Raw genomic sequence first — 114,769 nt, 5'->3', positions numbered from 1 at the left:
GTACCGGCCAGCGCTATGGCGTCGGGCATCTGGTGGACGTGTTGCTGGGCAAGGACAACGAGAAGGTCCGCAACTTTGGTCACCAGCACCTGTCGGTGTTCGGCGTGGGCAAGGCGCGCACCGAGAGTGAGTGGCGTTCATTGTTCCGACAACTGGTGGCCCGTGGTCTGGCCGACATCGACCTGGAAGGCTACGGCGGCCTGCGCCTGAGTGCGACGTGCCGGCCGTTGCTCAAAGGCGAGGTTACCCTCGAGCTGCGCCGCGACCTCAAGCCGGCAACGGCGGTCAAGAGCAGCAAGAGCCAGGCCAGCCAACTGGTGCGTGGCGAAGAGCGCGATCAATGGGAAGCCTTGCGGGCCTTGCGGCGCAAGCTGGCCGAGGAACACGGTGTCCCGCCGTACGTCATCTTTCCCGACTCGACGCTGCTGGAAATGCTCCGCAGCCAGCCCACCTCCCTGGAGGAAATGGCCCGGGTCAGTGGCGTGGGCGCGCGCAAGCTGGAGCGGTATGGCGAGGCCTTCCTCCAGGTACTGGGTGGCGAGGCCGAGGCACCGAAAGCGGTGGCCGATGTGCGTCACGAACTCATCACGCTGGCTCGGGCCGGCATGACACCGTTGCAGATCGCCGGGCAATTGCAGTGCTCGGAAAAGAACGTCTACACGATGCTGGCCGAGGCCATCGGCAAACAGCAGTTATCCCTGGAGCAGGCGCTGGATCTGCCCGAGGAACTGATGGGCGAGGTACAGGACGCGTTCCTGGATGGCGAAGGTGAGTTACCCCCAGTGTCTGAAGTCGCCGCACTGTTTGTCGGACGAGTTCCTGAAGGCGTGCTGTACTGCGTCAGGGCTGCGTTGCAGTCGGAATTTGAAGTCTGATCAGTGAGTTGCGTTCCTTTAACGATTCAGTACAAGGCGAGACTTGCTTGAATCCAAAGCTCATGCTTAGCTGACTAATAATTAGTTTTTCTCTATTTCAGATCTGATGAGTTTTTTTATGCCGTTAACCGATCAACACCGTTTTGGCATGCAGTTGGCGCAAATGTCTCGAGGCTGGCGTGCCGAACTGGATCGTCGCCTGGCCGGGCTGGGCCTGTCCCAGGCGCGTTGGCTGGTGCTGTTGCACCTGGCCCGTTTCGAACAGGCGCCGACCCAGCGTGAACTGGCCCAGAGTGTCGCCGTCGAAGGCCCGACCCTGGCCCGGTTGCTCGATAGCCTGGAAACCCAGGGGCTGGTGCAGCGCCAGGCCGTGGCCGAGGACCGCCGGGCCAAGAAAATCGTGCTCTGCGCACCGGCCCTACCGTTGATCGAACAAATCGAAACCATTGCCACACAATTGCGTCGGGAGCTGTTCGAAGGTGTCGACGAGGCCGACATGCGCGTGTGCATGCGGGTTCACGGCACGATCCTGGCCAACCTGGAAAAGTCCTGAGGCATATCCCTGGCGTCAGACTTTTGAGATTCGCCGGTTAGCGAACTATAACCAGTAGTAAGCGTTCCTATTGAAGCGTTTACGCCGCGGTTGGTTTTGGTAATCGAAAGGGATACCCATGCTTGAAAGTTTGCAGTCCACGTTGCGCAGTTGGGTCAACGTGTCGGTCGTCGTGGGTGCCCTGGGGTTTCCGGCTTTGGCGTCAGCGCTGGGGCTTGGCGAAATCACGCTGCATTCCGCCTTGAACCAGCCGTTGCGTGCCGATATCGCCCTGGTCGATGTGGCCGGGATCGGCGAGGGCGATCTGTCGGCCAGCCTGGCGAGCCCGGACGATTTCAGTCGTGCGGGTGTGGAGCGGGTGTTCTTTCTCAATGACCTGCGCTTCACGCCGGTATTGCGCGGTGATCGTAGTTTCATTCGGGTGACCTCCAACAAGCCGGTGGAGGAGCCGTTTCTCAATTTCCTGGTGCAGCTCAATCAGCCCAACGGGCGCCTGCTGCGCGAATACACCGTGCTGATCGACCCGCCGGGCACGCCGGGTATCGTGCCAGTCCGTGACGAACCCTCCGCGGCCCCACAGTCCATCAAGCCGCCCCCGGCGGTACAGGGCAAGCGCTACACCGTGGTGCAGGGAGACAACCCCTGGATTATCGCCAAACGTCTGCATGACGCCGGCAGCAACGCGTCGGTCAATGAGCTGATGCAAGGAATCCAGGCCTTGAACCCCGGCAGTGACCGGCTTTCCATCGGCCAGCGCTTGTTGCTGCCCGACTCGGCCGTGCTGCCGACGCCTGCTGCAACCACTGCCGGCCAGGCCCCCGCCGCGTCCGATGAACAATTGGCCGCCAGCGTGCTGCAAAATCAGCAGCAACAGAAGACCATCGAGGAGCTGCAGGCGCGGCTCCAGGCCCAGGACGAGCAAATCGCTGGCCAGCGCAAGCAGATCAGTGAATTGCAGACCCGGCTGGCTGAGGTAGCGCCAGCCCCGGCTGAATCGACACAACCGCAACCGGCGCTTCCTGCAGCGGAACCGGCGTCGGACGCGCAACCCGCTACAGAACCGGTAGCAGAGCCAGAGGGCATCAATTGGACATGGGTGGCGGGGCTGGTGGGCCTGTTGGGGTTGCTGGCGCTGTTACTGTTCGTTCGGCGTCGGCAGCAGCAGGCCGAGCTGGAACCGATGACCGGGCGTCCCGAGCCGATGCTGGAGCAGGGCGACGAAACCTTTGCAGCAATCCCCGATACGGAGCCGTCCGAGACGGCGGCATCGTTCAATAACGGGGATACGCCCCTGGGTGATGTACTGGAAGGTGTCGGGATCTACTTGACCTACGGTCGTTTCACCGAGGCCGCAGGGCTGTTGCGCGCCGCGTTGCTGGCGGAGCCGGAACGCACCGACCTGGGCCTCAAGTTGCTGGAAGTACTGGGCAAGCAGGGCGATGTCATCGGTTTCCAGGCCCAGGAGCATCATCTACTGGCACAGGGTATCGATGCCGGGACATTGGAGGAGATCCGCGGGCGCTACCCCAAGGTTGCCATGATCGCCGCGCCGACAGTGGCATCGGTACAACCTCAGGTACCGGTTCTTGCACCTGCTCTGGCACCGACACCTGTTCCTGAGCGTGAGCCGGTGCCTGGTGACGAGTTCGAGTTGGACCTGGATGCACTGTCCATGGAAACCAGTTGGGATCTCGCCGATGCCCAGGACAACACTGCTGATGACGAGGCTGTTTCACCCCATGCCGCCGAGGGCTTGTCGCTTTCAGGTTTCGACGAACCGGACCTGCAATGGGAATCGCCTCTGGAAACCGAGTCGCTGGACGATGCTTTCCTCGATAGCTTTGCCGACGAAGAACAGTCGCTGGAGTTTGAGCCGCTGGCCCTTGAACCAGTTTCCCTGGACACCCTGTCCCTCGAGCCTCAGGCCCCGGAACACTCGCTCAAGCTGGAACAGGCACAGAATTGCATCGACGATGGAGACCTGAAGACTGCCGTCTCTCTGCTTGAAGAACTGCTCGAAGAGGGTGACGAACCCCTCAAGCAGACCGCCCGGGTGCTGCTGGCAGGGATTCGCTGAAGCTATAAATGGGATGTTGAGTCCACTGGCCTCTTCGCGAGCAAGCCCGCTCCCACAAGGGTTCCCTGGCAGTCGCAAGCTCGATGCTCACGCAAATTCCTGTGGGAGCGGGCTTGCTCGCGAAGGCGTCGGTTCAGCCTCTCGATCTTTCCCAGGCAAACGCCTACCCCTCAAAACGTCTGCCCCAGGTTCAGATACACCGCCTGTTCATCATCGTCGTTAAAGCCATAGCTGAAATTCAGCGGCCCCAGCGGTGTATCGAAACCGAGGAAAATGCTGGCGGCGTTGATGTAGCCGCTGTCGAATTCGTTGTCGTTGTTCCAGGCCCGGCCGCGTTCCAGCGAGCCGCCGATGTACAGCGGCAAGTCCAATGGCAGATAGGCCCGCGGTGTGAGGCGGCGGTAATACACGGCACGCATCAGGCTGATGTTCTGCCCGGAGACCCCGTCTTCGCGAAAGCCCGACAGTTGCCGCGCGCCACCGAGCACAAAGCTGGACGTCACGACCTCTGCGGTGTCCAGTGTTCGGCCGTAGCGCCCGCCCAGGATGAAGGTGTCCGGGCCGCTGCTCAGGGCCTTGTCCAGTTTGAACTCCCACTGGCGGTAACGCTGGTCGGAACCCAGCCCCGGTTCGTATTGGCGCCAGCTCAGGCCGATGTCTTCCCCTTCATGGGGGAAATACACGTTGTCGAAGGAGTCGAAGGAGTACTTCAGCTCATAGAAGCCTTCATTGAAGTTTTCGCTGGGCTGGTCGTGATCGCCAATACGCACATCCGCCTTGCCCCAGGCCTGGCCGACACCGAAGCGGATTTCGCCGTTGTTGCCGATCTGGCGGCCCACGTTCAGCCCGAAGCCATAACGCTCGACGCGATACTGGGCTACCGGATCGTTGTCCAGGATGGACTCCACGTTGCGCGATTCGAATTGCCCGTAGGGGGCGATGAAGTAGCGCGAGCCGACATCCAATGGCTGGTAGAACTCGCTGTACAACTCCTGCTTGTCGCCGATCTGCGCCCGGGTCAGCCATTCGGCACCGAGGCGATTGATGCCGTTGACCCGATAGCTGGCTCCCAGGTTGAAAGCGCTGTCGCCGCGCATGTCGTCCGACAGGTTCAGCCCCAGCCGCAGGTAGTCGGTGCCGGTGCGCCGGCCCCGGGCGCTGATCACCAGTGTGTGGTCCGGGCCCTTGTGGACCACGCGGTATTGCACCTGTTCGAAGTAGTCCAGGCCGTACAGCGTGCCCATGTCGGTCTGCAGGCGGCCCAAGTCCAGCGGCTCACCGATCTGCTGGCGAACGTAATAGCGAATCACGTCGTCACCGACTTTTGAGTCGTTCTCCACGCGAATGGCGGTGATGACCGGTGTGCGTTCGCTGGGAGTGCGCGCGGCCATGAGCTCGGCGTCGGGCGCCTCGGGCGGACGCAGAGGCGCCAGGCGTGCCTGGAGTATCCGCGTGGCACGGTAGCCGGCGTCGATCATCTCCTGGGCCCGGCCGAAATCGGTGGAGCCGAAGCTCGCCAGCGCTGGCTGGATCAACACGTCGTCTTTCTTCAGCGTTGCCAGTTGCTCTTCAGAGTTGCGCCGGGTCATCAAGGTGGTCGACTGGTTCAGCACGTCGACCACTGTGACCAGTTGCTTGCGGTTGCGCAGCGGTGTACCGATGTCGACCACGATAGCCACGTCCACGCCCATTTCCCGGGCCACATCCAGCGGGATGTTGTCGGCCATGCCGCCGTCCACCAGCAGCCGGCCGTCCAGCTCCACCGGGGCGAATACCGCCGGGATCGACATGCTGGCGCGAATGACCTTGGGCAGGTGGCCTTTGCGGAACACGACTTTTTCACCCGTGGCGATGTCGGTGGCGACTGCGCGAAACGGGATCGGCAGTTTGTCGAAGTCCCGCGTGTCGCTGGCGTGGGCCAGCAGGCTTTCGAGCAGCAGGGCCAGGTTCTGGCCCTGGATGACCCCCAAGGGCAGGCCGAGGCTGCCGTCGTCGCGAAAGCTCAGTTTCTGTTTGACCAGGAAGTCGCGGTCATCCTGCTTGCGCCGGAATGGCACGTCCTTGCGGGGTGGCGCATCGGACAAGGCCTGTTGCCAGTCGATGCCCAGGGCGAGTTTTTCCAGTTCGTCGATCTTGTAGCCCGAGGCATACAGCCCGCCGATCACCGCGCCCATGCTGGTGCCGGCGATGGCGTCGATCTTGATGCCTTGCTCTTCCAGGGCCTTGAGCACGCCGATGTGGGCCAGCCCTCGTGCGGCGCCGCCGGACAGCACCAGGCCGATTTTTGGGCGTGGCGTTTCGACGGCGGGCTCGTTGGCATGGCCGAGCAGGGGCAACAGCAGCAGAAGCAGGAGGGGCAGCAGGCGGCGCATCGTCAATCTCGGGGCGGGCGTCAAAGGCGGGTATTATAACGACGCCTTCGAACCCAGGAGTCCACCCGCAATGACCGAACATAAACCGGAAGTCGTCATCACGTATTGCACCCAGTGCCAATGGCTGTTGCGCGCTGCCTGGCTGGCCCAGGAACTGCTCAGCACCTTCGGCGACGACCTGGGCAAAGTGTCCCTGGTGCCGGGCACCGGTGGTGTGTTCCACATCAGTTGCGACGGCACGCAGATCTGGGAGCGCAAGGCCGACGGCGGGTTTCCCGAGGCCAAGGTGCTCAAGCAGCGGGTCCGCGACCGGATCGACCCGGAGCGGGACCTGGGCCACAACGATCGGGTTCAGTGAGACGCGGCTTGGGCGCCAACCTCCGGTTTCTTCGAACCGCCCTGTTGGCTTGAGATCACGATGGCCGCGATGATCACTACGCCGCCCAGCAGCATGCGCAGTGTCGGGCTCTCATCGAATAGCCACCAGGCCATGGCGATGCCGTAGACCGGCTCCATGGCGAACACCACTGCCGCCGTGCGCGCCTTGATCACCGCCAGGCTGGCGACGAACAGGCTGTGGGCCAGGCCGGTGCAGAACACGCCGAGCAAGCCGATCCATAACCAGTCGATGGGGCGAACGTCGCTCAATTGTGGCGCGGCCATCGGCAGCAGGCACAACCCGACCACCACGTTCTGGCACAGTGCGGCCTGCACCGGCGGCACGTGCGCCGAGCCGGCACGGTTGGTCAATGACAACAGGGAGAACAGCAGCCCCGAGCCCATGGCCCACAGCAAACCGGTGGTGGCACCGCTGGCCAGGTCGAAGTTCGGTGTGACCAGTACCAGGCCGACGCTCACCAACACCACCAGCCAGATTTCATTGGCGCGAATCCGCTCGCGGAAGATCAGCCCTTCAAGCAACACCGTGAAGGCCGGAAAACTGGTGAACCCCAGCGTGGCGATCGCCACGCCGGCAACCTTCACGGCGATGAAGAAACTCACCCAATGCCCGGCCAGCAACAGCCCCCCAAGCAACAATCGCCGGCCATCCTGTGCCCGCAGCTTCTGCCAGCGACTGCTACTGGCGAACCGGGCAAACATCGCCAGGGCGAGCACGGCGAAGACGGCGCGCCCGAACACAATGACCGCTGGCGAGGCTGCGGCGAGTTTGCCGAAGACACCGGTGAGGCCAAACATGAGTGCGCCGATGTGCAGGGCGCCGAGGGCAGTACGAGGTGTCATTTCAATCCTTTCAACAGATAAGCCAAAACCGACGGACAAACATCAATCCCCTGTAGGAGCTGACTGTAGGAGCTGACGAGTGCAACGAGGCTGCGATCTTTCCCCAGACACTTGAATCGCAAGCGAAAGATCAAAAGATCAAAAGATCGCAGCCTCGTTTCACTCGTCAGCTCCTACACAGCTCCTACGGGGCTCCTGCAGGGAATTTAAGCGTTGGGGAGGTGCTGGCGTCTGTCGCGATCCTAGCGACTTTTAGCGCGAAGCTAGCGCTGACGCCGCAACGTGCCCGGCGAGACGCCGAATTCGCGCAGTACCGCCGCGGCGAAGGCACTTTGGGAGCTGTAGCCGACCCGGTGGGCGATCTCGCCGATGGGCAACTGCGAATCACGCAACAACGCCACGGCCTTGTGCAAGCGGCGGCTGCGGATGTAATCCATCGGGGTTTGCCCGCACTCGGCGACGAAGCGTGCGTGCAGGCGGGCGCTGGAGAGTCCGGCGATTCGCGCCAGGTCCGCCACTTGCAGCGGATAAGCGGCGTTCTGGTCGATGTGGGCATTGAGTGCGGCGTAGGGCAGGCGCCGGCCGCCGAGGGTTGCCTGGCGAGCGTTATTGAGGCTCGCCAGCAGCAGCACCGCGCCTTGCTGGGCGATCACCGGATCGTCCACCGGGCTGCCCGCCAACCAACTGACCAACTGGCTTTGCCCCGCATCCAGGGGCAGGCGAGCGGTATCGTCGAGCAAGCGGCGGCTGGCGTCGGCGTGATCCCCCAGGCATTGCCCGACCCAATCATCACTGGGCACATCCAACACCAGGCAGCGGCTGCCGTGGGGGCTGCCGCAGCCGTGATGCGCGCCGGCCGGTACCACCACGAAGCTTTGTTGCACCACCTGGCTGCCATGCCCTTCGACCTCGAAATCCAGCGCGCCAGACAGCCCGAACACCAGTTGGGCATGGTCATGGCTGTGGGCGATCAAGTCGTGGCTGTAGTGGCGTAGTGTGAGGATCGGTCTCATCGCGGTCTCCCGTGTCAGGCCGCCAGCATACACCGAGGGCGCCACGCCCGGCGCTGTCATGCAATGGACTTGTGTTTGTCATGGGCCATTAACCGCTGGCGTGCACAGTGGCAAAAACGATCAGAGGGTTGCCCAATGACCAGCGCCGAGCTCGCCAAACCCAGCCGCAAACAGCGTGTTCGCACCCTGTGGATTTCCGATGTGCACCTGGGTACCCGGGATTGCCAGGCCGAGCACCTGTCGCAGTTTCTCAAGGGCTACCACGCCGACAAGATCTACCTGGTGGGTGACATCATCGATGGCTGGAAACTGCGCGGTGGCATGTATTGGCCCCAGGCCCACACCAACGTCATTCGCCGCTTGCTGACCATGAGCAAGCGCGGCACCGAGGTGATCTACGTCACCGGCAACCATGACGAATTCCTGCGGCGCTATTCGAAGCTGATCCTGGGCAATATCCAGTTGGTGGACGAAGCGGTGCACGTCACGGCCGATGGTCGGCACCTGTTGGTGATCCATGGCGATCAGTTCGATGTCATCACCCGTTACCACCGTTGGCTGGCGTTCCTCGGGGATTCGGCCTACGAGTTCACCCTCACGCTGAACCGCTGGCTCAACCATTGGCGCGCCCGTTACGGCTACGGTTACTGGTCGCTGTCGGCGTACCTCAAGCACAAGGTCAAGACCGCCGTCAGCTTCATCAGTGACTTTGAGGAAGCCATCGCCCACGAGTGTGTGAAACGCGAACTGCATGGCGTGGTCTGCGGGCATATCCACCATGCCGAGATGCGCATGGTGGGCGAGGTGGAATACCTCAATTGTGGCGATTGGGTCGAATCCTGCACGGCGCTGATCGAGCACTGGGACGGGTCGATCGAGTTGTATCGGTTGGCGGAGGCCCAGGCGCGGGAGGCGCAGTTGAAGGCACTGAAAGTCGCCGAACCTGCTTGAGCCTTACACCTTGTGGCGAGGGGATTTATCCCCGCTGGGCTGCGAAGCAGCCCCCTATTGGTGTGCCAGGTTGATCGCGCTGAAGCAAATTTTCTTGGGGCTGCTGCGCAGCCCAGCGGGGATAAATCCCCTCGCCACAGGGTTTTGCTGTGTCTGTCAGGCCGTTTTGTCAGCCATCGCCGCCTTGTAGATCGATTGCTTCGGCGCGGCAAACAGCCTTTCCAGCATCGGCTCGAAGAAACTCAACGGCAGGGTGTCGTACTCGGGGTTGAACGCCGCCGCGTCATATTTCGCACAAAAGTCGATTGTCGCCTGGTACTGCGGATGATCGAAAAACTGCTCGCGCAGGTGCCGGTCCATGCCCAGGTGATGGAAGAAGTAATAGCCCTGGAAAATCCCGTGTTTTTCCACCATCCACAGGTTTTCGGCGCTGACGAAGGGCTTGAGGATCGCCGCGGCGATGTCCGGGTGGTTATACGAGCCCAGGGTGTCACCGATATCGTGGAGCAGGGCGCAGACTACGTATTCCTCGTCCTGCCCGTCACGGTAGGCGCGGGTGGCGGTTTGCAGGGAGTGGGTGAGGCGATCCACCGGGAACCCGCCGAAATCGCCGTCCAGCAGTTTCAAGTGGGTCAGGATCCGGCTCGGCAATTGCCGTGCGTAGGCGCTGAAATCGGCCGCGATGAGCGCCCAGTCTTCCTGGGTGCCGTCCTGCATGTGGGTAAAGCGTGCATGGGTGTTCATGGACAGTCCTTTGGCTAGAACGCAACCTTGCCCAGCAGCATGTCGCGGTACATGACGAAATCGCCGAGCAGGCTGTAGAACGGGTGCTGGAAGGTGGCGGGACGGTTCTTTTCGAAGAAGAAGTGCCCGACCCAGGCAAAGCCGTAGCCGGCCACGGGCAGGGCGAGCCACAGCCACCCGCTACCCACGACGAGGGCCATGACGACAATCAGGATGACCAGGGAGGTGCCGATGAAATGCAATCGGCGGCAGGTGCTGTTGCTGTGTTCGCCGAGGTAATAGGGGTAGAACTCAGCGAACGTATTGAATCGTTTGGCGTTTTCCACGACGGCTAGCTCTGTGGTTATTGTTCTGATGCTTGAAGTCTAGAGCTATCACCTGCAACAGCCAGTGACAATGGGCGCCACTTTAGTATCCTTCGCAAATCCAGCCGTACCCTGCGGCTCGTCATGCAAGTAAAACGTCATGAGCGAACGAACGACTTCTTCAAGCTGGGCGATGGGGATTGTCAAAGCGTTGGAAATGGACGGCCTGGATTGTCGGGTGCTGTTCCAGCAACTGGGGCTGGACTTTGATGCGCTGGACGATCCGGATGCACGTTTCCCCCAGGATTCGATGACGCGGCTCTGGCAACGGGCGGTGGAGTTGTCCGGTAACCCGGCCATTGGCTTGAACATGGGCAAAGTGGTGCGCCCGGCCTCGTTCCATGTGGTTGGCTACGCCTTGATGTCCAGTCGCACCCTGGCAGAGGGCTTCCAACGGCTGGTGCGATACCAGCGGATCATTGCCGAAAGCGCCGAATTGAGTTTTCGTCGGTTGGAAGAAGGCTACGGGCTGATCCTGACGGTGCATGGGGACCATCTGCCCCCCACTCGCCAAAGTGCCGAAGCGTCCCTGGCCTGTGCGTTGGCGCTATGCAGTTGGCTGACCGGGCGCGCCCTGCACCCGGTGAAAGTGCTGTGCCAAGGCGCCGAGCCCTTGGACCTGGCGCCTTATCAGCGAGCTTTCTGCGCGCCGTTGGTGTTCGGCGCACCTTATGACGCACTGATTTTTGAACGGGCCGACATGGAGGCGCCGCTGCCGACGGCCAACGAAGCCATGGCGCAGCTTCACGACCGGTTTGCCGGGGAGTATCTCGCGCGCTTTTCGGAAAGCCGCGTGACCCACAAGGCGCGACAAGCGTTGTGCCGACTGTTGCCCCAGGGCGAGCCCAAGCGAGACGTGGTGGCGCAGACGCTGCACCTGTCGCAGCGCACCTTGCAGCGGCGTTTACAGGAGGAAGGCACGAGTTTCCAGAGCCTGCTCGAAGACACCCGCCGCGAACTGGCCGAGCAGTACCTGGCGCAGCCAGGCATGACGCTGCTGGAAATCGCCTATCTGCTGGGGTTTGCCGACCCGAGCAATTTTTTCCGGGCCTTTCGCCGCTGGTTCGACACCACACCGGGCGAATACCGGGCACGGTTGGCGAGCCAGTCTTGACCGGTCAGTGACGCCAGAACGCCGGGATACACAGCACGAACACCGTAATGATTTCCAGTCGGCCCAGCAGCATGCCGCCTGACAGAATCCACTTGGCCGCGTCCGGCAGCGGTGCGAAGTTGCCAGCCGGCCCGATGGTTTCCCCCAGCCCCGGGCCGACGCCGGACACGGTACTGGCTGCACCGGTCAGCGCCGTCATCCATTCCACGCCCAGCAGCGACAGCAGCAGCGCGATCACGCAGATGGTGATGGCGAAGAAGAACGAGAACGTAAGGATCGAGCGGACGATTTCTTCGTCGAGGCGATGACCGTTGTATTTCTGCTTGATCACCGCGCGCGGGTGGATCAGTTGATTAAGGTTGGCCCGCAGCAGGATGTAGGCGACCTGGAAGCGGAAGATCTTGATCCCGCCAGCCGTCGAGCCCGAGCAACCGCCGACGAACCCCAGGTAGAAGAACAACATCAGCGAGAAATTGCCCCACAAGCTGTAGTCGCCCAGGGCAAAGCCGGTGGTGGTGACGATGGACGTCACGTTCAGTGCCACGTGCCGCAACGCGTCCAGCCAGTGCAGGTCGGTGGTTGCCCAATACCAGGTGCCGAGCACCAGCCAGGTCACCAGCAGTACGCCGATAAGCCCCTGGACCTGCTGGTCCTTGATCAGCGCCCGACGATTGCCTCGCAGCGTCGACACATACAGGGCAAACGGCAGGCTGCCGAGGATCATGATGACGATGGCGACCCAGTGCACGGCCGGCTGGGTCCATTTGGCCAGGGACAGGTCCGAGGTGGAAAAACCGCCGGTGGAGATTGCCGACATCGCATGGTTGATCGCATCGAACAGGCTCATCCCGGCCCACCAGAGTGCCAAGGTGCCGAGAATGGTGATGCCCACGTAGGACGCCACGATCAACCGCGCCACCATGTGGGAACGGGGCATGACTTTTTCCGAGCGGTCCGACGACTCGGTCTGGAACAACCGCATGCCACCGATGCGCAGCAGGGGCAGGATCGCCACCGCCATGCCGATGAAGCCGATGCCGCCGAGCCAGTGCAGCAGCGAGCGCCACATCAGGATACCCGGGGACATGTTGTCCAGGCCACTCAGGACGGTGGCGCCGGTTGCGGTGATGCCGGACATGCTTTCGAAAAACGAGTCGGTGTAGCTGATCTTCTGGGTCAGCAGGAACGGCAGCGCGGCAAACACACACACCACCAGCCAACTGCTGACGGTCAGCAGGTACATGTCCCGAGGGCGCAGGTGGATGTGCTCCGGGCGTCCGGGAATAATCAGGGCCAGGCCGGCAACAAAGGTGATCATGCTTGACCAGAGGAAAGACGGCAGGTCGCTGGTGCGCTCGTAGATCAGCAGCGTGGCCATGGGCACGACCATGAAGATCGCCAGGGTGATCAGGAAGATGCCGATGATGAAACCAATGATCCGCAGGGTCGGCAACGCCATGAAGTCCGCTCAGGCTGAAAGGGAAGGGCGCCATTCTACCTGCGGCAAGCGCCCTGTAAACCGGCACCCGGAACCGAGTGGGCGCCGGGTCGCGGATTTTGCGCTAACGAACTCGCCGCACAGCCACTAGAATAGCCGGACATTTTTTCAGGAGGTGGCCGATGCAGGCTCTCGACGCTTTGCTCAACCGTGTTTCCGTCCCGCGCCTGGTGGACCCGGCCCCCACGCCGGAGCAGCGTGAACTCATGTTCGCCGCGGCCATGCGGGCGCCGGATCACGGCCAGTTGCGGCCATGGCGTTTTCTGACGGTCGAAGGGCAGGCGCGCAATCGCATGGGCGAACTGCTGGCCGAAGCGGCGCGGTTCAATGACCCGCTGGTACCGGAAGCGGTCGTGGAAAAGGCCCTCAACGGCCCATTGCGTGCGCCTCTGGTCGTGGTGGTGATTGCTCGCCTGCAGGACCATTTCAAGATCCCCAAATCCGAACAGTTGTTGGCGGCCGGCTGCGCGGCCCATGGCATCTTGTTGGCGGCGTATGCCCAAGGGGTCGGTGGCGTGTGGCGGACCGGTGAGCTGGCGTACTCGCCGCATGTGGCCAGGGGGCTTGGCCTTGAAGACGGGGAAGAGGTGATCGGTTTCCTCTACCTGGGCACGCCGCAGAAAGAAGCGCGCACGGCACCGCAGGAAGATGTCGGGCAGTTTGTCCGCGAGTGGACAGGCCTGTAGGTAGAGCGTCTGGCGCAGCGCCTGTGGTGAGAGGACTTATCTGTGGCGAGGGGATTTATCCCCGTTGGGCTGCGCAGCAGCCCCCAGCCTGGGGTGGCCTGACATTCCAAGGTGTCTGATCTAGGGCTGCTGCGCAGCCCAGCGGGGATAAATCCCCTCGCCACAAGGGGGTCTGTTCAGCTATTTAAAGGCTGGTTATCTGCAAACGTCAGCAATCGCCTCGGCCAGCAGGTCCAGGCGCGTCGCATCGATGCCGGCCACGTTGGCCCGGCCGGTGCCGACCATGTAGACGCTGTGGCGCTCGCGCAGGTGTTTGACCTGTTCCGGCGTCAGGCCGGTGTAGGAGAACATCCCGCGTTGCACGCCGATATGGGCGAAGCGTTCGCGCAAGCCATGGGGTTCGAGGGCCTCCAGCAAGCCGCTGCGCAATTGCGCGATGCGCAGGCGCATGGCCTGGACTTCATCGGCCCACAGGCTCTTGAGTTCCGGGTTGCCGAGAATGGTCGCCACCACGGCCGCGCCATGGTCCGGCGGTGTCGACCACAGGTTGCGGGCGATGTTTGCCAGTTGGCTGCGGATATCCACCAGCTTCTCGCCATCGCGGGCGCAGACGATCAACGCACCCGTACGGTCGCGGTACAAGCCGAAGTTCTTCGAACAGGAACTGGTGACCAGCACTTCCGGCAGGGCCTGGGCAAATAGCCGGACCGCCCAGGCGTCCTGCTCCAAGCCATCGCCGAAGCCTTGGTAGGCGAAGTCGATCAGCGGCAGCAGGTCGCGGCTGCGCACCACCTCCAGCACCTGACGCCATTGCTCATGGGACAGGTCGAATCCGGTGGGGTTGTGGCAGCAGGCGTGCAGCAGCACCACATCACCTTTGGGCGCCTGGTTCAGGGCCGCCAGCATTGCTTCGAAATCCAGGCGGTTATCAGCGCCCACGTAAGGGTAGTGACTGACCTTGACCCCGGCCGCGGCGAAGATGGTTTCGTGGATCGGCCAGGTCGGGTTGCTCAGCCATACCCCACGGCCCGGCAGGCATTGAGCGATGAAGTCGGCACTCAGGCGCAGCGCACCGGTGCCGCCCGGTGTCTGGGTGGCACCGGCACGCTTTGCGCTGATCAGCGGCGAGTCGGCGCCCAGCACCAGCGCGTTGATCAACTGGCCGAACGCAGCGTCGCCGTGACCGCCGATGTAGGTCTTGGTGGTCTGGCGATCCACCAGTCGCTGCTCGGCCTGCTTCACGGATTGAAGAATCGGCGTCAAACCCTGGGCGTCCTTATAGACGCCCACGCCCAGGTCGAACTTGCTCGGGTTGCTGTCCGCCCCGTAGGCCTCCATCAGGCCAAGGATCGGGTCGCCGGGTACCCGGCCGATGGCGTCGAAATGCATTACTTGCGGCCCTCGGCGGTCTTGGCCACGTCATCGGTGCGGGCGGCCATGATGAAGTCGTTGCGGTGCAGGCCCTTGATGGAGTGGCTCCACCAGGTCACGGTGACTTTGCCCCATTCGGTGAGCAGGCCTGGGTGGTGGCCTTCGGCCTCGGAAATTTCACCGACAGCGTTGGTGAACGCCAGGGCGTGCTTGAAATTCTTGAACAGGAAAACTTTTTCCAGCTGCATCACGCCGTCGCGCACTTCGATGTTCCAGTCGGGGATCTGCTTGATCAGCACCGGCAGTTCTTCGTCGCTGACTTGTGGGGCGTCGGCGCGGCAGGCTTCGCAATGGGCTTGGTTCAGAGTGTTCATGGTGTGTTCCTGGATCGAATTTTTGAAAACGTCGATGCACCCACGCTAAAGCAAAGCCGCGTTGTGCAACAGACTCAATTGAGATTAAAAGACGCGGTTCACGCAGCCTTGGGTGGGAATTTCGGCGTGTGCAGGCCCAGTTCCCGACCGCGCTTGACCATGCCCATGATGTCTTCGTGGGCCAGGTCGAACAGGCGCTTGAGCTCGGGCAGCACGAAATACACCGGTTGCAGGATGTCGATGCGATACGGCGTGCGCATGGCTTCCAGTGGATCGAAGGCCTGGTGCTCAGGCTCGTCGGACAGGCAGTAAACGGTTTCCTTGGGCGAGGACAGGATGCCGCCACCGTAGATGCGCCGGCCCTGTGGGGTCTGCACCAGGCCGAACTCGATGGTCATCCAGTACAGGCGCGCCAGGTATACCCGTTCTTCCTTGGACGCCTGTAGGCCGAGTTTGCCGTAGGTGTGGGTGAATTCGGCAAACCAGGGGTTGGTCAGCAACGGGCAGTGGCCAAAGATCTCGTGGAAAATGTCCGGCTCTTGCAGGTAATCCAGCTCTTCACGGGTACGAATAAAGGTCGCCACCGGAAACTGCTTGCTGGCGAGCAATTCGAAAAAGGTCTGGAAGGGGATCAACGCCGGTACCCGGGCGACTTGCCAGCCCGTGGTCGCGCCCAGCACCTTGTTGATTTCATCCAGTTGCGGGATACGGTCGTGGGGCAGGCCCAGCTTGTCGATGCCGTCCAGGTATTCCTGGCACGCACGGCCTTCGATGACTTTCAGCTGGCGGGTGATCAGCGTGTTCCACACCGCGTGTTCTTCGGCGGTGTAGTGGATAAAACCTTGCGCATCGGGCTCGCGGGCCACGTACTGCGTCTGCTTCATGCTGCTCTCCTGCTGATTTCCCTCAGGGGGAAGATGTGTTGTTTTTATGTCCAGCGATGCAATAGAGATAGCGCGAAGCAGCGGTGTGCGCATCGGCTTGGGGGGCGATGGATCAGGCGAACGAAAGCCCAAATCGTAAAGTATTCGTTACGATTTGGCCGGCACTACGATGTTGTCGGGTTTTTCAGGTGGGAATCGGCCTACATCTGTCACATAATCTTGACGACTATTTGCGTTGTCGCGCAGAAAACCTTTGTGGCGAGGGAGCTTGCTCCCGCTGGGGCGCGAAGCGGCCCTGTTTTTTGGGGCTGCTGCGCAGCCCAGCGGGAGCAAGCTCCCTCGCCACAGGGGGATTTGAATGGCGCGCCTTTCTATCTCATACGCACCCGGGCCTCTTCATGCGCATCAAAGTCCATTGCCAGAACCGCATCGGCATCCTGCGGGACATCCTCAACCTGTTGGTGGAGTACGGCATCAACGTCGCCCGGGGGGAGGTCGGCGGCGAGCATGGCAACGCGATCTACCTGCACTGCCCAAACCTGATCAACATCCAGTTCCAGGCGCTGCGTCCGAAATTTGAAGGCATTGCCGGGGTATTTGGCGTCAAGCGTGTAGGGCTGATGCCCAGCGAGCGTCGGCACATGGAACTCAACGCCTTGCTCGGCGCCTTGGAGTTTCCGGTGCTGTCCATCGACATGGGCGGCTCCATCGTCGCGGCCAACCGGGCGGCGGCGCAGTTGCTCGGGGTGCGGGTGGACGAGGTGCCGGGGATCCCCCTGTCCCGCTATGCCGAGGATTTCGACTTGCCGGAACTGGTGCGCGCCAACCAGTCGCGCATCAACGGCCTGCGGGTCAAGGTCAAGGGCGATGTGTTCCTGGCCGACATCGCGCCACTGCAATCGGAGCACGACGACAGCGAAGCCATGGCCGGTGCGGTGCTGACCCTGCACCGGGCCGACCGGGTGGGCGAACGTATCTATAACGTGCGCAAGCAGGAGCTGCGCGGCTTCGACAGTATTTTCCAGAGTTCGAAAGTGATGGCGGCGGTGGTCCGTGAGGCCCGGCGCATGGCACCGCTGGACGCGCCGCTATTGATAGAAGGCGAAACCGGCACGGGCAAGGAACTGCTGGCCCGAGCTTGTCACCTGGCGAGCCCGCGCGGGCAATCGCCCTTGATGGCGCTCAATTGTGCCGGGCTGCCGGAGTCCATGGCCGAGACCGAGCTGTTCGGCTACGGCCCCGGCGCATTCGAAGGGGCGAGGGCCGAAGGCAAGCTCGGCCTGCTGGAACTGACCGCCGGGGGAACGCTGTTCCTCGACGGCGTCGGGGAGATGAGTCCGCGCCTGCAAGTGAAACTGCTGCGCTTCCTGCAGGACGGTTGCTTCCGGCGTGTCGGCAGCGATGAAGAGGTGTACCTGGACGTCAGGGTGATTTGCGCCACCCAGGTCGATTTGTCCGAACTCTGCGCCCGGGGAGAATTCCGTCAGGATCTGTACCACCGCTTGAACGTCCTTTCCTTGCACATTCCACCGCTGCGCGAATGCCTCGATGGCCTGGCGCCGCTGGTGGAGCATTTCCTCGACCAGGCCAGCCGCCAGATCGGCTGTGCCCTGCCCAAGCTGGCCCCGGCGGCGATGGATCGTCTCAGTCACTACCACTGGCCGGGCAATGTCCGGCAGTTGGAAAACGTGCTGTTCCAGGCCGTTTCCCTGTGCGATGGCGGCACGGTGAAGGCCGAGCATATCCGCCTGCCGGATTACGGCGTGCGCCAACCCCTTGGCGATTTTTCCCTGGAGGGGGGGCTGGACGAGATCGTCGGGCGTTTCGAGAAAGCGGTGCTGGAGCGCTTGTATTCCGAACACCCGAGCAGCCGGCAACTGGGCAAGCGGCTGGGGGTTTCCCATACGACCATTGCCAATAAGTTGCGCGAATACGAAGTCGGCAAAGAACCCAGTGCGTGAGCTGAGGTGACGCCGATTATCGGGCTCGCAAGGAGTTGGCCGATTTTTTGCTGGAGTACCCGCACATCAAGAGTCAGCTGTCGGTTTCATGGCGTTGCAGCCCGCCGATATAGACCGTGATGCAACGCCGCGTCTGAGGGATTCCCGAGTCGTGTGCCATTTTTCAGTCACCCGAGTAGTGTACCCATGGCCGATTCCATTACCGTTACCAGCCCGCTGCTACCTCCTCTGGAAGAGTTCACGCCTTACCTGCAGCGAATCTGGGACAGTAAGCGCCTGACCAACGGCGGCCCTTTCCACGAGCAACTGGAAAAGGAGTTGGCCGAGTACCTCGGTGTCGAGCATCTTTCGCTGTTTTCCAACGGTACCCTGGCATTGGTGACGGCGCTCCAGGCCCTGCGCATCACGGGTGAAGTCATCACTACACCCTATTCGTTCGTGGCCACCTCTCACTCGCTGCTGTGGAACAATCTCAAGCCGGTGTTCGTGGACATCGATCCAGTCACCAAGAACCTCGATCCGCGACGTATTGCCGAAGCCATCACCCCGGCGACATCGGCGATTCTTCCGGTCCATTGCTATGGTGTTCCCTGTGATGTCGAGGGCATCCAGGACGTGGCTGACACCTATGGACTCAAGGTTATCTATGACGCCGCACATGCCTTCGGGGTTCGACACAACGGCGAAAGCGTCCTCAACAACGGCGACCTGTCGATCCTCAGCTTTCACGCCACCAAGGTCTTCAATACTTTCGAAGGCGGCGCAATCATCTGCCGTGACGAAAAGATCAAGCAGCGTATCGATTACCTGAAGAATTTCGGTTTTGCCGATGAAGTCACGGTCATGGCTCCCGGCATCAACGGGAAGATGAACGAGTTGCAGGCCGCCTTTGGTGTGCTGCAGTTGCGCTATATCGATGAGGCTCTCAGCCGTCGACAAAAGGTGTTTGAGTATTATCAGAGCGCGCTGGAAGGCATACCTGGTATCAGTCTCCTGGAGCAACCGCAGGGGCTGGACTGGAATTATGCCTATTGTCCGATCCTGGTCGATGGTGAGCGCTTCGGCGTGAGCCGGGACGAGCTGTATGACCGCTACCGTGCTGAAAACATTCTCGTGCGCCGGTATTTCTACCCGCTGATATGCGAGTTTCCGATGTACCGCGGCCTGCCCAGTTCGGATCTCTCTCAGTTGGGGAACGCCTACAAAGTGTCTCGCGAGGTACTGTGCCTGCCGATCTATCCGGATCTCGATCCGCAGACCCAGACGCGGATCATTGAGGTACTGCTCAAGGCTCGGGCGGCATGAGCCAGGCCCTCACCTCGAAGGTGTGCGCCCCGGCAACTGACCAGCAGCGCCGCATTGCACTCATGCAACCTTACTTGCTGCCCTATCTGGGTTATTTTCAGCTGATCGCTGCTGTCGACTGTTTTGTCATCTACGACAATGTGCAGTTCATCAAGAACGGCTGGATTGAACGCAACCGCTATCTGCTGGGACAGGAGCCGAAGTGGTTCCGGGTGTCACTGACCAAGGGTAGTCACACTGATCAGATCACGGAAAAACGTATTGCCGAGACGTTCGACCCTGGCGATATCCTTAACAAGCTGAGCTTCGCCTATCGCCGTGCGCCCCACGCGCCGCGCATGCTTGCGTGGCTTGAGGCACTGCTGGTCGAGCCTGCTTCGAGCATCGCTGAGCTCAACGAACGGATACTGCGGGCTTGCTGTTCCCTGATCGGGTTGCAAACGCCGATCATTCGTTCCAGCGATCTGTCGATTTGCACTGACAGCCGAGCCCAGGACCGGGTACTCGAAGTGGTCCAGGCTTGCGCTGGTACCCGCTACCTCAACCCCTTCAACGGTGCTCATCTTTACCAGGCCGAGGCATTCCAACAGGCCGGTATCAGCCTGGAGTTGCTCAAGGCCACCTTGCCCGACTACCGACAGGGGAATGGTGAGCAGCCCTTCGTGCCCGGCCTGTCGATTCTCGACGCCTTGATGCACAACGACGCGCAGGTCGTGGGGGCGTGGGCAAAACGAGGAGAGATTGTCCGTGCCTGAAGCCATCGGCGGTTATTTCGAACTGGAGCTGCGCAAGGGGCATCATCCTTACCCGCAGGCCGTTGCCTTCAACTCGGCCCGCTCAGCCTTCAAGGCGCTGGTGTTGGCGCGCAATCTGCGTCGGATTCATCTGCCTATCTACATCTGCGATGTCATGCAGGACGTGCTGCGCGGATCCGGCGGCATAGAAGTGTTGCGATATGCGTTGACCGAGCGGCTTGAGCTGCCGGATCTCCCAGCCCTGCAAGCCGATGAGGCTTTGCTGTTCGTCAATTATTTCGGACTCAAAGCCGATTACATCAGCGAGGTGCTTGCTGTTCGCTACGGCAAGCAATTGATCGTCGACAATTCCCAGGCGCTGTTTTCGAAGCCACAGTCCGGGATTGCAACCCTTTATTCCCCGCGCAAGTTCGTCGGCGTTGCTGATGGTGGCTGGCTGGCCAATGCCCCTGCTGGCCTGCCGCAAGCGCAGAGCAGCCGTTCCCAGGCGCGTTTCGGCGCGCTGCTGGGGCGCCTTGAAGACTCCCCGCAACATCATTATGCGACGTTCCAGGCATTGGAGCTGGCGCTGGAGAACGATGGCGTCAAGGCGATGGCCACCAGCACTGCGCGTCTGCTCGACAGTATTGATTACCACGAAGTCGCCAGGCGCAGGATAGACAACCTGGCGCACCTGCGCCGACGCCTGGACCACCTCAACCGCTTCGTCATCTGGCCGGTGCAGCCCGTTGCCGCATTGTGTTACCCGCTGCTGGTCAAGTCCGCCGAGACGGCCAACCGATTACGCGCTCAACTGCTGGACCAACATATCTATGTACCCAGCTACTGGCGTGAAGTGCTGGACAATCCAACTGTGCCGCCCATCGAAAGGGACTGGGCACAATGCTTGCTGCCGCTGCCGATCGACCAGCGATACAACGTCGATGACATGAATCGTCTCGCCGACGTCATCCTTCAGAACATGGGAAAATCATGAGCATTCAAGGTCAACGCATCCTGCTCAGGGCACTGGAGCTTGAGGACTTGCCGCTGTTGCACCAGTGGTCCAACGATGAGGCCCTCTGGAGCCTGCTGGGCGGCTGGCATTTCCCCACCTCGCGGGAAGCGCAACGGGACTGGCTGCTGGGTCTCAAGAGTGACTCGCTCAACCAACGCTTCGGTATCGAGGTCCAAGGCCATGGCCTGATCGGTACGGCGAACCTGGTTGGCATCGACTGGAAAAACCGCACAGCCGAACACGGCATGATGATTGGCGACTCCTCCCTGCGCGGCCAGGGCCATGGCACCGACGTGATTGCCACGGTAATGCGCTATGCCTTCGACGAACTGGGCCTGAGCCGTCTCTCGACCACCATCATCGAGTACAACGCAGCGTCCCTGGCGACCTACACGCGCAAGACCCCTTGGGTCATTGAGGGGGTGCAGCGCCAGTGGTATTACCGCAAGGGCCAGCGTTGGGACCGCATCATGCTGGGCGTGAGCGCCGAAGAGTACCGCGCCTGGCAAGCCGCGCGGGGAGACAACCTATGAGCCAGGTGTTGCAAGCGCTGCAAGCGAACGGCTACGTCTGTCTGCCTTCCTTGATTGCGGATCCGCTGCTCGGCCAACTGCGCGAAGACCTGGGGCGCGCCATAGATCGTTGCCGTCAGGTGCAACTGGAAAACGGTATTACCCAGCGGACCGAACAGACCGCGCACCATATCCTGACGCAAGACTCCAGTTTCGTTGAATTGCTCGATCGATTCGCCGAATGGGGGATCGTCGACGTCCTGCGGCACATGCTCGGCGGTGCAGCGATCCTCAATTCGTTTGGCGGCCTGAACAACCTGAGCAGTACTGACGCCTACGTGCGTAATGTACACCGGGACGTACGCTCCTGGTCAGCCGAATCCATGCAGATGGCTCAGGCGCTGGTGCTGCTCGACGATTTCACCGTCGACAACGGCGCGACCCTGTTCCTGCCGGGTTCGCACGCCGCACCTGACAAACCCGACGCTCAGATATTCGAGGAGCAGGCCCGCAAGGCTTTGGGTAGCGCGGGTTCAATCTACTTGTTCGATTCGCGCATCTGGCACGCTGCTGGCGTCAATCGTACCGATCAGCCACGACGTTGCCTGACGTTGACCTTCACGCGCAGCTATTTCAAACCGCAGTTCGATTACTGCCGAGCGCTCGGCGAAGACTTCTGCCGCTCGCAAGCACCGAGCATGCAACAACTGCTGGGGTGGTATGCCCGTACCCCCTCGACCCTTCACGAGTGGTACCAGCCTGAAGAGCTTCGTTTCTACAGGAAAAGCCAGGAATAACGCCATGTCCGTACGCGATTACAACAAAGAGTTTCAGGATAACGCCCACCGCAGCTATTTCTACGATTTCGATTCGCGCCTGCGCCGCTACATGCTGGACAGCTTTGGCCCCTGGCTGGCGGAAGGTCCGACCCTGGAAATGGGCTGCTTCGAAGGTGCCTTTACTGCGCTGTTCGCCGAGCGCTTCGCCGACCTGACGGTCATCGAAGCGGCCAGCGACCTGATCGAGGTCACCCGGAACAAAGTCGGTCCAGGCGTCAAGTTCGTCTGCAGTACCTTTGAAGAAGCCGAACTGGAACCGCGCTTCGAGAATATCTTCCTGATCCATACCCTGGAGCACCTCGACGACCGCCAGGCAGTGCTCAAGCGTGTGCGCAACTGGCTCGCGCCCGGCGGCCGGCTGTTCATCGCCGTTCCAAACGCCAATGCACCTTCGCGCCAGATCGCCGTCAAGATGGGGTTGATCGAGCACAACAGTGCCGTGACCGAAGGCGAGCGCCTGCATGGCCACCGGGTGACCTACACCCTCGACACCCTGGATCACGAAGTGCGCAGTGCCGGTTGGCAAGTGAGCCACCGTGGCGGGGTGTTTTTCAAGCCACTGGCCAACTTCCAGCTGGACAAGGCCCTGGAAACCCAGCTGATCGATGAGCGTTTCATGGATGCCTGCCATGCGTTGGGCATGGTCTATCCAGACCTGTGCGCCAGCGTCTTTGTCATTTGTGAGCAGCCCTCCAGCCCCAAGGCAACCGTATGACCACCCCGTCCCTGCATGGCAAGCCGCGTCACCCTTATTACATCGCCGCCCCCCACTACCGAGAGACTTCCTCGGGCGTGTGCGTATTGCACTACTTGTGTCACGTTCTGAACCTGTCCGGCTACGAGGCCTACCTCACGCCATGCCAAGTCAATCCGAAACTGCGCACCCCGATCCTTACCGACGAGTTGCGTCGGCAGCACCGGTCGCTAGGCTTGGCGCCCATTGCTGTGTATTCCGAGGTGATGGACGGTAACCCGATAGACGCACCGATCGTCGCCCGTTACATTCTGAACCGTGAAGGTTTCCTCACCGGTCGTGCGATCAACGCGCAAAAATCAGACCTGTTTTTCTATTACACCCAGGATTTCGGTGGCGACAGCGATAACAGCAACCTGCTCCTGTTGCCGGTCATCGACTCGGAGTTGTTTTCACCGCCAACCGAGCCGGTGCAGCGCAGTGGCAACTACCTGTATCTGCACCGCATCGACAGGTCCAAGGTCGACTACTCGATGTTGCCGGACGATATCGAAGTCCTGAGCATGGCCAACCCGAAGACCCTGGCCGAGCTGGCGCAGATTTTTCGGACGGCTTCGACGCTCTACAGTTACGAAATTTCAGCGACGTGCACGGAAGCCATGCTCTGTGGCTGTCCGGTCATCTATATGCCCGGTGGTCATGTCAAGACGCAGCCGTTCGTCGAACAGTTCGGTGATGCGGGCTCGGCGCTCTATGACGAGCCGGGCGGGCAGGAACGTGCCCGTGCAAGCGTGATGCAGGCGCGTCGGCGCTGGCTGGAGCTGGAAAAAGCCTTCTGGCCGCAGTTGGAGCGTTTCGCCGATATCACCCAGCAGGCTGCCATCCAGCACGCCTTTGACGCGCGTGTACCCTCCGTCAAGGACTGGCTGCGCAACCGCGTACTGACGCCGATCCAGCAGCAGCTTGTCGATCAGCGTCGCCAGCAGCTCGGCGGACACACCAGCCTGACGCTGCTGGTACGCGATCCCCTGGGTGATTTCAATGCTCTGAGCGATACCTTGGAGAGTCTTGCGTTGTGGCGATCGCGTTCCTCGATCAGCTTGCGCATGGTGGTCCTGAGCGCCTCGCCATCGCCTGCCAATCTGCCCGACAGCCTGCATTGGCTGACCAGCGCTAACCCGGGCGCCGTCGAGCTGAACGAGATTCTGCAGGCAGACGACAGCGAATGGATCATGCTGCTGACGGCTGGCGACGAGGTCCTGCCCGGCGGCACGTTGATGCTCGACCTGGAGCTGCCAGGTGCCGATGGCTGCCGGATGATTTATTGCGATGGCATGTATCGCTCGGAGAGTGGCCCTCAAGCGGTCTTGCGGCCTTGCATCAACCTCGACTACCTCTTGAGCCTGCCATTGACCATGGCCAACCATTGGCTGATCCGTCGTAAATTGGCGCTGGAGGTGGGTGGTTACGATCCGCAGGTGCCCGAGGCGCTTGAGCTGGACCTCATCCTGCGACTGATCGAAACCGGGAGCATGAACGGCATTGCCCATTTGAGCGAACCGCTGGTGGTCAGCAACACGCCGACCCTTGCCGATAATCCGGACGAGCGTCATGCACTGCAACGACACTTGGACAATCGCGGCTACGCGAACGCCAAGGTCCTGCAGGAGCCGACCCGGCATTATCACGTCAAGTACGGCCATGACCAGCAGCCCCTGGTGTCAATCCTTGTTCCTACCAGGGACCAGTTACCGCTGCTCCAGCGCTGCGTGGAAAGCCTGTTGTCAAAAACCCGTTATCCATACTTCGAAATCATCCTGATCGACAATGGCAGCGAGACCGAAGAAGCGCTCTCTTGGCTGAGCGAGATGGAGTCGATCGGAGGGGACAAGGTCCGTGTCATCCGCTTCCCTTATCCGTTCAACTTCAGTGCCATGAATAATCTGGCTGCCAGCCAGGCGCGCGGCGAGTATCTGGTGTTGTTGAATAACGACACGGCAATCATTCGCGAAGATTGGTTGGACGAACTGCTCAACCACGCCTTGCGTCCGGAAGTGGGGGTCGTTGGGGCCAAGCTGGTCACCCCGGCGGGCACGCTTCAGCAGGCAGGTCTGATTACTGGGCTGCGCGGCCCTGCAGCCAGTCCATTCCTCGGTCAGGTCGCCAACAGCGGCGGTTACATGCAGCGCCTGGTCGTCGATCAAAACACCAGTGCGGTCAGCGCGGCGTGCCTGATGATCCGCACGGCGATCTACTTGGAGGCCGGCGGCATGGACGAGGCGCTGTTCCAAGTCACCTGCAACGACCTGGACCTTTGCCTGAAGGTGGCGAACCTTGGCTATCTGAATGTCTGGACACCTCATGCCGTGCTCTTGCATGAGGGGGGGGCGACGTGGTCAAGCGTTGGTAAGGATCCACGCAACCAGCAACGTTTCGCCATGGAGCAAGATCAGGCCTTGAGCAAATGGCTGGACGTTCTGGCCAATGATCCTGCCTATAACAGCAACCTATCGCTGCGGGGGGGCGGCTTCGAGCTTGAAGCCATTAACGAGCTGACTTGGCGACCGCTGTCCTGGCGGCCGCTTCCGGTGGTATTGGTGCACCCAGGGAAGTCGGTAAAAGCCGCGAATCTACGTATTGTCGAGCCGTTCACTGCCTTGCGTGATGGCGGCAACATCGAAGGTTGTATCAGCAACGGCCTCCTGCCGGCGACAACGCTTGCGCGCTACAACCCCGATGTCATTGTTTTCCAGTATCAATTTGACTCGCAGCGCCTGGAGCAGATGCAGCACATCAATACCTTCTCCAAAGCGTTCAAGATCCTTGAGTTGGATGAGCTGAAACCGCAGGTTCCTGGATGGATGGCTTCGCTGCAACAAGCGGCAAGCCTGGTCGACCGCATCGTTGTGCCGACGCCTGCGATGGCCCAGGCCTGTGCTGGGCTGCATCGGGATATTCGTGTTCTCGAAACACGCTTGGGCAGCAAGTGGCGCAACCTCGGCAGTGGGCGCCAGACATCTGGTATCCCTCGCATAGGCTGCGCGATCGACCTGGCGCAGCCGTTTGTACAGCCGTTGATCCTCGGTCTGATGCAGGCGTTGGTGGGCCAAGTGGAGTGGGTGCTCTGGGGGGATGTGCCTGCGTATCTACGACCGCTCGCCAGCGAAGTCCATGATGGCGTTCAGGACAATCCCGAAGTGCTGGCCGGTCTCAACCTGGAGATGGTCCTCGCGCCACAGGGCTTCGGCCAGGTCGACGATGGCGATAGCCTGCTTCGTCATCTGCAGTACGGCGCGTGCGGCTACAGTGTGATTGGCAGCGATGTCGCCCATAACGTGGGCGATCTGGCCATCACCCGCGTTGCTGATGGCCAGAAACAATGGCTTGAGGCGATTCGTGCTGTCCTGGCAGATCGGCAGGCCTCGCGGCTGCAGGGAGAGCGACTGCGCAAGCAAGTGCTGGATAACTGGGTCTTCGACGATGCCTATGCGACGCGCTGGGTTCAGGGATGGTTACCCAACTGAAGGAAGCCTGAGGGCGGCGGCAGGGAAGTGCGCCCGGCCGCCCGCTTATTCATCCGACAACTCAGTGGTCGGCTTGCGTGAACCGCACCGCGCGGGTGTGCAATGATCAACGGCCGGTACTTGCCACTGATCGGCAGGGCACCGCCGGTTTTTCGTCTTCCACTCATTTCCACACTCCTCGCCGAAACCCCAGAGCCCTTTGTTTTCCGGGCCTGGGCCCGCCAGAAAAAAGTTGGTCTGCAAATTGCTTAAGGCTCTGCAACACAGCAGTGGGCGGCAAACGTCCGGCATGCAGAGGAACGACAGTGGACAAGTACCTTTATGTGGCAATGACCGGCGCCAGCCAGAACGCACTGGCGCAGCGGGCCCATGCCAACAACCTGGCGAACATCTCCACCAATGGTTTTCAGAAAGATCTGGAGCAGGCACGTTCGATGCCAGTGTTCGGCGACAGCTTTCCGGCGCGGGCGTTTGCCCTGTCCGAACGGCCTGCCACGGATTTCACCCCGGGTGCGCTGATTGAAACCGGTCGTGACCTCGACGTGGCGGTCAGCGGGCCTGGCTGGATGGCCGTGCAGAACCCTGACGGCGGCGAAAGCTACGTGCGCACCGGCAGCCTCAATGTTGACGCCCTGGGTGTTCTGCGCGCCGGCAACGGCATGCCGGTGATGGGCAATGGCGGTCCGATCGCCGTGCCGCCGGAGCAGAAAATCGAGATTGGCCAGGACGGCACCATCAGCATCCGCGCCATGGGCGAAGGCCCGCGGGTGATGGCTGAAGTGGACCGCATCAAGCTGGTCAACCCGGACCTCAAGACCATGACCAAGGGCCTGGACGGTTCGATCCGTACCAAGGACGGCCAGCCGGCGCCCATCGACGGCAACGTGCAGTTGGTGTCGGGTTTCCAGGAGGCGAGCAACGTCAACGCCGTGGATGAGATGACCTCGGTGCTGGCCCTGGCCAAGCAGTTCGAGCTCCACGTCAAGATGATGAACACCGCCAAAGAAGGCGATGAAGCCATGGCTCGGGTCTTGCAGATCTAACTATTAATTACAGCGTCGCGCCGAAAAACAGGCGTACGAGGAGAATCGAATGCTTCCGGCTCTTTGGGTTGCCAAAACAGGTCTGTCCGCCCAGGACACCAACCTTTCCACTATTTCCAACAACCTGGCGAACGTTTCGACCACGGGTTTCAAGCGTGATCGTGCCGAGTTCCAGGACCTGCTGTATCAGGTAAAACGCCAGCCTGGCGCCCAGTCGACCCAGGACAGCGAATTGCCGTCGGGCCTGCAAGTGGGTACCGGTGTGCGCATCGTCGGCACCCAGAAAAACTTCAACGCCGGCAGCCTGCAAACCACCGAGCAGCCGCTGGACATGGCCATCGACGGTCGCGGTTTCTTCCAGATTCTGCAACCGGACGGGACCACGTCCTATACCCGTGACGGCACGTTCCACCTCGACTCCAATGGCCAGATCGTCAACGCCAGCGGTTTCGCCCTGGAGCCAGCCATCGTTATCCCGAACGATGCCCAGACCTTTACCGTGGGCCGTGACGGCACCGTGTCGATCACGGTGGCGGGCAACCCGGCCTCCCAAGTGATCGGCAACCTGCAGACCGCCGACTTCATCAACCCGGCCGGCCTGCAAGCGGTGGGCAATAACCTGTTCCTGGAAACCGCCGCCAGTGGCGCGCCGCAAGTCGGCACCCCCGGCCTGAACGGTTTCGGTACCACGCTGCAGAACACCCTGGAAACGTCCAACGTGAGCACCGTTGAGGAGATGGTCAACATGATCACCACCCAGCGCGCCTACGAGATGAACTCCAAGGTGATCTCCACCGCCGACCAGATGCTCTCGTTCGTTACGCAGAATCTGTAATCACGTCGCAACGTCCGTCATTACGTAGACAGGGCGGCCCCAGGGTCGCCTGCAACACCAAGAGGTAGGGTCATGAAACGCTTCGTATCTGTTCTGGCACTGAGTGGGATCACCGCAGTCGCGGGCTGTGTCGCGCCGACACCCAGGCCCAATGACCCGTATTACGCCCCGGTGTTGCCGCGCACGCCGTTGCCGGCTGCCGCCAATAACGGCTCGATCTACCAGGCCGGTTTCGAGCAGAACCTGTACAGCGACCGCAAGGCTTTCCGGGTCGGTGACATCATCACCATCACCCTGAACGAGCGGACCCAGGCCAGCAAGAACGCCAACTCGCAAATCGACAAGACCAGCGAGACCAGCGTCGGCCTGACCTCGCTGTTCGGCTCCAGCCTGACCACCAACAACCCGATCGGGAGCAATGACCTGAGCCTCAACGCTGGGTATAGCGCTGACCGGGCCACCAAGGGCGACAGCCAGTCCGGCCAGAGCAACAGCCTGACCGGTTCGATCACCGTGACCGTCGCCGATGTGTTGCCCAACGGCATCATCGCCGTGCGTGGCGAGAAGTGGCTGACGCTCAACACCGGTGACGAACTGGTGCGCATCGCCGGCATGGTTCGCGCCGATGACATTTCCACTGACAACACTGTTCCGTCGACCCGTGTAGCCGATGCACGCATCACTTATTCGGGTACCGGTGCCTTTGCCGATGCGAGTCAGCCGGGCTGGTTCGACCGTTTCTTCCTCAGCCCGAAGTTCCCTTTCTAGGTGGCCCAGTTGAATCTTAAGCAGCTGTTGATCGGTGCCCTGGTGATGTCGGCGGCCTTTACCGCTCAAGCCGAGCGTTTGAAGGACATCGCCAGCATTTCCGGCGTGCGTTCCAACCAACTGATCGGCTACGGTTTGGTCGTGGGCCTGAACGGCACCGGCGACCAGACCACCCAGACCCCGTTCACCCTGCAGACCTTCAACAACATGTTGTCGCAGTTCGGCATCAAGGTGCCGGCGGGCTCCGGCAACGTGCAGTTGAAGAACGTCGCGGCGGTGTCGATCAGTGCCGATCTGCCGGCGTTCGCCAAGCCTGGCCAGCAGGTGGATATCACCGTTGCGTCCATCGGTAACTCCAAGAGCCTGCGCGGCGGTACTTTGTTGCTGACGCCGCTCAAGGGTATCGACGGCAACGTCTACGCCATCGCCCAGGGCAACCTGGTGGTGGGCGGTTTCGATGCCGAGGGCCGCGATGGTTCGAAGATCACCGTCAACGTTCCGTCGGCCGGCCGCATCCCAGGGGGTGCGTCGGTGGAGCGGGCGGTGCCGAGCGGTTTCAATCAGGGCAACAGCCTGACGCTGAACCTCAACCGTTCCGACTTCACCACCGCCAAGCGCATTGTCGACAAGATCAACGACATGCTCGGCCCAGGCGTCGCCCAGGCCATCGACGGCGGCTCGATCCGCGTCACCGCGCCACTGGATCCGAGCCAGCGGGTCGACTATCTGTCGATCCTGGAAAACCTTGAGGTCGACCCGGGCCAGGCGGTGGCGAAAGTCATCATCAACTCGCGTACCGGCACCATCGTGATCGGCCAGAACGTCAAGGTGTCTCCGGCCGCCGTGACCCACGGCAGCCTGACGGTGACCATCACCGAAGACCCGATCGTCAGCCAGCCGGGGCCGTTGTCCAACGGCCAGACCGCCGTGGTACCGCGTTCGCGGGTCAATGCCGAGCAGGAAGCCAAGCCGATGTTCAAGTTCGGCCCGGGCACTACCCTGGATGAAATCGTCCGGGCGGTGAACCAGGTCGGCGCGGCGCCGGGCGACTTGATGGCCATTCTCGAAGCCTTGAAGCAGGCCGGCGCGTTGCAAGCCGACCTGATCGTGATTTAAGGAAAGCGGCCATGGTTGATATGCGCAAAGGCGCCTTGATCAGTGGGGATTCGGGTTCTTACTCGGACCTGAATCGCCTCAACCAGCTCAAGGTCGGCGACAAGAACAGCGAAGGCAACCTGCGCAAAGTGGCACAGGAATTCGAGTCGCTGTTCCTCGGCGAAATGCTCAAGTCCATGCGTTCGGCCACCGAGGCCTTGGGCAAGGACAATCCGATGAACACGCCGGAAGCCAAGCAGTACCAGGAAATGTACGACCAGCAGTTGGCCGTTTCCATGTCCCGCGAAGGCGGTGGTATCGGCCTGGCCGACGTGCTGCTGCGCCAGATGTCCAAGAACAAGCCGCTGGCGTCTGGCGAGGCGGCGACATTGTCGGCTGCCAAGCAGCAAGAGGCGCAGGACAAGGTCGCCAAGGCGCCGGTGCCGACGCCAGTGGCGGCCGGGACCCTGCCCACCGATGGCCCGTTGTCGCGTATCAGCGGCCAGCGTCCGTTGTGGGCTTCGCGGGCCGTGAGTGCGCCGCAAGGGGCCGAGGGCGTCCACCGCAACGACATGGAATTGCTCAACCAGCGCCGCCTGGCCCTGCCGCCGAAACTGGCCGACCGCCTGCTCGCCGGCCTGGTGCCTTCGGCGTCGGCCAATGCCGATGTGCCTGCGCAGAACCTGCTGCCTGATCGCGCCATCGCCGCCGTCAAGCCGGCCACCGGCGAACTGGCCAATGGCGACTGGCTGGCCGCGCTCAAGGCGTCCGAGCCCAAAGGTGACATGCAGGTCTATGGTCGCGCCGTGGCACAGCCACCGCTGGCACCGGCGCGCAAGGCCTTCCGCGATGCCGATGAATTCGTCAACGCCATGCTGCCAATGGCCAAGGAAGCGGCGGACCGCATCGGTGTCGACCCGCGTTACCTGGTGGCCCAGGCCGCCCTGGAAACCGGTTGGGGTAAATCGGTCATGCGCCAGCCCGATGGCAACAGTAGCCACAACCTGTTCGGCATCAAGGCCAGCGCGAATTGGAAGGGCGATTCGGCGCGGGCGATCACCAGCGAATTCCGCAATGGCGCGATGGTCAAGGAGACGGCCGAGTTCCGTTCCTACGCCTCGTACCGCGACAGTTTCCATGATCTGGTCAATCTGCTGCAAAGCAACAGTCGCTATCAAGATGTACTGAAGTCGGCCGATAACCCGGAACAGTTTGTACGCGAGTTGCAGAAGGCCGGTTACGCCACCGACCCGAACTACGCCAGCAAGATTTCGAACATAGCCCGGCAGATGACGAGTTACCAAAACTACGCTTCTGCAGGCGCCACCACGACTTTATAAGGTCTGAACCATGAGTTTGCTCAATATAGGGATGTCGGGTCTGTCAGCAAGCCAGACTGCGTTGGTGACCACGGGTAACAACATTGCCAACGTCGATACCGCCGGTTATTCGCGCCAGCAGACTGTGCAGACCACCAAGGCGTCGAACCAGTACGGCAACGTGTTCATCGGTTCCGGCACGACCCTGGCCGATGTACGTCGGGTGTATAACGCCTTCCTTGAAGCACAACTGAAAACCACCACGTCGCTCAACAGTGACGCGGCGGCCTATCAGGGCCAGATCACTCCGCTCGACTCCCTGTTGTCGGACAGCGGCACCGGTCTCAACGGCGCGCTGACCAAGTTTTTCGCCTCGGTGCAGAACGTCAACGCCAAGCCGGGTGATGATGCATCCCGCCAGTTGCTGCTCAGCGATGCCCAGGCCTTGAGCAACCGTTTCAATTCGGTTGCCAACCAGTTGACGGAGCAGAGCCAGAACATCAATGGCAACCTGTCGAACATGGTCGACCAGGTCAATAACCTGGCGGCCACCGTTGCGCAGTTGAACAAGAAAATCGCCGAAGTTTCCAACGCCGGCGGCGCGCCCAACGACCTGCTCGACGCCCGCAGCGAAACCATTCGCCAGCTCTCGACGTTCACCGGCACCCAGGTCGTCGAGAACGGCAGCAGCCTGGACATCTACCTGGGCTCCGGCCAGCCGTTGGTGATGGGCAATATCGTCAATACCTTGCAGGCGGTGCCGGACAAGAACGATCCGGGGCGCATTGGCATTCAGCTCAACAGTGGCTCCAGCTCCATGGACCTGACGTCGGTGCTCACCGGCGGCGAGATCGGTGGCCTGATGCGCTACCGCAGTACCGTGCTCGACCCGGCCATGAACGAGCTGGGTCGCGTGGCCCTGGTGGTCGCCGACCAGATGAACAGCGTCCAGGCCTCGGGCATCGACATGAACGGGGCCTTCGGCTCCAACCTGTTCACTAACATCAACAGCGCCGCGCAGATCAGCCAGCGCAGCGTTGCGTCGTTGAACAACAGCGCCGGCTCCGGCAACTTCAACATCGCCATCAAAGACTCCGGCAAGCTGACCACCAACGACTACAAGGTGACGTTCACCACCGGCACGGACTACACCGTCCAGCGCCTGCCCGACGGCACCTCGATGGGCGCGTTCAACACTGCGACCACGCCGCCGCCGGTGATCGACGGTTTCTCGATGACGTTCGCCAACGGCACCGCTGCCGCCGGCGACACGTTCAAGCTTACGCCGACCCGCAACGAGGCGGCCAACATCAAGACCGAGATGACCGACTCCAAGCGGCTGGCGATTGCCGCGCCGTTGGGCGCCGCCATCGTGCCCGGGGGCAGCGGTACGCTGACTATCCCGGCCAGCGGCCAGCCGAGCATGACCACCAAGCTGGACATCTACGACGCCGCCACCACGACCATCATCCAGAACGGCATCAAGAACTCCATGCCGGTCAAGGTGGTGTTCGGCGCGACATCCGCTGATGGCACCAGCCAGGCTTATCAATTGCTCGACGCCCAAGGCGGTACGCTCAGCAGCGGTACGATCAAGCCTGGCCAGAGCAACACCCTGAGCCTGAGTGTTCCGCTCAAGGACGCCAGTGGCAACCCGATCATGGATTCGTCCGTGCCGCCGGTGCAGCGTACCGTCGCGTTCGACATGTCCATTGCCGGCGCACCGTCCCAGGGGGCGGGTATCAATATCAGCCTCAGCCAGCCGGGCAGCCTGGACAACCGTAACGGCACTGTCCTGGCCGGTTTGCAGACCGCCAAGACCGTCGATACCGGGTCCAGTAGCAAGGGTATTTCCCTGAATGATGCCTACGGCAAGCTGGTGGAAGGCGTCGGCGCCAAGGCCGCCCAGGGCAAGCTCGACAGCGCCGCCACTGGCGCGATCCTGGACAACGCCAAGACCGCTCGCGACTCGCTGTCGGGCGTGGACCTGGATGAAGAGACCGGCAATCTGGTGAAATTCCAGCAGTACTACACCGCGTCTTCGCAGATCATCAAGGCTGCGCAACAAATCTTCAGCACATTGATCAACAGTCTTTAAGGAGCCGTAGCCCATGCGCATTTCCACCTCTCAGTTTTACGAAAGCACGGCTGCGAACTACCAGAAGAACTTCGCCAAGGTGGTCAAGACCAGCGAAGAAGCCAGCAGCCTGGTGCGCGTGAACACCGCCGCCGATGATCCGGTGGGCGCTTCGCGTTTGCTGCAACTGGGTAACCAGGCTTCGATGCTTTCTCAATACGAAGCCAACGTCACCACCATCAAGGCCACACTGGGCACCACCGAAGCGGTCATGACCAGCATTGGCAACGTGCTGCAGCGCGCCAAGGAATTGGCCGTGAGTGCCGGTAACGCCGCTTACACCGACGCAGACCGTAAAGCGGTCGCTTCGGAGTTGGGCTCGATCGAAGATCAGTTGCTGAGCCTGATGAACACCAAGGATGAAAACGGCAAGTACATCTTTGCCGGTTCCAAGGGCGATGTCGTACCGTTCACCCGCAATGGCGATGGCACCTACAGCTACAACGGCGACCAGGTGACCCTTGACCTGCCGATCGGCGACACCATGTCGATGGCCACCAATAGCACCGGCTGGGAAGTGTTCCAGCAAGCCGTCAACACTAGCCGCACCCAGGTCACCATGACAGCGCCGGCGGTGGATGATGGTCGCGTGGTGCTGACCAACGGCCAAGTGTCATCCAGCGTGACCTACAACAGCCAGTTCCGCAGTGGTGAGCCGTACACGGTGGAATTCACCAGCGGCACCCAGTTGAGAATCACCGATTCTGGCGGCAACGACGTGACCGCTGAAGCCAGCAAGGGTGGGGTCATCGAGCCTAGTAACCAGGCCGGGCAGAGCGTGATGTTTCGCGGCGTCGACCTGACCTTGAACGTCAACCTCCAAGCAGGTGATGTGGCAGGCACGGTGTTGCCTGGTCATACCTTCACCCTGGCTGCCAAACCGGACACATTCACCCCGGCCCGCAGCCCGGGCAACGCCACCGCGACCCAGATCACCGGCAGTGCAGTCACCGATCCGACGGCCTACCACGCCAGCTTCCCGACGGGGGCGGCGGTGCTGAAGTTCACCAGCCCCACGGATTTTGACCTGTATGCCGCGCCACTGACCGCTGACAGCAAACCAGTTTCCAGCGGTACCCTGGCAGGCAACGTCGCTACCGCATCCGGCGTGAGTTTCACACTCAATGGACCCCCGGCGGCCAACGATCAGTTCAGCATCGCGGTCAATACCCACGAGACGCAGAACATCCTGGACACCGTGAACCAGTTGCGGACCGCATTGACCACCCCAGCCGATGGCGACAACATCGCCATCCAGAAACTGAATGCGTCACTGGCTTCGGCTATCGGTAACCTGGCCAGCGGCACTGACCACTTGACCAGTGCATTGAGTTCGGTCGGCGGGCGTGGCCAGTCGCTCGATACCCAGAGCGATACCAACCAGAGCTTTGTCCTCGCCAACTCGCAGACCCAGTCGGCGATTCGTGATTCCGACCCGGCCGAAGTGATGACGCGCCTGACCTTGCAGCAGACTATGTTGCAGGCGTCGCAGTTAGCGTTCAGCAAAATCAGTCAACTGGGCTTGTTCAATAAAGTCTGATCCAGGGCGGGGGCCGTGACGCTATAAGCGGTCCCTGACCCGTTTCTTATACGATTCAGGACGTCCTGCTCTCGCCTGAGTTGACGCCCACCGGTTGAGAGCCATGCGTGTGAAATCAGCTCCTCTTGTCAGCATTGCCATCCCCGCGTACCACCCGCGTTTTTTCCGCCTCGCCTTGCAAAGTGCGCTCGAGCAGACCTACGAGAATCTTGAGATTGTCATCTGCGACGATTGCCGCACCGATGAAATCGAGCAGATTGTCCAGGAGCTTGGCGGGCGCCCCAATGTTGCGGTGCGCTATCTGCGCAACCCGACTCGGCTGGGGTTCCAGCAGAATCTGTTGCGCTGTCTTGAGGAGTCCCGGGGCGAGTTCATCAAGTTCCTGTGCGATGACGACCAGTTGCTGGCGTTCTGCGTCGCCCAACAGGCGACCATCTTGCAGGAGCATGCGCAAGTATCGCTGGTGATCAACAAGCATCATTTAATCGATGCAGACAATTATGCCCTGCCGGTCCGCGTTGAAAATACGGGCATCACGCAATTCGATGCGCTGTTCAACGGCAGCGACATGCTGGCGTATTTTGAAAAAACCACCCGTAATATTCTCGGCGGTTTGAGTGGCGCATTGATGCGTCGCACCGATGTCGAGGCCTTGCTGCCAGCGTTGGCGCGGCCCGGCGAAGGCTTCGAGGCGGTCCTCGACTTTGCCTTGTTCATCTGCCTGTTGCGCCGGGGTAATCTGGTCCAACTGTACGCCGAGGGAAGTGGCCAGCGCTTGCATCCGGACCGCCTGGCGCGTCAGGCCAAGATGCTCGAGGCCGCCACGGTGGAGCTGACTTGGCTCAAGGAAATGCTGGCCCAGCGCAGTGGTGAGCCAGCGCCGGCCAGTGGCTGGGTACGTTACCAGTCGCTGGGGCAGCCCAAGGAGCCAGGGGCGCCCGAGTGGGAAGAAGTCAACGTCTACTCGGTCATTGCGACTCGCCAGGGCGTCATCGGCGCGCAAGTCGGCACGGACATCGAAAGCTACGCAGACCTCTATGCGCAGTGGTTGACGTGCCGACGTTTCAGCCCATTGCGCAAGCAAGTCTTGTCCCGGCAAATCGCCCGCTGGGCCTATCGTCCAACGATAATTCCCATCATCATCGACGCGCAGGACGATCCTTATGCGTTGGGCATTACCCTGCAGAGTATCGCTGCCCAAGCCTATGCCTGCGAATCAGTGCTGCTGCTGTCCAACGGTCGCCAGGCTGTGGACAACCATGTCCTGCGCCTTGGCCTGCAAGCGGACTGGGCGCAGCAGCTCAACGGGCTGTTGCCTCAACTGGACGGCGCCGATTGGTTCTACCTGCTGCGTGCCGGCGATCGCTTGATGGAGTCGGCTCTGCTGATCATGGCCGATCGGATTGTCAGCTCGCCAGCTGCTGCCTGTCTCTACAGCGATGAAGGTGCGCTGGTGGATGACAAGTCGGTGGAGCCGATCTTCAAGCCCGACTTCAATCTCGACCTGATGCGCGGTTATCCCTATGTCGGTCGGACACTGGCTTTCGAGCGTGCCCGATTCCTGGCCTCGGGTGGATTCGATTCGAGCCTGGGCGAATTGGCGCCCCATGACTTGATCTGGCGACTGGTGGAAACGGATGGGCCGCAGGTCATTGGTCATATTCCGGAAGTCCAGGTCGAGTCGACGTTTTCGTTTGCCCAATGGCTGTCGTTACCTGAGGTCATCGAGCAAAACCCTCGGCTGATCGGCGCTCATCTACAGCGTATCGGCGTGCCGCACCGGCTTCACTCGGCGCCGCTCCTAGCGTTGATCCCGCGCATTGAATACCTGTTCGCCGAGCGACCAATGGTGTCGATCATCATTAGCGTCAAGGATGATCTGAGCGCGCTGGAGCGTTGCGTCAACAGTCTGCTCAGTACGACCGCGTATCCGCATTACGAAATCATCATTGTCGATAACGCCAGCGAAAACGCCGAACTGCAGCATTGGCTGCGGGCCATGGCCGAGTTGGGCAGTGAAAAATTGCGAATATTCCTGCACCCGGGAAGCGGCAGCGAAGCCGTGATTCGCAATTTCGCCTCACAGCATGCCCGCGGCGAATACCTGTTGTTGCTCAACCCCAATTGCATCGTGCTGGAAGCCGCCTGGCTGGACGAGTTGCTCAATCATGGGCAACGACCCGAGGTCGGTATCGTCGGTCCTCGCACACTCAACCAGCAAGGCCGGGTCATCGACTCCGGCATGATCATGGGGCTGGGTGGGTTGGCGGGCAGGGCCTTCGTCAACGAATCGGTCGCGTCTGGCGGCTATATGCAACGCTTGCAGACGGTGCAGAACTGGAGCGCTGTCGGCGATCACTGCTTGTTGGTGCGCAAGCAGGTTCTTGAGGAGGTCGGTGGGTTCGATGAATCGATCACAACACAGCGCATCAACTCTCTGGAGTTATGCCAGCAGGTCGGAAAAAACGGTTACCTGATCGTCACCACGCCTTACAGTGATGTCGTGCTGGCGTCCGGCGTGGAAGCCAGTCGTGATCCTGGGTGGAAGCAGCGCCTGGAGCGCGAACAAGAGGCATTCTATCAGCGCTGGTTGCCCCGGATCGCCAACGATCCCGCCTACAACCGTAACCTGACCCTGACCGGAAAAAGCTTCAGTCTTGAACCGGGGCCACGCACCGGCTGGAATCCGTTGATCACCCGCAATGTTCCTTCGATCCTGGGGCTGGCGGTCAATACCTCGGCGGTGGGGCATTACCGGGTCAGCCAACCGTTATTCGAACTGGAAGCGGCGGGGCGAGTCGTCGGGCGTGTTGCCTACGATACGCCCTCGATCATCGACATCGAGCGCCAGTCACCGGATGTGATCATCCTTCAAGGTCGCTATAACGTAGGTAAGTTCAAGGACATCACTCAAGTCAAGACTTACTCCAACGCCATGCGCATCTACGAGTTGGATGACTACATCGCCAGGGTTCCGGAAAAAAACGAACACCGCCGCAATATGCCGGACAACCTCGAGGACTTGCTGCGCCAAGGGATCGGCCTGTGTGATCGGGTGGTGGTGTCCACCCATCCATTGGCAGACGCTTTGTCGAGCATGCACCACGACATTCGCGTGGTGCCGAACATGCTGGCTGCCGGCCTGTGGAATCAGCTCAGAAGCCAGCGTGCAACCTCCAGCAAGCCGCGTATCGGTTGGGGGGGCGGCACCAGCCACCGTGGCGACCTGGAGCTCATCGCCGATGTCGTTCGGGAATTGGCTGATGAAGTCGAATGGGTTTTCTTTGGTATGTGCCCCGATTTGCTCAAGCCCTATATCCATGAGTTTCATCCTGGCGTGAGCCTGGCGCTTTATCCGGCAAAACTTGCCAGCTTGAATCTGGACTTGGCCCTGGCACCGTTGGAGTTTCATATTTTCAACGACTGCAAAAGCAACCTTCGCCTGTTGGAGTACGGGGCGTGCGGTTATCCGGTCATTTGTTCGGATACCGAGGCTTACCGGGGTCACTTGCCTTGCACCCGGGTCCTCACCAACAGCACCGAAGAATGGCTGGAGGCGATCCGTATGCATCTGGCAGACCCGATTGCCAGCTCCCGGATGGGCGACGAATTACGTGAAGTGGTGCTGCGCGACTTTATCTTGCGTGGCGATAACCTGCAGTACTGGGCCAATGGCTGGCTACCGGATTGATGAGTTTTCAACCGCGAAACTCCCGGTGTCGCTGATGCGGCCATCCCACTTTTTAAGGAATGAATATGCAAAGCAATGTCCCAACAGGATCGACTGCGCCGTTGAATGAACGGTTTACCCTGGTGTTGCTCGCCCACGACCAGTCGACCGCCCTGCGGCGGGCGTTGCGCCACTACCGCGACAGTTCGTTCGCCGTGCTGGTGATCGACTCATCGAGCCAGATCGCTGCGGGTACCACTGCAGCGTTCCCCGGAGTGCAATACTTGCATGCGCCTACGGCCATTGGTTTTGGCGACAAGGTTCGCCAGGCCGTCGAGCGAGTCGCGACGCCTTACCTGGCAGTTGTCGATGCCGATAGTTTCCTGCTGCCCCAAGCGCTCGAACAAGCGGTGAGTTTCCTTGAAGCACACCCTGAATACAGCGCGTGCCAAGGCTACAGCCTGGCGTTCGAGGCCCATGCCGACCGTGTCGACTATTACCTGCTCGATCGCAAGGGCTGTGAAGATTATTCCGGCCCATCGGCCGAAGCCCGGCTGGCCGCATTTGCCGAGGATTGCCCGTCCCTGGTGAATGCCCTCACGCGCACTGAAACACTGCGGCGCAGTTACGCTTCGTTGCCCGCCGGGTTTGATTCGCGGTTGCAGGAGGCCGGTCATTCCCTCGGTTTGGCGACGGATGCAAAGGTCCGCTTGCTGGACATTCCTTATGGAGTACACGAGCGCAGTCGCGTGGCGAAGCCACGGGGCCCGGTTGGCATGGTGCCTGGTACCGTGGACTTGCGAGCAGTCGCTGAACAGGAACGCATGGCCACGATGCTGGCCGGCGCCCTTGGCATGGATACTTCGGCACAGGAGCATGCCCGGGCCATACTCAAGAAGCTGGTCGAGCGTTCGGTGCCGCAGGCTGGGAAACTGTTCGAGTCGACCTGGGATTCGCGGCGCGGCGAACCGGTCCGGCGTTTCGAACCGACGCAATATGTTGAGTTGCCCTTTTATAACCAGGCTTTTTTCGACGCGCTCACTTCGCTGGAATTCCTGCTTCATGCGGCGCCAAGCGGGCAGGTGCAGTTGAAGGAGCTGGAAGCCGTCATGCTCAAGCATAAGGAGCTGTCTCGCCCCCAGCGCAATACCAGCGCCGAGCCGCTTGATGAACAGCTGGCCAGGGCTTTCCTGAGCTATGCCTTCAACCAGGATCTGGTGAAGCAACTGCTCCAACTCATGCAGGCCAAGGGTGACAAGCGCTACGTGCAGATGCTCCAGGCCTGGGAACAACGGCTCAAGGCGGCGGCGTTTGAAAATACCGCGAGGTTGTTCGACGCCACGCGCTCCGGTCAATTGTTGCGCTGGCTCGACGCGCGTGAACCGAGCGCCAGTGAAGCCCAGAAAGTGTCCAAATACCTGGCCGCTCGCAACGGTGGCCCGACGTTTGGCATTTTGATCCTGGATCTGGACGCCGACATCTTCAAGATGCAGACGACCTTCGACAGCGTGATCAACGGCTATTGCCGGGCGTTCAAGATTGTCGTGTTCACCACCGGTGACCTGCCGAGCGAGACCACACCGCAGAACGTCTTGCATTTCGTCAAAGTCAACGAAAGCAATTACGTCGACAAGATCAATCAGGTTGTCAGCCAGAGCGATTGCGATTGGATGGTCATGGCCGAGGTCGGCGATGAATTGACACCGGGCGGCCTGTTCCGTGCGGGTGTGGAGTTGTTGAGCGCGCCACAATGCCAGGCCGTTGCAATGGACGAGTTCCAGCGCCAGCCTGACGGGACGCTGGCTGATGTCTTCCGGCCAGGGTTCAACCTTGACTTGCTGCAAAACGCCCCGGCCTTGATGGCCCGTCATTGGCTGGTGCGCCGCGAGACATTGGTGAAGCTCGGTGGTTATTCGCGCGAGTTCAAGAGCGCGATGGAGTTCGACCTGCTGTTGCGTCTGATCGAGCAGGACGGCTTGGAAGGGCTTGCCCATCTGGATGAGCCGCTGTTGACTTGCCAGGCGGCGCCGGTGGAAGACAATGCCGATGAGCGCAAGACATTGCTGCGCCACCTGGCGGTTCGTGGTTATCAAGCTGACGTAAGTGCGATCGTGCCGGGTACGCATAAAATCGACTACCGCTTTGCCGAGCGTCCCCAGGTGTCGATCATCGTCCATGGCATCGGCGATCTAACGGCGCTACAACGTTGCCTGCTCAGCGTACTGCAGCGCACCCGATATCAGCGCTACGAAGTGCTGGTTCCCTCCGAGGCTGCAAACCATTCCGTACTGCGCACTTGGCTTGACGGCCAGGGGCACCAGGCCAGTCGTGTCCGGTTGTTGGATATCGAGCCGGGCGTCGCGACGGGGACCTTGATCAACGCTGCCAGCCAGGAGGCCAAGGGCGAGTATCTGGTGACTCTGGCGGCCGACAGCGAAGTGGTCAACGTCAACTGGATCGAATCGCTGCTCAATCAAGTCTTGCGTCCGGAGGTCGGCGTGGTCGGTGCCAAACTGGTCGAGCGTGACGGACGTGTTACCCAGGCCGGTTTGATCCTGGGCTTGAACGACGAAGTCGGCTCGGCCTTCGTCGGCGAGCCGAAGACCGCCAGAGGCTACATGAACAGGTTGGTGGTCGAGCAGAATTGTTCGGCGGTGTCTTTTGCCTGCCTGATGATTTCCAAGCAGTTGTTCGAAGCGGCTGACGGCATTGATACCGGACTGTTCGACGATGCCCTGGGTGACGTCGACTTGTGCCTGAGAGTTGGCCAGGCCGGATATCTGACGGTATGGACGCCGCATGTGCAGGTCATCCAGTCCGGCGTGCTGGCGAGTACCCCTGAGGCGCTTACGGTGCTGCGTGAGAAGTGGACCGGGGCATTCGCCCAGGATCGATTCTACAACGGCAACCTGGCGTTGCAAGGCGCGGGTTTCGCCCTCGGCCCGGTGCGCAACGTACCCTGGGCCGACTTGCTCAACTGATCTGCCGGATAGCCTCCCTTGCGGGGCTTTCCATCAATGCCGGCAGGTAAAAACCTGCCGGCATCTTCCGCGAATTACGCTGCCATCCCCGAGTTTTCTTTCTGGTGTCCTATGCCATCACGGGAGACGTCGCGGCTTTGTTTGTCATGAAAAAATGCCTTTGCAGAACAAAACGGCGTGACGCATAGGTCATAAAGTGCATCTTCACTGTATTGTATTCCCCGGAGTGGAGGCCTATTCGTTCGCCGGACAAGGCGTCAGCCCTCGGGAATCAACCATTTTTGAAGCGCCCCTGAGCTTTTGGGGGTGAACCTAGTCGCAGTTTATGATCGGGAAGCCATGATGATTGGCATAAAAAGCATAGCGAGTTATGTGCCGACCGCTGGTGTGGATAACTACGCTCAGGGTGCCAAATTCGAGAAGGATGAAGAATTCATCCTTGGCAAGATTGGTTCGGCGTTCCTGCCGCGCAAAGACGCTGACCAGGAAACCTCGGACCTGTGTGTCGAAGCAGTGAATGCATTGTTCGCCAACAACCCGCAGCTTTCGCGCGAATCCATCGACGCGTTGATCGTTGTCACCCAGAACGGTGATGAAGAGGGGCTGCCGCACACGGCTGCCATCGTGCAGGACAAGCTCGGGCTGCCGACCCATGTGGCGGCGTTTGATATATCACTGGGCTGCTCGGGCTACGTGTACGGCATCTACGCCCTGAAAGGCTTCATGGAGGCCGCAGGGCTGAAAAACGGGTTGCTGGTGACCGCTGACCCGTATTCGAAAATCGTCGACCCTGAAGACCGCAACACCACCATGTTGTTTGGCGATGCCGCCACCGCCACTTGGATGGCCGAGGGCGCCAGCTGGCAGTTGGGCAAGGCCAAGTTCGGCACCGATGGTTCCGGCGCGCCACACCTGAAGGTCAGTGACGGGGTGTTTTTCATGAACGGTCGCCAAGTCTTCAACTTCGCGCTGTTGAAAGTGCCCGCTCATCTGCACGAACTGCTGGACGAGTCGTCATTGCAAGCCAGTGATATCGATGCGTTCTGCATTCACCAGGGCAGCGCGGCGATTGTCGATGCCGTGGCGCGGCGTTTCGAGGGTGAACCTGAGAAGTTCATCAAGGACATGGTCGAGACCGGCAACACCGTGTCGTCGAGCATTCCGCTGCTGCTGGAAAAGCACGTCCTGGATGCTAACTGGAAACGCGTGGCGATCAGCGGTTTCGGTGTGGGCCTGTCGTGGGGCTCGGCGATTCTTTATCGCGATTGATCAAATCATGTTCTTCCAATAGCGCTTCAGGCTGGCCTGTAGCGCTATTTTTTTGCCCGCGACTTTGTTCTGCGGTTTATTGACGCCATTTTTCAGGCCTTTTCCTGCGGCTAAACCCTTGTTTTGCAAGGGGTGGCAGTCTGCTAGCAAATTTTTTGAAAAAAGCCCTCAAGCAAGTTCCCAATCCGACGATAACTATTACGAAGGTTCTCTAGGCCACACCCGGCGGTTGCCAGGGCCGGAAGCCGCAGTACCCAACCAACGAGGAATTCGTCATGGCTTTAACAGTAAACACTAACGTCACATCGTTGAACGTTCAGAAGAACCTGAACAAGGCTTCCGATGCTCTGTCCACTTCGATGACCCGCCTGTCTTCCGGCCTGAAAATCAACAGCGCCAAAGACGACGCCGCCGGCCTGCAGATCGCTACCCGTATGACCTCGCAAATCCGCGGTCAGAACATGGCGATCAAAAACGCCAACGACGGTATCTCCATGGCGCAGACCGCTGAAGGCGCGATGCAAGAGCAAACCAACATCCTGCAACGTATGCGTGAACTGGCCATCCAGTCCCGTAACGACAGCAACAGCGCAGATGACCGTATCGCTCTGAACAAAGAGTTCTCGCAGATGAGCGACGAACTCACCCGTATTGCCAACAGCACCAACCTGAACGGCAAAAACCTGATGGACGGTACTGCGAGCACCATGACCTTCCAGGTCGGTGCCGAAAACGGTTCCGACAACCAAATCACCCTGACCCTGAGCGCCAGCTTCGACGCTGCCACCCTGGGTGTTGACTCGGCGATCACCATCGTTGGTTCCGACAGTGCTACTTCGGAAACCAACTTCTCGGCCGCCATGGACGCAATCACCAGCGCGATCGACACCATCAACAGTGCTCGTGCCGACCTCGGTGCCGCCCAGAACCGTCTCAACAGCACCATCTCCAACCTGCAGAACATCAACGAAAACGCCAGTGCTGCACTGGGTCGCGTACAAGATACCGACTTCGCTGCTGAAACTGCACAACTGACCAAGCAGCAGACTCTGCAGCAAGCGTCTACTTCGGTTCTGGCCCAGGCCAACCAACTGCCGTCCGCTGTACTGAAGCTGCTTCAGTAATAGCCGGATGAGTTTTAGCGGGGGAGTGCGCTTGCGTACTCTCTCGCTTTTTCCGTTCAAGAGGTGATGGACATGGATATGAGCGTGAAGCTGAACTTGTCTTATCCAGCGGCGAAGCCGGCACCTACAGTGGCCGACAAGCCAGTGGAGAAGCCTCAAACCGACGTTGCTACCGTGACACCGGTCAAGGAAGCTCCCAAAGACGCTGCCGCCGAGCAGGACAAACTCAAGAAGGCCGTTCAGGAAATCGAGCAGTTCGTTCAGTCGGTCAAGCGCAACCTGGAGTTCTCTATTGATGAGCCTTCAGGCAAAGTAGTGGTCAAAGTGATTGCCAGCGGTTCCGGTGAAGTGATTCGCCAGATCCCGAACGAAGAAGTTCTGAAACTGGCCAACAGTTTGAATGATGCAAACAGCTTGTTGTTCAGCGCCGAAGCCTGACAACTGGCACGAATTTTGTTGCTATGTTCTTTTGGGCGTTGTAAGGGTCAAAAGGCCGGCGACACACTGAAGGGAGTCCCACATGGCAAGTCCAATTCTACCTGGCTTGGGTCTAGGCTCCGGCCTTGATACCACCGCGATCGTCAAGGCGCTGGTCGATTCCGACAAGGCCGCCAAGCAAGGTCAGATCACCCGAGCGACGACGACGACTACCAACAGTATCTCCGGGGTGGGAACCCTGAAGTCGTTGTTGGCAGCTTTCAGTACCGCCATGAAGGACTTGTCCAGCACAACGACCCCGCAATTCTCGGGTTTTGCTGCGACATCCTCTGCCCCGACAGTTCTCACGGCCACCGCCAGCAACTCTGCGGTGGGCGGTACCTACGCGATCAAGGTCGACAATATCGCGACGGCTTCCAAGGTTACCTCGGCGGCCTTTGCCGGTGGCACCAGCAGTGCCATCCCGAGCGGCACGCTGACCATCGCGCAGAACGGTGTCAACTACAACCTCAATGTGGGGGCCGGTGCGACCCTGCAATCGGTTCGTGACGCGATCAATGCCGACACTGCGCTCAAGGCTGCGGGTTTCAGTGCCAACATCATCACCGACTCTTTCGGTTCGCGCCTGGTGCTGGGTTCAAGCACGACCGGCGCCGGTTCCGACATCTCGGTAAGCGGCATCGCGGGGCTGGAGATCGATGGGACGAACGTCGTGGGTGCTGGCGGTGCTGCGCTGACGGCCACTTCGGCGGGCGCCATCGGTGCCCTGGCCCAGGATGCCAGCTTCACCGTCGATGGCATGCTGCTGACCAGCAAGAGCAATACGGTCAGCACGGCGATTTCCGGGTTGACCTTGAACTTGCTCAGTGGCGGACCGTCCGCCAGTTCAACCGTTACCGTGGCACCGAACAATGATGGCCTGAAAGCCTCGATCCAGAAGTTCGTCGATGCCTATAATGCGATCGCCAATAGCATTACCGCGCTGACCAAGCCGTCGCTAGACAGCGATGGCAAGCTGACGGTGTCGGCAAAATTGACCGGTGACGCGTTGCCTCGCTCGCTGTTGGCGGCGATTCGAACGCCCTTGTCTGAAACCGGCGCTGGCGACAAGCTGACGTCGCTGGCCCAGTTGGGTATTACCACCGATCAGAAGACGGGTGCGTTGAACTTCGATGGCGTCAAGTTCAGCGCAGCGATGAACGATAAGAAACTCAGCGGTGAAGTCCAAACGTTGTTCACTGGCACCAACGGCCTGTTGGAGCGCATGGGCAAGGCTATCGAACCCTACAGCCAGACGGGTGGCATCCTTGATCAGCGGACCACGGCGCTGAACAGGACCCAGACCCGTCTGAAGAACGATCAGGAGGCTCTGGATCGCAGGGTCGAGACACTGACCGCAACGCTGACCAAAAAGTACAATGACATGGACACCCTGGTCGGCAAGCTGAAAGCTACTGCCAACAACATCACCTCCATGTTTGAAGCGATGGCGGCACAGCAGAAGAACAGCTGATTTTCGACCGATGCAAAAAAGCCCGGCAACGTTTTGACTACGTTCCGGGCTTTCGGCTTTTCGGTCTAAAGTTTTTTGACGCGGCGTCGATACGCTGTTTATACGAACCGAAGTTTTTTGATGAGGTAGAACATGAATCCGATGTTAGCCCTTCGCCAATACCAGAAGATTGGCGCCCAGGCGCAAACCTCCGAAGCAAGTCCCCATCGTCTTGTGCAGATGCTCATGGAAGGCGGGCTGGATCGTATCGCCCAGGCCAAGGGCGCGATGGAGCGCAAGGATATTGCAAACAGAGGCATTCTGATCAGCAAGGCCATCGGCATCGTCGGTGGTTTGCGTGAAGGCTTGGACCTGGAAAATCAGGCCGAATCGGTCGCTGAATTGGATGCTCTTTACGCTTACATGATGAAACGTCTGGCTGAAGCCAACATCAAGGCCGATCCGAAGATCCTCGACGAAGTCGCCGATCTGCTTCGCACGGTCAAGGAAGGCTGGGACGCCATTGCCGCACCTGGTCCGCAATTCTAAGGAGTGCTCTCATGAGTCTTGTCCTGCAGCGAATCGAACAAACCCGTGATGCCTTGGTTGATGCCTTGGCCGAGCGAAACTGGGAAGCCATCGGTCAGTTGGACCTGGCTTGCCGTTCCTGCATGGAAGACGTCCTGGGCGAGTCCCAGGTGGATGAGGCGGCGTTGCGGATCAATCTTGAGGAATTGCTAGGGGTCTATCGGCAATTGCTGGAGGCGGCGACGGGAGAGCGTCAGGCGATCGTCGACGAGATGCAACAGATCCATCAAGCACAGAACGCGGCAAAGGTTTACCATCTGTTCGGTTAATGCTCAGTTAATCCGAGCCTGTTGCGCCATAAATTTGACTGTGCACGGTTTTTTGACTTTACTAGTAGCTGTTTACAGATTGAAGGCGTCTACAGGCATGACAAGTCTGCAAGCGTCTAGCTTGCCCCCTAATTTCGGGCATTGGGTTGACTAGGGAAGTTGCTATTGCATGTGGCGTGAAACCAAAATTCTCCTGATCGATGACGATAGCGTCCGCCGCCGCGACCTGGCGGTGATCTTAAATTTTCTTGGTGAAGAAAATTTACCCTGCGGAAGCCATGACTGGCAGCAGGCCGTCGGCTCTTTGTCGTCCAGTCGCGAGGTCATCTGTGTCCTTATCGGGACCGTGAATGCCCCCGCAACGCTTTTGGGCTTGCTAAAGACACTCTCAACCTGGGATGAGTTCCTTCCGGTTTTGTTAATGGGCGAAAATTCTTCCCTTGACCTGCCTGAGGACCAGCGTCGCCGAGTACTTTCCACGCTCGAAATGCCGCCCAGCTACAGCAAGCTGCTTGATTCGCTGCATCGCGCGCAGGTTTATCGCGAGATGTACGACCAGGCCCGTGAGCGCGGCAGGCATCGCGAACCCAACCTTTTCCGCAGCCTTGTCGGCACCAGCCGGGCGATCCAGCACGTGCGCCAGATGATGCAGCAGGTGGCCGATACCGACGCCAGCGTGCTGATCCTGGGCGAGTCGGGCACGGGCAAGGAAGTGGTTGCGCGCAATCTGCATTACCACTCCAAGCGCCGCGAAGCGCCGTTCGTGCCAGTCAACTGTGGCGCGATTCCGGCCGAGTTGCTGGAGAGCGAGCTGTTTGGCCATGAGAAGGGCGCCTTTACCGGCGCGATCACCAGCCGCGCCGGGCGTTTCGAATTGGCCAATGGCGGTACGCTGTTTCTCGACGAAATCGGCGACATGCCGTTGCCGATGCAGGTCAAGCTGTTGCGGGTCCTGCAGGAGCGCACCTTTGAGCGTGTGGGCAGTAACAAGACCCAGAGCGTCGATGTGCGAATCATCGCCGCCACGCACAAGAACCTCGAGAGCATGATCGAGGTTGGCAGTTTCCGCGAAGACCTCTACTACCGCCTCAACGTTTTCCCAATCGAAATGGCGCCACTGCGTGAGCGCGTCGAAGACATCCCGTTGCTGATGAACGAGCTGATCTCGCGCATGGAGCACGAAAAGCGCGGTTCGATCCGCTTCAACTCGGCGGCGATCATGTCCCTGTGCCGCCATGGCTGGCCGGGCAACGTCCGTGAGCTGGCCAACCTGGTGGAGCGCATGGCGATCATGCACCCGTACGGGGTGATCGGCGTGAATGAATTGCCGAAGAAATTCCGCTACGTCGACGATGAAGACGAGCAAATGGTCGACAGCCTGCGCAGCGATCTGGAGGAGCGGGTGGCAATCAACGGCCACACGCCAGATTTCACCGCCAATGCCTTGTTGCCACCGGAAGGCCTGGATCTCAAGGATTACCTGGGAGGCCTGGAACAAGGGCTGATCCAGCAAGCACTGGACGATGCCAACGGCATCGTGGCCCGCGCCGCAGAACGCTTGCGCATCCGGCGCACCACCCTGGTGGAGAAGATGCGCAAGTACGGCATGAGCCGTCGCGAAGGAGATGAACAGGCGGATGATTGACGCCTGTTTTCCAACCGCCTGATTTTCAGGCGGTTTTTTTTCGGCACGGGTATTGCTATAGCCCTCGCAACGTTCCGTTTAACTGACGGTCAGCCAAGCGAGAGAGCACGATGACCCAAGCCGCCCAGATGTCTCCTGTCCCCGAGCCGGGACACATGCCGTCCGTCGAGCAGGCAAGCCGGCTTGGACTTGAGCAGGCATTTTCGCTGTTCAACCAGATGTCCAGCCAACTGACTGATTCCTACAGCCTGCTCGAAGCCCGGGTCACCGAGCTTAAGGGGGAGCTGGCCGTGGTCAGCGCCCAGCGCATGCAGGAGCTGGCGGAAAAGGAACGCCTGGCTAATCGTCTGCAAAATCTCCTCGACCTGTTGCCCGGTGGCGTTATCGTCATCGACGCCCACGGCCGTGTGCGCGAAGCCAACCCCGCGGCTTGCGAGTTGCTCGGCCTGCCGTTGGAAGGCGAGCTGTGGCGGCATGTCATCGCCCGCTGCTTTGCGCCCCGTGAAGACGACGGTCATGAAGTGTCCCTCAAGGACGGTCGGCGCCTGTCCATCTCGACGCGCTCGCTGGATGCCGAGCCGGGGCAGTTGGTGTTGCTCAATGACTTGACTGAAACCCGTCACCTGCAAGACCAGTTGGCTCGCCATGAGCGCCTGTCTTCCCTGGGGCGGATGGTGGCGTCGCTGGCCCATCAGATTCGCACGCCGCTTTCTGCCGCGCTGCTCTATGCCAGTCATTTGACTGAACAGCAATTGCCGATGGAAACCCAGCAACGCTTCGCCGGACGCTTGAAAGAGCGCCTGCATGAGCTGGAGCACCAGGTGCGCGACATGCTGGTATTCGCTCGCGGCGAGCTGCCGTTGACCGACCGTGTGACCCCCAAGGTTTTATTGCAATCGTTGCAGGCAGCGGCGCTGACCCATGTACAGGATTTGCCGATCCGCTGGCAGTGCGACAGCCATGTCGGCGAAGTGTTGTGTAATCGCGACACCTTGGTGGGCGCGGTGTTGAACCTCATCGAAAACGCGATCCAGGCCAGCGGCGGCGACGTCCGGCTGAAAGTGCACTTATATACACGCGACAACACCTTGCGCCTGTGTGTCAGCGACAGCGGCAGCGGTATCGAGCCGGCCGTGCTGGCACGCCTGGGCGAGCCATTTTTCACCACCAAGACTACTGGCACCGGCCTGGGCCTGACCGTGGTCAAGGCTGTGGCCCGTGCCCATCAGGGAGAATTGCAACTGCGCTCGCGGCTGGGCCGTGGCACCTGTGCGACGGTGTGCTTGCCGCTGTTTTCCGATGCGCCAGGGGTGGAGTGAAAGCAATGGCGATCAAGGTGTTGCTGGTTGAGGATGACCGGGCCCTGCGTGAGGCGCTGGCCGATACGCTGGTGCTGGCCGGGCACGACTACGCTGCCGTCGGTTCGGCGGAAGAAGCGCTGCTGGCTGTGGGCCGCGAAGCGTTCAGCCTGGTGGTCAGTGACGTCAATATGCCGGGCATGGACGGCCATCAATTGCTCGGCCTGTTACGTGCCCGTCAGCCGCAACTGCCGGTTTTGCTGATGACCGCTCACGGCGCCGTCGAGCGCGCGGTGGATGCCATGCGCCAGGGGGCTGCGGATTACCTGGTCAAGCCGTTCGAGCCAAAAGCCCTGCTGGACCTGGTGGCGCGTCATGCTTTGGGCAGCCTCGCGGTCGAGGGCGAAGGCCCGGTGGCCATCGAGCCGGCCAGTGCGCAACTGCTGGAATTGGCCGCGCGGGTGGCGCGCAGCGATTCAACCGTGTTGATTTCGGGCGAGTCCGGTACGGGCAAGGAAGTGCTGGCGCGCTACATCCATCAACAGTCCCGGCGCGCCAGCGAACCGTTCATCGCGATCAATTGCGCGGCAATTCCTGACAACATGCTCGAGGCGACACTGTTCGGTCACGAAAAGGGTTCGTTCACGGGGGCCATCGCGGCCCAGGCTGGCAAGTTCGAACAGGCCGACGGCGGCACGATCCTGCTCGATGAAATTTCCGAAATGCCGATGGGCCTGCAGGCCAAGCTGTTGCGGGTCTTGCAGGAGCGGGAAGTGGAGCGGGTCGGTGCGCGCAAGCCCATCAGCCTGGATATCCGCGTGGTGGCAACCACCAACCGCGACCTGGCCGGCGAAGTGGCGGCGGGGCGTTTTCGTGAAGACCTTTATTACCGCTTGTCGGTATTCCCGCTGGCCTGGCGTCCGTTGCGCGAGCGCACCGCCGATATCCTGCCGCTGGCCGAGCGTCTGCTGAGCAAGCACGTCAATAAAATGAAGCATGCGGCTGCGCGGTTTTCAGCGCAGGCTCAGGCCTGTCTGATTGCCTATCCGTGGCCGGGCAACGTTCGGGAGCTCGATAACGCCATCCAGCGGGCCTTGATCCTGCAACAGGGCGGCTTGATCCAGCCGGAGGATTTCTGCCTGGCCGGCCCGGTGGCCTGCGCGCCATTGCCTGCATTGTCGCCGGTGCCGGCAGCGGCGTTCGCGCCCGCGGTGGAAGTGGAGGGCGAGTCGGCCGGCGCCTTGGGCGACGACCTGCGTCGTCGCGAGTTCCAGATGATCATCGACACCCTGCGCGCCGAGCGCGGGCGGCGCAAGGAGGCGGCCGAACGCCTGGGGATCAGCCCGCGCACCCTGCGCTACAAGTTGGCGCAGATGCGTGACGCCGGCATGGATGTCGAGGCCTACCTGTTCGCCAGTTGAATAATGTGCACCGAATATCCCTTGTGGGAGCGGGCTTGCTCGCGAAAGCGATTCACCAGTCACCGATGCATTGACTGAACCACCGCCTTCGCGAGCAAGCCCGCTCCCACATGCATTTGTTTTTTGCGGCCATGGAGCTGGCACCCTTGTTGCTAATACCTGAATACCCGCTGAGTAAGTGTCAAAAAAATGCGGGCCGCCAGAGAGAGTAGACCATGAGCCAAGGTATTGAATTTAATCGGTTGATGTTGGACATGCGGGCCATGCAAATGGACGCCATGGCCCAGCCTAAATCGGTCGCGGTCCCCCAGGTGGGTGGCAGCAGCTTTTCCGACATGCTCGGTCAGGCCGTCAATAAAGTGAACGATACCCAGCAGGCATCGAACCAGTTGGCCAGTGCTTTCGAGATTGGCAAAAGTGGCGTCGACCTGACGGACGTAATGATCTCCTCGCAGAAAGCCAGTGTCTCGTTTCAGGCGTTGACCCAGGTTCGCAACAAACTGGTTCAAGCCTACCAAGACATCATGCAGATGCCGGTTTAAGGAAATTATTGAGTCATGGCAGAAGCAGCCGTAGATAACGTTCCGGCCAAGGCCACTCCGGTAGACGGCAAACCGCCGCTGTTCGGTCTGTCCTTCCTGGAAAATCTCTCCGAGATGACCATGCTGCGTCAGGTAGGCCTGTTGGTCGGCCTGGCTGCCAGCGTGGCGATTGGTTTTGCCGTAGTGCTGTGGTCCCAGCAACCGGACTACCGGCCGCTGTATGGCAGCCTGGAGGGCATGGACGCCAAGCAAGTCATGGAAACCCTGGCTTCCGCCGATATTCCTTACACCGTCGAACCCAATTCCGGCGCGTTGCTGGTCAAGGCCGACGACGTTGCCCGTGCGCGCCTCAAGCTCGCAGCCGCTGGCGTGACGCCGACCGATGGCAACATCGGTTTCGAGATCCTCGACAAGGACCAGGGCCTGGGCACCAGCCAATTCATGGAAGCGACCCGTTATCGTCGCGGCCTGGAAGGTGAGCTGGCGCGGACCATTTCCAGCCTGAACAACGTCAAGGGCGCCCGTGTGCACCTGGCGATCCCGAAAAGCTCGGTGTTCGTGCGCGATGAGCGCAAGCCCAGCGCTTCGGTATTGGTCGAGCTGTATTCGGGCCGCTCCCTGGAGCCAGGTCAAGTGCTTGCCATCATCAACCTGGTGGCGACCAGCGTGCCTGAGCTGAGCAAATCGCAGATCACCGTGGTCGACCAGAAAGGCAACCTGCTGTCCGATCAGGCGGAAAACTCCGAACTGACCATGGCCGGCAAGCAATTCGATTACAGCCGTCGCATGGAAGGCATGCTGACCCAGCGAGTGCACAACATCCTGCAACCGATCCTGGGTAACGACCGCTACAAGGCCGAGGTGTCGGCCGATGTGGATTTCAGCGCCGTCGAGTCGACGTCCGAACAGTTCAATCCCGATCAGCCTGCGCTGCGCAGCGAGCAGTCGGTGACCGAGCAACGTACCGCCAGCAATGGTCCCCAAGGTGTACCGGGAGCCCTGAGCAACCAGCCGCCGTCGCCGGCCAGCGCACCGCAAACCACCGGTGGCGCCACCGCAGCCGCCGGCATGGTGCAGCCAGGCCAGCCGCTGATCGATGCCAACGGCCAGCAGATCATGGACCCGGTCACCGGCCAGCCGATGCTGGCGCCGTACCCGGCCGACAAGCGTCAGCAGTCGACCAAGAACTTCGAGCTTGACCGTTCCATCAGCCACACCAAGCAGCAACAAGGTCGTTTGAATCGCCTGTCGGTCGCCGTAGTGGTGGACGATCAGGTCAAGGTCAACGCGGCCAACGGCGAAACCAGCCGTGCGCCATGGAGCGCCGACGAATTGGCGCGCTTCACTCGCCTGGTGCAGGACGCCGTCGGTTTCGACGCCAGCCGTGGCGACAGCGTCAGCGTGATCAACGTACCGTTCTCCCTGGAGCGCGGTGAGGTGGTCGCCGATATTCCGTTTTATTCGCAACCCTGGTTCTGGGATGTGGTCAAGCAAGTATTGGGTGTGCTGTTTATCCTGGTACTGGTGTTTGGCGTGCTGCGCCCGGTGCTCAACAACATCACCGGTGGCGGCAAGAACAAGCAGTTGGCAGCTTTCGGTGATGTCGAGCTGGGCGGCATGGGCGGCCTGGATGGCGAATTGGCAAACGATCGCGTCAGCCTCGGCGGGCCGCAGAGCATTCTGCTGCCAAGCCCGAGCGAAGGCTATGACGCTCAGTTGAACGCCATCAAGAGTCTGGTGGCAGAAGACCCGGGTCGTGTGGCCCAGGTCGTGAAAGAGTGGATTAACGCAGATGAGTGATAATCGAGCCGCTGTTGCCAAATTGTCTCGGGTCGACAAAGCCGCGATCCTGCTGCTGTCCCTGGGTTCGACCGACGCTGCCCAGGTGCTGCGCCACATGGGGCCCAAGGAGGTCCAGCGCGTGGGCGTGGCCATGGCACAAATGGGCAACGTGCACCGTGAGCAGGTCGAGCAGGTGATGAGTGAGTTCGTTGACATCGTCGGCGATCAGACCAGCCTGGGCGTCGGTTCCGATGACTACGTGCGCAAGATGCTCACCCAGGCACTGGGCGAGGACAAGGCCAATGGCCTGATCGACCGGATCCTGTTGGGCGGCAACACCAGCGGCCTGGACAGCCTCAAGTGGATGGAGCCGCGTGCGGTTGCCGACGTGATTCGTTACGAGCACCCGCAGATCCAGGCGATCGTGGTGGCTTACCTCGACCCGGACCAGGCCGGTGAAGTGCTGGGCAACTTCGACCACAAGGTGCGCCTGGACATCATCCTGCGGGTGTCTTCGCTCAACACCGTGCAGCCGGCGGCCCTGAAAGAATTGAACCAGATTCTCGAGAAGCAGTTCTCGGGCAACTCCAATGCCGCGCGCACCACCCTGGGCGGCATCAAGCGCGCGGCGGACATCATGAACTTCCTCGACAGTTCGATCGAAGGTCAGTTGATGGACTCGATCCGCGAGTTCGACGAAGACCTGTCCGGTCAGATCGAAGACCTCATGTTCGTGTTCAACAACCTGTCCGATGTCGACGATCGTGGCATCCAGGCGCTGTTGCGCGAAGTGTCGTCCGACGTGCTGGTGCTGGCCCTCAAGGGCTCGGACGAAGGCGTCAAGGAAAAGATCTTCAAGAACATGTCCAAACGGGCGGCCGAACTGTTGCGCGACGATCTCGAGGCCAAGGGCCCGGTACGCGTCAGCGACGTGGAAACCGCACAGAAGGAAATCCTCACCATCGCCCGCCGCATGGCCGAAGCCGGGGAGATCGTTCTCGGTGGCAAGGGCGGCGAAGAGATGATCTAAGGTCGTTATGTCTGCCAAGAGTGATGAAGCACCCAGCGACCTGATCCGCGCCCGGGACGTCGGTGGTTTCGACGTCTGGTCGCTGCCCAGCTTCGACCCCCATGTTCCCGAGCCTGAGCCGGAACCGGTGGAAGAGCTGCCGGAGCCGGAGGAAGTGCCGCTGGAGGAAGTCCAGCCACTGACCCTCGAGGAAGTCGAGGGCATTCGCCAGGAAGCCTACAACGAAGGCTTTGCCGTGGGTGAAAAGGAAGGCTTCCACAGCACCACGCTCAAGGTCCGCCAGGAAGCCGATGTGGCGCTGACGGCCAAGCTTCGTGCGTTGGAATCGCTGATGCTCAACCTGTTCGACCCCATCGCCGAGCAGGACACCCAGATCGAGAAGTCCCTGGTGGGGCTGGTGCAACACATCGCCCGGCAAGTGATCCAGCGCGAACTGGCCATCGATTCGACTCAGATCGAACATGTCATGCGCGAAGCGCTCAAGTTGTTGCCATTGGGTGTGGGCAACGTGCGGCTGTACATCAATCCTCAGGACTTCGAGTTGGTCAAGGCCTTGCGCGAGCGCCATGAAGAAACCTGGCGCATCGTCGAGGACGCTGCACTGCTGCCCGGCGGTTGCCGTGTGGAAACCGAACACAGCCGCATCGACGCTACCGTTGAAACCCGCATCAGCCAGATCATGGCCAAATTGTTCGACCAATTGCACGAACAGGCCCTGCACCCGGCTGCCGCCGACCTGAGCCTGGAGTTGCCGGACGAACCTCTGGTGGGGGCTGATACAGCGTCGGCCGATGCTGGGTTGGAGATGCCTGAACTGGACGCTTCTGCACTGGACAGCCGCGATGCGCCTTGAGCGAACCAGCTTCGCCAAGCGCCTGGGCAGCTACGCCGAGGCCAGCGAACTGGCCGGCCAACCGATCCTGGAAGGACGCCTGCTGCGCATGGTCGGCCTGACCCTCGAAGCCGAAGGTTTGCGTGCCGCCATGGGCAGCCGCTGCATGGTGATCAACGACGACAGCTACCACCCGGTGCAGGTCGAAGCCGAAGTCATGGGCTTCTCCGGCAGCAAGGTGTTCTTGATGCCGGTGGGCAGTGTCGCTGGCATAGCCCCGGGTGCGCGCGTGGTGCCCCTGGCCGACAACGGCCGCCTGCCCATGGGCATGAGCATGCTCGGGCGCGTGCTGGACGGGGCCGGACGAGCCCTGGACGGCAAGGGCGGCATGAAGGCTGAAGACTGGGTGCCGATGGACGGCCCGACGATCAACCCGCTCAAGCGCGACCCCATCAGCGTACCGCTGGACGTGGGCATCCGCTGCATCAACGGTTTATTGACGGTCGGTCGCGGCCAGCGCCTGGGCCTGTTTGCCGGTACCGGGGTGGGCAAGAGCGTGCTGCTGGGCATGATGACCCGCTTCACCGAAGCCGACATCATCGTGGTGGGGCTGATCGGCGAGCGGGGTCGTGAGGTGAAGGAGTTCATTGAGCACATCCTTGGCGAGGAGGGGCTCAAGCGTTCGGTGGTGGTGGCTTCGCCAGCGGACGATGCGCCATTGATGCGTTTGCGCGCGGCCATGTATTGCACGCGTATTGCCGAGTACTTCCGCGACAAGGGCAAGAACGTCCTGTTGCTGATGGATTCGCTGACCCGTTTCGCCCAGGCCCAGCGGGAAATCGCCCTGGCCATTGGCGAGCCGCCGGCCACCAAGGGTTATCCGCCTTCGGTCTTCGCCAAGCTGCCGAAACTGGTGGAGCGCGCTGGCAATGCGGAAAAGGGCGGCGGTTCGATCACTGCTTTCTATACCGTGCTGTCCGAAGGCGATGACCAGCAAGACCCCATCGCCGACTCGGCCCGGGGCGTACTCGACGGGCACATCGTGCTGTCCAGGCGCCTGGCCGAGGAAGGGCATTACCCGGCCATCGACATCGAGGCTTCCATCAGTCGGGTCATGCCGTCGGTGATCAGTGCCGAGCACATGAAGCGGGCCCAGCAGTTCAAGCAGTACTGGTCGCGCTACCAGCAAAGCCGCGACCTGATCAGCGTCGGCGCCTACGTCCCCGGCGGTGACCGCGAGACCGACACCGCTATCAGTCTTTACCCGGCCATGGCCGTTTACCTGCGCCAGAGCCTGAACGACAACATCGGCATGGGCGCCAGCGAAGCGCACTTGCAGAGTATTTTCACCCCGGTTGCCGGCGGGTAACCGGCCATGGCCACGAGTCGTGCGGCACGCCTGGCGCCAGTGGTGGACATGGCGGAAAAGGCCGAGAAGACCGCTGTCCAGCGTCTGGCGTATTTCCAGGGCCAGGTCAAAGTCGCTGAAAGCAAACTGGCTGACCTCGAGAACTTTCGACTCGAGTATCAGGAGCAGTGGATCGCCCGTGGCGCCCACGGGGTTTCCGGGCAGTGGTTGTTGGGTTACCAAGGGTTTCTTGCGCAGTTGGGAACCGCTATCGACCAGCAGCGCCAGAGCCTGGTCTGGCACCAGAACAACCTGGAGAAGGCCCGCCAGAGCTGGCAAGAGGCGTTTGCCCGGGTCGAGGGGCTGCGCAAGCTGGTGCAGCGCTATATTGATGAGGCACGGCAACTGGAAGACAAGCGCGAACAGAAACTGCTCGATGAATTGTCCCAGCGCCTGCCGCGGCAGAACCCCTATTGATGCGAAACCAGGATTTTGTCGGTTGAATGAGGCAAACCCTTGCTCAGACCTTTACCAGATGCTACACCTTGTACACGTATGTCCATGACAAGGAAGCCGATCATGTCAGTCGTTACCGAAGTATCCCCCGATGGGCACAAACTGACGATTTCGATCAAAGGTCGATTCGATTTCGGGCGGCATCAGGAGTTTCGTGAGTCCTATGAACGGCTCAATCAGAAACCTGACTCCATCGTGGTGGATTTGAAAGAAGCCACTTATCTCGACAGTTCCGCCTTGGGCATGCTCCTGCTGTTGCGCGATCATGCCGGTGGCGATCAGTCGGATATCCGGGTCGTCAACAGCAGCAATGACGTCAAGAAAATCCTCGCGATCTCCAATTTCGACAAGCTGTTCGATATCAGTTGATCGCCATGCAATCGTCGTCGGAGTCGCTGACGGTCCTGATTGCCGAAGACAGTGCCGCTGATCGACTGCTGTTGTCGACCATTGTCCGCCGTCAGGGGCATCACGTGCTCACTGCGGCCGATGGCGCCGAAGCGGTCGAGGTCTATCTGGAACAGCGTCCGCACCTGGTGCTGATGGATGCGATGATGCCAGTGATGGACGGCTTCGAAGCTGCGCAGAAAATCAAGCAGTTGGCTGGGGACCAGTTGGTCCCGATCATTTTCCTCACCTCATTGACTGAGAGTGAAGCCCTGGCCCGTTGCCTGGAGGCGGGCGGCGACGATTTCCTGGCCAAGCCCTACAACCAAGTGATCCTGGCGGCCAAGATCAAGGCCATGGACCGCTTGCGTCGATTGCAGGCCACCGTGGTGGAGCAGCGCGACCAGATCGCCCGGCACCACGACTACCTGCTCAACGAGCAGCGGGTCGCCAAGGCCGTATTCGACAAGATCGCCCACTCCGGCTGCCTGAGCGCGCCGAACATCCGGTACTTGCAATCGCCTTATGCCTTGTTCAATGGCGACCTGCTGCTGGCGGCGTTCAACCCGGCCGGCGACATGCACATCCTGCTGGGGGATTTCACCGGCCACGGTTTGCCGGCGGCGGTCGGTGCGATGCCGCTGGCGGAAGTGTTCTACGGGATGACAGCCAAGGGCTACGGCCTGGCGCAGATCCTGCGAGAAATGAATGCCAAGCTCAAACGCATCCTGCCCGTGGACATGTTCTGTTGCGCAACGTTGTTATGCCTGAGCTTCCAGCGTTGCACGGTGGAGGTCTGGAACGGCGGCATGCCCGATGGGTACCTGCATGACAGCCTCAGCGGCGTGCGCACGCCGTTGCCGGCGCGGCACCTGCCGTTGGGCGTGCTTACACCTCAATTATTCGATGACCGCACCGAAGTGCATCCGATGTCGTTGGGGGACCGAGTGTTCCTGTTGTCCGATGGCGTAATCGAGACCAGTGACCGCGACGACCAGCCGTTTGGCGTGGAACGGTTGCAGCAGGTATTTTCAGCCAACCGTGAACCTGACCGTCTTTTTGAGGATATCCAGCAGGCCCTGCAGGACTTTCGCGGTGAGGCCCGTGACGATTTCAGCATGGTCGAGGTGCGACTGGTCGCACCGACGCAACTCAATCCGCCACCACCGGTCTATTCCGATAGCGGCCAGTCCAGCCCGTTGGATTGGTCGGTGAGCTTCGAGTTCCGGGCGCAGACGCTCAAGCGCTTCAATCCGATGCCCTACCTGCTGCAATTGCTGCTTGAGGTCCATGGGCTCAGGGCGCAGAGTGGCGCCCTTTACAGCGTCATGTCGGAGCTGTATTCCAATGCCCTGGATCATGGGGTGCTCGGGCTCGACTCGAGTCTCAAGCGTGACGCGGCGGGTTTCGCCCGCTACTACCGGGAGCGCAATACGCGCCTGGATGAACTGAGCGACGGTTACGTGCGGGTGCACTTGCATGTCTCGCCAGATGGCGAGGGTGGTCGCCTCGCCATAGAGGTCGAAGACAGTGGCGAGGGGTTTGATGTCACCAGGGTGCTGGCGCGGCCCGTGGACTGTGATCGGTTGTCGGGGCGCGGCGTGAGCCTGGTACGCCAGTTGAGCCAGCGGGCCAGTTGGTCAGACGATGGTCGTAGTGCGCGCGTGGAGTTTTTCTGGGAGGCTCCGGCATAATCGGGGCTACTCTTGATCAGGGAGCGAACAAGTGAACGAGATTCATCTGGACCGCGACGTGCTCAGCACGTTGAAAGAAGTCATGGAGGAGGGGTATCTGGAGTTGCTGGATACGTTTCTCAACGACTCCGAGGCTCGCCTGCGCGTGCTGCATGAGGCACGGGACGCGGAAAAACTGAGCGCCACGGCCCACAGCTTCAAGGGTAGCAGCAGCAACATGGGCGCTATCCGCCTGGCCGAGCTGTGCGGCGAACTGGAACAGCGTGTCAAGCAGCCGTCATTGGGCGGTATCGAGAAGCTGGTCAACGAAATCGACAGCGAATTTGCTCATGTTCGCAAGCTTTGCAGGGAAGAGCGCGAGGGCTTTCACTGCTGAGATTTGACGGTCGGGCAGACGTTGGCCCGTGCCTTGCATTGCCTAGTCTCGACTGTACCTATGATTCCAGTGCAGCGGAGACCTTTTTATGCCCGTTACCCCTAATACACTGCTTCAGGCCTCTGTCCAGGCCAAGCCTAAGGCCGCCGTCAATTCACCGGCAGCGGCCCCGGATCTCGGGGATAGAGCCTCCAGCTTCGCTCAAGTCTTCGCCAAGCAGGCGCCGGCCAAAACGTCGGCAGCCCCTGAGCCAACGGTGAAAGCGGTGCGCGACAAGGCTGCCGACAACACCGTCAAAAAAGACACCGGCAACCAAACCCCTGCCGCCTCGGAACCGACGGTTGCCGATAGCGGCAAACCCTTGCCCGCGGACAAACCGGCCAGCGCCGACGACCAGGCTGCCAGCGCCGACGATGCCGACTCGGCGCAAGCACCAGTAGCGGATGCTGCGCCTGTCGATCCGAGCCTTGATCCAGGGCTGCTTCCAGACACGACGGTGCCGCTCGCGTCAGCCGCAGTGGAGCCTGCACCTGTGGTGGTTACGGCTGAGGCCCAGATGAGCACGGCAGTTGCAGCGCCGGTTGTCCCTCCGGCCACACCGCTCCCGGCTGCGGTCCCGGTGGACGATCCTGCCTTTGACCCTGAAGCCGACCCGCTCGACGCATTGCCCGCCTTGCGTTTGGCGATGGAGCAGGGTGGTCATGTTTCCGCCGCCAGCCAGGCCCAGCCCAAGAACGCTGCCCCGGCGTCGCTCGACGGTGAGCCGACTTCGGCGCAGACCTTTGCCGCCGGTATGGCAAGCATGCTTAGCGTGCAAGCCGATCAGAACAGTACCGAGTCCGGCAGCCAGGGCGGCGACAAGGCCTTTGGTGGCTTGATCAGCGAAGGCCTCAAGGACTTGGGCGGCGCTTCCAGTGACACGCGGGTGGACGATTTCGCCAACCGCTTGGCCGCCCTGACCCAAGCCGCAACGCCCAAAACCGCCAACGCGGTGCCGGTCAACCAGCCTATCGCGATGAATCAGAGCGGTTGGACCGAAGAAGTGGTCAACCGGGTGATGTACCTGTCCAGCGTCAATCTCAAGGCGGCCGACATCCAGTTGCAGCCTGCCGAACTCGGGCGCCTGGATATCCGGGTGAACATGGTTCCGGATCAGCAGACCCAGGTCACGTTCATGAGCGCCCACTCCGGCGTTCGCGAAGCCCTCGAAGGCCAGATGCATCGCCTGCGGGACAGTTTTGCCCAGCAGGGCATGGGGCAGGTCGACGTCAGCGTATCTGATCAATCCCGTGGTTCGCAGAACCAGGAGCAGCAGGCCCAGCAGCAGGCCCGGGCCGGGCGTGCGACATCCTCCGGTGGGTCGATGGATGCCGCGGATGAAGCTGTTCCGGCGAGCATCGCTGAAGTGGCCGCCAGCACGACCAGCGTCATTGGCACCAGCGCGGTCGACTACTACGCCTGATCCAATGTGATAAACCTGTGGGAGCGAGCCTGCTCGCGATAGCGATCGATCAGTCACCGACGACGGTGACAGACAATCCGCTATCGCGAGCAGGCTCGCTCCCACAATGGTTTTTGGGAGGCCGCCAAAATTGCCGGCGTCCAGACAGTCGCCCTCCACACTTCTGGCATAACACTTGCTCCAGCCTTGCCGTGCATCAGTGAAAACCCCGATTAGTGACGGATTATTGGCATGGCGAAGAGTGAAGCAGCAGCTGTAAAAGACCCTGCAACCAAAGGCAAACTCAAGCTGATCATCATGATCGTGGTGGGTTTGCTCCTGGCGGTCGGTGTGTCCGTGGGGGCGACCTGGTATTTCATGCACAGCGCCCAAAGCAAGCCGGCGGTGGTAGCCGACGCCGCGCCAGTGGGCAAGCAGCCGGCGATTTTCGAACCGATGGCGCCAGCCTTCGTGGCCAACTACACCCAGAACGGTCGTCAACGCTACATGCAGGTGAGCATTACCCTGCTGGGTCGCAACCAGGCTGACCTGGAGGCGCTGCGGGTGCATATGCCGCTGATCCGCAACAATCTGGTGATGCTGTTTTCCGGACAGAGTTTCGACACCCTGGCCACTCCGGTCGGCCAGGAAATGTTGCGTCAGAAAGCCACGGCCAGCGTGCAGGAAGTCGCTCAGAAAGAGCTTGGCAAAGTGGTGATCGAACAGTTGCTCTTCACTAACTTCGTATTGCAGTAGGAACACGACATGGCCGTGCAGGACCTGCTGTCCCAGGACGAAATCGATGCGCTGTTGCATGGTGTCGACGATGGCCTGGTGCAGACCGAAAACGCTGCTGAACCGGGCAGCGTCAAAAGCTACGACCTGACCAGCCAGGATCGCATCGTTCGCGGACGCATGCCGACCCTGGAAATGATCAACGAGCGTTTCGCCCGCTACACCCGTATCAGCATGTTCAACATGCTGCGCCGTTCGGCCGACGTGGCCGTCGGTGGCGTGCAGGTGATGAAGTTCGGTGAGTACGTGCACTCGCTGTACGTGCCCACCAGCCTCAACCTGGTGAAGATCAAGCCGTTGCGTGGCACCGCGTTGTTCATCCTTGACGCCAAATTGGTGTTCAAGCTGGTGGATAACTTCTTCGGTGGCGACGGTCGTCACGCCAAGATCGAAGGTCGTGAATTCACCCCGACCGAGCTGCGGGTCGTGCGGATGGTGCTGGAGCAGGCCTTCGTCGACTTGAAGGAGGCCTGGCAGGCGATCATGGAAGTGAACTTCGAGTACATCAACTCGGAAGTGAACCCGGCCATGGCCAACATCGTCGGCCCGAGCGAGGCCATTGTGGTCTCGACCTTCCACATCGAACTCGATGGCGGTGGCGGCGATCTGCACGTGACCATGCCGTACTCGATGATCGAGCCGGTGCGTGAAATGCTCGACGCCGGTTTCCAGTCGGACCTCGACGATCAGGACGAGCGCTGGATCAACGCTTTGCGCCAGGACGTGCTGGATGTCGACGTGCCGGTCGGCGCTACAGTCGCTCGGCGCCAACTGCGTCTGCGGGACATCCTGCACATGCAGCCGGGGGACATCATCCCCGTCGAGATGCCGGAAGAGATGATCATGCGCGCCAATGGCGTGCCGGCCTTCAAGGTCAAGATGGGCTCTCACAAAGGCAACCTGGCGTTGCAGGTGATCGAGCCGATCGAACGCCGCTGAGCGGTGTCGAATTTTTAAGTTTGCGTTTTTAACTGATTTTTTGCCCGCCGAGGACAAATGATGGCTGACGATATGAATACCCAGGATGACCAGGCGCTGGCCGATGAATGGGCTGCGGCCCTGGAAGAAACCGGCGATGCCGGGCAAGCAGACATCGATGCCTTGCTGGCGGCCGACACTGGCGCCCATGCGTCCAGCCGCTTGCAAATGGAAGAATTTGGCAGCGTGCCGAAGAGTCATGAGCCGGTGACGCTCGATGGCCCGAACCTGGATGTGATCCTCGATATCCCGGTGTCGATCTCCATGGAAGTGGGCAGCACCGACATCAACATCCGCAACCTGCTGCAGCTCAACCAGGGTTCGGTGATCGAGCTGGACCGCCTGGCCGGCGAGCCGCTCGACGTGCTGGTCAACGGCACCTTGATCGCCCATGGCGAAGTGGTGGTGGTCAACGAGAAGTTCGGCATTCGCCTGACGGACGTGATCAGCCCGAGCGAACGCATCAAGAAGCTGCGCTGAGTGAAAGGTTTCTTCGCTGCAGTCGCGATGCTGCCATTGAGCGTGCTGGCGGCCGAACCGGTTGCCACGGCCGCCGCTGCGCCGGCGGTGGGCAGTGGTGTCGCCGGGCAGTTGGCGCAACTGGTGCTCGGCTTGCTGCTGGTGCTGGGCTTGATCTTCTTTCTCGCCTGGCTGTTGCGGCGCGTGCAACAGGCGGGGCCGAGCGGCAAGGGGCAGGTCATCGACATCGTCGGTTCCCGCGCGCTCGGGCCGCGCGACCGGCTGGTGCTGGTGCAGGTCGGCAACGAGCAGATCCTGCTGGGCCTGAGCCCGGGCACCATCACCGCCTTGCACGTCCTCAAGGAGCCGGTGCAGGTACCCTCCACCGAACCGGCCAGCCCCGAATTTGCCCAGCGCCTCATGGAGCTGCTGGGGAAAGACCAGAAGGATAAAAAGTAATGCCGTTGCGCATTCTGTTGGCATTGGCCCTGATGCTGGCCGCACCGTTGGCGTTCGCCGCCGACCCGCTGTCGATCTCGGCGATCACCCTGGGGACTAATGCCGAAGGGGCCCAGGAGTACTCGGTCAGCCTGCAGATCCTGCTGATCATGACCGCGCTGAGTTTCATTCCGGCGTTCGTCATGCTGATGACCAGCTTTACCCGGATCATCATTGTCTTTTCGATCCTGCGCCAGGCCCTGGGCCTGCAACAGACCCCCTCGAACCAGATCCTCACCGGCATGGCGCTGTTCTTGACCATGTTCATCATGGCACCGGTGTTCGACCGGGTGAACCAGGATGCGCTGCAGCCCTACCTGGCGGAAAAACTCAGCGCCCAGGACGCCGTGGCCAAGGCCCAAGTGCCGATCAAGGACTTCATGCTGGCCCAGACTCGCAGCAGTGATCTGGAGCTGTTCATGCGCCTGTCCAAGCGCACCGATATCCCCAGTGCTGACCAGGCACCGCTGACCATCCTGGTGCCGGCGTTCGTGACGTCCGAGCTGAAAACCGCGTTCCAGATCGGCTTCATGATTTTCATTCCGTTCCTGATCATTGACCTGGTGGTCGCCAGCGTGTTGATGGCCATGGGCATGATGATGCTCTCGCCGCTGATCATTTCCCTGCCGTTCAAGATCATGCTGTTTGTGCTGGTGGATGGCTGGGCGCTGATCATCGGGACCCTGGCGGGCAGTTTCGGCGGTGTTTAGGCCTTTTGTGCGGGGAGGGCGATATGACGCCTGAAGTAGCGGTAGACCTGTTCCGTGAAGCGCTCTGGCTGACGACCATAATGGTTGCCATCCTGGTGATCCCCAGCCTGCTGGTGGGGTTGCTGGTGGCGATGTTCCAGGCCGCGACCCAGATCAACGAACAGACCTTGAGCTTCCTGCCGCGCCTGCTGGTGATGCTGGTGACGTTGATCGTCGCCGGCCCCTGGATGGTACAAACCTTCATGGAATACATCCTGCAGTTGTACGGCAGTATTCCGCAGTTGATCGGCTGACCTCATGTCGATGCTTGAGCTGACGGACACCCAGATCAGTTCCTGGGTGGCATCGTTCATCCTGCCGATGTTTCGCGTGACCGCGGTGCTGATGAGCATGCCGATCTTCGGCACGACCCTGGTGCCCCGGCGCGTGCGCTTGTATTTCGCCCTGGCGATCACGGTGGTCATCGCGCCCGGGCTGCCGCCGATGCCGCCGGTTCATGCACTGGATCTCAGTGCGCTGATGCTGGTGGCCGAGCAGATCCTCATCGGTGCCTTGATGGGGTTCTCGCTGCAGCTGTTCTTCCAGGCCTTCGTGGTGGCCGGGCAAATCATCTCGATCCAGATGGGCATGGCCTTCGCGTCCATGGTCGACCCCACCAATGGCGTGACGACGGCGGTGATCGGTCAGTTCCTGACGATGCTGGTGACCCTGTTGTTCCTGGCCATGAATGGGCATTTGGTGGTGTTCGAGGTATTGACTGAAAGCTTTACCACCATGCCGGTGGGCAGTGCGCTCCTGGTCAATCATTTCTGGGAAATCGCCGGCAAGCTCGGCTGGGTCCTGGGCGCGGCGATGGTGTTGGTATTGCCGGCGATCACCGCCTTGCTGGTGGTCAACATCGCGTTTGGCGTGATGACCCGAGCAGCGCCGCAATTGAATATTTTCTCCATTGGCTTCCCGCTGACCCTCGTGCTGGGCATGGTGATTTTCTGGGTCAGCCTGGGGGATATCCTCAACCAGTATCAGCCGCTGGCCACCCAGGCCTTGCAGCTTTTACGCGACATGGCACAGGCACGCTGAACCATGGCCGAGAGCGAGAGTGGTCAGGACAAGACAGAAGACCCCACGGAAAAGCGCCTGCGCGAATCCCGGGAAAAGGGTGAGACCGCCCGCTCCAAGGAACTCAACACGCTGGCGGTGATGCTGGCCGGGGCGGGCGGGTTGCTGATTTATGGCGGCGGGTTGGCCCTGGACCTGCTGGAAATCATGCGTCTGAATTTCTCTCTGCCTCGCGAAGTACTGCTCTCTCCGGGGTCCATGTCCCAGCATCTGCTGCACTCGGGCAAGATCGCGATCCTGGCGGTGCAGCCGATCCTGATCTGCTTGCTGCTGGCTGCGGTGATCGGCCCGATTTCCCTGGGCGGCTGGTTGTTCGCCGCCGGTAGCCTGGCCCCCAAGTTCAGCCGGATGAACCCGGCCGCCGGTCTCAAGCGCATGTTTTCCACCACGGCGCTGATGGAGCTGCTCAAGGCGTTCGGGAAATTCCTGCTGGTGCTGTTTGTTGCGTTGACGGTATTGCAGTCCGACATCGACGATCTGCTGCGCATTGCTCACGAACCGCTGGAGCAGGCGATTATCCACAGCGTGCAGTTGGTGGGCTGGAGTACGTTGTGGATGGCTTGTGGCCTGATCCTGATCGCCGCCATCGACGTGCCGATCCAGCTGTATCAGAGCAAGCAGAAGCTGATGATGACCAAGCAGGAAGTGCGTGACGAGCACAAGGATGCGGAGGGCAAGCCGGAGGTCAAGCAGCGAATCCGTCAATTGCAGCGCGAGGTCTCCCAGCGGCGGATGATGGCGGCGATCCCCGACGCCGATGTGGTCATCACCAACCCGACGCACTACGCCGTCGCCCTCAAGTACGACCCCGAAAAAGGCAACGCTCCGGTGTTGCTGGCCAAGGGCAGTGATTTCCTGGCGCTCAAGATCCGTGAGATCGCCGTGGCCAATGAGGTGATGCTGCTCGAGTCCCCGGCGCTGGCGCGGTCGATTTACTACTCCACCGAACTCGACCAGGAAATCCCTGGCGGCCTGTACCTGGCCGTGGCCCAGGTGCTGGCCTACGTCTACCAGATCCGCCAACACCGCGCCGGCAAGGGCAAGCGCCCTGAACCGCTAAAAGACCTGCCGATCCCGCCGGATTTGCGCCGCGATTCCTGAGCCGAGTTGACCACAATCTTCTGTGGGAGCGGGCTTGCTCGCGAATGCGTACTGTCAGTCGATGCAAAGTTGACTGGAAGACCGCTTTCGCGAGCAAGCCCGCTCCCACAAATGTGCGTTAGCCCCTCTATTTCAGCCTCTGACAAAAGTTGGAAGGCTTCTTGCAATACCCCGCCTGCGCCCCCTCCGGGCGTCAAAAGTTTGCTTTACAGGCACGGGGAATATTGGTGGATCGCTCTCAGTTACTCAGCACCGCGCGCAGCAATGTAGCCGACCTCAGCCGGGGCAATCTGGGTGTGCCGATCTTGCTGCTGGTCATGCTCGCCATGATGATGCTGCCGGTGCCGCCGTTCCTGCTGGACGTGTTCTTCACGTTCAACATCGCCCTGTCGATCGTGGTGCTGCTGGTGTGCGTCTACGCCCTGCGGCCGCTGGATTTCGCCGTATTCCCGACCATCCTGTTGGTGGCGACGTTGATGCGCCTGGCGCTGAACGTGGCCTCGACCCGGGTGGTCATGCTCCACGGCCAGGAAGGCCATGCCGCCGCCGGTAAGGTGATCCAGGCCTTCGGTGAAGTGGTGATCGGCGGCAACTACGTGGTCGGTATCGTGGTCTTCGCCATCTTGATGATCATCAACTTCGTCGTGGTGACCAAGGGCGCCGGGCGGATTTCCGAGGTGAGCGCGCGTTTCACCCTCGATGCGATGCCCGGCAAGCAGATGGCGATCGACGCCGACCTCAACGCCGGCCTGATCGACCAGGGCCAGGCCAAGCTGCGTCGTCTGGAGGTGGCCCAGGAAGCCGAGTTCTACGGCTCCATGGACGGTGCCAGCAAATTCGTGCGCGGTGACGCCATCGCCGGCCTGCTGATTCTGTTCATCAACCTGATCGGCGGCATGGCTGTCGGTATCTTCCAGCACAACATGACGTTCGGCGACGCTGGCAAGGTCTACGCCTTGTTGACCATTGGTGACGGTTTGGTGGCGCAATTGCCATCACTGTTGTTATCTACAGCTGCTGCGATCATGGTGACCCGTGCTTCGGGCTCCGAAGACATGGGCAAGCAGATCGGCCGCCAAATGTTCGCCTCGCCCAAGGCCCTGGCGGTTGCTGCCGGCCTGATGGCTGTAATGGGCCTGGTGCCAGGAATGCCGCACTTTTCCTTCCTGAGCATGGCTGCTCTGGCTGCCGGCGGCGCCTACCTGTTCTGGAAAAAACAGAACGTGCAGAAAGTCCAGGCCCTGCAAGAGGTCAAGCGCCAGCAGGAACTGCTGCCGTCGCCGGCCCGCGCCATGGAAACCAAGGAGCTGGGCTGGGATGACGTGACGCCGATCGACATGATCGGCCTGGAAGTCGGATATCGCCTGATTCCATTGGTCGACCGCAACCAGGGTGGTCAGTTGCTGGCGCGGATCAAGGGGGTGCGCAAGAAGCTGTCCCAGGACCTGGGCTTCCTGATGCCGACCGTGCATATCCGCGACAACCTCGACCTGGCGCCGAGTGCCTACCGCCTGACGCTGATGGGGGTGATCCTGGCCGAAGCCGAGATCTACCCCGACCGCGAGCTGGCGATCAACCCGGGGCAGGTCTACGGCAGCCTCAACGGCATCACCGCCAAGGATCCGGCTTTCGGCCTGGAGGCGGTGTGGATCGAAATCAGCCAGCGGGCCCAGGCCCAGTCCCTCGGCTATACCGTGGTGGACGCCAGTACGGTGGTGGCGACCCACTTGAACCAGATCCTGTACAAGCACTCCAGCGAGCTGATCGGTCACGAAGAAGTCCAGCAACTCCTGCAAGTACTGGCCAAAGGCTCACCCAAGCTGGCCGAAGAGCTGGTGCCGGGTGTGGTTTCGTTGTCGCAATTGCTCAAGGTGTTGCAGGCGCTGTTGGCCGAGCAAGTGCCTGTGCGCGACATACGCAGTATTGCCGAGGCTATCGCCAACAACGCTTCCAAGAGTCAAGATACCGCCGCCCTGGTGGCCGCGGTTCGGGTCGGCGTATCCCGCGCAATCGTCCAAAGCATTGTAGGCACTGAGTCTGAGCTGCCTGTCATCACCTTGGAGCCAAGGTTGGAACAGATATTGCTCAATAGTCTGCAGAAGGCAGGACAAGGCTCGGAAGAGGGTGTTCTGCTGGAGCCAAGCATGGCCGAGAAGCTGCAGCGTTCGCTGATCGAAGCAGCCCAGCGGCAAGAGATGCAAGGTCAGCCGGTGATCCTGCTGGTGGCCGGTCCGATTCGCGCGATGCTCTCGCGATTCGGGCGCCTCGCGGTCCCGGGGCTGCATGTGCTGGCGTACCAGGAAATACCGGACAACAAGCAAGTGACCATCGTTGCGACAGTAGGGCCCAACGGCTGAGGTAGTGGTTTATGCAAGTGAAGCGTTTTTTCGCCGCCGACATGCGTCAGGCCATGAAACTGGTTCGTGACGAGCTGGGCGCTGAAGCAGCCATCATTGGCAACCGTCGTATCGCCGGCGGTGTCGAGCTGACGGCTGCCCTGGATTACAAGCTGTCTGCGTTGGCCCCGCGGGTTCCGAACATGGAACTCGAAGACGAGCTGCGCAAGACCCAATCGCGCATCGCCAGCGCCCAGGCCGAACTGAGCCTGCGCAGCAGCGAAGGCGAAGGCGCGGCGGGCACCAATCGTCAATTGTTCGCCGGTCAGCCGCTGACGGCCGGCCTGCCATTGACCGCTGCCGAACCGCTGATCGAGCAGGCCCATGCCGAACCGCGTCGTCCTGAGCCGGCGCCAGCGGCACCTGCCCGGGGTGTCGACCCGCGCGCCCTGGATTCGATGCGCTTTGAACTCAACAGCCTGCGCGAGCTGATGGAAGTCCAGCTCGGCTCCCTGGCCTGGAACCAGCTGCAAGGCAGCCGTCCAGCCCAGGCCAACCTGTGGCGTCGCCTGCAACGCATCGGCCTGTCTGGCCCGTTGTCCCGGGACCTGCTGGCGCTGATCAATGGTATCGAAGAGCCTCGTCAGGCCTGGCGCATGTTGCTGGCGCACCTGGCGCGGATGATCGCCACGCCGGAAGTCGAGCCGCTGGAAGAGGGTGGGGTGATTGCCATGGTCGGTCCTGCCGGCATGGGCAAGACCACCACCCTGGCCAAGCTCGCCGCCCGTTATGTACTCAAGTACGGTGCCCAGAGCATTGCCCTGGTGAGCATGGACAGTTTCCGCATCGGTGCCCAGGAGCAACTCAAGACCCTCGGCCGGATTCTCAATGTGTCGGTGACCCATGTGGATCCGGGCCAATCCCTGGCCCAGGCGTTGGAGCCGCTGCTGCGCAAACGCGTCGTGCTGATCGATACCGCAGGCCTGCAAGCCAGCGATCCAGCCCTGCGCATGCAGCTCGAAAGCCTGGCCGGACGCGGTATCAAGTCAAAAAATTATCTCGTGTTGGCAACCACCAGCCAGAAACAGGTTCTAACCGCCGCATACCACAGCTACAAACGCTGCGGGCTGGCCGGCTGCATCCTGACTAAGCTGGACGAAACGGCAAGCCTGGGCGAGGTGTTGAGCCTGGCGATCGGTCATGAATTACCGGTGGCCTACCTGACCGACGGGCCGCGGATCCCGGATGATTTGCATCTGCCGCGCCGTCATCAACTGGTCAGTCGTGCCGTGAGTGTGCAAATGCAGGAAGAACCCAGCGAAGAAGCCATGGCTGATATGTTCGCTGATATCTACCACAGCCCGACCAAGCAGGTCGGCTGAGGTTATCATGAATATTTTTTGTAACTACATCGATGGTCTGCCATGCATTGTTCCGTATGTGAACGCGCAGCCAGTAATGTGGCCTCCGTCTAAGTAAGACAAGGTAAAGAACGAACATGGGCAGCATGCATCCCGTACAGGTGATCGCGGTGACCGGCGGCAAAGGTGGCGTCGGGAAGACTAACGTGTCAGTGAACTTGTCCCTGGCTCTGGCAGAGCTTGGCCGACGGGTCATGCTGCTGGACGCCGACCTGGGCCTGGCGAACGTCGACGTGTTGTTGGGGCTTACACCCAAACGCACCCTGGCGGACGTGATTGAAGGGCGCTGTGAGCTGCGTGACGTGTTGTTGCAGGGGCCGGGCGGGATTCGCATCGTGCCGGCTGCTTCCGGCACCCAGAGCATGGTTCACCTGACCCCGGCCCAACACGCGGGCCTGATCCAGGCGTTCAGCGACATCGGCGACAACCTCGATGTGCTGGTGATCGACACCGCGGCCGGTATTGGTGACTCGGTTGTCAGTTTCGTGCGCGCCGCCCAGGAAGTGCTGCTGGTGGTCTGCGACGAACCGACGTCCATCACCGACGCCTACGCCCTGATCAAACTGCTTAACCGCGACTATGGCATGAACCGCTTCCGCGTCCTGGCCAACATGGCCCAGAGCCCGCAGGAAGGACGCAACCTGTTCGCCAAGTTGACAAAGGTCACGGATCGCTTCCTGGACGTCGCCCTGCAATACGTCGGCGCAGTGCCTTACGACGAAAGCGTTCGCAAGGCCGTCCAGAAGCAACGTGCCGTCTATGAAGCCTTTCCACGTTCCAAATGCGCGCTGGCGTTCAAGGCGATCGCCCAGAAGGTCGACACCTGGCCACTGCCGGCCAACCCCCGCGGGCATCTGGAGTTTTTCGTCGAGCGTCTTGTGCAACAAACAGCAGGGCCCGTGCTATGACAGCCAGCGGTTACAACCATCTCTACAAAAAATCGGCACGGGACGCCCAGTACGAATTGATCGAGCGTTACGCACCGCTGGTCAAGCGTATCGCCTATCACTTGCTGGCGCGTTTGCCGGCCAGTGTCCAGGTCGAAGACTTGATCCAGGCGGGCATGATCGGCCTGCTCGAAGTGTCGAACAAATACGACGCGAGCAAGGGCGCCAGTTTCGAGACGTATGCCGGTATTCGCATTCGCGGGGCCATGCTCGATGAAGTCCGCAAGGGCGATTGGGCGCCGCGTTCTGTGCATCGCAATACCCGCATGGTCAGCGATGCAATTCGGGCAATTGAAGCTAAAACCGGGCGTGACGCTAAAGATCACGAGGTTGCGGCCGAACTCCAATTGAGTCTCGACGATTATTACGGGATTTTGAACGATACCTTGGGCAGCCGCCTGTTCAGTTTCGACGACCTGTTGCAGGACGGTGAGCACGAAGGACTGCACGAGGATAACGCGAGTGCTCACATGGAGCCGTCGCGTGACCTGGAAGATGAACGTTTCCAGAGTGCGCTGGCGGATGCGATTGCCAATTTGCCGGAGCGTGAGCGACTGGTCTTGGCGCTGTACTACGACGAAGAGCTGAACCTCAAGGAAATCGGTGAGGTCCTGGGGGTCAGCGAATCGCGGGTCAGCCAGTTACACAGCCAGTGCGCGGCCCGTTTGCGGGGGCGTTTGGGGGAGTGGCGAGCGCGTTGACAGGCAGTGTGGGGACGCTGCGAACGAGGCTGGCCTGGCAGGTACTGCGCCAGTCTCCATCCGTTGTGCTCCGGACCGTTGTCGAGTGTTGTGCCGGATTGATTGAAATGGCGCGTCCAGGTGCTGGGCGCGTTTAAGACTGCTTGGAGGTCGAATTGGACAAGAACATGAAAATCCTCATCGTTGATGACTTCTCAACGATGCGGCGGATCATAAAAAACCTGTTGCGTGACCTTGGGTTCACCAACACGGTCGAGGCGGATGATGGCATCACAGCCATTCCGGTCCTCAACAGCGGGAGCATCGACTTTCTGGTGACTGACTGGAACATGCCCGGCATGACCGGTATCGACTTGCTGCGCCATGTGCGCGCCGACGAAAAGCTCAAGCATCTTCCGGTGCTGATGGTCACTGCCGAAGCCAAGCGCGAGCAGATTATCGAAGCGGCCCAGGCCGGTGTAAACGGCTATGTGGTCAAACCCTTCACGGCCCAGGCGTTGAAAGAGAAGATCGAAAAAATCTTCGAACGCATCGGTTAACGGCGCCACGGGGGAGCTATGGACAACGAATCTTCAATGGGTGATTTCGAATCGACCCTGAAAAAACATGCCCGCGAACTGGTCGACAGCCTTGAAAAAGGTCGCTTTAGCGATGCGGTTCAAATGATCCATGAGCTCAACCAGACCCGTGACCGCGGTCTGTATCAGGAAGTGGGCAAGCTCACGCGTGAATTGCACAGCGCGATTGTCAATTTCCAGATCGACCCGAATATGCCGCAGGCCGAGGAAGTCTCGCAGATCACCGACGCCACCGAGCGTCTGGGTTATGTGGTCAAGCTGACCGAGGCCGCGGCCAACCGCACCATGGACCTGGTGGAAAGTGCAACGCCGCTGGTCAATGGCCTGAGCGAAGAAGCCCAGGCCTTGAGCACCGACTGGGGCCGGTTCATGCGTCGCGAAGTCGGCGCTGAAGAGTTTCGGGAGCTGGCCCGTCGCGTCGACGGTTTCCTGACGCGCAGCAGCACCGAGAACCGCGCGGTGGCAAGCAACCTCAACGACATTCTGCTGGCCCAGGACTATCAAGACCTGACCGGCCAGGTGATCAAGCGTGTGACCCAACTGGTCACCGAAGTGGAAAGCAACCTGCTCAAACTGGTGTTGATGGCCAGCCAGGTAGACCGCTTCGCAGGCATCGAACACGACCGTGAAGCGATGCTTGCTGAAAAAGATCCACAAAAACATCTCTCTCAGGGTGAAGGTCCGCAGATTCATGCCGATAAAAGAGAAGACGTTATGTCCGGTCAGGACGATGTGGACGATTTGCTGTCCAGCCTTGGATTCTGAGTTGGTAGGTCGTGATGACGGTTAATGCCGGTCGCGCCGCGCCCCACAAGGCGCAAGACTAGGCACGAGGAGTGTGGTTTGGTCTTCCAAATGAACGACGAGTAACGACGGATTGCGCCTTGTGGGGCGCGGCCCGAAGGGTTGGAGCTGTGAGCGCGCCATGCCGCGTTGCGAGACTTGGTAAGGAAACAACCCTTACCCGCGTCTCGCGCCTTGCCTGGCACGCTCACAGCTCCAACGCGATCCGGCATTAACCGTCATCACGACCTACCCTGTTTTAGGAGCAGCCATTAATGAGCTTCGGCGCCGATGAAGAGATCCTTCAGGATTTCCTGGTTGAGGCCGGCGAGATTCTAGAGCAACTGTCCGAACAGCTGGTCGAGCTGGAAAGCCGACCAGATGATGCGGATCTGCTCAATGCAATTTTTCGCGGTTTCCACACTGTAAAAGGAGGCGCCGGCTTCCTCCAGCTCAACGAGCTGGTGGAGTGCTGTCACATTGCCGAGAACGTGTTCGACATCCTGCGCAAGGGTGAGCGTCGCGTTGATTCGGAATTGATGGACGTGGTGCTTGAAGCGCTGGATGCGGTCAACAGTATGTTCAGCGAAGTGCGTGAGCGCTCGCCGGTCACCGCTGCCACCCCTGAGTTGCTCGCCGCGCTGGCACGTCTGGCCGAGCCGCAATCGGCTGACGAAGCGGCTCCGGTTGTCGAGGCCGTGGTTGAAGAACCGGTCGCCGAGGAATCGGGCGACGTCACCGATAACGAATTCGAACAACTGCTGGACTCGCTGAATGCCGTCAAGGCCCAGGCCGAGGCACCGGCTGCACCTTCTGCACCTGCACCTGCAGCGCCGGCCGCCGATGGGGCGGGCAGCGATGAAATCACCGATGCCGAGTTCGAGTCACTGCTCGACCAGCTCCATGGCAAGGGCCAGTTCGCGCCTGATGCCGTGGTCCCGGCGGCGGCCCCCGTCGCGCCGAAAGCTGCAGGCGACAGCTCGGACATCACCGACGACGAATTCGAAGCGTTGCTCGATCAGTTGCATGGCAAAGGCACCTTTGCCGTTGACGCACTGGATTCGGCCATCGCTTCGGCGCCGACGCCGGCCAAGCCCGCCGCCGCTGCCGCGGGCAGCGACCTGATCAGCGACCACGAATTCGAATCCCTGCTCGATGAGCTGCATGGCAAGGGCAAGTTCAGCGAAGTCGGTACGGCTTCTGCTGCGCCTGCTGCCGCCACTGCGGCTGCGCCGGCGGCCAAGGCTGCGCCAAAACCCGCTGCCAAGGCTCCGGAGCCGAAGGCCGAGCCCGCCAAGCCTGCCGCTGCTGCTGCCCCGGCGCCAGCCCGTGCTCCGGCGGCTGCGCCAGCGGACAAACCGGCCAGCGAAGCCGAGACCACCGTTCGTGTCGATACCGCACGCCTGGACGAGATCATGAACATGGTCGGCGAACTGGTGCTGGTGCGTAACCGTCTGGTGCGCCTGGGCCTCAATAGCCAGGACGAAGCCATGTCCAAGGCCGTGTCGAACCTCGACGTGGTCACGGCCGATTTGCAGACCGCGGTCATGAAGACCCGGATGCAGCCGATCAAGAAAGTCTTCGGGCGCTTCCCGCGCCTGGTTCGCGACCTGGCTCGCCAGCTCAAGAAAGAAATCAACCTGGAACTGGTGGGTGAAGAGACCGACCTCGACAAGAACCTTGTCGAGGCCTTGGCCGACCCGCTGGTCCACTTGGTGCGCAACGCAGTCGACCACGGCATCGAGTCGCCGGAGGAACGCGAAGCTTCAGGCAAGGTTCGTGGCGGCAAGGTTATCCTGGCCGCCGAGCAGGAGGGCGACCACATCCTGTTGTCGATCTCCGACGACGGCAAAGGCATGGACCCGAACGTGTTGCGTGCCATCGCGGTGAAACGCGGTGTGATGGACAAGGATGCCGCCGACCGCCTGAGCGAATCCGAGTGCTACAACCTGATCTTCGCCCCAGGTTTCTCGACCAAGACCGAGATCTCCGACGTGTCGGGCCGTGGCGTGGGCATGGACGTGGTGAAAACCAAGATTTCCCAGCTCAACGGTTCGATCAATATCTACTCGACCAAGGGCCTGGGCTCGAAGATCGTCATCAAGGTCCCGTTGACCCTGGCGATCATGCCGACCCTGATGGTGATGCTGGGCAACCAGGCATTCGCCTTCCCGCTGGTCAACGTCAACGAGATCTTCCACCTCGACCTGTCGCGCACCAACGTGGTGGACGGCCAGGAAGTGGTGATCGTACGGGACAAGGCACTGCCACTGTTCTACCTCAAGCGCTGGTTGGTCAGCTCCGCTGCTCATGTAGAGCAGGGCGAGGGCCATGTGGTGATCCTTTCGGTGGGCACCCAGCGGATCGGCTTTGTCGTCGACCAATTGGTGGGCCAGGAAGAAGTGGTCATCAAGCCGTTGGGCAAGATGCTCCAGGGCACCCCGGGCATGTCCGGCGCCACCATCACCGGCGACGGCCGCATCGCATTGATTCTCGATGTGCCAAGCATGCTCAAGCGTTACGCCGCCCGGCGTATTTGATTCTGGAGGGGCGTGGCCCAGGGCCGCGCCTCGTCTAACGGAGTGTTTATGGTAGTTAAAGTCCTGGTGGTGGACGATTCGGGGTTTTTCCGCCGCCGCGTCTCGGAAATTCTTTCGGCGGACACGAGTATTCAGGTCGTCGGTACCGCGACCAATGGCAAAGAGGCGATTGATCAGGCCCTGGCTCTCAAGCCGGACGTGATCACCATGGACTACGAGATGCCGATGATGGACGGCATCACGGCCGTGCGGCATATCATGCAGCGCTGCCCGACGCCGGTATTGATGTTCTCGTCCCTGACCCACGAAGGCGCCCGAGTGACCCTCGATGCGCTGGACGCCGGGGCGGTGGATTTCCTGCCGAAGAACTTCGAAGACATTTCGCGCAACCCCGACAAGGTCCGGCAGTTGCTCTGCGAAAAAGTCCATAGCATTTCCCGCAGCAACCGCCGTGTCGGTGCCTACAGCGCACCGGCGCCAGCCCCTGTTGCGGCGCCAAGCCCGGCACCGTCGCCGACGCCGACTGCATCGAGCAGCTTCAATCCGGCACCGGTACGCAGCGCCCCGGCACCTGCGCCGGCTCGCTCGGCGGCGCCCGCCAGTGCCTCGTCACCGGCACCCAAGCGCAAAGCCTACAAGCTGGTCGCTATCGGCACGTCCACGGGTGGGCCGGTGGCACTGCAGCGGGTCTTGACCCAGTTGCCGGCCAACTTCCCGGCCCCCATCGTGCTGATCCAGCACATGCCTGCAGCGTTCACCAAGGCGTTTGCCGAGCGCCTGGACAAGCTGTGCAACATCAGCGTCAAGGAAGCCGAGGATGGCGACATCCTGCGTCCAGGCCTGGCGTTGTTGGCCCCGGGTGGCAAGCAGATGATGATCGATGGCCGGGGCGCGGTGAAAATCCTGCCGGGCGACGAGCGTCTGAACTACAAGCCTTGCGTGGACATTACCTTCGGTTCTGCGGCCAAGTCCTACGGTGACAAAGTTCTGGCGGTGGTGCTCACCGGCATGGGCGCCGACGGTCGCGAAGGCGCGCGCCTGCTCAAGCAGGGCGGCAGTGCAATCTGGGCCCAGGACGAAGCCAGTTGTGTGATCTACGGCATGCCAATGGCCATCGTAAAAGCCGATCTTGCCGATGCGGTGTACGGATTGGACGACATCGGTAGACACCTGGTCGAGGCCTGCATTTAATGGATGTGCTCAGCCTGATTGGCATCATTATGGCGTTCGTCGCCATCATTGGCGGCAATTATCTGGAAGGCGGTCATCTGGGCGCCCTGGCCAACGGCCCGGCGGCGTTGATCGTGATCGGTGGCACCGTTGGCGCAGCGCTGTTGCAGTCGCCCATGAGCGCTTTCAAGCGCGCCATGCAGGTGCTGATCTGGATTCTGTTCCCGCCCCGTGTCGACCTGGCTGGTGGTATCGATCGTGTCGTGAATTGGAGCCTGACCGCGCGCAAGGAAGGCCTGCTGGGTCTGGAAGGGGTGGCCGATGCCGAACCGGACAACTACTCACGCAAAGGCCTGCAATTGCTGGTGGACGGCGCCGAGCCGGAAGCCATCCGCAGCATCCTGGAGGTGGATTTCTACACCCAGGAAAGTCGCGACATCGAGGCGGCCAAGGTATTCGAAAGCATGGGCGGCTACGCGCCGACCATCGGCATCATCGGTGCGGTGATGGGCCTGATCCATGTGATGGGCAACCTGGCCGATCCGTCGCAACTGGGCAGTGGCATCGCCGTGGCGTTTGTCGCCACGATCTACGGCGTGGCGAGTGCCAACCTGGTGCTGCTGCCCATCGCGGCCAAACTCAAGTCCATCGCGTTGCGCCAGTCGCGCTATCGCGAAATGCTGCTGGAGGGGATCCTGTCGATCGCCGAAGGTGAAAACCCACGCTCCATTGAGTTGAAGCTGCAAGGCTTCATGGACTAATGGGGGATATGGAGCATGGCACGTCGCAGGCATCGTGAAGAACACGTCAACCATGAACGCTGGCTGGTTTCCTACGCCGACTTCATCACGCTGTTGTTCGCTTTTTTCGTGGTCATGTATTCGATTTCGTCGGTCAACGAAGGTAAGTACAAAGTCATTTCCGAGGCATTGATCGGTGTCTTTACCGACTCCGACCGCGCCCTCAAGCCTATCCCCATCGGTGAGGAGCGGCCGAAGACCACGACCCCGGCCAAGCCCTTGGTCAAGGACAGCGAGCAGGTCGAGGCCGGTATCGCCGGCAGTAGCGATCCGTTGAAAAGCATCGCCGACGATATCAGCGCGGCGTTCGGTGACCTGATCAGCTCCAACCAGATGACTGTGCGCGGCAACGAGTTGTGGGTCGAGATCGAACTCAATTCCAGTCTGTTGTTCGGCAGCGGCGATGCCATGCCCAGCGACATGGCGTTCAACATCATCGATAAGGTCGCGGCGATCCTCAAGCCCTTCGACAACCCGATCCATGTCGAAGGCTTCACGGACGACCAGCCGATCCGTACTGCGCAGTACCCGACCAACTGGGAACTGTCCTCGGCCCGTTCGGCGAGCATCGTGCGCATGCTGGCGATGCAGGGCGTGAAGCCTGGTCGCCTGGCCTCGGTGGGTTACGGCGAGTTCCAGCCGGTCGCCAATAACGCCACTGCCGAGGGGCGCGCGCGCAACCGGCGGGTGGTGCTGGTGGTGTCGCGTAACCTGGATGTGCGTCGCAGCCTGACCGGTACCGGTACGACCAATGCAACTCCGGATGCGGCATTGAAGCGGGCTGGCACACAAACTGCACCGGCTCCGGTCAAGTCGCCGGGAAGACAGAGTGCCGTCAATTCTCCGTCACCCGCTTTATAACCGAGCTATTTCTCGGTCGAGCCTGTTTCGGCCGGGAGGAACGATCCGAATGAGAGTCTGGGCAGTCGCCAATCAAAAAGGTGGTGTGGGCAAGACCACATCTTCCATCGCTTTAGCCGGGTTGCTGGCCGAGGCGGGCAAGCGCGTGGTCATCGTCGATCTGGACCCCCACGGCTCGATGACCAGCTATTTCGGCTACGATCCTGACAGCCTGGAGCACAGCAACTACGACCTGTTCCTGCACAAGGGCGTAGTGCCCGAGGGCCTGCCGGGGCAGTTGCTGTTATCCACCAGCGACGAGCGGATTTCCCTGTTGCCGTCGAGCACCGCCCTCGCCACCCTGGAGCGACAGTCGCCCGGGCAGAGCGGCCTGGGTCTGGTGATCGCCAAGAGTCTGGCGCAGCTGTGGCAGGATTTCGATTACGCAATCATCGACAGCCCGCCGTTGCTGGGCCTGCTGATGGTCAATGCCTTGGCGGCCAGCCAGCAGTTGGTGATCCCGGTACAGACCGAGCACTTGGCGGTCAAAGGCCTGGAACGCATGGTCAATACGCTGGCGATGGTCAACCGCTCGCGCAAACAGACGCTGGCCTTCAACATCGTGCCGACCTTGTTCGATCGTCGCACCCAGGCGTCCCTGGGTACCCTGCGGGTGTTGCGGGACATGTACCCGGATGACATCTGGCAAGGCTATATCCCCGTCGACACCCGCTTGCGGGACGCCAGCCGCGCCGGAGTGACCCCTTCGCAATTCGATGGCAAGAGCCGTGGCGTGCTGGCTTACCGGGCGCTGCTCAAGCACCTGCTGGCCCAGCAGCTTGTTCCGCAGCAGGTGGCTTAAGTGACGAGGTTTTCCACTGGCATCGTGTTCGCTTGCGAACGCTCAAGTCCTACCGCATTCATGCCGATAACCTCTTCAAGTGGCGCACTGTTCCTATGAGCCGCCCAATAAAGACAACCTCGCGTCCGCAAATGGCCCTGCAATCCTATCTGGATGGGCTGCTGCAGGAAGCGACCGAAGAATTGCCACCGCCGCCAAGCGTGATCGAGGCGTTGCCCGAGCACGTCGAAGCCAAGGGTGTGCTGGATGAATTTCAAGCGGCCGTGCTCGAAGAGCAGGCCCGTGACGCACAGAAAGCAGTAGTGGCTGCAGCGGTCGAGGCGCCGTTTATCAAGCCTCAGGTGGCGGTCCTGGACGCGCCTGCGCCGATCCTGGCGTCGGTCTCGACCGTTGCCCCGCTGCTACAAGGCCTGGTGACGCCGGTGGTGGAAATCCACCTGCCGCCGAGCAATCCGCCGCCACCGGTGCCGGGCGACGACCGTCCGGCCTGGGCTGCCGAGCCGTTCGAGTGTTTGTTGTTCGATGTGGCCGGGTTGACCCTGGCGGTGCCGCTGGTCTGCCTGGGATCGATTTATTCCCTGGCCGGGCAGGAATTGACGCCGTTGTTTGGCCAGCCGGAATGGTTCCTCGGGATCCTGCCGAGCCAGGCCGGCAACCTGAAGGTATTGGATACGGCGCGCTGGGTCATGCCGGACCGTTATCGCGATGACTTTCGCCAAGGCTTGCAGTACGTGATTTCAGTGCAGGGTTACGAGTGGGGTTTGGCGGTGCATCAGGTCAGTCGCTCGCTGCGCCTGGACCCGAACGAGATCAAGTGGCGCAGCCATCGAGGGCAACGGCCATGGCTGGCCGGTACGGTGATCGAGCACATGTGCGCCTTGCTGGACGTTTCCGAGCTGGCGGAGCTGATCGCCAGCGGCGGGGCAAAACACCTGGGCGGCAGCAAGCCGGTCCAGAAACCGAAATAAGACAACCGGTGGCGCACAGCGTCGCCGGACAGAATACACGCCGCCACAGGCGGTTTTTCGAGGGGTCAGGGTATGAATGATAAGGCGTCGTCTCAAAAGGGTTCTGAAGATCCGATTCTGCAATGGGTGACCTTCAAGCTCGATAACGAAACCTACGGCATCAACGTGATGCGCGTTCAGGAAGTGCTGCGCTATACCGAGATCGCCCCGGTTCCGGGTGCGCCGAGCTACGTGCTGGGCATCATCAACCTGCGTGGCAACGTGGTCACGGTGATCGATACCCGCCAGCGCTTCGGCCTGATGAATGCCGAGATCAGCGACAACACCCGGATCGTCATCATCGAAGCCGACAAGCAAGTGGTTGGCATCATGGTCGACAGCGTCGCCGAAGTGGTTTACCTGCGTCAGTCGGAAATCGAGACTGCGCCGAACGTGGGTAACGAAGAATCCGCCAAGTTCATTCAGGGCGTGTGCAACAAGAACAACGAGTTGTTGATTCTGGTTGAACTGGACAAGATGATGAGCGAAGAAGAGTGGTCGGAACTGGAGAGTATCTGATTTGATTCTTGAGGTAGCAGTCATTGTCCTGTTCCTTTTCTGGGCAGGCACGCTGGCGATGTTCTTGGCGTACATACGTGGCCAGCGGCAGATCGCCGCTCAGCAGGCCCAGGGCGATGCGTTGCGCGACCAGCGCATCAAGGACCTGGCCAAGCGCGTCGACGATTACCAGAACGGCACCGTGCGCATGGGCGAAGCGCTCCATGAGCTGCGTGCCGTGGTCGCGCCGTTGCCGGATAAACTCGCCCAGTTGGAACAGCGCGACCCCTCCAGCCTGTCCTTCGCCCAGGCCGCCCGCCTGGTGGGCATGGGCGCCAGCGTCGACGAACTGACCCAAGCCTGCGGCCTGACCCAGGCCGAGGCGGAGTTGATGAGCAAGCTGCACAAGGGCGGCTGAACGCATTCTCCCCAATCCAATGTGGGAGCCTGCTCGCGATAGCGGTGTGTCAGTCTCTCAATATTGACTGACAGGGCCCCATCGCGAGCAGGCTCGCTCCCACAGGTTTTTCTGGGGCTTGCAGATTGATCATTTTCAACCCAAAACGCAGCCCAGGTGGCTAATACCTGTCAGTTAAACAGCAAACCTGTGGGAGCAAAGCTTGCTCGCGATTGCGGTAAGCCAGCCGACAACAATATTGGCGACTCTGCCGCTATCGCGAGCAAGCTTTGCTCCCACAGGATTATGCCGTTTGCTCCTAACTGACAGGCATTAGTCCAGGTGGCTGTGATTAATAATCGTCGCCGCGGTCGGTCACATCCTTTTCGACACTCGGCGCATTCGGGTCGTAGCCCTGGGGAAACTTGCCCTTGAGGTTCCAGGCGAACGCAATGATCTCGGCAATCGTGCGGTACAGTTCCTCCGGGATGCTGTCCCCCAATTCCATCCGTGCCAGCAACTTCACCAGCTCGGCATTTTCATAGATCGGTACTTCACTCTCCCGGGCGATGCGCAGGATTTCCTCAGCCAGGGCTTCGTCGCCCTTGGCGGTGAGGGTCGGGGCGTGGTGGCCGTCGTACTTGAGGGCAATGGCCTGGCGGGGTTCGGTGTGGGTTGTCATGCGGTTTCGTCCACCCAGCGTTGTTCCAGGCGAGTCTTGGGGCCTTGGGGCGGGGTGCCGAGGTGGCAGTCCAGGTCGCCGACGTTCAGGCCACAAGTCACCAGGCGCTCACGCAAGGCTGTCAGGTTGCTTACGATCAGGCTCGCGGTGTACGGCCGTTCGGCCCACAACTGGCTGGAGAGGCTGCCGCTGAGCAACTGGGCCTGAACCTGCAGTGGGCCGAGCGGTTCCATGTCGAATGCCAGTTCCACCCGCCAGAGCTGCTGTTTCGGCTCGCGTTCTTCCCTGCGCTCGTTTGGCTGCTCCCGGGGCGGGGTTTCCTCGCGCTGGAACTTGACCTGCAACGGCACGATGTCCTGCAAGTTGCGCATCGGGATTTCCAATTGCCAGGTGCTCATCAGCCGACCGTCGTCGGTCAGGCCGGTCTGCTCCAGGCTCGACAATTGATGGCTTTGCAAGCGTGACACGGCGGCAGCGGCCAGGCGCAGCAGGTGTTCGAGGTCGCCTTCTTCGTCCTGGCCTTTCATCTGGCGAGAGGGCAGGGGGAAGCTGGTGGGTTGCGGCTTGGCGCTGACCTGGCCGAGCATCCCCAGGGCACTGCGGACGAAGCTCGGCAGGACTTGGGCCAGCGTATTGGCGGCAATGATGGCGCCGAGGTTGGTGGAGGCGGGCAGGGCCGGTGTCAGTTGGGCGATCAGTTTCAGCAGGTCGCCTTTCATGTCCGGCGCCAGGCTCGGTGGTTGCCCGGCGAGCAATTTGCTTTCCAGGAATACGCCGCTGGCGACCATGGCTTGGGCCAAACCCTTGGGTGTGCTCAGTTGCTGGACGTCCGGCAGGCCAGCCAGCAAACGAGTCACCGCGGCGCGCAGCTCGGTGCCGGTGTCGTCAGTGGCCGGCAGGTTTTGCAGGGCGCTGATCAGGCTGTCCAGCGAGCCCTGGCGACTCACTTGGGTGACCAGTTGCTGGCTTACCGCCAATTGCTCCTGGCGGTTGCTCAGCGGAACGAACTTCAGCGTCTGGGCATCTTGCACCTGGGCGCTCAACAGCGTGCCGATGCGCAGCGGTTGGGGGCTGTCGATGTCCAGGGTGCTGCCCGCCTGGGCGGTGTTGAGCAAGCTTACCAACGATCGATACACCGCCGGTTGCCCTGGCAGCTGCGGCAACGCCTGACTGGTCAGCACTTTGCCTTGCAGCAGGGTGCCTACCGGCAACTGCGTGGTGTCGATTCGGGTGAGGGTGGCGACGCTGGAGGCGACGGCCTGTTGCACGGCAATCGCCAGGTTGCTGGCGGACGGCTGCGTCACGGCCAGGCTGGTGCCCTGGGGCAACGGCTGGGTGCTGGTGGCCTGCACGGTGGTCTGGCGGCCGCTCTCCAGGGTGACCTTGAGCAACAGCTGGAAAGTCTGGTCGGCCTGCTTGAGCGATAGCACTTCGGCCTGGGCAGTCTGGCCCGAGCCGATCAGGCCTTGGGCCGGCACCAGCAGTTTGAGCAACTCGCCACTGACCGCCGGCATACGCGTCGTTGCCGTGGCCTGGGGCAGCGGCAGGATGTTCATGTCGCCTGTCATCTGCGGTCTTACCTTGGGAAAATAAGCCCTCTTTAGCGTAGGGCATCACATGTATAATGCCGCCCGTCTTTCAGGGAGTGGCGAAAACCTTGCAATTGTTTGACGCAGCTCTGTGGAACAGGTCGTCAAAGCATCTATGCTGCACCTCTTTAACGGCCGCTGCACCGCCGACTTGAACCGTATAAGGCCCGCGATCCCTTGAGCAATCCTCTCCTGCAAACCGTCGGCCTCGCCTGTGAGCGAGACTTGCGACTGCTTTTCGAAAATCTCGAATTGAGACTCTCGCGTGGCGATATGGTGCAAATCAGTGGCCCCAACGGCAGTGGCAAGACCAGCCTGCTGCGCCTGTTGGCCGGATTGATGCAGCCCACCGCAGGCCAGGTGTTGCTCAATGGCCAACCCTTGCACAGCCAGCGCAGCGAACTGGCCCGCAACCTGCTCTGGATCGGCCATGCCGCCGGCATCAAGGACTTGCTGACCCCCGAAGAAAACCTCAGTTGGCTCTGCGCATTGCATACGCCGGCCGGCCGCGAGGCGATCTGGCAGGCGTTGGCGGCGGTAGGGCTGCGCGGCTTCGAAGACGTGCCGAGCCACACCCTGTCCGCCGGCCAGCAACGCCGCGTGGCCCTGGCCCGGCTGTACTTGGACAGCCCTCCGTTGTGGATTCTCGACGAACCATTCACCGCCCTGGACAAGCAGGGCGTCGCGCAGCTCGAGGAACACCTGGCCCGGCACTGTGAAAACGGCGGCATGGTGCTCTTGACCACCCACCACACGCTGGCGCGAATGCCGGCCGGTTATCGCAATATTGATCTGGGGAACTGGGCCGTATGAGTGTGTTTGGCCTGTTGCTTGCCCGCGAGGCGCGCCTGCTGTTCCGTCGTCCGGCCGAACTGGCCAATCCGCTGGTGTTCTTCGCGATCGTCATCGCGCTGTTCCCGTTGGCGGTCGGTCCGGAGACTCAATTGTTGCAAACCTTGTCTCCGGGGCTGGTCTGGGTGGCCGCGCTTTTATCGGTCCTGCTCTCGCTGGACGGGCTTTTCCGCAGTGATTTCGAAGACGGTTCACTGGAACAGTGGGTCCTTTCGTCGCACCCCCTGGCCCTTCTGGTTTTGGCCAAGGTACTGGCACACTGGGTTTTTTCCGGGCTGGCGCTGGTGCTGCTCTCGCCGTTGCTGGCGATGATGCTGGGGCTGCCCGGCGCGTGCATGCCGGTGCTGCTGGTGTCGCTGCTGCTGGGCACGCCGGTGCTGAGCCTGCTCGGTGCGGTGGGCGCGGCATTGACGGTGGGTTTGAAGCGCGGCGGCCTGTTGCTGGCGCTGCTGATCCTGCCGTTGTATATCCCGGTCTTGATCCTGGGCAGTGGTGCCTTGCAAGCGGCCTTGCAAGGGATGCCCGCGACCGGTTATCTGCTGTGGCTTGGGAGCCTGACCGCCCTGGCGATAACCCTGACACCCTTTGCAATAGCCGCTGGCCTGAAAATCAGCGTCGGCGAATAATAACGAGGCCAGGTCAAAAACTGACCACTTCTTCGGAAGTAAAGGCTGACCCGGCGGTTCGCGATGGCGAGCCGCAACCGTGATGGAAACAGCAATGAACTGGACCTGGTTTCACAAGCTCGGCTCACCCAAATGGTTCTACGGCATCAGCGGCAAACTGCTCCCATGGTTGAGCATTGCTGCGTTGGTGCTGATTGGTTTTGGCGTAGTCTGGGGCCTGGCCTTCGCACCGCCGGACTACCAGCAAGGCAACAGCTTCCGCATCATCTACATCCACGTGCCCACGGCGATGCTGGCCCAGTCCGTCTACGTGATGCTGGCGGTGTGCGGTGTGGTCGGGCTGGTGTGGAAGATGAAGCTGGCCGACGTCGCCCTGCAATGCGCCGCCCCCATTGGCGCCTGGATGACCGCCGTGGCGCTGGTCACCGGGGCTATCTGGGGCAAACCGACCTGGGGTTCGTGGTGGGTCTGGGATGCGCGACTGACGTCGATGTTGATCCTGCTGTTCCTGTACTTCGGTCTTATTGCGCTGGGCAACGCCATCAGCAATCGTGACAGTGCCGCCAAGGCCTGTGCCGTGCTGGCGATTGTCGGTGTGATCAACATCCCGATCATCAAGTACTCGGTGGAGTGGTGGAACACCCTGCACCAGGGCGCGACCTTCACCCTCACCGAAAAACCGGCGATGCCCGTCGAAATGTGGCTGCCGCTGTTGCTGACTGTGCTGGGTTTCTACTGTTTCTTCGGCGCGGTGCTGTTGCTGCGCATGCGCCTGGAAGTGCTCAAGCGCGAGTCCCGGGCCAGTTGGGTGAAGGCCGAAGTACAGAACAGCCTGGAGGCCGCTTGATGAGTTTCGCTTCATTCGGCGATTTCCTCGCCATGGGCCATCATGGCCTGTATGTCTGGTCAGCCTATGGCATTTGCCTGGCAGTGGTAGTCCTCAACGTGGCGGTGCCGATCCTGGCCCGCAAGCGGTATCTGCAACAAGAGGCGCGTCGTCTGCGCCGGGAGAACGGTCAGTGAATCCGCTGCGCAAAAAACGTCTTATCATCATTCTTGCGATCCTGGTGGGTGTCGGTGCCGCAGTCGCCCTGGCCCTGAGCGCCTTGCAGCAGAACATCAACCTGTTCTACACCCCGACCCAGATCGCCAACGGCGAAGCGCCGAAAGACACGCGTATCCGTGCCGGCGGCATGGTGGAAAAAGGTTCGCTGGTGCGTTCCGGGGATTCGCTGGACGTGAAGTTCAACGTCACCGACTTCAGCAAGACCGTGACCATCACCTATCGCGGCATCCTTCCGGACCTGTTCCGCGAAGGGCAGGGCATCGTCGCCCTGGGCAAGCTCAATGCCGACGGCGTGGTGGTGGCCGATGAAGTGCTGGCCAAGCACGACGAAAAATACATGCCGCCGGAAGTGACCAAGGCCCTGAAAGACAGCGGCCAGTCGGCGCCCGCTCCCGTGAAGGAGGGCTGATCGATGACGACCGGCATCTTTATTCCCGAATTGGGCCACCTGGCGATGATCCTGGCCCTGTGTTTCTCCCTGGTACAGGCCGTGGTGCCCTTGCTCGGTGCCTGGCGCGGCGACCGCTTGTGGATGAGCCTCGCCCAACCGGCGGCGTGGGGGCAGTTCGCCTTTATGCTGTTTGCCTTCGGTTGCCTGACCTATGCGTTCATGGCCGATGACTTTTCCGTGGAGTACGTCGCCAGCAACTCCAACAGCGCCTTGCCTTGGTACTACAAGTTCAGCGCCGTGTGGGGTGCCCACGAGGGGTCGCTGTTGCTCTGGGCGTTGATCCTCGCCGGCTGGACCTTCGCCGTCTCGGTGTTCTCCCGACAGTTGCCGCAAGTGATGCTGGCGCGGGTGCTGGCGGTGATGGGCATGATCAGCACCGGTTTCCTGCTGTTTTTGATCGTCACCTCCAACCCGTTCGAGCGCATCCTGCCGCAGATGCCGACGGATGGCCGCGACCTCAACCCATTGCTGCAAGACATCGGCCTGATCGTTCACCCGCCGATGCTCTACATGGGCTACGTCGGCTTTTCCGTGGCCTTCGCTTTCGCCATCGCCGCGTTGCTCGGTGGTCGTCTCGATGCCGCATGGGCGCGCTGGTCGCGTCCATGGACCATCGTCGCCTGGGCCTTCCTCGGCATCGGCATCACCCTCGGTTCGTGGTGGGCCTACTACGAACTCGGCTGGGGCGGCTGGTGGTTCTGGGACCCGGTGGAAAACGCCTCGTTCATGCCCTGGTTGGTGGGCACGGCGCTGATCCACTCCCTGGCCGTCACGGAAAAACGCGGTGTGTTCAAGAGCTGGACCGTACTGCTGGCCATCGCGGCGTTCTCGCTGAGCCTGCTGGGGACGTTCCTGGTGCGTTCCGGCGTGCTGACGTCGGTGCACGCCTTCGCCTCGGACCCTGAACGTGGCGTGTTCATCCTGATGTTCCTGATGTTCGTGGTCGGCGGCTCGCTGACGTTGTTCGCCCTGCGTGCGCCAGTGGTCAAGAGCCAGGTCGGCTTCAACCTCTGGTCGCGGGAAACCCTGCTGCTGGGCAACAACCTGGTGTTGGTGGTGGCCGCGTCGATGATCCTGCTGGGAACGTTGTACCCGCTGGTGCTCGACGCGCTGTCCGGCGCCAAGCTGTCGGTCGGGCCGCCGTACTTCAATGCGCTGTTCATCCCGCTGATGGCGATCCTGATGGTGGTGATGGCCATCGGCATGCTGGTGCGCTGGAAAGACACTCCGGTCAAGTGGCTGCTGGGCATGTTGACCCCGGTGCTGCTGGGCACGGCCGCTCTGGCCGTGGTGGCCGGCGTGGCGTATGGCGACTTCAACTGGGCGGTGCTGGCGACGTTCGTGCTGGCGGCCTGGGTGTTGCTGGCGGGTGTGCGGGACATCTTCGACAAGACCCGGCACAAAGGCCTGATCAAGGGCCTGCCGACCCTGACCCGCAGTTACTGGGGTATGCAGATCGCCCACCTGGGCATCGCCGTCTGCGCCCTGGGCGTGGTGCTGTCCAGCCAGAACAGCGCCGAGCGCGACCTGCGCCTGGCGCCGGGAGAGTCCATGGACCTGGCCGGTTATCAGTTCGTTTTCGAGGGTGCCAAACATTTCGAGGGCCCGAACTTCACGTCCGACAAAGGCACCGTGCGGGTCATCCGCAACGGCCAGGAAATCACTGTGCTGCACCCGGAAAAACGTCTCTACACCGTGCAGAACTCGGTCATGACCGAAGCCGGGATCGATGCCGGTTTTACCCGCGATCTCTACGTGGCGCTGGGCGAGTCCCTGGGCGACGGCGCGTGGGCGGTGCGGGTCCACGTCAAGCCGTTCGTGCGCTGGATCTGGTTCGGTGGCTTGCTCACCGGCCTGGGTGGGGTGCTGGCGGCGCTGGATCGTCGTTATCGAGTCAAGGTGAAAACCCGGGTGCGTGAAGCCCTGGGTGTGACGGGAGCCACTGCATGAAACGTTGGTTGATGTTGGTGCCGCTGGCATTGTTCCTGTTGATGGCGGTGTTTTTGTACCGGGGGCTGTACCTGAATCCGACCGCGTTGCCCTCGGCGATGATCGGTAAGCCGTTCCCGGAGTTTTCCCTGCCTTCGGTGCAAGGTGACAGGACCCTGACCCGCGCCGACCTGCTGGGCAAGCCGGCCCTGGTCAACGTATGGGGCACCTGGTGCATTTCCTGCCGGGTTGAACACCCGGTGCTGAACAAGCTGGCCCAGAACGGCGTGGTGATCTACGGCGTCAACTACAAGGACGTCAACGCCGACGCCTTGAAGTGGCTGGCCGAGTTCCATAACCCGTATCAGCTGGACATCCGCGACGAAGACGGCTCCCTGGGCCTGAACCTGGGTGTCTACGGGGCGCCGGAAACCTTCTTCATCGATGCCAAGGGCATCATCCGCGACAAGTTCGTCGGCGTGATCGACGAACAGGTCTGGCGCGAGAAACTGGCTGCCAAATATCAGGCTCTGGTGGACGAGGCCAAGCCATGAAGCGCTGGTTAGCCGCTGCCATCCTCGGTTTGAGCCTGGCCGGTGTGGCCCATGCCGCCATCGACACCTACGAATTCGCCAACGACGGCGAGCGCGAGCGGTTTCGCGAACTGACCAAGGAACTGCGCTGCCCCAAGTGCCAGAACCAGGACATCGCCGACTCCAACGCGCCGATTGCCGCCGACTTGCGCAAGGAAATCTTCCGCATGCTCGGCGAGGGCAAGGACAACCAGCAGATCATCGATTTCATGGTCGATCGCTACGGTGAGTTCGTGCGTTACAACCCCGCCCTGTCCTCCAAGACCGCGCTGCTCTGGTTCGGCCCTGCCGGGCTGTTGCTTGGCGGTTTCGTGGTCATTGCAGTGATCGTCCGTCGGCGCCGGGTCCAGCGCACGGCCGCCCCGGACACGCTTTCTGTCGAAGAGCGCCAGCGCCTCGACCAACTGTTGGATAAAACCAAGCATGATTGATTTCTGGCTCGCCGCAGGTCTGCTTCTTCTGGTTGCCCTGAGTTTTCTGTTGATCCCTGTACTGCGTGGTCGCCGCGCCCAGTTGGAGGAGGACCGTACCGCGCTCAACGTGGCGTTGTATCAGGAACGCGTCGCCGAATTGCAGACCGAGCGGGAGGAGGGCGTGCTCAACGCCGCGCAACTGGACACCGGTCGCGCCGAAGCCGCCCGTGAACTGCTCGCCGACACCGAGGGTGCCGATGCGCCGCGCGAATCCCGGTTGGGCAAGCCGTTGCCGTTGCTCGCCGCCGTGCTGGTGCCGGTGCTGGGCCTGGCGCTGTACCTGCATTTCGGCGCCAGCGACAAGGTCGAGTTGACCCGTGAGTTCGCCCAGGCGCCGCAGTCGATGGAAGAGATGACCCAGCGCCTGGAGCGTGCGGTGGCGGCGCAGCCGGATAACGCCGAGGGCCTGTATTTTCTCGGGCGTACCTACATGGCCCAGGATCGACCCGCCGACGCGGCGAAGCTCTTCGAGCGCACCGTGGCGGTGGCCGGTCGTCAACCCGAACTGCTGGGCCAATGGGCCCAGGCGCAATATTTTGCCGATGGCAAGAAATGGTCGGACAAACTCCAGGCCCTGACCGACGAAGCGTTGAAGCTCGATCCGAAGGAAGTCACCAGCCTCGGCCTGTTGGGCATTGCTGCCTTTGAAGGTGAACGCTATCAGGACGCGATCAATTACTGGGGGCGTCTGCTGGTGGAACTGCCGGAGGGTGACAAGTCCCGTGAAGCGCTGCAGGGCGGCATCACCCGCGCCACCGAGAAGCTGCAAGCCAGCGGCGGCAAGGTCGCCCAGGCGCCGGTGACCAAGGCTGCGGCATTGCTCAAGGTGCGCGTCGACCTGGCGCCGGCACTCAAGGCCAAGGTGCAACCGGGCGACAGCGTGTTCATCTTCGCTCGCGCCGTTTCCGGCCCTCCCGCGCCGCTGGCCGCCAAGCGCCTGACGGTCGCCGATCTGCCGGTCACGGTAGAACTGGGTGACGCGGACGCAATGATGCCGCAGTTGAAACTGTCGAACTTCCCCGAAGTCCAACTGGTGGCGCGCATCTCCCGGGCCGGCCAGCCGACCGCCGGTGAGTGGATCGGCCGCAGCCAGCCCCTGGCGAGCAGCACCACGGCGCCGCAACAACTGACCATCGACAGCCCGGACAAATAACAGGAATTCGCACCATGACCGCCATCGCTCGTATCACCCTGCTCACGCTCGTCATGGGCCTGAGCGCTTGTGCGGTCCAGCGTCCGTCGGAGCCCTCGGCGCCGCTGCCACCGATCCCACCGTCGACCCCGACCACCAAACCGGCCCCGTCCAAACCGCCGCTCAAGCCTGCCATCCCGAACAAACCGGCCAAACCACTGCCGCGCACCTCTGCCAGCTTCGCTCCGCCGCCAGGTGGCAATAGCCACTGGGACGCCAAGCTTGGGGTCTATGTGCTGGACAACCAGACGAACACGTTCTATCGCCAGCGTACCTATTATCGCTGGAACAACGGTTGGAGCCGTTCCGTCAGCCCAAATGGCCCATGGGAAGACACCACCATCGAAGGCGTGCCGGCGGGCTTGGGGCGCCAATTCCACTAAGCGCCGGGAACCCCTGGAGCCAAAGGGGGCATCTGTGGGAGCACAGCTTGCTCGCGGAACAGGCGCCTCGATTTCTGAAAGACCGCATCGCCTTTATCGCGAGCAAGCTTTGCTCCCACAGATAAATCAATCCCCTTGCCACAATAGTGTTCGGCTCATCCGCATCAGCAGGCTGGGCTTTTTGTGTTTCTGAATATTCTTTGAACGAAATTTTCACCACGTCTTGCGGACAATCCCCTGCGCTCATATCGCCACCGGTTATTTAATGGCAATGCGATAGCCGTTTGTGCACATTTGCACACGCCCCGAGGCCAGGCTTTGGTCAACCGAGGGCGCGCCGTTGTTTCTTTTTGTCACTCCAATTCCGATAGGGTCCTTAAACGACATGGCAATCCCGGACGCCCTTAGTCAGCAGCGTACTACGCATCGCCTGCTGCAACCGACCGTCAAATCGCACCTGGCCTACACGTTGCTTTGTGCCTTGGTGATGATGGTCATGTTCAGCCTGCTGCGCTTGGCGCTGCTGGTCTATAACCGCGAAATGATCCTCGACACGCCGGCTTCGACCTTCGTTGAAGCCTTCGTCAACGGCCTGCGTTTGGACTTGCGCCTGGTGGTCTACCTCTGCATCCCGTTGCTGCTGGCGTTGTTCAGCGCAAGGGCCATGGCGGCCCGTGGGTTCTTTCGTTTCTGGCTGACTGTCACTTCCAGCATCGCGCTGTTCCTGGGCTTGATGGAGATGGATTTCTACCGTGAATTCCACCAGCGCCTCAACGGCCTGGTCTTCCAGTATGTGAAGGAAGACCCGAAAACCGTGATGAGCATGCTCTGGTACGGTTTCCCGGTGGTGCGCTACCTGCTGGCCTGGGTCGGCGGCACCATCGTCCTCAGCCTGGCGTTCAAGGGCGCCGACCGCGCCACGCGTCCCCGTGGGCCGTTCAGTGGCGGCACCATCGGCACCCGCCAGATCGCCCCGTGGTATGGGCGGGTCGCGGTGTTCATGGTTTGCCTGCTGGTGGCCGTGGCCGCTGCGCGTGGCACCTTGCGCCAAGGGCCGCCCCTGCGCTGGGGCGACGTCTACACCACCGATTCGAACTTCGCCAACCAGTTGGGCCTCAACGGCACCTTGTCGCTGGTGGCCGCGGCCAAGAGCCGGATGTCCGAAGACCGTGACAACATCTGGAAAGCCACCCTTGAGCAACCGCTGGCACAGCAGACCGTGCGCGACATGCTGGTGATGCCTGACGATAAACTGGTGGATACTGCGACAGCCGCCGTGCGCCGCGACTACACGCCGCCGGCGGACAAGACCCTGCCGATCAAGAACGTGGTCGTGATCCTCATGGAAAGCATGGCCGGTCACTCGGTGGGAGCCCTGGGCGCGCCGGGCAACATCACGCCTTACATGGACAAACTGTCCAAGGAAGGCCTGCTGTTCGACCGTTTCTTCTCCAACGGTACCCACACCCACCAAGGCATGTTCGCCACCATGGCGTGCTTCCCGAACCTGCCGGGTTTCGAATACCTGATGCAGACGCCGGAAGGCAGCCACAAGCTGTCGGGCCTGCCGCAACTGCTCAGCGCTCGTAACTACGACGATGTGTACGTCTACAACGGCGATTTCGCCTGGGACAACCAATCGGGTTTCTTCGGCAGCCAGGGCATGACCACGTTCATCGGGCGTAACGACTTCGTGAACCCGGTGTTCTCCGATCCGACCTGGGGGGTGTCCGACCAGGACATGTTCGACCGTGGCCTGATCGAGCTCAAGGCGCGGGAAAACGGCAAGCCGTTCTATGCCTTGCTGCAAACCCTGTCCAACCACACCCCTTATGCGTTGCCGACGCCGTTGCCGGTCGAGCGGGTCACCGACCGTGGCAGCCTGAACGAACACCTGACCGCCATGCGCTATTCCGACTGGGCGCTGGGCCAGTTCTTCGAGAAGGCGCGTAAAGAGCCTTACTTCAAGGAAACGCTGTTCGTGGTGGTCGGCGACCATGGCTTTGGCAACGAACGCCAGATCACCGAGATGGACCTGGGCCGTTTCCACGTGCCGATGCTCTTGATCGGCCCGGGCGTCCAGGAAAAATTCGGCCAGCTTAGCCACACCGTGGGCACTCAAGTCGACATCGTGCCGACCATCATGGGCCGGATCGGTGGGCAGGTGCGTAACCAGTGCTGGGGCCGTGACCTGCTGAACCTGCCGCAAGGCGATCCCGGTTTTGGTGTGATCAAGCCGTCAGGCAGTGATCAGACCACCGCGATTATCCATGGTGACACCGTCCTGATGCTTCCGAAGGAAAAGGAAATGGCGCCGAAGATGTATCGCTATGAGCTGGGCGCCAAACCGCATGAGCAAATTATCCAGAATGCACCTGACGCTGCCGAGATGAAACTCAAGCTCGAATCTTTCCTGCAAACCGCGACCAAGAGCCTGTTGGATAACACCGCTGGCGTCGTTGACGGCAAGCCGGACTGATAAAACGGCGAGCATAAAAAAGAGGCCTGAAAAGGCCTCTTTTTTTGGCACTTACTTAGTGGTTTATATTTTGCCCAGTAATAGCAGGACCAGCAGCACCACCAACACGACACCGATGATACCGGACGGGCCGTAACCCCAACTTCTGGAGTGCGGGAAGACCGGAAGGCCACCGATCAGCAGGAGAATCAGGATAATGATGAGAATTGTGCCCATTGTAGATTTCCTTATTGGTCAGTTCTGGAGTGATACAACTTTCAACTGCCAGCGCGCATGCGTTAAATCCGGGCGGCTTAATAAATCTGACCGTAGCGCTTTGTAGAAAATTCAAAGTTTTTATACGTCTACGGTTTGCCCTTGCCATTCAGCAATCTGATGGAGCTTGGTCCGTCGAACGCCTTCGCTACACTCGGCCTATCTCTCCCGGAACAACAAGGCTGTTTGCTATGCAAAATCGCATGATGATCACTGGTGCCGGCTCTGGCCTGGGTCGCGAAATCGCGCTGCGCTGGGCTCGCGAAGGCTGGCGCCTGGCCTTGTCGGATGTCAGCGAGCCAGGCCTTGTGGAAACCCTCAAACTCGTGCGCGCCGCCGGTGGCGACGGCTTCATCCAGCGCTGCGATGTGCGCGACTACAGCCAATTGACTGCGTTCGCCCAGGCCTGCGAAGAGAAGCTCGGGGGCATCGATATCATCGTCAACAATGCCGGCGTGGCCTCGGGCGGCTTCTTCAGTGAACTCTCGCTGGAGGATTGGGACTGGCAGATCGCGATCAACCTCATGGGGGTGGTCAAGGGCTGCAAGGCGTTCCTGCCGCTATTGGAAAAAAGCCGCGGCAAGATCATCAACATCGCCTCCATGGCAGCCCTGATGCAGGGGCCGGCCATGAGCAACTACAACGTAGCCAAGGCTGGCGTCGTGGCGTTGTCGGAAAGCCTGCTGGTGGAACTGGCGCAGCAGGAGATCGGTGTACACGTGGTGTGTCCGTCGTTCTTCCAGACCAATCTGCTGGACTCCTTCCGCGGCCCGACCCCGGCCATGAAGGCCCAGGTTGGCAAGTTGCTGGAAAGCTCACCGATCAGCGCCACGGATATTGCCGACTACATCTACCAGCAGGTCGCCCAGGGCCAGTTCATGATCCTGCCCCACGAACAGGGACGCATGGCTTGGGCGCTCAAGCAGAAGAATCCGCAGTTGCTGTACGACGAAATGACCGTCATGGCCGACAAGATGCGCGCCAAGGCCCGGCAAAACCTCAATTGACCTGGATGCCCGATGTCCTCAGGATGGCGCCACTCGGCCTTCCTGATGGACATTTGCATGCTCAATTACCTGTGGTTTTTTCTCGCCGCGCTGTTTGAGATCGCGGGCTGCTACGCCTTCTGGATGTGGTTGCGCCAGGGCAAGAGCGCCTGGTGGATCGTTCCGGCGTTGCTCAGCCTCACGGTGTTCGCCCTGTTGCTGACCCGCATCGAAGCGACGTATGCCGGGCGCGCCTACGCCGCCTATGGCGGCATCTATATCGTTGCCTCGATCGGTTGGCTGGCGATGGTCGAGCGAGTGCGACCACTGGGGTCCGACTGGATTGGCGTGGCGCTCTGCGTGTTGGGGGCGAGTGTGATTCTCTTCGGCCCGCGGTTCTCGGCACCCTGAAATAACCGGCGATCCGACAGGGTTTTGCAGGAAATTTCCGTCAGTCACGAGAACTTTGCTTGTAGGGCCTTACTGAATTCTCGCGGGTGTCTTGAGAACGGGAAACAGGCCGGGCATGGTCAGGGTCCAGACATTCTTAAGGACAAGAACCATGCTTGTACTAAGCCGCGCTGTAGGTGAGTTGATTTCCATCGGTGACGATATTTCCGTCCGTGTGCTGTCGGTCAGTGGCGGCACCGTGCGTTTTGGCGTGGAAGCGCCACGGCACGTCGATGTCCATCGCTCCGAAATCTACGACAAGATCCAGAGGAAAAAGGCCCAGGCCACTCGCAAGGCCTGTTCAGTCGAATAGGTGCTTGGGCACGTCGTGCTTGAGCATCAGTTGGCACTGTTCGCTTTCGGGGTCGAAGACGATCAACGCCTGGCCTTTGGTCAGGGCTTGCCTGACCCGTAGAACCCGGGTTTCCAGGGGCGTGTCGTCACCATTGTCGGTGCCGTCGCGGGTCACGAAGTCCTCGATCAGGCGGGTGAGCGTGTCGACTTCGAGTTGGTCGTGGGGGATGAGCATGGAGTACCTCGGCTAGACAATGGGGCGATGCTACGGCCAATGGGCTTTTGCGGCTAGCCTTGGGTTTTGCGGCGTTTGTTCAGACCCATCGCGAGCAGGCTCGCTCCCACATTGGTTCTGCGTCGAGCACAAAGTTCAAGTCCAATGAAGATCAACCTGTGGGAGCGAGCCTGCTCGCGATAGCGATATGCCTGCAATGAAAATGCTGGGTCAGTTATCGGAGCGCTGCCCCACCAAGCTATCCACCGATGGCACCCGAGTATCACTTTCCATCTGGGTATCGTGTTCGATCTGATGACTGAAGCGGTCCTGCGAGCCTTGGGCCGGTTGCGCGTCGCTGGCGAACACCGGCGGGCTGAGGATGTAGGCGCCGAGCAGGCGACTGAGGGCGGCCAGGCTGTCGATGTGGGTGCGTTCGTAGCCATGGGTGGCGTCGCAGCCGAAGGCGAGCAGGGCGGTGCGAATGTCGTGGCCGGCGGTAATGGCTGAATGGGCATCGCTGAAGTAGTAGCGGAACAGGTCGCGGCGTGCCGGTACGTCGTTTTCCTTGGCCAGTTTCAGCAAGTGCCGCGACAGGTGATAGTCGTAAGGGCCTCCAGAGTCTTGCATCGCCACGCTGACTGCATGTTCGCTTGAATGTTGGCCAGGGGCGACGGGCGCGATGTCGATGCCGACGAATTCGCTGACATCCCAGGGCAGTGCGGCGGCCGCACCGCTGCCGGTTTCCTCGGTGATGGTGAACAGTGGGTGACAATCGATCAGCAGTTCTTCACCGCTGTCGACAATCGCCTTGAGCGCCGCCAGCAACGCCGCGACCCCAGCCTTGTCGTCCAGGTGCCGGGCGCTGATATGGCCACTTTCGGTGAATTCCGGCAAGGGATCGAAGGCGACGTAATCGCCGATGCCCACCCCCAGGGTTTCGCAATCGGCGCGGGTGGCGCAATAAGCGTCCAGGCGCAGCTCGATGTGGTCCCAACTGATGGGCAGTTCATCCACGGCGGTATTGAACGCGTGCCCGGATGCCATCAACGGCAGCACGCTGCCACGGATCACGCCGGTGTCGGTGAACAGGCTGACCCGGCTGCCTTCGGCAAAACGGCTGGACCAGCAACCCACCGGGGCCAGGGTCAGGCGGCCGTTGTCCTTGATGGCCCGCACCGAGGCACCAATGGTATCCAAGTGCGCCGACACGGCCCGGTCGGGGCTGCTCTTGCGCCCCTTGAGCGTGGCGCGGATCGTGCCACGGCGGGTCATTTCAAAAGCGATACCCAGCTCTTCGAGCCGCTCGGCGACGTAGCGCACGATGGTGTCGGTAAAGCCGGTAGGGCTGGGAATGGCGAGCATCTCCAGCAGGACCTTTTGCAGGTATTCGAGATCCGGTTCGGGAATTTTGCTGATCATGGAAACTCCTCACGGAACATTAAGTTGAAATAGGGAAACCTTGTGGCCAGAGATTGCTCCCGCTGGGCTCTGTAGGAGCTGGCGAAGGCTCGGGCCGCGTTCGGACGATCTTTTGATCTTTCGCTTGGGATTCAAGTGTCTGGGGAAAGATCGCAGCCTCGTTGCACTCGACAGCTCCTACACGGCTCCTACAAGCCCAGCGGGAGCAAGCTCCCTCGCCACAGAAGCAGGGCTAAGCCACCGGCTGGCTATGGGGAAACAACAAATCCACAAAGCGCTCGGCGGTGGGTTGTGGTTCGTGATTGGCCAGGCCTGCGCGTTCGTTGGCTTCGATGAACACGTATTCGGGTTGATCGGCCGCCGGCACCAACAGGTCGAGGCCGACCATGGGGATGTCCAGCGCCCGTGCGGCGCGTACCGCCGCATCAGCGAGGGTCGGATGCAGGATGCCGGTGACATCCTCCAGCACGCCGCCGGTATGCAGGTTCGCCGTACGCCGTACGAACAGGTGCTCCCCGGCGGGCAGCACGCTGTCGTAGTCGAACCCCGCCGCGCTGAGCGTGCGCAGGGTCTCGGCATCCATCGGGATTTTGCTTTCGCCGCCCGTGGCCGCTTGCCGTCGGCGGCTCTGGGCTTCGATCAACGCGCCGATGGTGTGCCGGCCATCGCCGATCACCTCCGCCGGGCGCCGGATCGCCGCCGCCACCACTTCAAAACCGATCACCAGGATGCGCAGGTCCAGCCCCTCGTGGAAACTTTCCAGCAAGACCTGGCTATCGAACTGCCGGGCCGCTTCGATGGCGTTCTGTACCTCCTCGATGGTGCGCAGATCCACCGCCACGCCTTGGCCCTGTTCACCGTCCAGCGGCTTGACCACCACCCGTTCGTGCTCGTCGAGAAACGCCAGGTTGTCATCGGCATTGCCCGCCAACTGTTGGGCCGGCAGGTTCAGGCCGGCGTTTTTCAGCACTTTGTGCGTCAGGCTTTTGTTCTGGCACAGCGTCATGCTGATGGCGCTGGTCAGGTCGCTCAAGGATTCGCGGCATCGGACCCGGCGGCTGCCATGGACCAGGGTAAACAAGCCGGCCTCGGCATCGTCCACCTGCACGTCAATGCCTCGGCGGTGAGCTTCTTCGACAATGATTCGCGCATAAGGATTGAACTGCGCTTCCGGGCCTGGCCCCAGGAACAACGGCTGGTTGATGCCGTTCTTGCGTTTGATGGCGAAGGTCGAAAGATTGCGAAAGCCGAGTTTGGCGTAGAGGTTCTTCGCCAGGCGATTGTCGTGCAACACCGACAGGTCGAGGTAACTCAAGCCACGGCTCATGAAATGCTCGATGAGATGACGCACCAGCACTTCGCCAACACCGGGACGCGGACATTGCGGATCGACGGCCAGGCACCAGAGGCTGCACCCGTTTTCCGGGTCGTTGAAGGCCTTCTGGTGATTCAGGCCCATGACGCTGCCGATCACCGCACCGGTGTCGTCATCTTCGGCCAGCCAGTAGACCGGGCCGCCCTCATGGCGCGGGGTCAGGCGCAGCGGGTCGATGGGCAACATGCCCCGGGCCTGGTAGAGCTGGTTGATGGCCTGCCAGTCGGTCTCGCTCTGGGCCCGGCGAATCCGGAAACCGCGAAACACCCGGGTGGACGGGCGATAGTCGCTGAACCACAAGCGCAAGGTGTCGGACGGATCGAGGAACAGTTGTGCCGGTTCCAGCCCCAGTACTTGCTGGGGCGCGGCCACGTACAAGGCAATGTCGCGTTCGCCGGGTTGTTCGTTGAGCAGTTCCTGGGCCAGGCTCGCCGGGTCCGGGAAGGTATGGCCGATCAACAGTCGGCCCCAGCCGCAATGCACCGCGATCGGGTCGGCACCCAACTCGCTGCCGTCTTCGGCCAGGCGTGCCTGCAGGCGTTCGTAGGAGGGCGCCTGGCCGCGCAAGAGACGTTGGTTGTGAACGGTTGCGTGAGGTTTCATCGATCAGATTCCTTGCTCGCTGAGCCACAGGTTCAGCGCCGCCAGTTGCCACAGTCGCGAGCCGCGCAATGGCGTGAGCTGGCCGTTGGGGTCGGTCAGCAGGCGGTCGAGCATGGCCGGGTTGAACAGGCCGCGGTCCTGGCTCGGGTCCAGCAGCAGCTCGCGAACCCAGGCCAGGGTGTTGCCTTCCAGGTGCTTGAGGCCTGGCACCGGGAAATAGCCTTTCTTGCGGTCGATCACCTCGCCGGGGATCACCCGCCGGGCGGCTTCCTTGAGCACCTGCTTGCCGCCATCGGGCAGCTTGAACTTCGCTGGGACCCGCGCCGAGAGTTCCACCAGGCGGTAGTCCAGGAAGGGTGTGCGCGCTTCCAGGCCCCAGGCCATGGTCATGTTGTCGACACGCTTGACCGGGTCGTCCACCAGCATCACGGTGCTGTCCAGGCGCAGGGCCTTGTCTACCGCCGCATCGGCCCCGGGCTGAGCGAAATGTTCTTTGACGAAGTCACCGGCCGCGTCGTTGGCCGTCAGCCATTTGGGCTGCACGGTGGCGGCATATTCTTCGTAGCTGCGGTCGAAGAACGCGGCGCGATAGGCCGCGTACGGATCGCTGGCGCCATCGACCTGCGGGTACCAGTGGTAACCGGCGAACAGCTCGTCGGCGCCCTGGCCGCTTTGCACCACTTTGCAGTGCTTGGCCACTTCCCGCGACAGCAGGTAGAAGGCGATGCAGTCGTGGCTGACCATCGGTTCGCTCATGGCACGGAACGCTGCCGGCAGTTGCTCGATGATCTCTTTTTCGTCGATACGCAGTTGGTGGTGGCGGGTGCCGTAGTGCTTGGCGATCAGGTCCGAATACTGGAACTCGTCACCGCGCTCGCCGCCGGCATCCTGGAAACCGATAGAGAAGGTCGACAGGTCTTCTACGCCGACTTCCCGCAGCAGGCCCACGAGCATGCTCGAATCGACGCCACCGGAAAGCAGTACGCCGACATCCACGGCGGCGCGTTGGCGAATGGCGACCGCTTCACGGGTGCTGTCGAGCACGCGATCGATCCAGTCTTCCAGGTTCAGGTGCTGTTCGTCGGCTCGAGGGCCGTAGGGCAGGGTCCACCAGGTTTTCTGCTCGGTGCTGCCGTCGGCTTCGATGCGCATCCAGGTGGCGGGCGGCAGTTTTTCAACACCGGCCAGCAAGGTGCGGGGTGCCGGGACCACCGCGTGGAAATTCAGGTAATGGTTGAGAGCCACCGGGTCGAGCATCGGGTTGATGTCGCCGCCCTTGAGCAGCGCCGGCAACGCCGAGGCGAAACGCAGCCGCTGGCCGGTGCGTGACAGGTACAGCGGCTTGACGCCGAGGCGGTCGCGGGCGATGAACAGCCGCTTGGCATCGCGTTCCCAGATGGCGAAGGCGAACATGCCGTTGAGCTTGGGCAGCAGCGCTTCGCCCCAGGCGTGGTAGCCCTTGAGCAGCACTTCGGTGTCACCACCGGAATAGAAGCTGTAGCCCAGGCCTTCGAGTTCGCTGCGCAGTTCCGGGTAGTTGTAGATCGCGCCGTTGAAGGCCAGGGACAGGCCCAGTTGGTTGTCGATCATCGGCTGGGCCGAGCCGTCCGACAGGTCCATGATTTTCAGGCGCCGATGGCCAAGGGCAATTGGCCCCTGGCTATGAAAACCCCAGGCGTCGGGGCCGCGAGGGGCCAGGTGATGGGTGATTCGCTCTACGGCCGCAAGGTCCGCAGGTTGTTGATCGAAACGTAACTCTCCAGCTAATCCGCACATAAGTCCTTACCGGTTTTTCCGTTGGGGAGGGGTCAAGCCGCACCCGCCAAAAGGGCGGGTACCCTGAAACTGACCGGAGGGATTGCTGTGAGTTTTAGATCGATGCGTTATAAGCCGGCGGGGTAGGGGGCTAGTCTGCCACGGGATTTCAAAGATAAGCGAACCTGTGGGAGCTGAGCTTGCTCGCGATGGCGGTGGATCAGTCGGCATCTAAGTAGGCTGATCCAACGCCATCGCGAGCAAGCTCAGCTCCCACAGGGTTAGTGGCGGGTCAATAATCGGTGTTAGGCCTTACCCCGAATCAATGCCCGCAACGCGAACCGGTTCGGATGGCAGGCTTCGGCCACGCTGCGGGGCAGGGGCAGGGGTTCGTTGTCCAGCCAGGCGGCGATCAGTTCGCCCGACAGCGGGGCGGTGATCAGGCCGCGGGAGCCGTGGCCGCTGTTGATGTACAGGCCGTCGAGCCACGGGCAGGCAGTGTCCGGCACCTGGCGGGCGTCCTTGCCGAGGGCCGCATAGGCCTCGGTAAAGGCCTGGCGGTCCGCCAACGGTCCGACAATCGGCAGGTAGTCCGGGCTGGTGCAACGGAACGCCGCGCGACCTTCGAGGTGTTCCGGGTCCAGGCTGCCAGCGTTCAGGCGGTCCACCAGGTCTTGGGAGATTTCTTCGAGCATCTGCAGGTTGCCGGCGTGCTCGGCGACCGTGGGCGTCAGGTCGACGCTGTTGAAATCGAAACTGGCGCCCAGGGTGTGCTCGCCCAGCCGCGGCGGAGCCACATAGCCTTCGGCGCACACCACGGTCGCCAGGCTCTGGCTGCGGCTGGTTTGCGGCAGTCGGGTGATTTGCCCGCGAATGCGCTTGAGCGGCAAGTCGGCGGCCGGTTCGAAACGTTTGATTTCGGCGGCGCTGGCGAGGATCGCCACCGGCGCGCTGGCCAGGCAGCGTTCGCCGTCCCATGCCTGCCACTGGCCGTCCACGCGGCGCAGTGACAACACTTCATGATGGGGCTGCACGTCAATCGTCGTGCCCGAGGCTTGCCAGCGACACAACGCCGGCGGATGCACCCAGCCGCCCTCGGGGTAAAACAGACCGCCACAGGCCAGGCCGATGCCGGACCGAAGCTGGGCCTCGGACTGATCGAGGGTATGCAGTAAATCCCTGGGGAACGCCTCGGCCAGTTGCGCTTGACGCTCGGCTTCCTTGTTGTTGAAGGCCAATTGCAAGACGCCGCAGGCGTCCCAGTCAATGCCGCGTTGCAGTTGCTCCAGCACACGCCGGGTGTAGCCGAAGCCGCTGAGGATCATCTGCGATAACGCGGTGCCGTGGGCTGACAGCTTGAGGTACAGCACGCCCTGGGGGTTGCCGGAAGCTTCCTCGGCCAACCCGGCATGACGCTCCAGCAGCGTCACCTGCCAGCCACGCGCGGCGAGGCTCGCGGCGCTGGCACAACCGGCCAGGCCGCCGCCGATCACCAGGGCCCGGCGTTCGCCGGTTGGCAGCACGGGGCGGGCGTACCAGGGTTTTGCTGCAGACGGCGCCGGTGTCTGCTCCGGCCAGCCAAGAAACACACCGCGCAGGATTTCCCACTTATGACCGATGCCCGGCGTGCGCTTCATCTTGAAGCCCGCCGCGTTCAGCAAGCGCCGGACCCAACCGGTGCTGGTGAAGGTGCTGAGGGTAGCGTCGGGGGCGGCCAGCCGGGCCAGTTCGGCGAACAGCTCGGCGGTCCACATCTCGGGGTTCCTGGCCGGCGCAAAACCGTCGAGGAACCAGGCGTCGATCTGCCCGTCCAGTTGCGGCAACTGCTCCAGGGCATCGCCGATCAACAGGGTCAGCGTCACCCGTCCGTCCGCCAGGACCAGGCGCTGGAAACCCTGGTGGATCGCCACGTACTGCTCAAGCAATTGCTCCGCCTGAAGGCTCAGTTGCGGCCACAAGGCCAGCGCCCGGCGCAGGTCCTCGGGGCTCAAGGGGTACTTCTCGACACTGACAAAATGCAGACGGGCGCCTGCCGGTGCACACTGTTCGAACAGTTGCCAGGCGCAGAGGAAATTCAAGCCGGTGCCAAATCCGGTTTCGCCGATCACCAGCCGCCCATCATCGGCCAGGGCCGCGAAACGCTCGGCCAGGTTGTTCTGCTCAAGGAACACATAACGGGTTTCTTCCAGCCCCGACTGGTCGGAAAAATACACATCGTCGAACACCCGCGAACGCGGGCGACCCTGATCATCCCAGTCGAGTTGGGCGTGTTGCTGGATGGGCGTCATGGCTGGCTCGGTCAAAACTGAGCGGCCATTCTAGCCGATTGGATTACCTCGTCTGCTTGTCGATCGTTCCAACGCTCCGCGTGGGAATGCCTCTACGGACGCTCCGCGTTCGGCTTTTTTGGGACGCGGAGCGTCCCTGGCTTCATTCCCACGCGGAGCGTTGGAACGATCACTACGCCGGGCCGCATCCAATCCGCTAGTCTTGAGCCATCCTTGGAAGGAGCTGCCCATGTTTGAATCCGCTGAAATCGGTCATGTCATCGATAAAGACACCTTTGAGGCCGAGGTGCCGGCCCTGCGTGAAGCGCTGCTGGAGGCGCAATTCGAGTTGCAGCAGCAGGGCCGGTTTCCGGTCATCGTGTTGATCAACGGCGTCGAAGGCGCGGGCAAGGGCGAGACGGTGAAGTTGCTCAACGAGTGGATGGACCCGCGGCTGATCGAAGTGCGCACCTTCGACCAACAGACCGACGAGGAACTGGCGCGGCCTCCGGCATGGCGCTACTGGCGGATGCTGCCGGCCAAGGGGCGCATGGGGATTTTCTTCGGCAACTGGTACAGCCAGATGCTGCAAGGCCGGGTCCATGGCGAGTTCAAGGACCCGCGGCTCGACCAGGCGATTGCCGGTGCCGAGCGCCTGGAGAAAATGCTTTGCGATGAAGGCGCGCTGATCTTCAAATTCTGGTTCCACCTCTCCAAGAAACAGATGAAGGCCCGGCTCAAGGGGCTCAAGGATGACCCGCTGCACAGCTGGCGCATCAGCCCGCTGGACTGGCAGCAGTCCCAGACCTACGACAAGTTCGTCAAATACGGCGAGCGTGTGCTGCGCCGCACCAGTCGCGATTACGCGCCGTGGCATGTCATCGAAGGCATGGACAGCTGTTATCGCAGCCTCACCGTCGGGCGGATCCTGCTCGACGGCTTGCGACAGGCCCTGGACCGGTCGAAGATCAAGCCGCAAAAGGTCAACGTGGCGCCGTTGCCTGCGCTGGACGGCCAGGTCACGCTGCTCGACAGCCTGGACATGACTCGCCGCCTGGACAAGGCCGACTACGAAGAGCAACTGATCACCGAGCAGGCGCGGTTCGCCGGCCTGCTGCGGGATAAACGCATGCGCCAGCATGCCTTGGTGGCGGTGTTCGAAGGCAATGACGCGGCAGGCAAGGGCGGGGCGATCCGACGGGTTGCGGCGGCCCTGGACCCGCGCCAATACAGCATCGTGCCGATTGCCGCGCCCACTGAAGAAGAGCGCGCCCACCCCTACATGTGGCGGTTCTGGCGGCATATTCCCGCGCGGGGCAAGTTCACCATGTTCGACCGCTCCTGGTACGGCCGGGTGCTGGTGGAGCGGGTCGAAGGGTTTTGCAGCCAGGCCGACTGGCTGCGGGCCTACGGTGAAATCAACGACTTCGAGGAACAGATCGCCGATGCCGGCGTGGTGGTGGTCAAGTTCTGGCTGGCCATCGACAAGGAAACCCAGCTGGAGCGTTTCCAGGAGCGTGAGGAGATTCCGTTCAAGCGCTTCAAGATCACCGAGGATGACTGGCGCAACCGCGACAAGTGGGACGCCTACCGCGCGGCGGTGTGCGACATGGTCGACCGCACCAGCACCGAGATTTCCCCTTGGACATTGGTGGAAGCCAACGACAAGCGCTGGGCGCGGGTCAAGGTGTTGCGCACCCTCAACCAGGCGCTGGAGGCAGCTTTCGAGCGGACTGCAAAACAGGCTCGCAAGAACAAGAAGGGCTAGGGCGATGGGCACGCATACGCGGGGTGAATGATTGTCGCAGTCGGTTATGCAGTGGATTTATGCTCGATTCACTCTCAACCGACTCCAACAGTGAGGTACAGCCATGCGTGAAGTGGTGATCGTCGACAGCGTACGGACCGGCCTGGCCAAGTCCTTTCGCGGCAAGTTCAACATGACCCGTCCAGACGACATGGCGGCCCATTGTGTCGATGCCTTGCTGGCGCGCAACGACATCAACCCGGCCAGTGTCGAGGACTGCATCGTCGGAGCCGGGTCCAATGAAGGTGCCCAGGGCTACAACCTCGGGCGCAACGTGGCGGTGCTCTCGCAATTGGGCATCGGCACGGCCGGCATGACCCTTAACCGTTTCTGCTCCTCGGGCCTGCAAGCCATTGCCATCGCCGCCAACCAGATCGCTTCCGGTTGCAGCGACATCATCGTGGCGGGCGGCGTGGAATCCATCAGCCTGACGATGAAAAGCGTCAACACCGACAACCTGATCAATCCGCTGCTCAAGGAGCAGGTGCCCGGGATCTATTTTCCCATGGGCCAGACGGCCGAGATCGTTGCCCGTCGTTACCAGGTCAGCCGCGAGGAGCAGGACCGCTACGCCTTGCAGAGCCAGCAACGCACCGCGAAGGCCCAGGCGGCCGGGTTGTTCGATGACGAAATCATCCCGATGGCGGTCAAGTACCGGGTCGAGGACAAGAACACGGGCGCTGTGCAGATCCTCGACGGTGTGGTCGATCGCGACGATTGCAATCGCCCGGACACCACCTACGAAAGCCTGGCAGGCCTGAAACCGGTGTTCGCCGAAGACGGTTCGGTGACGGCGGGTAACTCGTCGCAGTTGTCCGACGGGGCCTCGATGACCTTGGTGATGAGCCTGGAAAAAGCCTTGGCGCTGGGGCTCAAGCCCAAGGCGTTTTTTCGCGGCTTCACCGTGGCCGGTTGCGAGCCGGACGAGATGGGCATCGGCCCGGTGTTTTCAGTGCCCAAGCTGCTCAAGGCCAAGGGCTTGCAGATCGCCGATATCGACCTGTGGGAACTCAACGAGGCGTTTGCTTCCCAGTGTCTGTACAGCCGCAACCGGCTGGAAATCGATCCCGAAAAGTACAACGTCAACGGCGGCTCGATCTCCATCGGCCATCCATTCGGCATGACCGGCTCGCGGCAAGTGGGGCATCTGGTGCGCGAGCTGCAGCGGCGCAACCTGCGCTACGGCATCGTGACCATGTGCGTGGGCGGCGGGATGGGGGCTACGGGGTTGTTTGAGGCGGTTAGATAACCGGGCGCTGACGAGGGGATTATTTATGGCGAGGGGATTTATCTCTGTGGGAGCAAGGCTTGCCCGCGATGAAGTTGATGCGGTCTCTCAAACCGAGGTGTCTGCATCGCGAGCAAGCTTTGCTCCCACAGGGCGTTTCTCCCACAGGTAAATCCCCTCGCCACAAGGAGCTGCGCCAGCCGTGAGAGTGTTTAGCTGGCAACCTGAGTCAGCTGCTGCATCCGCTGGATATACGCTTCGATCTCCATTTCTGCCGCCTCGCGGGTGGCGAACGGACCCTCCTGGGTGCCCTCACGTGTATTGAAATAAAACTCGCCGTTAACCCGGCAGATCCGATCACTGCGAAAAATAGTCGTAGGGGCAGGATCCAAGGCGCGTTTTCCAAGCATGTCGGGTCTCCAGAGTACAGCGAGGTCTGTTTAAAATGAGCATATGTGTTGTCCCTGATTCCCGCCTGTCCAGCCGATCGACGGCTACGACCCCTACAATCCCATGGGCGGCCTCTGCCCAACTGTCCCTGTGTCGTGACGCAATAGACGCCTAGAATGAACGTCCTTTGTCTTGGGCTTCGAGGGTTGTATGCACATATCGTCCGGTCGCTGGGTCTACGGTCTGTTCCTCGCCCTGCTGACTGCCCTGCTCTGGGGAATCCTGCCGATCAAGCTCAAGCAAGTGCTGCAAGTGATGGACCCGGTCACCGTGACCTGGTTTCGCTTGATGGTGTCCGGCGGTTTGTTGTTCATCTATTTGGCGGCCACCCGGCGCCTGCCCAGTTGCAAGGTCCTTGGCCCACGCGGCGGCTGGCTGGTGGCGATGGCGGTGCTCGGGCTGGTGGGCAACTACGTGTTTTACCTGATGGGCCTGAACCGCCTGAGCCCCGGCACCGCGCAATTGGTGGTGCAGATGGGGCCGATCATGTTGCTGGTCGCCAGCCTGTTCGTGTTCAAGGAGCGGTTCAGTGTGGGGCAGGGCATCGGCCTGCTGGTGCTGCTGATCGGTTTCGCGCTGTTCTTCAACCAGCGCCTGGGCGAGTTGCTGACGTCCCTGAGCGACTACACCGCCGGGGTCTTGATGGTGTTGTTGGCGTCGACGGTCTGGACGTTTTATGCCCTGGGCCAGAAGCAATTGTTGACGGTGTGGAATTCGTTGCAGGTGATGATGGTGATCTACCTGTTCTGCGCGTTGCTGCTCACGCCCTGGGTGCATCCGTTGGAGGCGCTGCAATTGAGCCCGTTGCAAGGCTGGCTGTTGCTCGCATGCTGCCTCAACACGCTGATTGCCTATGGCGCGTTTGCCGAAGCCTTGGCCCATTGGGAAGCTTCGCGGGTCAGCGCGACGCTGGCGATCACGCCGCTGGTGACGTTCGCCGCAGTGGCGATGGCGGCTTGGTGGTGGCCTGATTATGTCCATGCCGAGCAGATCAATCTGCTGGGGTATGGCGGGGCGGTGCTGGTGGTGCTGGGGTCGGCGCTGGTTGCCCTGGGCCCGTCGCTGATCGCCGGGCTCAAGGCCCGGCGCGAGCGTTTGGCTGTCGGGCGTTAGCCCGCTGTGGGAGCGAGCCTGCTCGCGATGGTGGCCTGACAGGCAATAGAGATGTCGAGCCTGCCGGCCTCATCGCGAGCAGGCTCGCTCCCACAGGGGGATGGCGTTTAACCCTGGCTACCCGCCTCCAGCATATTCTCAGGCCGCACCCAGGCATCGAACTCTTCATCGGTCAGGTACCCCAGTTGCAGCGCCGCCTCACGCAGGGTTAGCCCTTCGCCGTAGGCTTTCTTGGCGATTTCTGCAGACTTGTCGTAGCCGATGTGCGGGTTCAGCGCCGTCACCAGCATCAACCCACGTTCCAGGTGCGCGGCCATCTGCTCGGCATCCGGCTCGAGCCCGGCGATGCAGTGCTGTTGGAAGTTGCTGCAGCCGTCGGCCAGCAGGCGAATCGATTGCAGCAGGTTGTGGATGATCACTGGTTTGAACACGTTCAACTGCAAATGCCCCTGGCTGGCGGCAAAACCGATGGTCACGTCGTTGCCCATGACCTGGCAGGCCAGCATCGACAAGGCTTCGCACTGGGTCGGGTTGACCTTGCCCGGCATGATGGAACTGCCCGGTTCGTTGGCTGGCAGTTTCACCTCGGCGAACCCGGCCCGGGGTCCGGAGCCCAGCAGGCGCAGGTCGTTGGCGATCTTCATCAAGGTCACGGCGAGGGTTTTCAGTGCGCCGGACAACGAGGTCAGGGGTTCATGGCCGGCCAAGGCGGCAAACTTGTTCGGTGCGGTGACGAACGGCAGGCCCGACAGCGCCGCCAGTTCAGCGGCAATCGCTTCGCCGAAACCATGGGGTGAATTGAGCCCGGTGCCGACCGCCGTGCCACCCTGGGCCAGTTCGCAGACTGCGGGCAGCGCGGCGCGGATCGCTCGTTCGGCGTAATCGAGTTGAGCAATGAACGCCGACAATTCCTGGCCAAAGGTGATCGGCGTGGCATCCATCATGTGGGTGCGGCCGGTCTTGACCAGTTTCATGTGGCGCGCCGCCAGTTCCGCCAGGCCGCCGGACAGCTCGCTGATGGCCGGGAGCAATTGCTGGTGGACGGCCTGGGCGGCGGCAATGTGCATCGCGGTGGGGAAGCAGTCGTTGGAGCTCTGCGAGCGGTTGACGTGATCGTTGGGGTGCACCGGGCTCTTGCCACCGCGCGGGTTGCCGGCCAGTTCGTTGGCGCGCCCGGCGATCACCTCGTTGACGTTCATGTTGCTCTGGGTTCCGCTGCCGGTCTGCCAGACCACCAGCGGGAACTGGTCGTCATGCTGGCCGGCCAGCACTTCGTCGGCGGCCTGTTCGATCAGGCGGGCGATGTCGACGGGGAGGTCGCCATTGCGATCATTGACCCGCGCGGCGGCTTTCTTGATCAGTGCCAAGGCGTGCAACACCGACAGCGGCATGCGTTCGTTGCCAATGGCGAAATTGATCATGGAACGCTGCGTCTGGGCGCCCCAGTAGGCATCGTCCGGGACTTCAACCTGGCCAAGGCTGTCGGTTTCGATACGGCTCATCGGGTCAAACTCCTTAAGGGCTGAATGCGCAGTTTAGGCCCAGATGGGCGGTTCCGGTTCCCTCAATCATTCCTCAATCCAGGAGCGGTGGGTTCGGCCCGTCAATCGGACCCGACAAGCTCCGGGGTTGAGGCCCGGCGTTTTTTAGGCGCAGAATGGTCGCCCTTGGGGTTTTACCTCGCCTGTAATGAAAGGAAACTCGATGACCCGTCTTCGTGCCATCTGTACCGCAGTTGCTCTGGTGTGTGCCAGCGGCCCTGTTTTCGCCGATACCGCCAGCCACAACGCCAGCGCCGAAGCGTTCCTGACCCTGGCGCACGCTGACAAACTGGGCACTCCGGTGTACATGCAAGTGCAGCAGATGTTTGCCCAGCGCTTTGAACAGACCAAGGCCCCTGAGTCGAAAAAAGCCACCCTGGAAACCTACCAGGCCAAGGCCAATGCCGCGCTGGACCAGGCCATCGGTTGGAACAAGCTCAAGCCGGACATGGTCAAGCTCTACACCAGCAACTTCAGCGAATCGGAGCTCAAGGACCTGGTTGCTTTCTACCAATCGCCATTGGGCAAGAAAGTCCTCGAGAAAATGCCGCAGTTGACCCAGCAATCGGCCCAACTGACCCAGGCCAAGCTTGAAAGCGCGGTCCCGGTGGTCAACAAACTGCTCGCGGACATGACGGCCGAGCTCGAGCCAAAAGCCGCCCCAGCCAAGAAAAAGCCGTAAGCGGAGCCTGGTATGAGCATGCAACAACGCATCGAATCGACACTCGGGCTCCTGCAGCCCGAGCACTTGCAAGTGCTGGATGAAAGCCACATGCACAGCCGTGGCCTGCAGACCCACTTCAAGGCCGTGGTGGTCAGCCAGCAGTTCGAAGGGCTCAATCGCGTCAAGCGCCACCAGAAGGTCTACGGCACGCTGGGCGAGCTGATGGGTGAGTTCCATGCGTTGGCGCTGCACACCTACACCCCCGAAGAATGGGCGCAGATCGACGCGGCCCCGGCTTCGCCGACGTGTGCCGGTGGCAGCAAGCACTGATTGGGCTGCGGTGGATGGCAAAGCCTTGAATCTGTGGGAGCAAAGCCCTGTGGGAGCAAGGCTCTGTGGGAGTGAGCCCCTGTGGGAGCAAAGCTCTGTGGGAGTGAGCCCCTGTGGGAGCAAAGCTTGCTCGCGATGAAGTTGATGCGGTCTCTCAAAAACCGAGGTGTCTGCATCGCGAGCAAGCTTTGCTCCCACAGGGTCTTGCTCTCACAGCGTGATCCTCACGGCACTGTTGCCCACAGCAATCGCTGTCTGCAACCCCCCTGTTTTTTGTTAGAATCCGTAACGCGCCGCTCACCCGGCGCGTTTTTTTTCGCATCCGGTTCACCCTTTACGAGGGTAGCCACCTGGAGAAACACCCATGGCACAACCCATTGTCGTGGCGGCACTGTATAAGTTCGTCACCCTTGAAGATTACGTCGAACTGCGTGAGCCCTTGCTCAAGGCCATGCTCGACAACGGCATCAAAGGCACGTTGCTGATCGCCGACGAAGGCATCAACGGCACGGTCTCCGGCACTCGCGAAGGCATCGACGGCCTGCTGGCCTGGCTCAAGAACGATCCGCGCATGATCGACATCGACCATAAAGAGTCGTACTGCGATGAGCAGCCGTTCTACCGCACCAAGGTCAAGCTCAAGAAAGAAATCGTCACCCTCGGCGTCGATGGCGTGGACCCGAACAAGCAGGTCGGCACCTATGTCGAACCGCAGGACTGGAACGCGCTGATCAGCGATCCGGAAGTGTTGTTGATCGACACCCGCAACGATTACGAAGTGTCCATTGGCACCTTCGAAGGCGCCATCGACCCCAAGACCACCAGCTTTCGTGAGTTCCCCGAGTACATCAAGGCCAACTTCGACCCGGCCAGGCACAAGAAAGTCGCGATGTTCTGCACCGGCGGCATTCGTTGTGAAAAAGCTTCCAGCTACATGCTCGGCCAGGGTTTCGACGAGGTCTATCACCTCAAGGGCGGCATCCTGAAATACCTCGAAGAGGTCCCTCAGGAAGAAACCAAGTGGCGCGGCGACTGCTTCGTGTTCGACAACCGCGTAACTGTTCGCCACGACCTCAGCGAAGGGGACTACGATCAATGTCACGCTTGTCGTACCCCGGTAAGCGTAGAAGACCGCGCCTCGGAGCACTATGTGCCTGGCATCAGCTGCCCGCACTGCTGGGATAAACTGAGCGAGAAGACCCGTCGCAGCGCCATCGACCGGCAGAAGCAGATCGAGTTGGCCAAGGCGCGCAACATGCCGCACCCGATCGGCTACAACTACAAGCAAACATCTTCCGAGGCTTGAACCATGGCGTCACGCCTGCTCTATGTGATGGACCCGATGTGTTCCTGGTGCTGGGGCTTTGCGCCGGTGGCCGAGGCGTTGGTAGAGCAGGCGCAGGCCGCAGGGGTGGAGTTGCACCTGGTGGTGGGCGGTTTGCGCACCGGCAGCGGTTCGGCGCTGGAGCCGACCACCCGGCGCTACATTCTTGAACACTGGCAGGCGGTCACCCAGGCCACCGGCCAGCCCTTCAAGCTTGAAGGCGCGTTGCCGGACGGTTTCGTCTATGACACCGAGCCTGCCTGCCGGGCACTGGTGACGGCCCGCAGCCTGGCTCCAGACCTGGCCTGGAAGCTGGTGAAGCTGATCCAGCAGGCTTTTTATGTGCAAGGCCGTGACGTCACTCACGCCAGCGTGCTGGTGGAGCTGGCCGAACAGGCCGGGCTGCCACGCATCGAATTCGCTGCGGCCTTCGACCGTGCCGATCAACATGCGGCTACCGCTGCGGATTTCACCTGGGTACAGGACTTGGGCATTGCCGGGTTCCCCACACTGTTGGCCGAGCGTGATGGCCAGTTGGCCTTGCTGACCAACGGTTACCAGCCCCTGAGCCAACTGTCGCCTTTGCTTGGCCGCTGGCTGGAGCGCGCGGCCTGTGCCTGACTGGCCGCCAGATACATCGGCTTCGCAGCGCATCGACCGGTTGAGCTGGGCACAAATCCGTCGACTGGCCCTCAAGCATAAAAAAGCCCTGTGGATCGCCAACGGTGTGGCCGTGCTGGCGACACTGTGCAGCGTGCCGATCCCGTTGCTGTTACCGCTGCTGGTGGATGAAGTGCTGCTGGGGCATGGCGATGCGGCCCTGAAAGTCATGAACCAGGCATTGCCCACGCAGTGGCAGCGCGCGGCTGGCTACATTGGGCTGATGTTGCTGGTGACCCTGGCCCTGCGCTGTGGCGCATTGCTGTTCAATGTGCTGCAGGCGCGCTTGTTCGCCCGCTTGGCCAAGGACATCGTCTATCGCATTCGCATCCGCTTGATCGAACGGCTCAAGCGAATTTCCCTGGGCGAGTACGAAAGCCTGGGCAGTGGCACCGTGGCGGCCCACCTGGTCACTGACCTGGACACCCTCGACAAATTCATCGGCGAAACCCTCAGCCGTTTCCTGGTGGCGATGTTGACCCTGGTGGGCACCGCCGGGATCCTGGTGTGGATGCACTGGGAGCTGGCGCTGCTGATCCTGCTGTTCAACCCGCTGGTGATCTATGCCACGGTGCAGTTGGGCAAGCGGGTCAAGCACCTCAAGAAACTGGAGAACGACAGCACCTCACGCTTCACCCAGGCCTTGACCGAAACCCTGGATGCCATCCAGGAAGTGCGCGCCGGTAACCGCCAGGGTTATTTCCTTGGTCGTTTGGGGATGCGTGCCAAGGAGGTCCGTGATTACGCCGTGAGTTCGCAGTGGAAAACCGACGCCTCGAACCGCGCCAGTGGTTTGCTGTTTCAGTTCGGCATCGATATTTTTCGCGCAGCGGCCATGCTCACCGTGGTGTTCTCCGACCTGTCCATCGGCCAGATGCTGGCGGTGTTCAGCTACCTCTGGTTCATGATCGGGCCGGTCGAGCAACTGTTGAACTTGCAGTACGCCTATTACGCTGCCGGCGGCGCCTTGAGTCGAATCAATGAACTGCTGGCCCGGGCCGACGAGCCGCAGTACACGGGCGGCGTCGATCCGTTCAAGGGCCGTGACACCGTGGGCATCGATATCCAGGGGTTGAGTTTCGGTTACGGCGAGGAGCTGGTGCTCAACCAGTTGAACTTGTCCATCTCGCCGGGCGAGAAAGTCGCCATTGTCGGTGCCAGCGGCGGCGGCAAGAGCACCCTGGTGCAGTTGTTACTGGGGCTCTACACGCCACAATCGGGCAGCATTCGTTTCGGCGGCGCCACGCAGCAGGAGATCGGCCTGGAGACCATCCGCGAGAATGTTGCAGTGGTGTTGCAACATCCGGCGCTGTTCAACGACACGGTGCGGGCCAACCTCGCCATGGGCCGTGAGTGCAGTGACGCCGACTGCTGGCGAGCACTGGAAATCGCCCAGCTCGATGCTACCGTACGGGCGCTGCCCCAGGGCCTGGAGAGCGTCGTTGGACGTTCCGGGGTGCGGCTGTCGGGCGGGCAGCGTCAACGGCTGGCCATCGCCCGCATGGTACTGGCCGACCCACGGGTGGTGATTCTCGACGAAGCCACCTCGGCACTGGACGCTGCCACCGAGTACAACCTTCACCAGGCACT

At 61.3% G+C, this 114,769-nt stretch carries 106 protein-coding genes (2 of these 106 only partly in view); 87 read left to right on the top strand and 19 right to left on the bottom strand.

Annotated elements, in window-relative coordinates:
* The 3 genes from recQ to B0E42_RS05025 all read left to right on the top strand — a co-directional run.
* Nucleotides 1-875, top strand: the end of a protein-coding gene (recQ, locus tag B0E42_RS05035; protein ID WP_053178478.1) for a DNA helicase RecQ. It extends 1,252 nt beyond the left edge of the window; 875 of the gene's 2,127 nt are visible here — the last part of the coding sequence; the start codon falls outside the window, past its left edge; the stop codon is at nt 873-875.
* Nucleotides 876-993: 118 nt separating this feature from the next.
* Nucleotides 994-1,428, top strand: coding sequence for a MarR family transcriptional regulator (locus B0E42_RS05030; RefSeq protein WP_003199001.1), 435 nt, complete (start codon nt 994-996; stop codon nt 1,426-1,428).
* A gap of 118 nt (nt 1,429-1,546) precedes the next feature.
* Nucleotides 1,547-3,505, top strand: a complete 1,959-nt coding sequence (locus tag B0E42_RS05025; protein ID WP_077505873.1) for a FimV/HubP family polar landmark protein — start codon at nt 1,547-1,549, stop codon at nt 3,503-3,505.
* Nucleotides 3,506-3,675: 170 nt separating this feature from the next.
* Here the strand turns inward: B0E42_RS05025 and B0E42_RS05020 are convergent, their stop codons facing one another.
* On the bottom strand, nt 3,676-5,877 hold the full coding sequence (locus B0E42_RS05020) for a patatin-like phospholipase family protein (RefSeq protein ID WP_077505871.1): 2,202 nt from the start codon (nt 5,875-5,877) through the stop codon (nt 3,676-3,678).
* A gap of 70 nt (nt 5,878-5,947) precedes the next feature.
* Here B0E42_RS05020 and B0E42_RS05015 point away from each other — a divergent pair, with 70 nt between their 5' ends.
* A complete protein-coding gene (locus B0E42_RS05015) occupies nt 5,948-6,235 on the top strand; it encodes a SelT/SelW/SelH family protein (protein WP_003199006.1) in 288 nt (95 codons plus the stop codon).
* On the opposite strand, the gene B0E42_RS05010 is transcribed toward B0E42_RS05015, so the two are convergent.
* Both B0E42_RS05010 and B0E42_RS05005 read right to left on the bottom strand, forming a co-directional pair.
* On the bottom strand, nt 6,229-7,119 hold the full coding sequence (locus B0E42_RS05010; RefSeq protein WP_018614426.1) for a DMT family transporter: 891 nt from the start codon (nt 7,117-7,119) through the stop codon (nt 6,229-6,231). The genes B0E42_RS05015 and B0E42_RS05010 overlap by 7 nt on opposite strands.
* 263 nt (nt 7,120-7,382) lie before the next feature.
* Nucleotides 7,383-8,132 carry an AraC family transcriptional regulator gene (locus B0E42_RS05005; protein WP_018614428.1) on the bottom strand — a complete coding sequence of 250 codons (750 nt, stop codon included), beginning with the start codon at nt 8,130-8,132 and terminating at the stop codon, nt 7,383-7,385.
* Between the two features lie 135 nt (nt 8,133-8,267).
* Between B0E42_RS05005 and B0E42_RS05000 the strand changes: the two genes are divergently transcribed.
* Nucleotides 8,268-9,083 carry a UDP-2,3-diacylglucosamine diphosphatase gene (locus tag B0E42_RS05000; protein WP_018614430.1) on the top strand — a complete coding sequence of 272 codons (816 nt, stop codon included), beginning with the start codon at nt 8,268-8,270 and terminating at the stop codon, nt 9,081-9,083.
* Between the two features lie 156 nt (nt 9,084-9,239).
* On the opposite strand, the gene B0E42_RS04995 is transcribed toward B0E42_RS05000, so the two are convergent.
* Together B0E42_RS04995 and B0E42_RS04990 are read right to left on the bottom strand one after the other, a co-directional pair.
* Nucleotides 9,240-9,827: an HD domain-containing protein gene (locus tag B0E42_RS04995; RefSeq protein WP_077505869.1), complete on the bottom strand. Its 588-nt coding sequence runs from the start codon at nt 9,825-9,827 to the stop codon at nt 9,240-9,242.
* A 14-nt stretch (nt 9,828-9,841) separates the two neighbouring features.
* The gene (locus tag B0E42_RS04990) at nt 9,842-10,153 is read right to left on the bottom strand and encodes a DUF962 domain-containing protein (protein WP_077505867.1); all 312 of its coding nucleotides are present in this window, start codon (nt 10,151-10,153) and stop codon (nt 9,842-9,844) included.
* A 139-nt stretch (nt 10,154-10,292) separates the two neighbouring features.
* Here B0E42_RS04990 and B0E42_RS04985 point away from each other — a divergent pair, with 139 nt between their 5' ends.
* Nucleotides 10,293-11,306, top strand: coding sequence for an AraC family transcriptional regulator (locus tag B0E42_RS04985; protein ID WP_074849589.1), 1,014 nt, complete (start codon nt 10,293-10,295; stop codon nt 11,304-11,306).
* 4 nt (nt 11,307-11,310) lie between these two features.
* Here the strand turns inward: B0E42_RS04985 and B0E42_RS04980 are convergent, their stop codons facing one another.
* Nucleotides 11,311-12,765 (bottom strand): TrkH family potassium uptake protein, encoded by a 1,455-nt coding sequence (locus B0E42_RS04980; RefSeq protein WP_018614438.1) that lies wholly within the window; start codon nt 12,763-12,765, stop codon nt 11,311-11,313.
* A 161-nt stretch (nt 12,766-12,926) separates the two neighbouring features.
* Between B0E42_RS04980 and B0E42_RS04975 the strand changes: the two genes are divergently transcribed.
* Nucleotides 12,927-13,490 (top strand): NAD(P)H nitroreductase, encoded by a 564-nt coding sequence (locus B0E42_RS04975; RefSeq protein ID WP_018614440.1) that lies wholly within the window; start codon nt 12,927-12,929, stop codon nt 13,488-13,490.
* A gap of 195 nt (nt 13,491-13,685) precedes the next feature.
* On the opposite strand, the gene B0E42_RS04970 is transcribed toward B0E42_RS04975, so the two are convergent.
* The 3 genes from B0E42_RS04970 to phhA form a co-directional block, all read right to left on the bottom strand.
* The gene (locus B0E42_RS04970; RefSeq protein WP_018614442.1) at nt 13,686-14,879 is read right to left on the bottom strand and encodes an amino acid aminotransferase; all 1,194 of its coding nucleotides are present in this window, start codon (nt 14,877-14,879) and stop codon (nt 13,686-13,688) included.
* The gene (locus B0E42_RS04965; protein ID WP_003184087.1) at nt 14,879-15,235 is read right to left on the bottom strand and encodes a 4a-hydroxytetrahydrobiopterin dehydratase; all 357 of its coding nucleotides are present in this window, start codon (nt 15,233-15,235) and stop codon (nt 14,879-14,881) included. Before B0E42_RS04965 ends, B0E42_RS04970 begins: the two co-directional genes overlap by 1 nt.
* A 98-nt stretch (nt 15,236-15,333) precedes the next feature.
* On the bottom strand, nt 15,334-16,119 hold the full coding sequence (gene phhA / locus B0E42_RS04960; protein ID WP_018614446.1) for a phenylalanine 4-monooxygenase: 786 nt from the start codon (nt 16,117-16,119) through the stop codon (nt 15,334-15,336).
* A 398-nt stretch (nt 16,120-16,517) separates the two neighbouring features.
* On the opposite strand from phhA, the gene B0E42_RS04950 reads away from it, so the two are divergent.
* From B0E42_RS04950 to B0E42_RS04665, 58 genes are all read left to right on the top strand, one after another.
* On the top strand, nt 16,518-18,080 hold the full coding sequence (locus tag B0E42_RS04950) for a sigma-54-dependent transcriptional regulator (protein WP_053178483.1): 1,563 nt from the start codon (nt 16,518-16,520) through the stop codon (nt 18,078-18,080).
* Nucleotides 18,081-18,266: 186 nt separating this feature from the next.
* Complete coding sequence (locus tag B0E42_RS04945; protein ID WP_053178484.1) at nt 18,267-19,385, top strand: DegT/DnrJ/EryC1/StrS aminotransferase family protein; 1,119 nt, start codon at nt 18,267-18,269, stop codon at nt 19,383-19,385.
* Entirely contained in the window at nt 19,382-20,140 is a 759-nt protein-coding gene (locus B0E42_RS04940; RefSeq protein ID WP_053178485.1) for a WbqC family protein, read from the top strand. Before B0E42_RS04945 ends, B0E42_RS04940 begins: the two co-directional genes overlap by 4 nt.
* Complete coding sequence (locus tag B0E42_RS04935; RefSeq protein ID WP_077505863.1) at nt 20,133-21,116, top strand: hypothetical protein; 984 nt, start codon at nt 20,133-20,135, stop codon at nt 21,114-21,116. Before B0E42_RS04940 ends, B0E42_RS04935 begins: the two co-directional genes overlap by 8 nt.
* Nucleotides 21,113-21,670 carry a GNAT family N-acetyltransferase gene (locus B0E42_RS04930; RefSeq protein ID WP_053178487.1) on the top strand — a complete coding sequence of 186 codons (558 nt, stop codon included), beginning with the start codon at nt 21,113-21,115 and terminating at the stop codon, nt 21,668-21,670. The genes B0E42_RS04935 and B0E42_RS04930 overlap by 4 nt, the downstream gene beginning before the upstream one ends.
* Entirely contained in the window at nt 21,667-22,446 is a 780-nt protein-coding gene (locus B0E42_RS04925) for a phytanoyl-CoA dioxygenase family protein (protein ID WP_053178488.1), read from the top strand. The genes B0E42_RS04930 and B0E42_RS04925 overlap by 4 nt, the downstream gene beginning before the upstream one ends.
* A 4-nt stretch (nt 22,447-22,450) precedes the next feature.
* A complete protein-coding gene (locus B0E42_RS04920) occupies nt 22,451-23,203 on the top strand; it encodes a bifunctional 2-polyprenyl-6-hydroxyphenol methylase/3-demethylubiquinol 3-O-methyltransferase UbiG (protein ID WP_053178489.1) in 753 nt (250 codons plus the stop codon).
* Nucleotides 23,200-26,706 (top strand): glycosyltransferase, encoded by a 3,507-nt coding sequence (locus tag B0E42_RS04915; RefSeq protein WP_053178490.1) that lies wholly within the window; start codon nt 23,200-23,202, stop codon nt 26,704-26,706. Before B0E42_RS04920 ends, B0E42_RS04915 begins: the two co-directional genes overlap by 4 nt.
* A 305-nt stretch (nt 26,707-27,011) precedes the next feature.
* Entirely contained in the window at nt 27,012-27,749 is a 738-nt protein-coding gene (locus B0E42_RS04910; protein ID WP_014337130.1) for a flagellar basal body rod protein FlgF, read from the top strand.
* 49 nt (nt 27,750-27,798) lie between these two features.
* Entirely contained in the window at nt 27,799-28,584 is a 786-nt protein-coding gene (gene flgG, locus B0E42_RS04905) for a flagellar basal-body rod protein FlgG (RefSeq protein ID WP_024617478.1), read from the top strand.
* A 72-nt stretch (nt 28,585-28,656) separates the two neighbouring features.
* A complete protein-coding gene (gene flgH / locus B0E42_RS04900) occupies nt 28,657-29,352 on the top strand; it encodes a flagellar basal body L-ring protein FlgH (protein ID WP_077505861.1) in 696 nt (231 codons plus the stop codon).
* Nucleotides 29,353-29,397: 45 nt separating this feature from the next.
* Nucleotides 29,398-30,468 carry a flagellar basal body P-ring protein FlgI gene (locus B0E42_RS04895; protein WP_162493992.1) on the top strand — a complete coding sequence of 357 codons (1,071 nt, stop codon included), beginning with the start codon at nt 29,398-29,400 and terminating at the stop codon, nt 30,466-30,468.
* Between the two features lie 11 nt (nt 30,469-30,479).
* On the top strand, nt 30,480-31,787 hold the full coding sequence (flgJ, locus tag B0E42_RS04890; protein WP_053178491.1) for a flagellar assembly peptidoglycan hydrolase FlgJ: 1,308 nt from the start codon (nt 30,480-30,482) through the stop codon (nt 31,785-31,787).
* Nucleotides 31,788-31,797: 10 nt separating this feature from the next.
* A complete protein-coding gene (flgK, locus tag B0E42_RS04885) occupies nt 31,798-33,864 on the top strand; it encodes a flagellar hook-associated protein FlgK (protein WP_053178492.1) in 2,067 nt (688 codons plus the stop codon).
* Between the two features lie 13 nt (nt 33,865-33,877).
* Nucleotides 33,878-35,443, top strand: a complete 1,566-nt coding sequence (locus B0E42_RS04880) for a flagellar hook-associated protein 3 (RefSeq protein WP_077505859.1) — start codon at nt 33,878-33,880, stop codon at nt 35,441-35,443.
* 109 nt (nt 35,444-35,552) lie between these two features.
* Entirely contained in the window at nt 35,553-39,134 is a 3,582-nt protein-coding gene (locus tag B0E42_RS04875; protein WP_053178558.1) for a glycosyltransferase, read from the top strand.
* 65 nt (nt 39,135-39,199) lie between these two features.
* Nucleotides 39,200-42,094 (top strand): TIGR00180 family glycosyltransferase, encoded by a 2,895-nt coding sequence (locus tag B0E42_RS04870; protein WP_053178494.1) that lies wholly within the window; start codon nt 39,200-39,202, stop codon nt 42,092-42,094.
* 342 nt (nt 42,095-42,436) lie between these two features.
* Nucleotides 42,437-43,363: a ketoacyl-ACP synthase III gene (locus B0E42_RS04865; protein ID WP_053178495.1), complete on the top strand. Its 927-nt coding sequence runs from the start codon at nt 42,437-42,439 to the stop codon at nt 43,361-43,363.
* Between the two features lie 275 nt (nt 43,364-43,638).
* Nucleotides 43,639-44,487, top strand: a complete 849-nt coding sequence (locus tag B0E42_RS04860) for a flagellin domain-containing protein (protein WP_053178496.1) — start codon at nt 43,639-43,641, stop codon at nt 44,485-44,487.
* Nucleotides 44,488-44,559: 72 nt separating this feature from the next.
* Nucleotides 44,560-44,925: a flagellar protein FlaG gene (locus B0E42_RS04855; RefSeq protein WP_053178497.1), complete on the top strand. Its 366-nt coding sequence runs from the start codon at nt 44,560-44,562 to the stop codon at nt 44,923-44,925.
* A gap of 82 nt (nt 44,926-45,007) precedes the next feature.
* Entirely contained in the window at nt 45,008-46,438 is a 1,431-nt protein-coding gene (gene fliD / locus B0E42_RS04850; RefSeq protein WP_053178498.1) for a flagellar filament capping protein FliD, read from the top strand.
* 132 nt (nt 46,439-46,570) lie between these two features.
* Nucleotides 46,571-46,966, top strand: coding sequence for a flagellar export chaperone FliS (gene fliS, locus B0E42_RS04845; protein ID WP_053178499.1), 396 nt, complete (start codon nt 46,571-46,573; stop codon nt 46,964-46,966).
* An 11-nt stretch (nt 46,967-46,977) separates the two neighbouring features.
* Nucleotides 46,978-47,274 (top strand): hypothetical protein, encoded by a 297-nt coding sequence (locus B0E42_RS04840; protein WP_003199075.1) that lies wholly within the window; start codon nt 46,978-46,980, stop codon nt 47,272-47,274.
* A gap of 169 nt (nt 47,275-47,443) precedes the next feature.
* Nucleotides 47,444-48,919: a sigma-54 dependent transcriptional regulator gene (locus B0E42_RS04835; protein ID WP_003199076.1), complete on the top strand. Its 1,476-nt coding sequence runs from the start codon at nt 47,444-47,446 to the stop codon at nt 48,917-48,919.
* A gap of 110 nt (nt 48,920-49,029) precedes the next feature.
* On the top strand, nt 49,030-50,238 hold the full coding sequence (locus B0E42_RS04830; protein WP_053178500.1) for a PAS domain-containing sensor histidine kinase: 1,209 nt from the start codon (nt 49,030-49,032) through the stop codon (nt 50,236-50,238).
* A gap of 5 nt (nt 50,239-50,243) precedes the next feature.
* Nucleotides 50,244-51,638, top strand: a complete 1,395-nt coding sequence (locus B0E42_RS04825; RefSeq protein WP_053178501.1) for a sigma-54 dependent transcriptional regulator — start codon at nt 50,244-50,246, stop codon at nt 51,636-51,638.
* A gap of 215 nt (nt 51,639-51,853) precedes the next feature.
* Entirely contained in the window at nt 51,854-52,180 is a 327-nt protein-coding gene (gene fliE / locus B0E42_RS04820) for a flagellar hook-basal body complex protein FliE (RefSeq protein ID WP_003199082.1), read from the top strand.
* A gap of 15 nt (nt 52,181-52,195) precedes the next feature.
* On the top strand, nt 52,196-53,980 hold the full coding sequence (gene fliF / locus B0E42_RS04815; protein WP_077505857.1) for a flagellar basal-body MS-ring/collar protein FliF: 1,785 nt from the start codon (nt 52,196-52,198) through the stop codon (nt 53,978-53,980).
* Complete coding sequence (fliG, locus tag B0E42_RS04810; RefSeq protein ID WP_018611787.1) at nt 53,973-54,992, top strand: flagellar motor switch protein FliG; 1,020 nt, start codon at nt 53,973-53,975, stop codon at nt 54,990-54,992. The genes fliF and fliG overlap by 8 nt, the downstream gene beginning before the upstream one ends.
* A 7-nt stretch (nt 54,993-54,999) precedes the next feature.
* Entirely contained in the window at nt 55,000-55,845 is an 846-nt protein-coding gene (fliH, locus tag B0E42_RS04805) for a flagellar assembly protein FliH (protein WP_018611785.1), read from the top strand.
* The gene (fliI, locus tag B0E42_RS04800; RefSeq protein WP_018611783.1) at nt 55,835-57,193 is read left to right on the top strand and encodes a flagellar protein export ATPase FliI; all 1,359 of its coding nucleotides are present in this window, start codon (nt 55,835-55,837) and stop codon (nt 57,191-57,193) included. The genes fliH and fliI overlap by 11 nt, the downstream gene beginning before the upstream one ends.
* Before the next feature lie 6 nt (nt 57,194-57,199).
* Nucleotides 57,200-57,649 carry a flagellar export protein FliJ gene (fliJ, locus tag B0E42_RS04795; protein ID WP_003199091.1) on the top strand — a complete coding sequence of 150 codons (450 nt, stop codon included), beginning with the start codon at nt 57,200-57,202 and terminating at the stop codon, nt 57,647-57,649.
* Between the two features lie 102 nt (nt 57,650-57,751).
* Complete coding sequence (locus tag B0E42_RS04790; RefSeq protein ID WP_014337164.1) at nt 57,752-58,057, top strand: STAS domain-containing protein; 306 nt, start codon at nt 57,752-57,754, stop codon at nt 58,055-58,057.
* 5 nt (nt 58,058-58,062) lie between these two features.
* Nucleotides 58,063-59,769: a fused response regulator/phosphatase gene (locus B0E42_RS04785; protein ID WP_018611780.1), complete on the top strand. Its 1,707-nt coding sequence runs from the start codon at nt 58,063-58,065 to the stop codon at nt 59,767-59,769.
* Between the two features lie 31 nt (nt 59,770-59,800).
* Complete coding sequence (locus B0E42_RS04780; RefSeq protein ID WP_077505855.1) at nt 59,801-60,145, top strand: Hpt domain-containing protein; 345 nt, start codon at nt 59,801-59,803, stop codon at nt 60,143-60,145.
* Between the two features lie 88 nt (nt 60,146-60,233).
* A complete protein-coding gene (locus B0E42_RS04775; RefSeq protein ID WP_077505853.1) occupies nt 60,234-61,607 on the top strand; it encodes a flagellar hook-length control protein FliK in 1,374 nt (457 codons plus the stop codon).
* Nucleotides 61,608-61,838: 231 nt separating this feature from the next.
* Complete coding sequence (fliL, locus tag B0E42_RS04770) at nt 61,839-62,342, top strand: flagellar basal body-associated protein FliL (RefSeq protein WP_018611775.1); 504 nt, start codon at nt 61,839-61,841, stop codon at nt 62,340-62,342.
* Nucleotides 62,343-62,351: 9 nt separating this feature from the next.
* A complete protein-coding gene (fliM, locus tag B0E42_RS04765) occupies nt 62,352-63,320 on the top strand; it encodes a flagellar motor switch protein FliM (RefSeq protein WP_018611773.1) in 969 nt (322 codons plus the stop codon).
* A gap of 60 nt (nt 63,321-63,380) precedes the next feature.
* A complete protein-coding gene (gene fliN / locus B0E42_RS04760) occupies nt 63,381-63,839 on the top strand; it encodes a flagellar motor switch protein FliN (protein WP_003199107.1) in 459 nt (152 codons plus the stop codon).
* Complete coding sequence (fliO, locus tag B0E42_RS04755; RefSeq protein ID WP_018611769.1) at nt 63,840-64,277, top strand: flagellar biosynthetic protein FliO; 438 nt, start codon at nt 63,840-63,842, stop codon at nt 64,275-64,277.
* The gene (gene fliP / locus B0E42_RS04750) at nt 64,277-65,026 is read left to right on the top strand and encodes a flagellar type III secretion system pore protein FliP (protein ID WP_018611767.1); all 750 of its coding nucleotides are present in this window, start codon (nt 64,277-64,279) and stop codon (nt 65,024-65,026) included. The genes fliO and fliP overlap by 1 nt, the downstream gene beginning before the upstream one ends.
* Before the next feature lie 23 nt (nt 65,027-65,049).
* Nucleotides 65,050-65,319 (top strand): flagellar biosynthesis protein FliQ, encoded by a 270-nt coding sequence (gene fliQ, locus B0E42_RS04745; protein WP_018611765.1) that lies wholly within the window; start codon nt 65,050-65,052, stop codon nt 65,317-65,319.
* 4 nt (nt 65,320-65,323) lie between these two features.
* A complete protein-coding gene (fliR, locus tag B0E42_RS04740) occupies nt 65,324-66,106 on the top strand; it encodes a flagellar biosynthetic protein FliR (RefSeq protein WP_053178506.1) in 783 nt (260 codons plus the stop codon).
* Between the two features lie 3 nt (nt 66,107-66,109).
* Nucleotides 66,110-67,246, top strand: coding sequence for a flagellar biosynthesis protein FlhB (gene flhB, locus B0E42_RS04735; RefSeq protein ID WP_053178507.1), 1,137 nt, complete (start codon nt 66,110-66,112; stop codon nt 67,244-67,246).
* Nucleotides 67,247-67,473: 227 nt separating this feature from the next.
* The gene (flhA, locus tag B0E42_RS04730) at nt 67,474-69,603 is read left to right on the top strand and encodes a flagellar biosynthesis protein FlhA (RefSeq protein WP_077505877.1); all 2,130 of its coding nucleotides are present in this window, start codon (nt 67,474-67,476) and stop codon (nt 69,601-69,603) included.
* Nucleotides 69,604-69,614: 11 nt separating this feature from the next.
* On the top strand, nt 69,615-70,964 hold the full coding sequence (gene flhF / locus B0E42_RS04725) for a flagellar biosynthesis protein FlhF (protein ID WP_024618179.1): 1,350 nt from the start codon (nt 69,615-69,617) through the stop codon (nt 70,962-70,964).
* A 116-nt stretch (nt 70,965-71,080) separates the two neighbouring features.
* Nucleotides 71,081-71,911, top strand: a complete 831-nt coding sequence (gene fleN, locus B0E42_RS04720; RefSeq protein WP_003184001.1) for a flagellar synthesis regulator FleN — start codon at nt 71,081-71,083, stop codon at nt 71,909-71,911.
* Nucleotides 71,908-72,651 (top strand): RNA polymerase sigma factor FliA, encoded by a 744-nt coding sequence (gene fliA / locus B0E42_RS04715; protein ID WP_014337177.1) that lies wholly within the window; start codon nt 71,908-71,910, stop codon nt 72,649-72,651. Before fleN ends, fliA begins: the two co-directional genes overlap by 4 nt.
* Nucleotides 72,652-72,818: 167 nt before the next feature.
* Nucleotides 72,819-73,190, top strand: coding sequence for a chemotaxis response regulator CheY (locus B0E42_RS04710; protein ID WP_008006721.1), 372 nt, complete (start codon nt 72,819-72,821; stop codon nt 73,188-73,190).
* Between the two features lie 18 nt (nt 73,191-73,208).
* On the top strand, nt 73,209-73,994 hold the full coding sequence (locus B0E42_RS04705; protein ID WP_024618180.1) for a protein phosphatase CheZ: 786 nt from the start codon (nt 73,209-73,211) through the stop codon (nt 73,992-73,994).
* Nucleotides 73,995-74,287: 293 nt separating this feature from the next.
* Nucleotides 74,288-76,552 (top strand): chemotaxis protein CheA, encoded by a 2,265-nt coding sequence (locus B0E42_RS04700; RefSeq protein ID WP_077505851.1) that lies wholly within the window; start codon nt 74,288-74,290, stop codon nt 76,550-76,552.
* A gap of 48 nt (nt 76,553-76,600) precedes the next feature.
* On the top strand, nt 76,601-77,743 hold the full coding sequence (locus B0E42_RS04695; protein ID WP_018606555.1) for a chemotaxis response regulator protein-glutamate methylesterase: 1,143 nt from the start codon (nt 76,601-76,603) through the stop codon (nt 77,741-77,743).
* Nucleotides 77,743-78,483 carry a flagellar motor protein gene (locus tag B0E42_RS04690; protein ID WP_018606553.1) on the top strand — a complete coding sequence of 247 codons (741 nt, stop codon included), beginning with the start codon at nt 77,743-77,745 and terminating at the stop codon, nt 78,481-78,483. The genes B0E42_RS04695 and B0E42_RS04690 overlap by 1 nt, the downstream gene beginning before the upstream one ends.
* A gap of 15 nt (nt 78,484-78,498) precedes the next feature.
* Nucleotides 78,499-79,383: a flagellar motor protein MotD gene (gene motD, locus B0E42_RS04685; protein ID WP_018606552.1), complete on the top strand. Its 885-nt coding sequence runs from the start codon at nt 78,499-78,501 to the stop codon at nt 79,381-79,383.
* A 49-nt stretch (nt 79,384-79,432) separates the two neighbouring features.
* Nucleotides 79,433-80,224 (top strand): ParA family protein, encoded by a 792-nt coding sequence (locus tag B0E42_RS04680; RefSeq protein ID WP_018606550.1) that lies wholly within the window; start codon nt 79,433-79,435, stop codon nt 80,222-80,224.
* 95 nt (nt 80,225-80,319) lie between these two features.
* Entirely contained in the window at nt 80,320-81,192 is an 873-nt protein-coding gene (locus B0E42_RS04675; protein ID WP_033062617.1) for a CheW domain-containing protein, read from the top strand.
* A gap of 72 nt (nt 81,193-81,264) precedes the next feature.
* On the top strand, nt 81,265-81,750 hold the full coding sequence (locus B0E42_RS04670) for a chemotaxis protein CheW (protein ID WP_003199144.1): 486 nt from the start codon (nt 81,265-81,267) through the stop codon (nt 81,748-81,750).
* Between the two features lies 1 nt (nt 81,751).
* Nucleotides 81,752-82,147, top strand: a complete 396-nt coding sequence (locus B0E42_RS04665; protein ID WP_003183966.1) for a DUF2802 domain-containing protein — start codon at nt 81,752-81,754, stop codon at nt 82,145-82,147.
* Between the two features lie 331 nt (nt 82,148-82,478).
* Here B0E42_RS04665 and B0E42_RS04660 read toward each other — a convergent pair whose 3' ends face one another.
* Nucleotides 82,479-82,808, bottom strand: coding sequence for an EscU/YscU/HrcU family type III secretion system export apparatus switch protein (locus tag B0E42_RS04660; RefSeq protein ID WP_003199146.1), 330 nt, complete (start codon nt 82,806-82,808; stop codon nt 82,479-82,481).
* Nucleotides 82,805-84,376, bottom strand: a complete 1,572-nt coding sequence (locus B0E42_RS04655; protein ID WP_077505849.1) for a flagellar hook-length control protein FliK — start codon at nt 84,374-84,376, stop codon at nt 82,805-82,807. The genes B0E42_RS04660 and B0E42_RS04655 overlap by 4 nt, the downstream gene beginning before the upstream one ends.
* Nucleotides 84,377-84,574: 198 nt before the next feature.
* Between B0E42_RS04655 and ccmA the strand changes: the two genes are divergently transcribed.
* The 11 genes from ccmA to B0E42_RS04595 all read left to right on the top strand — a co-directional run bounded on the left by ccmA (nt 84,575) and on the right by B0E42_RS04595 (nt 94,441).
* Nucleotides 84,575-85,210 (top strand): cytochrome c biogenesis heme-transporting ATPase CcmA, encoded by a 636-nt coding sequence (gene ccmA / locus B0E42_RS04650; RefSeq protein WP_024618187.1) that lies wholly within the window; start codon nt 84,575-84,577, stop codon nt 85,208-85,210.
* Entirely contained in the window at nt 85,207-85,875 is a 669-nt protein-coding gene (ccmB, locus tag B0E42_RS04645) for a heme exporter protein CcmB (RefSeq protein ID WP_003199151.1), read from the top strand. The genes ccmA and ccmB overlap by 4 nt, the downstream gene beginning before the upstream one ends.
* A 94-nt stretch (nt 85,876-85,969) precedes the next feature.
* A complete protein-coding gene (locus tag B0E42_RS04640) occupies nt 85,970-86,722 on the top strand; it encodes a heme ABC transporter permease (protein WP_077505847.1) in 753 nt (250 codons plus the stop codon).
* On the top strand, nt 86,722-86,898 hold the full coding sequence (gene ccmD, locus B0E42_RS04635) for a heme exporter protein CcmD (protein WP_014337190.1): 177 nt from the start codon (nt 86,722-86,724) through the stop codon (nt 86,896-86,898). Before B0E42_RS04640 ends, ccmD begins: the two co-directional genes overlap by 1 nt.
* Nucleotides 86,895-87,350, top strand: coding sequence for a cytochrome c maturation protein CcmE (gene ccmE, locus B0E42_RS04630; protein ID WP_014337191.1), 456 nt, complete (start codon nt 86,895-86,897; stop codon nt 87,348-87,350). Before ccmD ends, ccmE begins: the two co-directional genes overlap by 4 nt.
* A gap of 3 nt (nt 87,351-87,353) precedes the next feature.
* Complete coding sequence (locus B0E42_RS04625; RefSeq protein WP_024618188.1) at nt 87,354-89,342, top strand: heme lyase CcmF/NrfE family subunit; 1,989 nt, start codon at nt 87,354-87,356, stop codon at nt 89,340-89,342.
* A complete protein-coding gene (locus tag B0E42_RS04620) occupies nt 89,339-89,875 on the top strand; it encodes a DsbE family thiol:disulfide interchange protein (RefSeq protein ID WP_053178514.1) in 537 nt (178 codons plus the stop codon). The genes B0E42_RS04625 and B0E42_RS04620 overlap by 4 nt, the downstream gene beginning before the upstream one ends.
* Nucleotides 89,872-90,345 carry a cytochrome c-type biogenesis protein gene (locus B0E42_RS04615; protein WP_018606539.1) on the top strand — a complete coding sequence of 158 codons (474 nt, stop codon included), beginning with the start codon at nt 89,872-89,874 and terminating at the stop codon, nt 90,343-90,345. The genes B0E42_RS04620 and B0E42_RS04615 overlap by 4 nt, the downstream gene beginning before the upstream one ends.
* The gene (gene ccmI / locus B0E42_RS04610; RefSeq protein WP_053186580.1) at nt 90,338-91,540 is read left to right on the top strand and encodes a c-type cytochrome biogenesis protein CcmI; all 1,203 of its coding nucleotides are present in this window, start codon (nt 90,338-90,340) and stop codon (nt 91,538-91,540) included. The genes B0E42_RS04615 and ccmI overlap by 8 nt, the downstream gene beginning before the upstream one ends.
* A gap of 14 nt (nt 91,541-91,554) precedes the next feature.
* On the top strand, nt 91,555-91,962 hold the full coding sequence (locus B0E42_RS04605; protein ID WP_018606535.1) for a hypothetical protein: 408 nt from the start codon (nt 91,555-91,557) through the stop codon (nt 91,960-91,962).
* A 385-nt stretch (nt 91,963-92,347) separates the two neighbouring features.
* On the top strand, nt 92,348-94,441 hold the full coding sequence (locus B0E42_RS04595) for an LTA synthase family protein (RefSeq protein WP_077505843.1): 2,094 nt from the start codon (nt 92,348-92,350) through the stop codon (nt 94,439-94,441).
* 63 nt (nt 94,442-94,504) lie between these two features.
* On the opposite strand, the gene B0E42_RS04590 is transcribed toward B0E42_RS04595, so the two are convergent.
* Entirely contained in the window at nt 94,505-94,657 is a 153-nt protein-coding gene (locus B0E42_RS04590; RefSeq protein WP_003183939.1) for a DUF3309 family protein, read from the bottom strand.
* A 230-nt stretch (nt 94,658-94,887) separates the two neighbouring features.
* Between B0E42_RS04590 and B0E42_RS04585 the strand changes: the two genes are divergently transcribed.
* The 3 genes from B0E42_RS04585 to csrA all read left to right on the top strand — a co-directional run bounded on the left by B0E42_RS04585 (nt 94,888) and on the right by csrA (nt 96,445).
* On the top strand, nt 94,888-95,703 hold the full coding sequence (locus tag B0E42_RS04585) for an SDR family oxidoreductase (protein WP_018606529.1): 816 nt from the start codon (nt 94,888-94,890) through the stop codon (nt 95,701-95,703).
* Between the two features lie 57 nt (nt 95,704-95,760).
* Complete coding sequence (locus tag B0E42_RS04580) at nt 95,761-96,093, top strand: YnfA family protein (protein ID WP_033062619.1); 333 nt, start codon at nt 95,761-95,763, stop codon at nt 96,091-96,093.
* Between the two features lie 151 nt (nt 96,094-96,244).
* Entirely contained in the window at nt 96,245-96,445 is a 201-nt protein-coding gene (csrA, locus tag B0E42_RS04575; protein ID WP_018606525.1) for a carbon storage regulator CsrA, read from the top strand.
* On the opposite strand, the gene B0E42_RS04570 is transcribed toward csrA, so the two are convergent.
* The 5 genes from B0E42_RS04570 to mnmC form a co-directional block, all read right to left on the bottom strand.
* Nucleotides 96,434-96,661: a YheU family protein gene (locus B0E42_RS04570; RefSeq protein WP_003199186.1), complete on the bottom strand. Its 228-nt coding sequence runs from the start codon at nt 96,659-96,661 to the stop codon at nt 96,434-96,436. The genes csrA and B0E42_RS04570 overlap by 12 nt on opposite strands.
* A 210-nt stretch (nt 96,662-96,871) precedes the next feature.
* Nucleotides 96,872-98,062 (bottom strand): osmoprotectant NAGGN system M42 family peptidase, encoded by a 1,191-nt coding sequence (locus B0E42_RS04565; protein WP_077505841.1) that lies wholly within the window; start codon nt 98,060-98,062, stop codon nt 96,872-96,874.
* A 232-nt stretch (nt 98,063-98,294) separates the two neighbouring features.
* Nucleotides 98,295-100,040 (bottom strand): N-acetylglutaminylglutamine synthetase, encoded by a 1,746-nt coding sequence (gene ngg, locus B0E42_RS04560; protein ID WP_053178518.1) that lies wholly within the window; start codon nt 100,038-100,040, stop codon nt 98,295-98,297.
* Between the two features lie 3 nt (nt 100,041-100,043).
* Nucleotides 100,044-101,816 (bottom strand): N-acetylglutaminylglutamine amidotransferase, encoded by a 1,773-nt coding sequence (locus B0E42_RS04555; protein ID WP_046063010.1) that lies wholly within the window; start codon nt 101,814-101,816, stop codon nt 100,044-100,046.
* A gap of 284 nt (nt 101,817-102,100) precedes the next feature.
* Nucleotides 102,101-104,083 carry a bifunctional tRNA (5-methylaminomethyl-2-thiouridine)(34)-methyltransferase MnmD/FAD-dependent 5-carboxymethylaminomethyl-2-thiouridine(34) oxidoreductase MnmC gene (gene mnmC / locus B0E42_RS04550; protein WP_077505839.1) on the bottom strand — a complete coding sequence of 661 codons (1,983 nt, stop codon included), beginning with the start codon at nt 104,081-104,083 and terminating at the stop codon, nt 102,101-102,103.
* A gap of 229 nt (nt 104,084-104,312) precedes the next feature.
* Here mnmC and pap point away from each other — a divergent pair, with 229 nt between their 5' ends.
* Nucleotides 104,313-105,830: a polyphosphate:AMP phosphotransferase gene (gene pap, locus B0E42_RS04540; RefSeq protein ID WP_077505837.1), complete on the top strand. Its 1,518-nt coding sequence runs from the start codon at nt 104,313-104,315 to the stop codon at nt 105,828-105,830.
* A gap of 103 nt (nt 105,831-105,933) precedes the next feature.
* The gene (locus tag B0E42_RS04535) at nt 105,934-107,118 is read left to right on the top strand and encodes a thiolase family protein (RefSeq protein WP_018602913.1); all 1,185 of its coding nucleotides are present in this window, start codon (nt 105,934-105,936) and stop codon (nt 107,116-107,118) included.
* A gap of 191 nt (nt 107,119-107,309) precedes the next feature.
* On the opposite strand, the gene B0E42_RS04530 is transcribed toward B0E42_RS04535, so the two are convergent.
* On the bottom strand, nt 107,310-107,507 hold the full coding sequence (locus B0E42_RS04530) for a DUF6316 family protein (protein ID WP_018602915.1): 198 nt from the start codon (nt 107,505-107,507) through the stop codon (nt 107,310-107,312).
* A 190-nt stretch (nt 107,508-107,697) separates the two neighbouring features.
* Between B0E42_RS04530 and B0E42_RS04525 the strand changes: the two genes are divergently transcribed.
* Nucleotides 107,698-108,660: a DMT family transporter gene (locus tag B0E42_RS04525; RefSeq protein WP_077505835.1), complete on the top strand. Its 963-nt coding sequence runs from the start codon at nt 107,698-107,700 to the stop codon at nt 108,658-108,660.
* A 107-nt stretch (nt 108,661-108,767) separates the two neighbouring features.
* On the opposite strand, the gene B0E42_RS04520 is transcribed toward B0E42_RS04525, so the two are convergent.
* Complete coding sequence (locus B0E42_RS04520; RefSeq protein ID WP_014337208.1) at nt 108,768-110,162, bottom strand: class II fumarate hydratase; 1,395 nt, start codon at nt 110,160-110,162, stop codon at nt 108,768-108,770.
* A gap of 202 nt (nt 110,163-110,364) precedes the next feature.
* On the opposite strand from B0E42_RS04520, the gene B0E42_RS04515 reads away from it, so the two are divergent.
* From B0E42_RS04515 to B0E42_RS04490, 5 genes are all read left to right on the top strand, one after another.
* A complete protein-coding gene (locus tag B0E42_RS04515; RefSeq protein ID WP_018602923.1) occupies nt 110,365-110,883 on the top strand; it encodes a DUF2059 domain-containing protein in 519 nt (172 codons plus the stop codon).
* 12 nt (nt 110,884-110,895) lie between these two features.
* Nucleotides 110,896-111,195 carry a BolA family transcriptional regulator gene (locus tag B0E42_RS04510; RefSeq protein WP_014337210.1) on the top strand — a complete coding sequence of 100 codons (300 nt, stop codon included), beginning with the start codon at nt 110,896-110,898 and terminating at the stop codon, nt 111,193-111,195.
* A gap of 364 nt (nt 111,196-111,559) precedes the next feature.
* Nucleotides 111,560-112,501, top strand: coding sequence for a rhodanese-related sulfurtransferase (locus B0E42_RS04500; RefSeq protein ID WP_077505831.1), 942 nt, complete (start codon nt 111,560-111,562; stop codon nt 112,499-112,501).
* Nucleotides 112,502-112,537: 36 nt separating this feature from the next.
* Nucleotides 112,538-113,140, top strand: coding sequence for a DsbA family protein (locus B0E42_RS04495; protein WP_174553541.1), 603 nt, complete (start codon nt 112,538-112,540; stop codon nt 113,138-113,140).
* On the top strand, nt 113,133-114,769 hold the 5' portion of the coding sequence (locus tag B0E42_RS04490) for an ABC transporter ATP-binding protein (RefSeq protein WP_077505829.1). 190 nt of this gene lie beyond the right edge of the window; 1,637 of the gene's 1,827 nt are visible here — the first part of the coding sequence; it begins with the start codon at nt 113,133-113,135; its stop codon lies off the right edge, out of view. The genes B0E42_RS04495 and B0E42_RS04490 overlap by 8 nt, the downstream gene beginning before the upstream one ends.

It is taken from the genome of Pseudomonas sp. A25(2017) (assembly GCF_002001065.1).
Taxonomy (GTDB): Bacteria; Pseudomonadota; Gammaproteobacteria; order Pseudomonadales; family Pseudomonadaceae; genus Aquipseudomonas; species Aquipseudomonas kilonensis.
This window is presented reverse-complemented; position numbering and strand designations above follow the sequence as displayed.

Bases quoted from the DNA above. Each gene is read 5' to 3' on its own strand.
- B0E42_RS05030 (WP_003199001.1), top strand. From the start codon at position 994: ATGCCGTTAACCGATCAACACCGTTTTGGCATGCAGTTGGCGCAAATG.
- B0E42_RS05025 (WP_077505873.1), top strand. From the start codon at position 1,547: ATGCTTGAAAGTTTGCAGTCCACGTTGCGCAGTTGGGTCAACGTGTCG.
- B0E42_RS05020 (WP_077505871.1), bottom strand. From the start codon at position 5,877: ATGCGCCGCCTGCTGCCCCTCCTGCTTCTGCTGCTGTTGCCCCTGCTC.
- B0E42_RS05015 (WP_003199006.1), top strand. From the start codon at position 5,948: ATGACCGAACATAAACCGGAAGTCGTCATCACGTATTGCACCCAGTGC.
- B0E42_RS05010 (WP_018614426.1), bottom strand. From the start codon at position 7,119: ATGACACCTCGTACTGCCCTCGGCGCCCTGCACATCGGCGCACTCATG.
- B0E42_RS05005 (WP_018614428.1), bottom strand. From the start codon at position 8,132: ATGAGACCGATCCTCACACTACGCCACTACAGCCACGACTTGATCGCC.
- B0E42_RS05000 (WP_018614430.1), top strand. From the start codon at position 8,268: ATGACCAGCGCCGAGCTCGCCAAACCCAGCCGCAAACAGCGTGTTCGC.
- B0E42_RS04995 (WP_077505869.1), bottom strand. From the start codon at position 9,827: ATGAACACCCATGCACGCTTTACCCACATGCAGGACGGCACCCAGGAA.
- B0E42_RS04985 (WP_074849589.1), top strand. From the start codon at position 10,293: ATGAGCGAACGAACGACTTCTTCAAGCTGGGCGATGGGGATTGTCAAA.
- B0E42_RS04980 (WP_018614438.1), bottom strand. From the start codon at position 12,765: ATGGCGTTGCCGACCCTGCGGATCATTGGTTTCATCATCGGCATCTTC.
- B0E42_RS04975 (WP_018614440.1), top strand. From the start codon at position 12,927: ATGCAGGCTCTCGACGCTTTGCTCAACCGTGTTTCCGTCCCGCGCCTG.
- B0E42_RS04970 (WP_018614442.1), bottom strand. From the start codon at position 14,879: ATGCATTTCGACGCCATCGGCCGGGTACCCGGCGACCCGATCCTTGGC.
- B0E42_RS04965 (WP_003184087.1), bottom strand. From the start codon at position 15,235: ATGAACACTCTGAACCAAGCCCATTGCGAAGCCTGCCGCGCCGACGCC.
- phhA (WP_018614446.1), bottom strand. From the start codon at position 16,119: ATGAAGCAGACGCAGTACGTGGCCCGCGAGCCCGATGCGCAAGGTTTT.
- B0E42_RS04950 (WP_053178483.1), top strand. From the start codon at position 16,518: ATGCGCATCAAAGTCCATTGCCAGAACCGCATCGGCATCCTGCGGGAC.
- B0E42_RS04945 (WP_053178484.1), top strand. From the start codon at position 18,267: ATGGCCGATTCCATTACCGTTACCAGCCCGCTGCTACCTCCTCTGGAA.
- B0E42_RS04940 (WP_053178485.1), top strand. From the start codon at position 19,382: ATGAGCCAGGCCCTCACCTCGAAGGTGTGCGCCCCGGCAACTGACCAG.
- B0E42_RS04930 (WP_053178487.1), top strand. From the start codon at position 21,113: ATGAGCATTCAAGGTCAACGCATCCTGCTCAGGGCACTGGAGCTTGAG.
- B0E42_RS04925 (WP_053178488.1), top strand. From the start codon at position 21,667: ATGAGCCAGGTGTTGCAAGCGCTGCAAGCGAACGGCTACGTCTGTCTG.
- B0E42_RS04920 (WP_053178489.1), top strand. From the start codon at position 22,451: ATGTCCGTACGCGATTACAACAAAGAGTTTCAGGATAACGCCCACCGC.
- B0E42_RS04915 (WP_053178490.1), top strand. From the start codon at position 23,200: ATGACCACCCCGTCCCTGCATGGCAAGCCGCGTCACCCTTATTACATC.
- flgG (WP_024617478.1), top strand. From the start codon at position 27,799: ATGCTTCCGGCTCTTTGGGTTGCCAAAACAGGTCTGTCCGCCCAGGAC.
- flgH (WP_077505861.1), top strand. From the start codon at position 28,657: ATGAAACGCTTCGTATCTGTTCTGGCACTGAGTGGGATCACCGCAGTC.
- B0E42_RS04895 (WP_162493992.1), top strand. From the start codon at position 29,398: ATGTCGGCGGCCTTTACCGCTCAAGCCGAGCGTTTGAAGGACATCGCC.
- flgJ (WP_053178491.1), top strand. From the start codon at position 30,480: ATGGTTGATATGCGCAAAGGCGCCTTGATCAGTGGGGATTCGGGTTCT.
- flgK (WP_053178492.1), top strand. From the start codon at position 31,798: ATGAGTTTGCTCAATATAGGGATGTCGGGTCTGTCAGCAAGCCAGACT.
- B0E42_RS04880 (WP_077505859.1), top strand. From the start codon at position 33,878: ATGCGCATTTCCACCTCTCAGTTTTACGAAAGCACGGCTGCGAACTAC.
- B0E42_RS04870 (WP_053178494.1), top strand. From the start codon at position 39,200: ATGCAAAGCAATGTCCCAACAGGATCGACTGCGCCGTTGAATGAACGG.
- B0E42_RS04865 (WP_053178495.1), top strand. From the start codon at position 42,437: ATGATTGGCATAAAAAGCATAGCGAGTTATGTGCCGACCGCTGGTGTG.
- B0E42_RS04860 (WP_053178496.1), top strand. From the start codon at position 43,639: ATGGCTTTAACAGTAAACACTAACGTCACATCGTTGAACGTTCAGAAG.
- B0E42_RS04855 (WP_053178497.1), top strand. From the start codon at position 44,560: ATGGATATGAGCGTGAAGCTGAACTTGTCTTATCCAGCGGCGAAGCCG.
- fliD (WP_053178498.1), top strand. From the start codon at position 45,008: ATGGCAAGTCCAATTCTACCTGGCTTGGGTCTAGGCTCCGGCCTTGAT.
- fliS (WP_053178499.1), top strand. From the start codon at position 46,571: ATGAATCCGATGTTAGCCCTTCGCCAATACCAGAAGATTGGCGCCCAG.
- B0E42_RS04840 (WP_003199075.1), top strand. From the start codon at position 46,978: ATGAGTCTTGTCCTGCAGCGAATCGAACAAACCCGTGATGCCTTGGTT.
- B0E42_RS04835 (WP_003199076.1), top strand. From the start codon at position 47,444: ATGTGGCGTGAAACCAAAATTCTCCTGATCGATGACGATAGCGTCCGC.
- B0E42_RS04830 (WP_053178500.1), top strand. From the start codon at position 49,030: ATGACCCAAGCCGCCCAGATGTCTCCTGTCCCCGAGCCGGGACACATG.
- B0E42_RS04825 (WP_053178501.1), top strand. From the start codon at position 50,244: ATGGCGATCAAGGTGTTGCTGGTTGAGGATGACCGGGCCCTGCGTGAG.
- fliE (WP_003199082.1), top strand. From the start codon at position 51,854: ATGAGCCAAGGTATTGAATTTAATCGGTTGATGTTGGACATGCGGGCC.
- fliF (WP_077505857.1), top strand. From the start codon at position 52,196: ATGGCAGAAGCAGCCGTAGATAACGTTCCGGCCAAGGCCACTCCGGTA.
- fliG (WP_018611787.1), top strand. From the start codon at position 53,973: ATGAGTGATAATCGAGCCGCTGTTGCCAAATTGTCTCGGGTCGACAAA.
- fliH (WP_018611785.1), top strand. From the start codon at position 55,000: ATGTCTGCCAAGAGTGATGAAGCACCCAGCGACCTGATCCGCGCCCGG.
- fliI (WP_018611783.1), top strand. From the start codon at position 55,835: ATGCGCCTTGAGCGAACCAGCTTCGCCAAGCGCCTGGGCAGCTACGCC.
- fliJ (WP_003199091.1), top strand. From the start codon at position 57,200: ATGGCCACGAGTCGTGCGGCACGCCTGGCGCCAGTGGTGGACATGGCG.
- B0E42_RS04790 (WP_014337164.1), top strand. From the start codon at position 57,752: ATGTCAGTCGTTACCGAAGTATCCCCCGATGGGCACAAACTGACGATT.
- B0E42_RS04785 (WP_018611780.1), top strand. From the start codon at position 58,063: ATGCAATCGTCGTCGGAGTCGCTGACGGTCCTGATTGCCGAAGACAGT.
- B0E42_RS04775 (WP_077505853.1), top strand. From the start codon at position 60,234: ATGCCCGTTACCCCTAATACACTGCTTCAGGCCTCTGTCCAGGCCAAG.
- fliL (WP_018611775.1), top strand. From the start codon at position 61,839: ATGGCGAAGAGTGAAGCAGCAGCTGTAAAAGACCCTGCAACCAAAGGC.
- fliM (WP_018611773.1), top strand. From the start codon at position 62,352: ATGGCCGTGCAGGACCTGCTGTCCCAGGACGAAATCGATGCGCTGTTG.
- fliN (WP_003199107.1), top strand. From the start codon at position 63,381: ATGGCTGACGATATGAATACCCAGGATGACCAGGCGCTGGCCGATGAA.
- fliP (WP_018611767.1), top strand. From the start codon at position 64,277: ATGCCGTTGCGCATTCTGTTGGCATTGGCCCTGATGCTGGCCGCACCG.
- fliQ (WP_018611765.1), top strand. From the start codon at position 65,050: ATGACGCCTGAAGTAGCGGTAGACCTGTTCCGTGAAGCGCTCTGGCTG.
- fliR (WP_053178506.1), top strand. From the start codon at position 65,324: ATGTCGATGCTTGAGCTGACGGACACCCAGATCAGTTCCTGGGTGGCA.
- flhB (WP_053178507.1), top strand. From the start codon at position 66,110: ATGGCCGAGAGCGAGAGTGGTCAGGACAAGACAGAAGACCCCACGGAA.
- flhF (WP_024618179.1), top strand. From the start codon at position 69,615: ATGCAAGTGAAGCGTTTTTTCGCCGCCGACATGCGTCAGGCCATGAAA.
- fleN (WP_003184001.1), top strand. From the start codon at position 71,081: ATGGGCAGCATGCATCCCGTACAGGTGATCGCGGTGACCGGCGGCAAA.
- fliA (WP_014337177.1), top strand. From the start codon at position 71,908: ATGACAGCCAGCGGTTACAACCATCTCTACAAAAAATCGGCACGGGAC.
- B0E42_RS04710 (WP_008006721.1), top strand. From the start codon at position 72,819: ATGAAAATCCTCATCGTTGATGACTTCTCAACGATGCGGCGGATCATA.
- B0E42_RS04705 (WP_024618180.1), top strand. From the start codon at position 73,209: ATGGACAACGAATCTTCAATGGGTGATTTCGAATCGACCCTGAAAAAA.
- B0E42_RS04700 (WP_077505851.1), top strand. From the start codon at position 74,288: ATGAGCTTCGGCGCCGATGAAGAGATCCTTCAGGATTTCCTGGTTGAG.
- B0E42_RS04695 (WP_018606555.1), top strand. From the start codon at position 76,601: ATGGTAGTTAAAGTCCTGGTGGTGGACGATTCGGGGTTTTTCCGCCGC.
- B0E42_RS04690 (WP_018606553.1), top strand. From the start codon at position 77,743: ATGGATGTGCTCAGCCTGATTGGCATCATTATGGCGTTCGTCGCCATC.
- motD (WP_018606552.1), top strand. From the start codon at position 78,499: ATGGCACGTCGCAGGCATCGTGAAGAACACGTCAACCATGAACGCTGG.
- B0E42_RS04680 (WP_018606550.1), top strand. From the start codon at position 79,433: ATGAGAGTCTGGGCAGTCGCCAATCAAAAAGGTGGTGTGGGCAAGACC.
- B0E42_RS04675 (WP_033062617.1), top strand. From the start codon at position 80,320: ATGAGCCGCCCAATAAAGACAACCTCGCGTCCGCAAATGGCCCTGCAA.
- B0E42_RS04670 (WP_003199144.1), top strand. From the start codon at position 81,265: ATGAATGATAAGGCGTCGTCTCAAAAGGGTTCTGAAGATCCGATTCTG.
- B0E42_RS04660 (WP_003199146.1), bottom strand. From the start codon at position 82,808: ATGACAACCCACACCGAACCCCGCCAGGCCATTGCCCTCAAGTACGAC.
- B0E42_RS04655 (WP_077505849.1), bottom strand. From the start codon at position 84,376: ATGACAGGCGACATGAACATCCTGCCGCTGCCCCAGGCCACGGCAACG.
- ccmB (WP_003199151.1), top strand. From the start codon at position 85,207: ATGAGTGTGTTTGGCCTGTTGCTTGCCCGCGAGGCGCGCCTGCTGTTC.
- B0E42_RS04640 (WP_077505847.1), top strand. From the start codon at position 85,970: ATGAACTGGACCTGGTTTCACAAGCTCGGCTCACCCAAATGGTTCTAC.
- ccmD (WP_014337190.1), top strand. From the start codon at position 86,722: ATGAGTTTCGCTTCATTCGGCGATTTCCTCGCCATGGGCCATCATGGC.
- B0E42_RS04625 (WP_024618188.1), top strand. From the start codon at position 87,354: ATGACGACCGGCATCTTTATTCCCGAATTGGGCCACCTGGCGATGATC.
- B0E42_RS04620 (WP_053178514.1), top strand. From the start codon at position 89,339: ATGAAACGTTGGTTGATGTTGGTGCCGCTGGCATTGTTCCTGTTGATG.
- B0E42_RS04615 (WP_018606539.1), top strand. From the start codon at position 89,872: ATGAAGCGCTGGTTAGCCGCTGCCATCCTCGGTTTGAGCCTGGCCGGT.
- ccmI (WP_053186580.1), top strand. From the start codon at position 90,338: ATGATTGATTTCTGGCTCGCCGCAGGTCTGCTTCTTCTGGTTGCCCTG.
- B0E42_RS04605 (WP_018606535.1), top strand. From the start codon at position 91,555: ATGACCGCCATCGCTCGTATCACCCTGCTCACGCTCGTCATGGGCCTG.
- B0E42_RS04595 (WP_077505843.1), top strand. From the start codon at position 92,348: ATGGCAATCCCGGACGCCCTTAGTCAGCAGCGTACTACGCATCGCCTG.
- B0E42_RS04590 (WP_003183939.1), bottom strand. From the start codon at position 94,657: ATGGGCACAATTCTCATCATTATCCTGATTCTCCTGCTGATCGGTGGC.
- B0E42_RS04585 (WP_018606529.1), top strand. From the start codon at position 94,888: ATGCAAAATCGCATGATGATCACTGGTGCCGGCTCTGGCCTGGGTCGC.
- B0E42_RS04580 (WP_033062619.1), top strand. From the start codon at position 95,761: ATGCTCAATTACCTGTGGTTTTTTCTCGCCGCGCTGTTTGAGATCGCG.
- csrA (WP_018606525.1), top strand. From the start codon at position 96,245: ATGCTTGTACTAAGCCGCGCTGTAGGTGAGTTGATTTCCATCGGTGAC.
- B0E42_RS04570 (WP_003199186.1), bottom strand. From the start codon at position 96,661: ATGCTCATCCCCCACGACCAACTCGAAGTCGACACGCTCACCCGCCTG.
- B0E42_RS04565 (WP_077505841.1), bottom strand. From the start codon at position 98,062: ATGATCAGCAAAATTCCCGAACCGGATCTCGAATACCTGCAAAAGGTC.
- ngg (WP_053178518.1), bottom strand. From the start codon at position 100,040: ATGAAACCTCACGCAACCGTTCACAACCAACGTCTCTTGCGCGGCCAG.
- B0E42_RS04555 (WP_046063010.1), bottom strand. From the start codon at position 101,816: ATGTGCGGATTAGCTGGAGAGTTACGTTTCGATCAACAACCTGCGGAC.
- mnmC (WP_077505839.1), bottom strand. From the start codon at position 104,083: ATGACGCCCATCCAGCAACACGCCCAACTCGACTGGGATGATCAGGGT.
- pap (WP_077505837.1), top strand. From the start codon at position 104,313: ATGTTTGAATCCGCTGAAATCGGTCATGTCATCGATAAAGACACCTTT.
- B0E42_RS04535 (WP_018602913.1), top strand. From the start codon at position 105,934: ATGCGTGAAGTGGTGATCGTCGACAGCGTACGGACCGGCCTGGCCAAG.
- B0E42_RS04530 (WP_018602915.1), bottom strand. From the start codon at position 107,507: ATGCTTGGAAAACGCGCCTTGGATCCTGCCCCTACGACTATTTTTCGC.
- B0E42_RS04525 (WP_077505835.1), top strand. From the start codon at position 107,698: ATGCACATATCGTCCGGTCGCTGGGTCTACGGTCTGTTCCTCGCCCTG.
- B0E42_RS04520 (WP_014337208.1), bottom strand. From the start codon at position 110,162: ATGAGCCGTATCGAAACCGACAGCCTTGGCCAGGTTGAAGTCCCGGAC.
- B0E42_RS04515 (WP_018602923.1), top strand. From the start codon at position 110,365: ATGACCCGTCTTCGTGCCATCTGTACCGCAGTTGCTCTGGTGTGTGCC.
- B0E42_RS04510 (WP_014337210.1), top strand. From the start codon at position 110,896: ATGAGCATGCAACAACGCATCGAATCGACACTCGGGCTCCTGCAGCCC.
- B0E42_RS04500 (WP_077505831.1), top strand. From the start codon at position 111,560: ATGGCACAACCCATTGTCGTGGCGGCACTGTATAAGTTCGTCACCCTT.
- B0E42_RS04495 (WP_174553541.1), top strand. From the start codon at position 112,538: ATGTGTTCCTGGTGCTGGGGCTTTGCGCCGGTGGCCGAGGCGTTGGTA.